Annotated in this window: 103 protein-coding genes, 2 tRNA genes, 2 other RNA genes and 2 pseudogenes (1 of these 109 only partly in view); 60 read left to right on the forward strand and 49 right to left on the reverse strand. The window is 71.9% G+C overall.

The window, feature by feature from the left end; all coding sequences use genetic code 11:
* Positions 1-420: 420 nt before the first annotated feature.
* The 4 genes from J2Z33_RS10180 to J2Z33_RS10195 form a co-directional block, all read right to left on the reverse strand.
* Positions 421-2,103: an alpha/beta hydrolase gene (locus J2Z33_RS10180; RefSeq protein ID WP_209840500.1), complete on the reverse strand. Its 1,683-nt coding sequence runs from the start codon at positions 2,101-2,103 to the stop codon at positions 421-423.
* A 262-nt stretch (positions 2,104-2,365) separates the two neighbouring features.
* Positions 2,366-3,424 (reverse strand): linear amide C-N hydrolase, encoded by a 1,059-nt coding sequence (locus tag J2Z33_RS10185; protein ID WP_209840502.1) that lies wholly within the window; start codon positions 3,422-3,424, stop codon positions 2,366-2,368.
* A gap of 13 nt (positions 3,425-3,437) precedes the next feature.
* Positions 3,438-4,187: a hypothetical protein gene (locus J2Z33_RS10190; protein ID WP_245218761.1), complete on the reverse strand. Its 750-nt coding sequence runs from the start codon at positions 4,185-4,187 to the stop codon at positions 3,438-3,440.
* On the reverse strand, positions 4,184-5,647 hold the full coding sequence (locus J2Z33_RS10195; RefSeq protein ID WP_245218762.1) for a metal-dependent hydrolase family protein: 1,464 nt from the start codon (positions 5,645-5,647) through the stop codon (positions 4,184-4,186). Before J2Z33_RS10195 ends, J2Z33_RS10190 begins: the two co-directional genes overlap by 4 nt.
* A gap of 1,248 nt (positions 5,648-6,895) precedes the next feature.
* On the opposite strand from J2Z33_RS10195, the gene J2Z33_RS10200 reads away from it, so the two are divergent.
* The 4 genes from J2Z33_RS10200 to J2Z33_RS10215 all read left to right on the forward strand — a co-directional run bounded on the left by J2Z33_RS10200 (position 6,896) and on the right by J2Z33_RS10215 (position 10,990).
* Positions 6,896-7,066, forward strand: coding sequence for a hypothetical protein (locus J2Z33_RS10200; RefSeq protein WP_209840504.1), 171 nt, complete (start codon positions 6,896-6,898; stop codon positions 7,064-7,066).
* Between the two features lie 321 nt (positions 7,067-7,387).
* Positions 7,388-8,953 (forward strand): sugar ABC transporter ATP-binding protein, encoded by a 1,566-nt coding sequence (locus J2Z33_RS10205; RefSeq protein ID WP_280922899.1) that lies wholly within the window; start codon positions 7,388-7,390, stop codon positions 8,951-8,953.
* 16 nt (positions 8,954-8,969) lie between these two features.
* Positions 8,970-9,974, forward strand: a complete 1,005-nt coding sequence (locus J2Z33_RS10210) for an ABC transporter permease (protein ID WP_209840506.1) — start codon at positions 8,970-8,972, stop codon at positions 9,972-9,974.
* 83 nt (positions 9,975-10,057) lie between these two features.
* On the forward strand, positions 10,058-10,990 hold the full coding sequence (locus J2Z33_RS10215; protein WP_209840508.1) for an ABC transporter substrate-binding protein: 933 nt from the start codon (positions 10,058-10,060) through the stop codon (positions 10,988-10,990).
* 661 nt (positions 10,991-11,651) lie between these two features.
* On the opposite strand, the gene J2Z33_RS10220 is transcribed toward J2Z33_RS10215, so the two are convergent.
* Positions 11,652-11,725, reverse strand: a tRNA-Cys gene (locus J2Z33_RS10220).
* A 149-nt stretch (positions 11,726-11,874) separates the two neighbouring features.
* Here J2Z33_RS10220 and J2Z33_RS10225 point away from each other — a divergent pair.
* From J2Z33_RS10225 to J2Z33_RS10235, 3 genes are all read left to right on the forward strand, one after another.
* Positions 11,875-12,528 carry a protein-L-isoaspartate O-methyltransferase family protein gene (locus tag J2Z33_RS10225; protein ID WP_209840510.1) on the forward strand — a complete coding sequence of 218 codons (654 nt, stop codon included), beginning with the start codon at positions 11,875-11,877 and terminating at the stop codon, positions 12,526-12,528.
* 38 nt (positions 12,529-12,566) lie between these two features.
* Positions 12,567-13,997, forward strand: coding sequence for a TolC family outer membrane protein (locus tag J2Z33_RS10230; RefSeq protein WP_209840512.1), 1,431 nt, complete (start codon positions 12,567-12,569; stop codon positions 13,995-13,997).
* A 64-nt stretch (positions 13,998-14,061) separates the two neighbouring features.
* Positions 14,062-14,643: a hypothetical protein gene (locus J2Z33_RS10235; RefSeq protein ID WP_209840514.1), complete on the forward strand. Its 582-nt coding sequence runs from the start codon at positions 14,062-14,064 to the stop codon at positions 14,641-14,643.
* Here the strand turns inward: J2Z33_RS10235 and J2Z33_RS10240 are convergent.
* On the reverse strand, positions 14,640-16,094 hold the full coding sequence (locus J2Z33_RS10240) for a cobyric acid synthase (protein ID WP_209840516.1): 1,455 nt from the start codon (positions 16,092-16,094) through the stop codon (positions 14,640-14,642). The two genes, J2Z33_RS10235 and J2Z33_RS10240, sit on opposite strands and share 4 nt — an antisense overlap.
* Before the next feature lie 73 nt (positions 16,095-16,167).
* Positions 16,168-16,491 (reverse strand): DUF6280 family protein, encoded by a 324-nt coding sequence (locus tag J2Z33_RS10245; protein WP_209840518.1) that lies wholly within the window; start codon positions 16,489-16,491, stop codon positions 16,168-16,170.
* Positions 16,492-16,734: 243 nt separating this feature from the next.
* Between J2Z33_RS10245 and efp the strand changes: the two genes are divergently transcribed.
* Both efp and J2Z33_RS10255 read left to right on the forward strand, forming a co-directional pair.
* Positions 16,735-17,298 (forward strand): elongation factor P, encoded by a 564-nt coding sequence (gene efp, locus J2Z33_RS10250; RefSeq protein WP_209840520.1) that lies wholly within the window; start codon positions 16,735-16,737, stop codon positions 17,296-17,298.
* The gene (locus tag J2Z33_RS10255) at positions 17,291-18,130 is read left to right on the forward strand and encodes an inositol monophosphatase family protein (protein ID WP_342454161.1); all 840 of its coding nucleotides are present in this window, start codon (positions 17,291-17,293) and stop codon (positions 18,128-18,130) included. Before efp ends, J2Z33_RS10255 begins: the two co-directional genes overlap by 8 nt.
* A gap of 125 nt (positions 18,131-18,255) precedes the next feature.
* Here the strand turns inward: J2Z33_RS10255 and ygfZ are convergent, their stop codons facing one another.
* The 3 genes from ygfZ to J2Z33_RS10270 form a co-directional block, all read right to left on the reverse strand.
* A complete protein-coding gene (gene ygfZ, locus J2Z33_RS10260; protein WP_209840522.1) occupies positions 18,256-18,996 on the reverse strand; it encodes a CAF17-like 4Fe-4S cluster assembly/insertion protein YgfZ in 741 nt (246 codons plus the stop codon).
* Positions 18,993-20,720: an ABC transporter ATP-binding protein gene (locus tag J2Z33_RS10265; RefSeq protein WP_245218773.1), complete on the reverse strand. Its 1,728-nt coding sequence runs from the start codon at positions 20,718-20,720 to the stop codon at positions 18,993-18,995. The genes ygfZ and J2Z33_RS10265 overlap by 4 nt, the downstream gene beginning before the upstream one ends.
* Before the next feature lie 77 nt (positions 20,721-20,797).
* A complete protein-coding gene (locus tag J2Z33_RS10270; protein ID WP_342454162.1) occupies positions 20,798-21,448 on the reverse strand; it encodes a fused DSP-PTPase phosphatase/NAD kinase-like protein in 651 nt (216 codons plus the stop codon).
* A gap of 125 nt (positions 21,449-21,573) precedes the next feature.
* On the opposite strand from J2Z33_RS10270, the pseudogene J2Z33_RS10275 reads away from it, so the two are divergent.
* Positions 21,574-22,752, forward strand: a pseudogene (locus J2Z33_RS10275) (pyridoxal-phosphate-dependent aminotransferase family protein).
* A gap of 4 nt (positions 22,753-22,756) precedes the next feature.
* Here the strand turns inward: J2Z33_RS10275 and J2Z33_RS10280 are convergent.
* From J2Z33_RS10280 to J2Z33_RS10290, 3 genes are read right to left on the reverse strand one after another with little or no spacing between them, the layout of a single operon-like run.
* Positions 22,757-23,218 carry a DUF305 domain-containing protein gene (locus J2Z33_RS10280; protein WP_245218763.1) on the reverse strand — a complete coding sequence of 154 codons (462 nt, stop codon included), beginning with the start codon at positions 23,216-23,218 and terminating at the stop codon, positions 22,757-22,759.
* A gap of 35 nt (positions 23,219-23,253) precedes the next feature.
* A complete protein-coding gene (locus J2Z33_RS10285) occupies positions 23,254-24,366 on the reverse strand; it encodes a pyridoxal phosphate-dependent aminotransferase (RefSeq protein WP_209840528.1) in 1,113 nt (370 codons plus the stop codon).
* 48 nt (positions 24,367-24,414) lie between these two features.
* Positions 24,415-25,335 carry an SGNH/GDSL hydrolase family protein gene (locus J2Z33_RS10290; RefSeq protein WP_209840529.1) on the reverse strand — a complete coding sequence of 307 codons (921 nt, stop codon included), beginning with the start codon at positions 25,333-25,335 and terminating at the stop codon, positions 24,415-24,417.
* 144 nt (positions 25,336-25,479) lie between these two features.
* Between J2Z33_RS10290 and J2Z33_RS10295 the strand changes: the two genes are divergently transcribed.
* Both J2Z33_RS10295 and J2Z33_RS10300 read left to right on the forward strand, forming a co-directional pair.
* Positions 25,480-28,566: a valine--tRNA ligase gene (locus J2Z33_RS10295; protein ID WP_245218764.1), complete on the forward strand. Its 3,087-nt coding sequence runs from the start codon at positions 25,480-25,482 to the stop codon at positions 28,564-28,566.
* 156 nt (positions 28,567-28,722) lie between these two features.
* Positions 28,723-29,469 (forward strand): hypothetical protein, encoded by a 747-nt coding sequence (locus J2Z33_RS10300; RefSeq protein WP_209840531.1) that lies wholly within the window; start codon positions 28,723-28,725, stop codon positions 29,467-29,469.
* 747 nt (positions 29,470-30,216) lie between these two features.
* Here J2Z33_RS10300 and metF read toward each other — a convergent pair.
* A complete protein-coding gene (metF, locus tag J2Z33_RS10305) occupies positions 30,217-31,077 on the reverse strand; it encodes a methylenetetrahydrofolate reductase [NAD(P)H] (RefSeq protein WP_209840534.1) in 861 nt (286 codons plus the stop codon).
* Between the two features lie 89 nt (positions 31,078-31,166).
* On the opposite strand from metF, the gene J2Z33_RS10310 reads away from it, so the two are divergent.
* Together J2Z33_RS10310 and J2Z33_RS10315 are read left to right on the forward strand one after the other, a co-directional pair.
* A complete protein-coding gene (locus tag J2Z33_RS10310) occupies positions 31,167-32,081 on the forward strand; it encodes a LysR family transcriptional regulator (RefSeq protein ID WP_209840536.1) in 915 nt (304 codons plus the stop codon).
* A gap of 72 nt (positions 32,082-32,153) precedes the next feature.
* Positions 32,154-32,951, forward strand: coding sequence for an inositol monophosphatase family protein (locus J2Z33_RS10315; RefSeq protein WP_209840538.1), 798 nt, complete (start codon positions 32,154-32,156; stop codon positions 32,949-32,951).
* Here the strand turns inward: J2Z33_RS10315 and J2Z33_RS10320 are convergent.
* Positions 32,948-33,697 (reverse strand): rhomboid family intramembrane serine protease, encoded by a 750-nt coding sequence (locus tag J2Z33_RS10320; RefSeq protein WP_209840540.1) that lies wholly within the window; start codon positions 33,695-33,697, stop codon positions 32,948-32,950. The genes J2Z33_RS10315 and J2Z33_RS10320 overlap by 4 nt on opposite strands.
* A 44-nt stretch (positions 33,698-33,741) precedes the next feature.
* Positions 33,742-34,182: a VOC family protein gene (locus J2Z33_RS10325; protein ID WP_245218765.1), complete on the reverse strand. Its 441-nt coding sequence runs from the start codon at positions 34,180-34,182 to the stop codon at positions 33,742-33,744.
* A gap of 67 nt (positions 34,183-34,249) precedes the next feature.
* Between J2Z33_RS10325 and J2Z33_RS10330 the strand changes: the two genes are divergently transcribed.
* The 8 genes from J2Z33_RS10330 (at position 34,250) to J2Z33_RS10365 (ending at position 39,622) form a co-directional block, all read left to right on the forward strand.
* Positions 34,250-34,903, forward strand: coding sequence for a ceramidase domain-containing protein (locus J2Z33_RS10330; protein ID WP_209840542.1), 654 nt, complete (start codon positions 34,250-34,252; stop codon positions 34,901-34,903).
* Positions 34,904-34,931: 28 nt separating this feature from the next.
* Positions 34,932-35,219 carry an Asp-tRNA(Asn)/Glu-tRNA(Gln) amidotransferase subunit GatC gene (gatC, locus tag J2Z33_RS10335; protein ID WP_209840544.1) on the forward strand — a complete coding sequence of 96 codons (288 nt, stop codon included), beginning with the start codon at positions 34,932-34,934 and terminating at the stop codon, positions 35,217-35,219.
* The gene (gene gatA / locus J2Z33_RS10340; RefSeq protein WP_209840546.1) at positions 35,216-36,703 is read left to right on the forward strand and encodes an Asp-tRNA(Asn)/Glu-tRNA(Gln) amidotransferase subunit GatA; all 1,488 of its coding nucleotides are present in this window, start codon (positions 35,216-35,218) and stop codon (positions 36,701-36,703) included. Before gatC ends, gatA begins: the two co-directional genes overlap by 4 nt.
* A gap of 26 nt (positions 36,704-36,729) precedes the next feature.
* Positions 36,730-37,512 (forward strand): hypothetical protein, encoded by a 783-nt coding sequence (locus J2Z33_RS10345; RefSeq protein ID WP_209840548.1) that lies wholly within the window; start codon positions 36,730-36,732, stop codon positions 37,510-37,512.
* Complete coding sequence (locus J2Z33_RS10350) at positions 37,509-38,177, forward strand: N-acetylmuramoyl-L-alanine amidase (RefSeq protein ID WP_209840769.1); 669 nt, start codon at positions 37,509-37,511, stop codon at positions 38,175-38,177. Before J2Z33_RS10345 ends, J2Z33_RS10350 begins: the two co-directional genes overlap by 4 nt.
* Before the next feature lie 11 nt (positions 38,178-38,188).
* An RNA gene (rnpB, locus tag J2Z33_RS10355) (RNase P RNA component class A) lies at positions 38,189-38,568 on the forward strand.
* 103 nt (positions 38,569-38,671) lie between these two features.
* Positions 38,672-38,839: a 50S ribosomal protein L33 gene (gene rpmG / locus J2Z33_RS10360; protein ID WP_021098674.1), complete on the forward strand. Its 168-nt coding sequence runs from the start codon at positions 38,672-38,674 to the stop codon at positions 38,837-38,839.
* A 291-nt stretch (positions 38,840-39,130) separates the two neighbouring features.
* On the forward strand, positions 39,131-39,622 hold the full coding sequence (locus tag J2Z33_RS10365) for a GNAT family N-acetyltransferase (protein WP_209840550.1): 492 nt from the start codon (positions 39,131-39,133) through the stop codon (positions 39,620-39,622).
* Positions 39,623-39,675: 53 nt separating this feature from the next.
* Here the strand turns inward: J2Z33_RS10365 and J2Z33_RS10370 are convergent, their stop codons facing one another.
* Positions 39,676-40,419 (reverse strand): Bax inhibitor-1/YccA family protein, encoded by a 744-nt coding sequence (locus J2Z33_RS10370; protein ID WP_209840552.1) that lies wholly within the window; start codon positions 40,417-40,419, stop codon positions 39,676-39,678.
* Positions 40,420-40,530: 111 nt separating this feature from the next.
* Positions 40,531-40,743, reverse strand: a complete 213-nt coding sequence (locus J2Z33_RS10375; RefSeq protein ID WP_209840554.1) for a DUF1127 domain-containing protein — start codon at positions 40,741-40,743, stop codon at positions 40,531-40,533.
* A gap of 135 nt (positions 40,744-40,878) precedes the next feature.
* On the opposite strand from J2Z33_RS10375, the gene J2Z33_RS10380 reads away from it, so the two are divergent.
* From J2Z33_RS10380 to J2Z33_RS10400, 5 genes are all read left to right on the forward strand, one after another.
* The gene (locus tag J2Z33_RS10380) at positions 40,879-41,787 is read left to right on the forward strand and encodes a LysR family transcriptional regulator (protein WP_209840556.1); all 909 of its coding nucleotides are present in this window, start codon (positions 40,879-40,881) and stop codon (positions 41,785-41,787) included.
* A gap of 183 nt (positions 41,788-41,970) precedes the next feature.
* Positions 41,971-42,345 (forward strand): helix-turn-helix domain-containing protein, encoded by a 375-nt coding sequence (locus J2Z33_RS10385; RefSeq protein WP_209840558.1) that lies wholly within the window; start codon positions 41,971-41,973, stop codon positions 42,343-42,345.
* 58 nt (positions 42,346-42,403) lie between these two features.
* Complete coding sequence (locus tag J2Z33_RS10390) at positions 42,404-43,207, forward strand: inositol monophosphatase family protein (RefSeq protein WP_209840560.1); 804 nt, start codon at positions 42,404-42,406, stop codon at positions 43,205-43,207.
* 3 nt (positions 43,208-43,210) lie between these two features.
* Complete coding sequence (locus tag J2Z33_RS10395) at positions 43,211-44,545, forward strand: 8-oxoguanine deaminase (protein ID WP_209840562.1); 1,335 nt, start codon at positions 43,211-43,213, stop codon at positions 44,543-44,545.
* 106 nt (positions 44,546-44,651) lie between these two features.
* A complete protein-coding gene (locus J2Z33_RS10400) occupies positions 44,652-45,155 on the forward strand; it encodes a CAP domain-containing protein (RefSeq protein ID WP_209840564.1) in 504 nt (167 codons plus the stop codon).
* 4 nt (positions 45,156-45,159) lie between these two features.
* Here J2Z33_RS10400 and guaD read toward each other — a convergent pair whose 3' ends face one another.
* Positions 45,160-46,476 carry a guanine deaminase gene (gene guaD, locus J2Z33_RS10405; protein WP_209840566.1) on the reverse strand — a complete coding sequence of 439 codons (1,317 nt, stop codon included), beginning with the start codon at positions 46,474-46,476 and terminating at the stop codon, positions 45,160-45,162.
* Between the two features lie 126 nt (positions 46,477-46,602).
* Between guaD and mgtE the strand changes: the two genes are divergently transcribed.
* The 7 genes from mgtE to J2Z33_RS10440 all read left to right on the forward strand — a co-directional run bounded on the left by mgtE (position 46,603) and on the right by J2Z33_RS10440 (position 55,532).
* Complete coding sequence (gene mgtE, locus J2Z33_RS10410) at positions 46,603-47,988, forward strand: magnesium transporter (RefSeq protein ID WP_209840568.1); 1,386 nt, start codon at positions 46,603-46,605, stop codon at positions 47,986-47,988.
* Positions 47,985-48,560, forward strand: coding sequence for a 5-formyltetrahydrofolate cyclo-ligase (locus tag J2Z33_RS10415; protein WP_209840570.1), 576 nt, complete (start codon positions 47,985-47,987; stop codon positions 48,558-48,560). Before mgtE ends, J2Z33_RS10415 begins: the two co-directional genes overlap by 4 nt.
* 75 nt (positions 48,561-48,635) lie before the next feature.
* Positions 48,636-49,448, forward strand: a complete 813-nt coding sequence (locus tag J2Z33_RS10420; protein ID WP_209840573.1) for a TIGR00282 family metallophosphoesterase — start codon at positions 48,636-48,638, stop codon at positions 49,446-49,448.
* Positions 49,449-49,490: 42 nt separating this feature from the next.
* Positions 49,491-51,269 carry an SLC13 family permease gene (locus J2Z33_RS10425; protein ID WP_209840575.1) on the forward strand — a complete coding sequence of 593 codons (1,779 nt, stop codon included), beginning with the start codon at positions 49,491-49,493 and terminating at the stop codon, positions 51,267-51,269.
* Positions 51,270-51,543: 274 nt separating this feature from the next.
* The gene (locus J2Z33_RS10430; RefSeq protein ID WP_209840577.1) at positions 51,544-52,293 is read left to right on the forward strand and encodes a YebC/PmpR family DNA-binding transcriptional regulator; all 750 of its coding nucleotides are present in this window, start codon (positions 51,544-51,546) and stop codon (positions 52,291-52,293) included.
* A 26-nt stretch (positions 52,294-52,319) separates the two neighbouring features.
* Entirely contained in the window at positions 52,320-53,189 is an 870-nt protein-coding gene (locus tag J2Z33_RS10435) for a DMT family transporter (protein ID WP_342454163.1), read from the forward strand.
* 69 nt (positions 53,190-53,258) lie between these two features.
* Entirely contained in the window at positions 53,259-55,532 is a 2,274-nt protein-coding gene (locus tag J2Z33_RS10440) for a CRISPR-associated endonuclease Cas3'' (protein ID WP_209840580.1), read from the forward strand.
* On the opposite strand, the gene choV is transcribed toward J2Z33_RS10440, so the two are convergent.
* Genes choV through choX form a run of 3 tightly spaced genes read right to left on the reverse strand, consistent with a single transcriptional unit; the run spans position 55,486 to position 58,307 of the window.
* Positions 55,486-56,505 carry a choline ABC transporter ATP-binding protein gene (gene choV, locus J2Z33_RS10445; RefSeq protein WP_209840582.1) on the reverse strand — a complete coding sequence of 340 codons (1,020 nt, stop codon included), beginning with the start codon at positions 56,503-56,505 and terminating at the stop codon, positions 55,486-55,488. The two genes, J2Z33_RS10440 and choV, sit on opposite strands and share 47 nt — an antisense overlap.
* Positions 56,502-57,335: a choline ABC transporter permease subunit gene (gene choW, locus J2Z33_RS10450; RefSeq protein ID WP_209840584.1), complete on the reverse strand. Its 834-nt coding sequence runs from the start codon at positions 57,333-57,335 to the stop codon at positions 56,502-56,504. Before choW ends, choV begins: the two co-directional genes overlap by 4 nt.
* 51 nt (positions 57,336-57,386) lie before the next feature.
* On the reverse strand, positions 57,387-58,307 hold the full coding sequence (gene choX / locus J2Z33_RS10455; protein WP_209840587.1) for a choline ABC transporter substrate-binding protein: 921 nt from the start codon (positions 58,305-58,307) through the stop codon (positions 57,387-57,389).
* 109 nt (positions 58,308-58,416) lie between these two features.
* Between choX and betI the strand changes: the two genes are divergently transcribed.
* From betI to betA, 4 genes are read left to right on the forward strand one after another with little or no spacing between them, the layout of a single operon-like run.
* Positions 58,417-58,992 (forward strand): choline-binding transcriptional repressor BetI, encoded by a 576-nt coding sequence (gene betI, locus J2Z33_RS10460; RefSeq protein WP_209840589.1) that lies wholly within the window; start codon positions 58,417-58,419, stop codon positions 58,990-58,992.
* Positions 58,989-60,491: a choline-sulfatase gene (betC, locus tag J2Z33_RS10465; protein WP_342454164.1), complete on the forward strand. Its 1,503-nt coding sequence runs from the start codon at positions 58,989-58,991 to the stop codon at positions 60,489-60,491. Before betI ends, betC begins: the two co-directional genes overlap by 4 nt.
* 28 nt (positions 60,492-60,519) lie before the next feature.
* Complete coding sequence (gene betB / locus J2Z33_RS10470; RefSeq protein ID WP_209840591.1) at positions 60,520-61,977, forward strand: betaine-aldehyde dehydrogenase; 1,458 nt, start codon at positions 60,520-60,522, stop codon at positions 61,975-61,977.
* A 16-nt stretch (positions 61,978-61,993) separates the two neighbouring features.
* Complete coding sequence (gene betA / locus J2Z33_RS10475) at positions 61,994-63,676, forward strand: choline dehydrogenase (protein WP_209840775.1); 1,683 nt, start codon at positions 61,994-61,996, stop codon at positions 63,674-63,676.
* Positions 63,677-63,813: 137 nt separating this feature from the next.
* Here the strand turns inward: betA and yghX are convergent, their stop codons facing one another.
* A complete protein-coding gene (yghX, locus tag J2Z33_RS10480) occupies positions 63,814-64,737 on the reverse strand; it encodes a YghX family hydrolase (protein ID WP_209840593.1) in 924 nt (307 codons plus the stop codon).
* A 166-nt stretch (positions 64,738-64,903) separates the two neighbouring features.
* Here yghX and J2Z33_RS10485 point away from each other — a divergent pair, with 166 nt between their 5' ends.
* The 4 genes from J2Z33_RS10485 to ssrS all read left to right on the forward strand — a co-directional run bounded on the left by J2Z33_RS10485 (position 64,904) and on the right by ssrS (position 68,871).
* Complete coding sequence (locus J2Z33_RS10485; RefSeq protein WP_209840595.1) at positions 64,904-66,562, forward strand: DNA recombination protein RmuC; 1,659 nt, start codon at positions 64,904-64,906, stop codon at positions 66,560-66,562.
* A gap of 121 nt (positions 66,563-66,683) precedes the next feature.
* On the forward strand, positions 66,684-67,157 hold the full coding sequence (nrdR, locus tag J2Z33_RS10490) for a transcriptional regulator NrdR (RefSeq protein WP_209840597.1): 474 nt from the start codon (positions 66,684-66,686) through the stop codon (positions 67,155-67,157).
* A complete protein-coding gene (ribD, locus tag J2Z33_RS10495; RefSeq protein ID WP_342454165.1) occupies positions 67,154-68,251 on the forward strand; it encodes a bifunctional diaminohydroxyphosphoribosylaminopyrimidine deaminase/5-amino-6-(5-phosphoribosylamino)uracil reductase RibD in 1,098 nt (365 codons plus the stop codon). The genes nrdR and ribD overlap by 4 nt, the downstream gene beginning before the upstream one ends.
* Before the next feature lie 464 nt (positions 68,252-68,715).
* A non-coding RNA gene (gene ssrS / locus J2Z33_RS10500) (6S RNA) lies at positions 68,716-68,871 on the forward strand.
* A gap of 524 nt (positions 68,872-69,395) precedes the next feature.
* On the opposite strand, the gene nusB is transcribed toward ssrS, so the two are convergent.
* The 5 genes from nusB to J2Z33_RS10525 all read right to left on the reverse strand — a co-directional run bounded on the left by nusB (position 69,396) and on the right by J2Z33_RS10525 (position 73,747).
* Positions 69,396-69,875, reverse strand: coding sequence for a transcription antitermination factor NusB (gene nusB, locus J2Z33_RS10505; RefSeq protein WP_209840599.1), 480 nt, complete (start codon positions 69,873-69,875; stop codon positions 69,396-69,398).
* Entirely contained in the window at positions 69,872-70,387 is a 516-nt protein-coding gene (locus tag J2Z33_RS10510) for a 6,7-dimethyl-8-ribityllumazine synthase (RefSeq protein ID WP_209840601.1), read from the reverse strand. The genes nusB and J2Z33_RS10510 overlap by 4 nt, the downstream gene beginning before the upstream one ends.
* A 1-nt stretch (position 70,388) precedes the next feature.
* A complete protein-coding gene (gene ribB, locus J2Z33_RS10515) occupies positions 70,389-71,516 on the reverse strand; it encodes a 3,4-dihydroxy-2-butanone-4-phosphate synthase (RefSeq protein WP_209840603.1) in 1,128 nt (375 codons plus the stop codon).
* 207 nt (positions 71,517-71,723) lie between these two features.
* A complete protein-coding gene (opgC, locus tag J2Z33_RS10520; protein WP_209840605.1) occupies positions 71,724-72,887 on the reverse strand; it encodes an OpgC domain-containing protein in 1,164 nt (387 codons plus the stop codon).
* Positions 72,888-73,150: 263 nt separating this feature from the next.
* Positions 73,151-73,747, reverse strand: coding sequence for a riboflavin synthase (locus J2Z33_RS10525; protein WP_209840608.1), 597 nt, complete (start codon positions 73,745-73,747; stop codon positions 73,151-73,153).
* A 114-nt stretch (positions 73,748-73,861) separates the two neighbouring features.
* Here J2Z33_RS10525 and J2Z33_RS10530 point away from each other — a divergent pair, with 114 nt between their 5' ends.
* A complete protein-coding gene (locus tag J2Z33_RS10530; RefSeq protein WP_209840609.1) occupies positions 73,862-74,332 on the forward strand; it encodes an MmcB family DNA repair protein in 471 nt (156 codons plus the stop codon).
* On the opposite strand, the gene J2Z33_RS10535 is transcribed toward J2Z33_RS10530, so the two are convergent.
* Positions 74,329-74,532 carry a DUF6324 family protein gene (locus J2Z33_RS10535; RefSeq protein WP_209840611.1) on the reverse strand — a complete coding sequence of 68 codons (204 nt, stop codon included), beginning with the start codon at positions 74,530-74,532 and terminating at the stop codon, positions 74,329-74,331. The two genes, J2Z33_RS10530 and J2Z33_RS10535, sit on opposite strands and share 4 nt — an antisense overlap.
* Positions 74,533-74,637: 105 nt before the next feature.
* On the opposite strand from J2Z33_RS10535, the gene J2Z33_RS10540 reads away from it, so the two are divergent.
* Positions 74,638-74,714: transfer RNA gene (locus J2Z33_RS10540), tRNA-His, on the forward strand.
* An 892-nt stretch (positions 74,715-75,606) separates the two neighbouring features.
* Here J2Z33_RS10540 and J2Z33_RS10545 read toward each other — a convergent pair.
* The 7 genes from J2Z33_RS10545 to J2Z33_RS10575 form a co-directional block, all read right to left on the reverse strand.
* A complete protein-coding gene (locus J2Z33_RS10545; RefSeq protein ID WP_209840613.1) occupies positions 75,607-76,203 on the reverse strand; it encodes a malonic semialdehyde reductase in 597 nt (198 codons plus the stop codon).
* An 8-nt stretch (positions 76,204-76,211) separates the two neighbouring features.
* The gene (locus J2Z33_RS10550; RefSeq protein WP_209840615.1) at positions 76,212-77,576 is read right to left on the reverse strand and encodes an amidase; all 1,365 of its coding nucleotides are present in this window, start codon (positions 77,574-77,576) and stop codon (positions 76,212-76,214) included.
* Entirely contained in the window at positions 77,573-77,773 is a 201-nt protein-coding gene (locus J2Z33_RS10555) for a hypothetical protein (RefSeq protein WP_209840617.1), read from the reverse strand. Before J2Z33_RS10555 ends, J2Z33_RS10550 begins: the two co-directional genes overlap by 4 nt.
* A 12-nt stretch (positions 77,774-77,785) precedes the next feature.
* Positions 77,786-78,778: an ABC transporter permease gene (locus J2Z33_RS10560; protein ID WP_209840619.1), complete on the reverse strand. Its 993-nt coding sequence runs from the start codon at positions 78,776-78,778 to the stop codon at positions 77,786-77,788.
* Positions 78,775-80,391 carry a sugar ABC transporter ATP-binding protein gene (locus tag J2Z33_RS10565; protein WP_209840621.1) on the reverse strand — a complete coding sequence of 539 codons (1,617 nt, stop codon included), beginning with the start codon at positions 80,389-80,391 and terminating at the stop codon, positions 78,775-78,777. The genes J2Z33_RS10560 and J2Z33_RS10565 overlap by 4 nt, the downstream gene beginning before the upstream one ends.
* 1 nt (position 80,392) lies before the next feature.
* A complete protein-coding gene (locus tag J2Z33_RS10570) occupies positions 80,393-81,484 on the reverse strand; it encodes a sugar ABC transporter substrate-binding protein (protein WP_209840623.1) in 1,092 nt (363 codons plus the stop codon).
* 172 nt (positions 81,485-81,656) lie between these two features.
* The gene (locus J2Z33_RS10575) at positions 81,657-82,880 is read right to left on the reverse strand and encodes an MFS transporter (RefSeq protein WP_209840625.1); all 1,224 of its coding nucleotides are present in this window, start codon (positions 82,878-82,880) and stop codon (positions 81,657-81,659) included.
* Between the two features lie 94 nt (positions 82,881-82,974).
* Here J2Z33_RS10575 and J2Z33_RS10580 point away from each other — a divergent pair, with 94 nt between their 5' ends.
* The 6 genes from J2Z33_RS10580 to J2Z33_RS10605 all read left to right on the forward strand — a co-directional run bounded on the left by J2Z33_RS10580 (position 82,975) and on the right by J2Z33_RS10605 (position 89,032).
* Positions 82,975-83,706, forward strand: coding sequence for a GntR family transcriptional regulator (locus J2Z33_RS10580; protein ID WP_209840627.1), 732 nt, complete (start codon positions 82,975-82,977; stop codon positions 83,704-83,706).
* 332 nt (positions 83,707-84,038) lie between these two features.
* Positions 84,039-85,121, forward strand: a complete 1,083-nt coding sequence (rutA, locus tag J2Z33_RS10585) for a pyrimidine utilization protein A (protein ID WP_209840629.1) — start codon at positions 84,039-84,041, stop codon at positions 85,119-85,121.
* Between the two features lie 50 nt (positions 85,122-85,171).
* Entirely contained in the window at positions 85,172-86,587 is a 1,416-nt protein-coding gene (locus J2Z33_RS10590; protein WP_209840631.1) for an amidase, read from the forward strand.
* A complete protein-coding gene (locus J2Z33_RS10595) occupies positions 86,584-87,867 on the forward strand; it encodes an amidase (protein ID WP_209840632.1) in 1,284 nt (427 codons plus the stop codon). The genes J2Z33_RS10590 and J2Z33_RS10595 overlap by 4 nt, the downstream gene beginning before the upstream one ends.
* Positions 87,860-88,360, forward strand: a complete 501-nt coding sequence (locus J2Z33_RS10600) for a flavin reductase family protein (RefSeq protein ID WP_209840634.1) — start codon at positions 87,860-87,862, stop codon at positions 88,358-88,360. Before J2Z33_RS10595 ends, J2Z33_RS10600 begins: the two co-directional genes overlap by 8 nt.
* 15 nt (positions 88,361-88,375) lie before the next feature.
* On the forward strand, positions 88,376-89,032 hold the full coding sequence (locus tag J2Z33_RS10605) for an isochorismatase family protein (RefSeq protein ID WP_209840636.1): 657 nt from the start codon (positions 88,376-88,378) through the stop codon (positions 89,030-89,032).
* 43 nt (positions 89,033-89,075) lie between these two features.
* Here the strand turns inward: J2Z33_RS10605 and J2Z33_RS10610 are convergent, their stop codons facing one another.
* The 9 genes from J2Z33_RS10610 to J2Z33_RS10650 all read right to left on the reverse strand — a co-directional run bounded on the left by J2Z33_RS10610 (position 89,076) and on the right by J2Z33_RS10650 (position 95,567).
* Positions 89,076-89,309, reverse strand: coding sequence for a CobW C-terminal domain-containing protein (locus tag J2Z33_RS10610; protein WP_209840779.1), 234 nt, complete (start codon positions 89,307-89,309; stop codon positions 89,076-89,078).
* Positions 89,275-89,568 (reverse strand): hypothetical protein, encoded by a 294-nt coding sequence (locus J2Z33_RS10615; RefSeq protein ID WP_209840637.1) that lies wholly within the window; start codon positions 89,566-89,568, stop codon positions 89,275-89,277. The genes J2Z33_RS10610 and J2Z33_RS10615 overlap by 35 nt, the downstream gene beginning before the upstream one ends.
* A gap of 39 nt (positions 89,569-89,607) precedes the next feature.
* Positions 89,608-89,868, reverse strand: a complete 261-nt coding sequence (locus J2Z33_RS10620) for a biotin/lipoyl attachment domain-containing protein (protein WP_245218766.1) — start codon at positions 89,866-89,868, stop codon at positions 89,608-89,610.
* Positions 89,869-89,881: 13 nt separating this feature from the next.
* Positions 89,882-90,610 carry a LamB/YcsF family protein gene (locus J2Z33_RS10625; RefSeq protein WP_342454166.1) on the reverse strand — a complete coding sequence of 243 codons (729 nt, stop codon included), beginning with the start codon at positions 90,608-90,610 and terminating at the stop codon, positions 89,882-89,884.
* Between the two features lie 250 nt (positions 90,611-90,860).
* The gene (locus J2Z33_RS10630) at positions 90,861-91,529 is read right to left on the reverse strand and encodes an aspartate/glutamate racemase family protein (RefSeq protein WP_209840639.1); all 669 of its coding nucleotides are present in this window, start codon (positions 91,527-91,529) and stop codon (positions 90,861-90,863) included.
* Positions 91,529-92,365, reverse strand: a complete 837-nt coding sequence (locus J2Z33_RS10635) for an ABC transporter permease (protein WP_209840642.1) — start codon at positions 92,363-92,365, stop codon at positions 91,529-91,531. Before J2Z33_RS10635 ends, J2Z33_RS10630 begins: the two co-directional genes overlap by 1 nt.
* On the reverse strand, positions 92,365-93,201 hold the full coding sequence (locus J2Z33_RS10640) for an ABC transporter permease (RefSeq protein WP_245218780.1): 837 nt from the start codon (positions 93,199-93,201) through the stop codon (positions 92,365-92,367). Before J2Z33_RS10640 ends, J2Z33_RS10635 begins: the two co-directional genes overlap by 1 nt.
* Positions 93,202-93,289: 88 nt before the next feature.
* The gene (locus J2Z33_RS10645) at positions 93,290-94,555 is read right to left on the reverse strand and encodes an ABC transporter substrate-binding protein (RefSeq protein WP_209840646.1); all 1,266 of its coding nucleotides are present in this window, start codon (positions 94,553-94,555) and stop codon (positions 93,290-93,292) included.
* Positions 94,556-94,592: 37 nt separating this feature from the next.
* Positions 94,593-95,567, reverse strand: a complete 975-nt coding sequence (locus J2Z33_RS10650; protein WP_209840647.1) for an ABC transporter ATP-binding protein — start codon at positions 95,565-95,567, stop codon at positions 94,593-94,595.
* Between the two features lie 233 nt (positions 95,568-95,800).
* Between J2Z33_RS10650 and J2Z33_RS10655 the strand changes: the two genes are divergently transcribed.
* A complete protein-coding gene (locus tag J2Z33_RS10655) occupies positions 95,801-96,490 on the forward strand; it encodes a GntR family transcriptional regulator (protein ID WP_209840649.1) in 690 nt (229 codons plus the stop codon).
* Positions 96,491-96,776: 286 nt separating this feature from the next.
* On the opposite strand, the gene J2Z33_RS10660 is transcribed toward J2Z33_RS10655, so the two are convergent.
* The 4 genes and pseudogenes from J2Z33_RS10660 to J2Z33_RS10675 all read right to left on the reverse strand — a co-directional run.
* The gene (locus tag J2Z33_RS10660) at positions 96,777-99,221 is read right to left on the reverse strand and encodes a beta-glucosidase (protein ID WP_209840651.1); all 2,445 of its coding nucleotides are present in this window, start codon (positions 99,219-99,221) and stop codon (positions 96,777-96,779) included.
* A gap of 1,273 nt (positions 99,222-100,494) precedes the next feature.
* Positions 100,495-101,631, reverse strand: coding sequence for a Mur ligase family protein (locus J2Z33_RS10665; protein ID WP_209840653.1), 1,137 nt, complete (start codon positions 101,629-101,631; stop codon positions 100,495-100,497).
* Positions 101,632-102,330 (reverse strand): cyanophycin synthetase family protein, encoded by a 699-nt coding sequence (locus J2Z33_RS10670; RefSeq protein WP_245218781.1) that lies wholly within the window; start codon positions 102,328-102,330, stop codon positions 101,632-101,634.
* Between the two features lie 54 nt (positions 102,331-102,384).
* Positions 102,385-102,699 (reverse strand): annotated as a pseudogene (locus J2Z33_RS10675) (transposase); the annotation flags it as partial.
* 311 nt (positions 102,700-103,010) lie between these two features.
* Here J2Z33_RS10675 and J2Z33_RS10680 point away from each other — a divergent pair.
* The 9 genes from J2Z33_RS10680 to J2Z33_RS10720 form a co-directional block, all read left to right on the forward strand.
* Positions 103,011-103,298, forward strand: a complete 288-nt coding sequence (locus J2Z33_RS10680; RefSeq protein ID WP_209840659.1) for a hypothetical protein — start codon at positions 103,011-103,013, stop codon at positions 103,296-103,298.
* A 425-nt stretch (positions 103,299-103,723) separates the two neighbouring features.
* The gene (locus J2Z33_RS10685; RefSeq protein WP_209840661.1) at positions 103,724-103,969 is read left to right on the forward strand and encodes an ABC transporter permease subunit; all 246 of its coding nucleotides are present in this window, start codon (positions 103,724-103,726) and stop codon (positions 103,967-103,969) included.
* Between the two features lie 175 nt (positions 103,970-104,144).
* Positions 104,145-105,077: a sugar kinase gene (locus J2Z33_RS10690; RefSeq protein ID WP_209840663.1), complete on the forward strand. Its 933-nt coding sequence runs from the start codon at positions 104,145-104,147 to the stop codon at positions 105,075-105,077.
* Positions 105,078-105,769: 692 nt separating this feature from the next.
* Positions 105,770-106,111, forward strand: a complete 342-nt coding sequence (locus J2Z33_RS10695) for a hypothetical protein (RefSeq protein WP_209840665.1) — start codon at positions 105,770-105,772, stop codon at positions 106,109-106,111.
* Entirely contained in the window at positions 106,111-108,015 is a 1,905-nt protein-coding gene (locus tag J2Z33_RS10700) for a pyrroloquinoline quinone-dependent dehydrogenase (RefSeq protein WP_209840667.1), read from the forward strand. The genes J2Z33_RS10695 and J2Z33_RS10700 overlap by 1 nt, the downstream gene beginning before the upstream one ends.
* A gap of 445 nt (positions 108,016-108,460) precedes the next feature.
* Entirely contained in the window at positions 108,461-109,495 is a 1,035-nt protein-coding gene (locus tag J2Z33_RS10705; RefSeq protein ID WP_209840669.1) for a transporter substrate-binding protein, read from the forward strand.
* Entirely contained in the window at positions 109,492-110,085 is a 594-nt protein-coding gene (locus J2Z33_RS10710) for an ANTAR domain-containing response regulator (protein WP_209840671.1), read from the forward strand. Before J2Z33_RS10705 ends, J2Z33_RS10710 begins: the two co-directional genes overlap by 4 nt.
* Positions 110,063-110,944, forward strand: coding sequence for an ABC transporter permease (locus tag J2Z33_RS10715; RefSeq protein ID WP_209840672.1), 882 nt, complete (start codon positions 110,063-110,065; stop codon positions 110,942-110,944). The genes J2Z33_RS10710 and J2Z33_RS10715 overlap by 23 nt, the downstream gene beginning before the upstream one ends.
* Positions 110,944-111,408, forward strand: the 5' portion of a protein-coding gene (locus J2Z33_RS10720; protein ID WP_209840674.1) for an ABC transporter permease. 456 nt of this gene lie beyond the right edge of the window; only the first 465 of its 921 coding nucleotides appear in the window; the start codon lies at positions 110,944-110,946; its stop codon lies off the right edge, out of view. Before J2Z33_RS10715 ends, J2Z33_RS10720 begins: the two co-directional genes overlap by 1 nt.

The raw sequence follows: 111,408 nt of genomic DNA on the forward strand, positions 1-111,408 counted from the left end.
CCGCCAGTGGCGCTTCCAGAACGACCCCGATCACGACTGGATCGCAAAGCGCGACGCAGGGTGAGGACCGCCGGGCTCTCCCTGCGGGCCACCCGCAGGGCAAGCAGCGGAGCGCTGCCCTGACGACGCTTGGTGACGAGGGCGGCGAGATCTTCTAGGAAACGCCCGAAGCGACGATGTTTGAGAACTCTTCGGCGCAGTGGAGAGCCGTCCTCAAGCCGTTTGGCGACATGCCTATAAGTCCGCCGGGTGAGGCTGCGCGTTGGCTTCCAAAGGGCCGAATGTGCCGCGCCGACTTCAATCCCGATGCCATCGGCTTGACAGCAGGGTCGCGTCTGGAAGGCTGGGCAAAGGATCGTCCCACCGCCTCCAGAACCTCGTTGCCCCAGAGATGTCCCCCGCGGTCATTGGCCCCTCACCCTAGCCGGAGGCTCCGTCGAGGTGTTCGGCGAGCCGTTCCGTGTCCTCCGACGACCAGTCCTCGACCCCCAGCGCCGCCGCCCAGGCCGGGGCGTAGTGCTGCGCCTGGTAGTCGTGTCCGTGGCCGGGCACTCCGAGAGCCAGCGCCATGTCTACGGCCACTTGGGCGAAGGTGACGAAGGGGAACCACCGCATCTGCGGCGACAGGTCGGGAGCTCGGTCGGGCCCGAGCCAGTCCGGCCGACGTAGCGCGAGCGACCAGTCGAAGAACACGATCGGATCGCTGCCGTACTGGAGCAGCACGAGCCGCATCGGTCCCCAATCGGCATCGAAGCGGTCGAGAGCACCCTCCTGGTTCGAGGCGCGGACCAGCGACCCGTTCCCGAACCGAGGCCGCCAGGCCGGGCTTCCGGGGGCGCGACGGTCCACGACCATGCGCCAGAAATCGCTGAGGAAGGGCGAGCCGGCCCACATGGCTCCGTCGAAGGGATCGCCCAAGACGTCCAGCAGCGGCACGGTCTCCTGCGACAGGAAGGCCCCGAGGCTCAGGCCGTGGAGGGTGAGCCGGGGCCGGTCCTCCCGCGGAAGGCCTGTCCAGTGGCGGTAGACGAGGTCGAACAGCGCCCGCGCCTCCTCCAGGCCATGCGTCGGATCGACGAGCACGGAGACGGGGCTCGGCAGGTAGGAATATTGCACGGCGACGCTGGCGACATCTCCCCGAGTCATGTAGTCGAGCGTGTCCATCGCGCCCGGGTCGAGCCAACCCGTCCCGGTCGGCATCGCGATGACGAGATGGCTCCGCTCGAACCCACCCACCCGCCGGAGCTCCTCGAAGGCAAGCCGCGCCCGTTCCTCGGCGGTCGGCGCCGCGATCAGGCCGACATAGACGCGGACCGGCGTCCGGGCAGGCCCGCCCCAGAAGGTCCCGATCGCCTCGGCCGACGGCGTGCGCGCCACCCAGTCGCGTCCCATGCGGCCGAGGTCCTCCCAGGCGACCAGCGAGGCGGCGCTGCCCGTGCGGTTCGGGTCGGATGGCGGGGCCGTGTCGGGCGGGACGAAGTCGTCGGCGAGGCGCGAGCTTTCGTCGATCATCCGCAGGACGCCGCGCAGCACCACGCCGTCGAGGAGGAGCGCGGCGAGAGCGGTCGCCCCAAGGAGGCCGACGGCCCGGGCCGCCCGTGTTGGCAGGGCGCGGCTGGCCGTCGAGGATAGACGGTCCGAAAGCCTCCCGAAGAGCCGCCCGAAGACCAGGAGCAACAGGAACGCCACGAGAGCGAGCGTCGCGATCCAGACGGACGCGAAGCCTTCGAGCGGGGGCAGGCCCCAGGCGGCGCGCACGGAGTCCTGCCAGCCCCGGCCGGCGGCCAGGGCCACCAGGGCCAGGACCCCTGCCACCAACAGGGCGATGCGCCGTAGCAGGACCGGCGCGCGGGTCCGCGCCGCGAGCCCGAGCCAAGCTGCCACCCCGACCGCCGCCTGCCAGAGGAGATAACCGAGGGCGAGGAGCGCCCCTCCCAGAAGCCCTTGAATGACGGGCGCGCGGGGCGTCATCGAGGGCGTGAGCGAAAGGGCGAACAGCAAGGTGCCGCAGAGAACGCCTCCGGCGCTGGGCCCCACGAGGACGCGGGCCGGCCACCGGCCGTTCGCGGAGACGCCCGCCCTCTCGGCCGCCTGTCGCGTCATGGTAGGGCCGGTTCCCCGGCCAGGAGGGCCCGGCGATCCGCTGGCGAGGCGCGGGGTTCGCCCTTTGCGCCCACGAGGTCCGTCCGGCACCGAACCGGCCGAAGGGTGCGAAGGAGCGCGCGCAAGCTTGGCGGCACGGGGGTCCCGGAAGCGCGCTGCACCGGCGGGCGCTTGGCGCCTGGCACGGCGGGGCTCCTCGGCACCATGCCTCCCGGGGCGTCGTGGCCGCTCGAATCCGGGGACTGGCGCATGTCCCGTCCGGTCAGTCGGCGGGCTCGAACGGGAATGGCTCGGCCAGGGCGAACTCTCCCGACGCCTCGCCGGACAGGATGCGGGCCATATCCACGCCGAGGTCGAGCTTCCGCGCCCCCGAGCCCTCCGAGAAGTCGAGCCGCTTGAGGTCGACCCAGAACACGTTCGGCGACAGCGCCGATTCCGCGTAGAAGAGCCGGTCGGTCTGGTCGGCCACGACGCGCCAACGCGTGGTGGCGAGGTTCGGTTGTCCCGGCACGCTGATGCCCCAGGGCGTCGAGGCGTTGCGGATCACGCTCATGGTCGCGGCGGCGGCCACGCGCGGGTCGGACGACTGCTCCACGGCGTCGATGTAGAACGACGCCCGCACGAAGCGGTCGGTGGCGCGGCTGGTGCCCGGAAGGAAATCGCGGGGGTTCACCCGGTCCCAGTAGGCGCGCACGGCGAGCTGCTCCTCGTAGCGCGGCTCGTTGGTCATCACCCGGAACTCGCGTGAATGATGGATCGCCAGCTCGCCGTCGATCCATTCCAGGATGGCGCTGTCACCAGTCGCGTCCGACAGCGACAGATGCACGGTCGTCATCCGTCCGGGCATGGCCGGAACCTCGCCCGTCACGGCGTCGAAGGGGGTGGCGCGCAGGTCCTCGACCGCCTCGGCCACCGTGGCGTAGTTGTCGAGGAAGTATTGTGCCCAGATCGACAGCGACATCCTCGGGGTCGTGCCGTCGTCCTCCGGGTAATCGGCATCCACCTGCCACAGCAGGTTCGCCACCAGCCCGGCCTCGTTCATCCCGTCCACCGTGGAGATGTCGTAGCCCGACACGATCAGACTGCCGTAGCGCGAGGTCCATTCGACCGAGCGCGGCCCGGCCTTGCCGTCCCGTTCCATCCCACGCGGGAAGACCCACAGGTTGCTGGCGATGGGCGCGCTCCAGTCGAAGCTGCGCCCCGTCAGGACGCGCCCCTCGGGGCCGAGATAGACGGCCCGCGTGCAGGCCTCGGCGACCGTGGCGGCCCCGAGCGCCGCCGCGAGGAGGAGGGCCGCCGCCGATCGCATCCGCCTGTTCATCGCCGTCTCCCGCTCAGAAGCGCCAGGTCACGCCGAGGAGGGGGCCGGAGAGCGCCGCCTCGAAGTCCGTCCCCCCACTGTCGTAGTCCACATACAGCCGTCGCCAGCCCGAGGAGACATAGAACCTGTCCGTGACGGCGTAGTTCAGGGTCGCGACCACCTGGTTCGTGGCCTCCGACCCGGTGCCGAAGCCACCCACGTCGGCATAAAGGATTGCCGACAGGCGCGGCGCGAGCGTCAGGTTCACCCGCGCGCCAAGGATCGGGTCCGAGAAGCTCACGTCCGCGCCGGCCGACAGGCCCACCGCCGGCGCGGCGGCCGAGACCTCCACGTCCCAGAACCGCGCCCCGGCCAGAAGGTCCACCGTCGCGCGCGGCCCGGAGACGGCGCGGTAGCCCACCGCCAGCGTGACCGACCTCTGACTCACCTCGCCCTCGGCCGGGAGCCCCGGCGGCACGGTCCCTTCGCGCGAGGAGGTGGCGCTGCTGATGTCGCCCAGGACGACCCAGCGCTCGCTCCGCGCATAGGCCGACAGGAAGAACGCCCCGTCGAGGTCCTCCAGCACGTCCGACAGCGACTCGTCGAAGTCGAGCGTCGGCCCCCCCGCGAGGGGCGTCAGCTCGCCCGATACGCCGCTGCCCCAGACGTAGGGCGTCACCTGCACGTTCCAGCCGCGCCCGTCCTGCGCGGCCGCCGGCACTGCGGCGAGGGCGGCCGCGAGGGCCGGCCCAAGCCGAACGACAAGGGACGGAAGCATCCTCATGCCGGCATCTCCTTCACGATCCGTCCCCCCTTCAGGATGAGCCGCAGGTTGGCCTCCGGGTCGCCCAGCCAGTCGAGCCCGGCCTCCGGGTCGCCCTCGACCACCAAAAGGTCGGCATGGGCACCCGGCGCGATGACGCCGAGTGGCGCGGGGTAGGGCGCCCGCCCCCCCGACAACGCCAGCAGCTCGCCCGCGTTGCCGGTGGCCATCCGCAGCGCCTCCAGCGGCGGCATGAAGCGCGCCAGCTTGGCGAGCTGCCGGCCCTGGCTCGCGCCGCCCTCGCCCGCGTTGAACAGGATGTCGGTGCCAAAGGCCATGCGGACCCCGAGGCTCCGGCCCAGGTCGAAGGCGCGCACCGTGCCCTCGGCGATGCGGGCCTGGTCGGCGCGCTGCGCCGGGTCCGGCTTGGCGTTGGCGTCCTCGTCGAGAAGGAAGGGCTGGATCGACCACCACACCCCCTCGCCGGCCATGATGCGCGCCGTCTCCTCGTCGGCGAGCTGGCCATGCTCGATGGAGCGCACGCCCGCCCTCACGGCCCGCTGGATGCCTTCGGGCAGGTAGACGTGGGCGCAGACATAGGTGCCCCAGTCCGCCGCCGCCTGCACCGCCGCGCGCATCTCCGGCTCGGTGAACTGGACGGAGTCGAGCGGGTCGTAGACCGAGGACACGCCGCCGCCCGCGTGGATCTTGATCTGGCTCGCCCCCTGCATGAGCTGCTCGCGCACGCGGCGCAGCACCTCGTCCGGCCCGTCGGCGATGACGGCGACGCCCGTCCGCTCGCTGTAGTCGGCCGGGTCGCCGGGCATCCGGGGCAGGGCGTGGAGCATCCGATAATCCCCGTGCCCCGAGGTCTGCGAGATCGCCGCGCCCGACGGGAAGATGCGCGGCCCTTCCACCACGCCCCGGTCGATCGCCGCCTTGAGCCCGAAGGCCGGCCCGCCCACGTCGCGCACGGTCGTGAAGCCGCGCCGGAGCGTCGCCCCTGCCTCGCGCCCTGCGATCAGGTGGACGAGGGCGATGTCCTGCGTCAGCGCCGCGATCTGGCTCACCGCCGTCAGCGTGGCGTGCCAATGCGCGTCGATGAGCCCCGGGATCACGGCCCGCCCGCCGCAGTCGATGACCTCGGCCCCCTCCGGGACCTCGCCGGCCGGCGGAAGCCCCGCGATCCGGTCGCCCTCGACCAGGATCGCGACGCCCTCGCGCATCGCGAGGTCGCGCCCGTCGAAGAGACGCAGATTCGTGAGCAGCAGCGGCCGCCCCGGCGCCTGCGCCCGGACCTCCACGGGTGCGATCCCGAACCCCGCGAACATCCCCAGCACCGCCGCCGCCCCGCCCAGCATCCGCCGCCGCGTGATGTCGGCCTCGATCCGCCGCATGGCCGCGAAGGTTTCCGGCGAGCCGCAGAGGCAGGAATGGTCGTGCTGGGGAAAGGGATGGGCGCGTTCGCAGGCCGAGCACATGGATGGGCTACTTTCGTCGCGGGAGGGATAGGCCGGCGGCGCGGCCTTCGCGTGAATCGTGATCTGGTTTACGCTGCGGGAGCATGGCACAGGCCGGCACGGCCAGCAACAAGCGTCGGTCGGTGCAAGGATGGTGCCAGCTCGGCGCTAGCAACTCGACGAGGCATGACGACGGTGCGTCGTTGCCCTGCTCGATCTTCCATTAGCTTCGATGGACGGCCCGTGATCACCGGAACCAGCCTTGGGATGGTCCACGCAGTCCAGAAAGGGTGCGCGTCGCCTCTCGTGCGGGAGGTTGCAAATCACGGTGCCATTCGGCTCGTCGGCACGAGCGGACCTGCAGGCGGACGCCCGCCCCAGCTTCGGCCATCGGTGCCCTTGAAATCGTGCAGGGCGGCGGCGGCGGCAGGGCGCCCGTCCGGCTGGATTGCCGGTCTTGCCCACGCATGCGTTGGTCCGCTCCATCTTCTTCTGCCAACGCGCATCCCTGGCGGCATCGCCCGCCCTGGTCCCGTCGTGCCAAGTGCCAAACCATCGGTCGAGCGGGATGGGCCCGTCCGCGTAGTTCGCCCCGAAGTTCTTGTGGTGGAAATAGTGGGCGAAGGCGTGGGTATCGACGGCCTTGTCATCGCCCGTCTTGATCTTGTCGAATCCCAGATGGCCCACGACAGCCCCGAAGCCCGCCATGTGGAGGGCGAGGAGCCCATTGCATCAGGGATGGTGAGATCACCGCAAACGTCGTGTCGGGGTGTTTCAAGGTCGTCGTGGAACTATGGCCTCATCGGAGAAGCATCCAAGCAGGGACGCGTTCTGAGGTGTCGCGTTCCGCCGAAGGGAGAGCCGCCATGCGTCGGGTCAGCATCGCCGAAATCAGGCGCGAATCAGGGCTGTCCCGCGCGACGATGAATCGTGTCCTGAACCGCCCGGGGGGACCTGCATCCCCTGACCAGGACCGTGGTCGAGGAGACGATCCTCCAACTGTCGATGCCCGTGCCCTTTTCCAGGGTGGTCCGTTCCGGCGAGGCCCTGGGCGAGGACAGCCCGGGCCTGACGCGGAATCGGTCGCTCGCCTCATGAAGGCGCAGCCGGCGCTGGGCGCCATCTACAACGTCGGCGGCGGGAACCTGGGCCTCGCCTGAGCCCTGAGAGAAGCCGGCCGCGCCGACGACCTCCTGCTCGTCGGTCACGTGACCAACGGGATCACCGTCCCTCTCCTGCGCGACCCGTCTCCTGCGCGACGGAGCAGCCATGGACTTCGCCCTCGCCCAGGACCCGGCAGCCCTGCTGGCCGAAGCCATGCGACAGGCCGCCACGAAGCCGGAGGAGCGGTCCCGCGACGGCGTCCTGCTGGATCTCGTCGTGTTCACCCGCATCGAGCTGCCAAGCTTCGGGCAGACCGAAGCGGGCGCTCCGTCCTGAAAGCCGCGCCGGGGCGTGCGCGACCCTCGGGCTGCGTAGAACGAGACGGCCCGGCTCGAACCGATGGCTTGTTGCGGGCCCGGATGAAGGCGCCTTCCAACCCAAGAGATCGAGATTCCACTCCATCCCGATTCGAGCAGTGATGATGTTTCAGGATGCATCAAGGGCATGGGCGCCTTGACCTATGCGCGAGGTTCAGCGCGCAGCCTGACAGGATCGGGACTGAATGGCGGAGCTTTGGCCTGTTTCTTCCAGCATGACGCATCGAGACATTGCGTCACTCGAACCAGCCGTGGCAGGCTGAAGGAGACCCGGGATGGCATGGCCAAAGAAGCCGACGACCGGGCAGGGGAGGAGAACGTGACGGGAGCACAGCCCGAGGCGCTGCCGACATTGGTGGATATGCGGGGAATAGAAAAGTCGTTCCCTGGCGTGCGTGCCTTGCAGAATGTCCGCTTCGATCTCCGCCCCGGCGAGGTCCACGCCCTCATGGGCGAGAACGGAGCGGGCAAGTCGACGCTGATGAAGATCCTGACCGGGGTCTATCAGCCGGACGGCGGCGAGATCCGGGTCGATGGCCGGCCGGTCACGCTGCGCGATCCGCAGGCCGCGCAGGCTCTCGGCATCAGCATCATCCATCAGGAGCTCTACCTGATGAACCATCTCACAGCGGCGCAGAACATCTTCATCGGCCGCGAACCCCGCAAAGGCTTCGGCATTTTCGTCGATGAAGCCAAGCTCAGGCGCGACGCGGCCGCGATCTTCCGGCGGATGAGGGTGGGCATCGACCCGGCGGCCGAGGTCGGCCACATGACCGTGGCGCGCCAGCAGCTCGTCGAGATCGCCAAGGCCCTGTCGTATGACGCCCGGGTCCTCGTCATGGACGAGCCGACCTCCGCCCTGAACGAGACCGAGGTCGAGCATCTCTTCACGGTGATCGACGACCTCAAGGCCAACGGCGCCGGGATCGTCTACATCACCCACAAGATGGACGAGGTGAAGCGCATCGCCGACCGGGTGACCGTCATGCGCGACGGCCAGTACATCGACACGCTGCCCGCCGCGACGACGCCGATGGCGACCATCATCCAGATGATGGTGGGGCGCGAACTGGCCGATCAGCACCGCGCCACGGGGCGACGGGCCGAGGAGGAGGTGCTGCGCGTCACCCGCCTGAACCGGGGCGATGCGATCCGCGACGTGAGCTTCGCCCTGCACAAGGGCGAGATCCTCGGGTTCGCCGGGCTCATGGGGGCGGGAAGGACCGAGGTCGCGCGCGCGATCTTCGGCGCGGACCCGATCGACAGCGGCGAGATTCGGGTCCACGGGCGGCCACGCCGGATCGCCAGCCCGGCCGACGCCGTGGCGAACGGCATCGCCTATCTGAGCGAGGACCGCAAGCACTTCGGCCTCGTGACCGGCATGTCGGTGCGCGACAACGTCACCATGGCGAGCTGGGGGCGCTTCATGTCCGGCGGCCTGTTCATGCGGGACGGCGCGCTGGGCGATGTGGCCAAGGACTACGTGCGCAGGCTCAAGGTGAAGACGCCGCACGTCCACCAGGAGACGCGGCTCCTCTCCGGCGGCAACCAGCAGAAGGTCGTCATCGCCAAGTGGCTCCTGCGGGACTGCGACATCCTGATCTTCGACGAGCCGACCCGAGGCATCGACGTGGGCGCCAAGGCCGAGATCTACCGCCTGCTCGAGGACCTCGCCGCGCAGGGCAAGGCGATCATCGTGATCTCCTCCGAGCTGCCCGAGGTCCTGCGGCTGTCGCACCGCATCGCGGTGATGTGCGAAGGGCGGATCACGGGCGAGCTCGATGGCCGCACGGCCACGCAGGAGGACATCATGACGCTGGCGACGCAGCGCGCCGAGGCGGCGTGAACCGGAGGCACGAGCAATGACCGACACCACACTCAAGACCTCCGGCTGGGGCGGGTCCCGGCTCTTCACGACCGCGACCGTGCAGAAGGCCGTGGCATTCGTCGTGCTGATCGCGCTCCTGGCCTTCTTCGGCCTGTTCGCCCCGAACTTCGCGACCTGGAGCAACATGGTCGGCATCATGCAGGCCACCGCCGTCAACGGCGTCCTGGGCGTGGCGGTGACCTTCGTCATCATCTCGGGGGGCATCGACCTCTCGATCGGCACGATGATGACCCTGACGGCGGTCGTCGCCGGGCTCCTCCTGACGAACCTCGGGATGCCGCTGCCGCTGGGCATCATCGGCGCGATCCTGTTCGGGGCCTTCATGGGCTCGATCTCGGGCGCCGTGATCGCCTACATGAAGATTCCGCCCTTCATCGCCACTCTGGGCATGATGCAGATCGCGCGCGGCCTCGCGCTGGTCTTCTCGGGGGCTACGCCGATCTACTTCAACGACACGCCGAACTACGGGCTCCTGTCGCCCGTGAGCTCGATCTCCGCCCTGATCCCGGGGCTGGAGATCCCGAACGGCGTGCTCATCATGTTCGCCGTCGCCGCAGTATCCTCGATCGTGCTGACGCGGACGATCGTCGGTCGGATGATCTTCGCGCTGGGCAGCAACGAGGAGGCCGCGCGCCTGTCCGGCATCAAGGTGAACCGCTGGAAGATCCTCACCTATGCCATCAGCGGCGGCATCTGCGGCGTCGCCGGCCTGATCGTCTCGGCACGCCTCAACTCGGCGCAGCCCGCGCTGGGCCTGGGCTACGAGCTCGACGCCATCGCGGCGGCGGTCATCGGGGGCACCTCGCTCTCGGGCGGGCGGGGCACGGTGACGGGGACGATCATCGGCGCCTTCATCATGAGCGTGCTGACCAATGGGCTGCGCGTCATGGGCGTCCAGGAGGAATGGAAGATCGTCGTGACCGGCGCGATCATCATCGTCGCCGTCTTCATCGACATCGTCCTTCGTAGAAAGGCCTGATCCGGGAGAGAGACCAACAAGAGACGAGATCGACCACCTCGGATGCGCCAACCGCACCGGGTCCAACAATCAGGGAGTGAGACATGAAGAAGACCATCCTGACCTCGGCACTGGCCCTCGGGCTCGCCATGGGGGCGGCCCCCGTCGTCGCCCAGGAGACCTATTTCCCCATCATCGCCAAGGGCTTCAGTCACCAGTTCTGGCAAGCCGTGAAGGCCGGCGCCGAGGAGGCCGCCACCCGCAACGGCGTGACGATCACCTTCGAGGGGCCGAACACCGAGGCCGAGATCGACAGGCAGACCGACATCCTGAACGCGGCCATCGCCAAGGCGCCGCAGGGCTTGGGCTTCGCCGCGCTCGACAGCCAAGCCCAGGTCCCGGCGCTGCAGCAGGCGGCCGACGCCGGCATCCCGATCGTCGCCTTCGACTCGGGCGTCGAAAGCGACCTGCCCCTGACGACCTGCTCGACCGACAACATCGCGGCCGCCGCCGCCGCCGCCGACGCCCTGGCGAAGGCCATCGGCGAGGAGGGCCAGATCGCCGCGGTGATCCACGACCAGACCAGCGCCACCGGCATCGGCCGTCGCGACGGGTTCCTCAACCGCATCGCCGAGGCCTATCCGAACATCGAGGTCGTCGATGTCCAGTACGCCAACGACGCGCTGAAGGCGGCCGACAACGTCAAGGCGATGCTGCAGGCCAACCCCGACATCAAGGGCATCTTCGCCTCGAACGAGGGCTCGGCCATCGGCCTGTCCGTCGCGCTCAGGGAGACCGGCTCCGACATCGTCGGCGTCGGCTTCGACTCGGGGCGGACGCAGAAGGACGCGATCATGGACGGGACCCTGCTGGGAGCCATCACGCAGAACCCGGTCGGCATCGGCCAGTGCGTCGTCGATTCGCTCGTCAAGGCCACGAAGGGCGAGGAACTGCCCGAGGTCATCGACACCGGCTTCTACTGGTACGACCAGAGCAACATGGCCGACCCGACGATCGCCGCCGTGCTCTACGACTGATCGCAGCACGGGTCCCCCTTGGCCCTCCTCCGGTTCGCGGGGGAGGGTTCAGCTCCGATGGGCTTGCCGGAGCCTGGGGAACGCCAGGGGAGGTCGCTTCCGACAGCGCCATGCCCGCGCGCGTTCGTGGCCTGCTGCCGGTTTCCTGGACAGCAGGCCACCGCGTCGTTGAGCGCCGCTCGAAGAACTTCTTGGGATGAGGTGGCTCAGGGCCGAGTGACGTCCGGCCGGGTTACAGGACCGCTCAACGCAATCGAAGACGTCGGTTCGGGCCGTATCCTGGCTGCGGTTCGCTTGGCCGACATGAACGCAAGAAGGCTTTCCGTCAGCGACCTCGCCGTCGTGCTCGGAGCGGCGTCGTCCGATGGCACGATCCGACGCTCCCGGCCTCAGGTCGTCCAACGCACCGCGTGGGCTCTGAACCGCAGTTGCAAGCCGTCCGGAGCCGGTCGCAACGGCGCTCCTGGACGGCAGGCCTTGGCCCGTCACGACTGGCGTCCCTCATCGGCCGAAGCCCACGCCTCGCCAAATCAACCATCCCGATACCAGCCTGCTCACCACGGCAAGGCAAAGGAGGTGCGTCGTGAACGAAAGTGCAAACACCTCTGTAAACGGCGCAGGGCCGATGAAAGGAGAAGTTTTGCAAGTGCCTAAACATAAATGGAGGCGAGTACCGGAATCGAACCGGTCTACACGGATTTGCAATCCGCTGCGTAACCTCTCCGCCAACTCGCCGCCGTCCCTGTCGGAACGGGGCCGGGATACATGACCCGGAGGCCACGCGCAAGCGGCCGCGACGCGAGGGGAGGCGCGGGGCCGATTGTGCCGGCGCCGGGGCTGTGCCAAGACTCCGGGAAAGGCCGAGACTCCGGAGCGTCCACCCCTTGTCCGATTTCCAGACCCGCCGCACCATGATGGTCGACACGCAGGTCCGTCCCGCCGACGTGACCCGCTTCCCCATCATCGAGGCCATGCTTCACGTCCCGCGCGAGGCCTTCGTGCCCGAATCGCGCCGCGAGGCCGCCTACCTGGGCGAGAACCTCTACCTTGCCCCCGGCCGCGTCGTGCTCGAGCCGCGCACCCTGGCCAAGTTCCTCGAAGGGCTCGACATCCGCCCGGGCGAGCGGGTGCTCGACCTCGGCACGGGCCTGGGCTACGGCGCCGCCGTGATGGAACGGATGGGCGCCGTCGTGACCGCCGTGGAGGACGACCCCGCCCGCGCCGCCGCCGCGACCGCCGCCCTCGCGGCCCAGGGCGCGGCCAACGCCCGCGTCGTCGCCGCCCCGCTGGCCGAGGGCGCACCCGCCCAGGCCCCCTTCGACGTCATCCTGGTCGAGGGCGCGGTCGAGACGATCCACGACGCCCTCCTGGCGCAGCTCGCCGAGGACGGGCGCATCGCCGCCCTCTTCGCCGAGGAGCAGCTCGGCATCGCCCGGATCGGCCGCAAGGAAGCGGGTCTGGTGAACTGGCGCTACGCCTTCAACGCCGGGGCGCCCGTGCTTCCCGGCTTCGGACGCGCCACGGCCTTCGTGCTCTGACGGCGCGCGATCAACAGGAACGAGGCGGAGCGAGCATCATGCGACACATCTTCCGCGGAACCGTGGCCGCTCTGGCCCTCTGGGCCGGGACCGCCCAAGCCGAGACGCTGGCCGACGCGCTGGTGGACGGCTACAACTCCTCCGGCCTCATCGAGCAGAACCGGGCCACCCTGCGCGCCGCCGACGAGAACGTGGCCCAGGCCGTGGCCACCCTGCGCCCGGTGCTGAGCTGGTCCGCCTCCCTGGAGCGGAGCTTCACCTCGGCCGAGGTCGCGACCGCCGGGCTCCTCGGCACCACCGTGGAGCGGCTCGAGGCCAACTCCGACGAGCTCGCGGTCGGGCTGTCACTGACCCAGACGCTCTGGGACTCGGGCGCCCGCCGGCTGGCGATCGAGGCGCAGAAGGAGACGGTGCTCGCCACCCGCGAGTCGCTGCGCGACATCGAGCGGCAGGTCCTCCTCCGCATCGTCAGCGCCTATCAGGAGGTGCGGCGCGCCCGCGCCTTCGTCGGCCTGCGCGAGAACAACGTCCGCGTCATCGGCGAGGAGCTGCGCGCCGCCCAGGACCGCTTCGAGGTCGGCGAGGTGACGCGCACCGACGTGGCGCTGGCCGAGGCCGAGTTGGCGGCGGCGCGCTCCAACCTCGTGGCTGCGCAGGGCGACCTCGCCACCGCCATCGAGGACTTCCGCGCCTTCGTGGGCCGTGCGCCCGGCGACCTGGAGCCGCCGCCCTTCGCCACGATCCCGTCCGCCCCGGCCGAGGCCGAGGCCATCGCCCTGCGCTCCTACCCGGAATTGTTGCAGGTGCAGCACCAGGTCGCCGCCGCCGAGATCGCCATCTCGGCCACCCGGGCCCAGCAGCGACCCACCGTTGCGCTGAGCGGCGGGATCTCCCTCTCGCGCGAGAGCGACGCCCTGGGCGAGCTGGCCGAGGCCCCGAACACCGGGGTGGCGCAGGTCGGCGTCTCGGTGGAAGGCCCGATCTATCGGGGCGGGGCCGGGGCCTCGGAGGTCCGGCAGTCCCGCGCCCAGCGCGACGAGGCGCGGGCGAGCCTGATCGAGGTCTCGCGCGGCGTCGTCCAGGCGGTCGGCACGGCCTACGCCAACCTCGAGGTCGCCCGCGCCAGCCGCTCCGCCTTTTCCGAGCAGGTGCGCGCCGCCCAGATCGCCTTCGAGGGCGTGCGCGAGGAGGCGACGCTCGGCGCGCGGACCACGCTCGACGTGCTCGACGCCGAGCAGGAGCTCCTCGACGCCCGCGCGAGCCTCGTGGACGCCGAGATCAACGAGGCGCTGGCCACCTACCAGATCCTGTCGGCGGCGGGGCTGCTGTCCGCGCAGACGCTCGGGCTGAACGTCCAGGTCTACGACCCTTCGGCTTATTACGACCTGGTGGACGACGCCCCCTCGGCCGCCTCGCGGCAGGGCCGGGCGCTGGACCGGGTGTTGCAGTCGATCGGGCAGGGGAACTGAGCCCGCCGTCCCGGCCCCGCGCGGCGGGGCAGGGGACCCGATCCCGGCCCGAACGGAAGGCACGATGGCGAATCCTCCCAAGACCCCCGGCGAGCCCTTCCCCTTGGCGCTGCGCCGCCCGCGCGAGGAAGGCCGCGCCGCTCCCATGGGCCGCCTCGTCCTGACCCCGTCCCTGCGGGTGCGCGAGCCTGCCGACCCCGACCCCACGGCGTCATTGCCCGAGGCGTCTCCGCCGCCCCGCCCGACGACCCCCGCCATCGAGCCCGTCCTCGTCCCGACCGGGTCCATTCCCGCCCCGGCGACCCCGGACGAAGCCGTCGCCGGCCCGATCCCCGATCCATCGGCGATCCCGCCATCCGCCGCCTCCGCACCCGACCCCGCTCCGCCCGAGCTCCCGCCCGCCGCCGCGCCGCCGATCCCGGCACCAGCGGAGGCTCCGGCCCCCCGGCCGCCCGAGCCCGTCCCCTTGCCCCTGGCCGGCCTCGACGAGGCCGCGCTCCGCGCCCTGGTGGCCGAGGTCGTGAGCGAGGAACTGCGGGGCGAGACCGGCGCGCGCGTCACCCGCAACCTCCGCAAGCTCGTCCGGCAGGAGGTGCTCCAGGCCCTCGCCATGCGCGCCGCCGCCCGGCCTCCTGGTCAGACCTAGACCTCCGCCGCCGTCGCCAGCAGCGCGTCGAGGTCCAGATGCCGCTCCAGATGCGCGGCCAGCCGGTCCAGCGTGGCCTCCACCTCGCCCTCCCAGTCGAAGGGGACGCCCGCGCCGCCCAGTTCCGACAGCCAGGCCGCGCGGAAGGCGTCCGCCGCGAAGAGCCCGTGGAGATAGGTTCCCCGCACCCGCCCGTCCGCGCTTTCCGCCCCCTCGGGCCGCCCGTCCACGACCAGCCAGGGCCGGTCCCGGTGCGGCCCCTCGGTGCGGCCCATGTGGATCTCGTAGCCCCGCACCGCCGCGCCGCTCGCGGGGTGGGTCCCCTCCACGCGGGCCAACCGCTTCTCGCGACCCATCACCGTCACCACGTCGAGGAGGCCGAGCCCGTCCACGCCTCCGGGCGGCCCCTCGATCCCGTCCGGGTCCTCGATCCGCCGCCCGAGCATCTGGTAGCCGCCGCAGAGCCCCAGCACCCGCCCGCCCCGCCGCCGATGCGCGAGGAGGTCCACGTCCCAGCCCTGCGCGCGGAAATGCGAAAGGTCCGAGATGGTCGCCTTCGACCCCGGGATCAGCACCACGTCCGCGTCGCCCGGCAGCGCCCGCCCGGGCGGCACGATCTCCACGCCGACGCCGGGCGTCGCCGCCAGCGGGTCGAGGTCGTCGAAGTTCGCGATCCGGCGCAACTGCGGCACCGCCACCTTGACCGTTCCCGTCGTCCCCCGCCCGGCGATGTCGAGGATGTCCTCGGCCGGCAGCCGCCACGCCTCCTCGAACCACGGCACCACGCCCAGCCCCGCCCAGCCCGTCCGCTCGGCGATCATCCGGAACCCGTCGTCGAAGAGCCGCGGGTCGCCCCGGAACTTGTTGATCGCGAAGGCGCGAATCATGGCGCGATCGCCCGCCTCCAGCACCGCGTGGGTGCCGACGATCTGCGCGATCACGCCGCCCCGGTCGATGTCGCCCACCAGCGCCACCGGCACCCCGGCCGCCCGCGCGAATCCCATGTTGGCGATGTCCCCCGCCCGCAGGTTGACCTCGGCCGGGCTCCCCGCGCCCTCCACGATCACGAGGTCGCGCCCCGCCGCCAGCCGCCCGAAGCTTTCCAGCACCGGCGCCATGAGCTGCGGCTTCAGGCCTGCGTAGTCCCGCGCCCGCACGCTCGCCACGCGGCGGCCCTGCACGACGACCTGCGCGCCCGTCTCCGTCTCGGGCTTGAGCAGCACCGGGTTCATGTCCACCAGCGGCTCCAGCCCCGCCGCCCGCGCCTGCAGCGCCTGAGCCCGTCCGATTTCGCCCCCATCGGCGGTCACGGCGGCGTTGTTGCTCATGTTCTGCGGCTTGAAGGGCGCGACCCGCAGGCCCCGCATCCGGCAGGCCCGCGCGATCCCCGCGACCAGCAGGCTCTTGCCCACGTTCGAGCCCGCGCCCTGGATCATCACGGCCTTCGCCATCGCCCCTCCCCATGACGAAAGCGCGGACCCGAGGGCCCGCGCTGTTCCGTGAAACTCCCGAAGGAAGGCTCCGTCAGGCGGCCTTCGCCTCTTCCTCGGCGGCGTGGCGACGCTCGCTCTCCTCGCGAGACAGCGCGACCGAGGTCCGCACGCCCTTGCCGACGAAGTCCATGAGGCCCTGGACCACCCGCTCGTTCGGGTCGATGCCGGCGCAGGTCAGCACTTCGCGCCCGTCCTTGGACCGCGCCCAGCGGGCGATCTGCTCGGGACCGTTGCCGAACTTCTTGTCATCCGCAATGGCGTCGTCCAGCGCCGCCAGCACGACCGCCGCGAAAAGCTTGCGCGCGCGGTTGCCCTGCTCGTTGTTGTAGGCGGTGCCGTCGATGAAATCCTTCATTTTTCTTCCTTTTTCTTCGCTTCCGCGTCCGAGGGCCCGTGATAACTACCGTTTTGAGCCGCCGGGAGCGGTGCTCTTTCAGCATGGCTGCCATGCGTTTCGATCATGGCAATTCTATGGAAGGGACGGATCGGGTCCTCGCGAAACCGGGAGTTCGCCTTGTGCTGGCGGCGCACGGGCGATATGGCTCCCCCGCCGCGAAGGTCAACGCCGCTCGCGCAGTCGTCATCGGGGGAGGGGGCCATGCCCAAGATCAACGGCAACGAGATCAAGCCGGGCCTGATCCTCGACCATGACGGCGGCCTCTGGGCGGCGGTGAAGGTGGATCACGTCAAGCCCGGCAAGGGCGGCGCCTTCGCGCAGGTGGAGCTCAAGAACCTCCGCGACGGCCGCAAGCTCAACGAACGCTTCCGTTCCGCCGACAAGGTGGAGACGGTGGAGCTGGAGAAGAAGGACCAGCAGTTCCTCTACGAGACCGACGGGATGCTGACCTTCATGGACAGCGAGAGCTTCGAGCAGATCGCGCTGCCCGCCGACCTCCTGGGCGACCGCCGCCCCTTCCTCCAGGATGGCATGACGGTCCGCGTGGAATACGTGGGCGAGGAGGCGCTCAACGTGGCGCTCCCGCCCAAGGTCACCTGCACCATCGCCTCGACCGACCCCGTGCAGCGCGGCCAGACCGCCGCCAACAGCTTCAAGCCGGCGATCCTCGACAACGGCCTGCGCGTGCTGGTCCCGCCCTTCATCGGCGAGGGAGAGCGCGTCATCGTCAACACCGAATCCATGGAATACTCCGAGCGTGCCTGATCCGATCTCGCCCGCGCAACGCGACCTCCTCCTGCGGGCGGCGAGGGACGCCGCGCGCGAGCGGATCATGCCGCGCTTCCGGGCCCTCGCGCCGTCCGACATCTCCACGAAATCCGGCCCTGCCGACCTCGTGACGCTGGCCGACACCGAGGCCGAGGCGCAGATCGCCGCCGCCGTCCGTGCCGCCTGGCCCGAGGCCACCGTGCTGGGTGAGGAATCGGTCGCCGCCGACCCGTCCCTCCGCACCGCCATGGGCACCGCCGACCCTTGCGTGGTCATCGACCCCGTGGACGGCACCTGGAACTTCGCCAAGGGCCTCGCCGTCTTCGGCGTCCTCCTCGCGGTGCTGCGCCGGGGCGTCCCCGTCTGGGGCCTCCTCTACGACCCCGTGATGGACGACTGGATCGAGGCAGTCCCCGGCGCCCCCGCCCGGTTCGAGACCGCCTCGGGCCGCGTCACCGACCTCCGGGCCTCCGCCGAATCGCGGATCGACCGCCTGACCGGCTACATGCCGCTCGGCCTCTTTCCCCACGCCGACCGGGAACGGATCGCCAAGGAGTTCCCCGACTTCCTACGGATCACCGGCCTGCGCTGCGCGCTCCACGAATACCGCATGGTCGCGCAAGGCCACGCCGAGTTCTGCCTTTCCGGCCCGGTCCCGCACCCCTGGGATCACGCGGCGGGCGTCCTCGCGGTCCAACAGGCCGGCGGCGTCGCGCGATTCCTCGACGGCGAGGACTATACCGCCGAGCGCCCGCGCGGCGTCCTCCTCAGTGCCGGCTCCGAGGCCGCCTGGGACTCGCTGGCCCAGCGTTTCGCCTTCCTAGCCTGATGGCGGTCTCGCATGGCGGGCCGAACCCCGCTCTACACGGTGCATCGCGTTCGACAGCGTAGGACGGGCTTCCCCCCACCATTCCACCTCGACCACGATGCGGAACGCTGGCGACGGACCCCGCCCTACGCCGGCCCCGCGACCACCCGCGCGTCCCCCGCCGCCAGCGGCCCGCCCATCCGGTCGAACCGCAGATGCGCGATCCCGCGCCCGCCCGACTGCGTATAGAGCGCCCCCGCCTCGCGCCCGTCCCCTGTCAGGATCGGCGTCCCCACCGGCGCCGCCCCCTCCACTGCGACGCCCACGAGCCCCTTCCGCAGCTCCGTCTTGTGCTTCATCCGCGCCGTGACCTCCTGGCCCACGTAGCAGCCCTTCCGGAAGTCCACCCCGTGCAGCCGCTCGAACCCCGCCTCCAGGATGTAGGTCTCGGGCGTCAGCTCCACCCCTGTCTCGGGGATCACGTGCGCGACCCGGATGGCGTCCCAGTCCGTCCCGTCGCCCCCGCCCTCGGCTCCATAGAGCCGCCAGCCCAGCGCCGGATGGCGCGGATCGGCCCAGGCCCCCTCCGGTGGTGCCCCCGTCCCCCGCCGCACCCCCAGCTCCGTCGGCACCAGCCGCACGTCCGCCCGCAGCCGATACATCCCCAGCCGCTGCACCAGCGCCGGCGCGACCCCCTCGGCCACGTCGATCAGGATGCGCTCCCCGTCCGGCACCAGCAGAAAGTCCGCCAGATACTTCCCCTGCGGCGTCAGCAGCGCCGCATAGACCAGCCCCTCCCGCAGCCGCCCCACGTCGTTCGTCACGAGCCCTTGGAGGAACCCCTCCCGATCCGCCCCTTCCACCGCGACGATTGCCCGCCCGCTCATCCCTGCTGCCTTTCTTTGGCTCCAAATATCCCGGGGGAGTCGCCGGAGGCGACGGGGGCAGAGCCCCCTTCGTCCCTGAACTGGAGCCGGTGCAGCTCCGCGTAAAGCCCGCCCCGCGCCAGCAGCTCCTCGTGCGTCCCCTGGTCCACGACCCGCCCCCGGTCCATCACCACGATCCGGTGCGCCGCCCGCACGGTGCTCAGCCGGTGCGCGATGACCAGCGTCGTGCGCCCCTCCGACAGCCGGTCCAGCGCCGCCTGCACCACCGCCTCCGACCGGGTGTCGAGCGCCGATGTCGCCTCGTCCAGCAGCAGCACCGGCGTGTCGCGCAGCAGCGCCCGCGCGATGGCCACCCGCTGCCGCTGCCCGCCCGACAGCGCCGACCCCCTCGGCCCGGCCGGACTGTCGAGCCCGTGGGGCAAAACGGGCAGGAAGTCCGCCACGTGCGCCGCCTCCACGACCTCGGCCAGCCGCGCCTCGCTTACGTCCGTCCGGCCGAGCAGGATGTTCTCCCGCACCGTCTCGTCGAAGAGCAGCGCGTCCTGCGCCACGACCGAGAACAGCCCCCGCAGCGCCCCCAGGTCCATGTCCCGCACCGGCACGCCGCCGACCCGCACCTCGCCCCGGTCCGCGTCCACCATCCGCGTCAGCAGGTTGAACACCGTGCTCTTGCCCGCGCCCGAGGCACCCACCAGCGCCGTCGTCCGCCCCGCCTCCGCGACGAAGGACAGCCCCCGCAGCACCGGCTGCCCCCCATAGGCCAGATGCACGTCCCGCAGTTCCACCGCCGGCGCGCCCACCGGCGGGGCCACCGGCCGCGCCGGGGCCAGGATCACCGGCCGCGCGTCCAGCACCGCCCGCATCCGCTCCACGCTCGCCGCCGCCTGCGTCCAGGTGCCCGACAGCGCCGCCAGCCGCCGCAGGGGCTCGAAGGCCAGCGCCATGGCGGTGAAGAAGGCCATGAACTCGCCCACCGTCTTCTCGCCCGCGACGATCTCGCGCCCGCCCAGCGCCAGCACGGCCAGGAACCCCAACCCCGACATCACGTCCACCAGCGCCGGGATCGCTGCCCGCCCCGCCGCGCCGCGCACCTCGGCCGTCACCCGGCGCCGCAGCAGCGCGTCGTAGCGCCGGGCCTGATATCCCTCCAGCCCGTTCAACTTGATGGCCTGAAGCCCGTGGAACACCTCGTCGAGCCGCGTGGACATCTCGCCCGCGACCTCGCGCGCCGCCCGCGCCCGCCGCCGCACGAAGCCTTGCAGCCCCAGCGCCGGCAGCACCAGAACCGGCACGCCCACCAGCGCGACCAGCGTCCAGCGCCAGTCCACCGCCAGAGCCACGCCCAACAGCGACACAAGCCCCACCGCGTCCCGCCCGATCCCCGTGGCCAGCGACGTCCAGATCGAGCCCAACGCCTGCACGTCGCCCCCCACCCGCTCGATCAGCACCCCCGGCGGGTGGTCGCGGTGGAACGCCCCGTCCAGCCGCATCAGGTGCCCGAGCAGGTCGCGCCGCAGCCCCGCCGCCGCCCTTTCGTTCACCCGCGTCAGGATCACCTTCTGCCCGGCCCCGGCGACCGCCCGCAGCGCGAAGATCCCGGCGATGGTCAGCCCCACGACCCAGATCGCGCCGGGCTCGCGCGCCACGAACACCCGGTCGAACATCGGCTGCACGCCCCGCGCGAAGAGCCCCAGCGACGCCCCCTCCAGCGCCATCAGCCCCATCGCCGCGACCAGCCAGGGCCAATGCGGCCGCAGGTAGCCCCCCCAGAGCCAGCCGAGGTCGCCCCTGCGCCGCCCGCTCACCGCCGTTCCCGCAGGGCCACGAGGTCGTAGTCCGTCGCGAACCATTCCTCGATGCCGATCGGCCCCCGCGCCAGCCGCGCCTCGTAGAGGTCCAGCACCCGCCCCAGCACCCCCGCCTTCGACGCGCGGACATGGAGGTAGCGGAACGACAGGTGCCGCCGCGCCTGCGCCACCGTCCAGCCCTCGTGCGCCATCAGATAAAGCGCGCTCGCGAACCCCGCCCGGTCGGCGCCCGACTTGCAATGCATCAGGAACGGCCGCTCCAGTGTGCGGAACGCCTCGAACAGCTTCAGCACCTGGTCCCGCGCCGGAGGCTTCCGGGCGTGGAGCATCACGCTCGTCAGCCGCAGCCCCAGCGCCTCGCAGCTTTCCTTCTCGAAGAGGAACCGCGGCTGCTCGGCGGTGCCGCGCAGGTTCAGGATCGACTTGATCCCCGCCGCCCTGATCTCCACGAAGCGCGCGTGCGTCGGCTGGTTCGACCGCCAGACGCCCGGCGCGATCTCGTCCATGTTGGTCCAGTGGTGCCGCAGGATCGCATGATCGATGAGATTGTAGTGCAGCAGCGCCCGCCGCCGCGCCGCCGGGTCGCTCAGGTCGGTGCTCCGCGTCCGGGGCGACCCCCGCAGCAATCGGGAAAGCAGGCTCACGTCATCCTCTGGTCCAGGGTCCCCCCATGTAGGCCCCCCCGGCCCCCGCAGCAAGCACGGCCGCCCCGCTGGCATCCCCGCCCGCGCGGCGCTACCACGTCGCCGTCCCGACCACCGGAGTCCCCATGCTCGCCCAAGGCCGTCCCTACCTCGCCATCCCCGGCCCCTCGGTCGTCCCCGACCGCGTGCTGCGCGCCAGCCACCGCGCCTCGCCCGACATCTACGAGGGCGAGATCGTCACGATCACCGAATCCCTGATCCCCTCGCTCCGCGCGCTGGCCCGCACCCGCCATCATGTCGCCATCTACATGGGCAACGGCCACGCCGCCTGGGAGGCCTCCCTGGTCAACGTCCTGTCGCGCGGCGACCGCGTGCTCGTGCCCCAGACCGGCCATTTCGGGCGCGGCTGGGCCTCGGTCGCCGAGGGTCTCGGGCTGGAGGTCGAAGCCATCGACTTCGGCCCCGCGACCCCCTGGGACGCGAACCGGGTCGAGCAGGCCCTCCGCGCCGACCGCGACCGCCGCATCAAGGCCGTCCTCGCCGTCCACGTGGACACCTCCACCTCCGTTCGCAGCGACATCGCGGCCCTGCGGCAGGCGCTCGACGCCACGAACCACCCCGCGCTCCTCATGGCCGACGCCGTGGCCTCCCTCGGCTGCGACCGCTTCGAGATGGACGCTTGGGGCGCCGACGTCCTCATCTCGGCCTCGCAGAAGGGCCTGATGTGCCCGCCCGGCCTCGCCTTCGCCTGGTTCAACGACCGCGCCGCGCGGGCCCGCACGACCGCCGCCCTCGTCACCCCCTACTGGGACTGGACCGGACGCGCGAACCCCGACGCCTTCTGGCGCTACTGGTTCGGCACCGCCCCCGCCCAGGCGCTCTAAGGCCTGCGCGAGGCGCTCGACATGATCGACGAGGAAGGGTTGGAGCAGGTCTGGACCCGCCACGCGACCCTCGCCCGCGCCATCTGGGCGGCGGCCGAGGCCTGGGGGCAGGGCGGCCCCCTCCGCCTCAACGTCCCCGACCCCTCGGCCCGCTCCCACGCCATCACAGCACTGTCGCTGGACGAAGGCCAAGCCGACGCCCTCCGCGCCTGGGTCAAGGCGACCACCGGCGTCACCCTCGGCATCGGCCTGGGGCGCGAGCCCGCCTCGGCGCATCTCCGCATCGGCCACATGGGCCACGTCAACGCCCACATGGTCCTGGGCGTGCTCGGCGCCATCGAGTCCGGCCTCAAGGCCCTCCGCATCCCCCACGGACGCGGCGGGCTCGAAGCCGCCGCGTCCGTGGTCGCGGGGGCCTGACGCCTCACTCGGCCGGGGCCGCGTGCCCCATCGTCTCCAGCATCGCCCGCATCTCGGCGATCTCGGCCTCCTGCGCGTCGATGACCCTCTGGGCCATGGCGCGCGTGGCCTCGTCGTCGCCCTGCTCCAGCGCGATCCGGGCCATCTCGACGGCGCTCTGGTGATGCGGGATCATCATCATCAGGAAGTCCGCGTCCACGTCGCCGGTCGATTCCATCGGCATCCCGTGCATCATCGCGACCATCGGCGCCATCAGCCCGCTCATCGCCGTCTCGTCCATCATCATGCCGTGGTCCATGCCGGCCATGTCGTCGCCCATGGCCCCCATGTCGTGGCCGTGGCCGTCCATCATCTCGGTCGCGCCGGCCTCGGCGGCGTCCTCGCTGGCCTGCCCGGCGGCATCGTCCTGCGCCAGCGCCGCCCCTCCGGCCAGGATCAGGGCGAGCGTCAAGGTGAATCGGGTCATGGCAAAGCCTCCTCCGGTTGGTCGATGCCCCGAACCTAGCCCGCCGCCCCCGCCTCCTCCAGCGCGCCGGGCAGCGCCTCGGCGAACACCGCCAGCGAATCCTCCGGCCCCACCGTCACCCGGATGCAGCGGTCCAAGGGCGCAACCCCCGGCATCCGCACGAAGACCCCGCGCGAGAGCAGCCCGTCCAGCACCGCCCGCGCGAAAACCCCGTCCCGCCCGCAGTCGATGGCGACGAAGTTCGCGCAGGAGGGCAGGGCGGCCAGCCCGTTCGCCGCCGCGATCCGCCCCAGCGCCGCCCGCCCCTCGGCCACCCGCCGCGCCACCTCGCGCGCCCATCCCTCGTCGTGGATCGCCGCCAGAGCCCCCGCCTGCGCCACCCGCCCGAGTCCAAAGTGGTTCCGCACCCGGTCGAACGCCGCGACCAGCCCGCGCGGCCCCACCGCATACCCCACCCGCAGCCCCGCGAGCCCCTGCGCCTTGGAGAAGGTTCGGAGCCGGATCACCCTCGGATCGGCGGGGTCGATGACCGGCAGCGACCCCTCGGGCGCCAGCTCCGCATAGGCCTCGTCCAGCACCAGCAGCCCGCCCTCCGGCACCCCCTCCACCATCCGCCGTATCACGTCGGCCCCGTGCATCCCGCCCATCGGGTTGTCCGGGTTGGCGATGTAGACGAGCCGCGCCCCCGCCTCGCGCGCCAGCCCCATCAGGCCCTCCGGGTCCGGCGAGTCCCCCAGATAGGGCACCGTCAGCAGACGCCCCCCGAACCCGGCGACATGAAAGGCGAAGGTCGGGTAGCCCCCCATCGACGACACGACCGGCGTCCCCGCCCCGACCGTCAGCCGCACCAGGAGCCCCAGGAGCCCGTCGATCCCCTCGCCGACCACGATGTGCGCCGGGTCGCACCCGTGCCGCTCGGCGATGGCGTCCCGAAGCTCCTGCACCTCCGGGTCGCCATACATCCAGGCGTCCCGCGCGGCCCGCTTCATCGCCTCGACGGCGTGGGGCGACGGCCCGAACCCGCTCTCGTTCGCCCCCAGCCGCGCCCGGAACGCCACCCCCCGCCGCCGTTCCAGCGCCTCCGGCCCGGTGAAGGGAACGGTCGCGGGCAGGGCGGCGGCAAGCGGGGTGAGGCGCGGATCGGTCATGGCCGCCACCGTGGCAGGACCAGCAAGGGGCCGCAACCGCGCCTCGGCCTACCCGGCACCGGCCACGCCCAGCCGCTCCAGGCAGCCCCGCAGCAAGTCCGCCAGGATCGCCTGCCCTTCTACCGAGGGGTGGAGCCCGTCCGCCCGGTAGGGCGAGCCTCCGACCGCCAGCGCCGCCTCGAAGCCCGGGCCGCCGTCCACGACCGGCACGCCGGTCTCGGCCAGCGCGGCGGCGAGAAGCCGCCCGTCCTCGGTGAGGCCTGCGCCCAGCTCCTCCTCCGTCCAATGGTGCGCCGCGCAGAGCGGAAGCCCCTTCGCCCGGACCTCGCCCACCAGCGCCGCAAGGTCGCCCAGCGCCGCGCCGGGCGCCGGCGTCTTCGTCTCGGCCGCCGTTCCACCGCCCAAGTCCGGCAGGTAGCGCGGCAGGTAGCGGGTCACCGCCTCCCAGAGCGCGAGGGGCGGGGTCCGCGTCGGATGGGTAGCCGGGTCGAGGGGCGCGAAGGCGGGCACGTCGCTGGCGTCGTGCGACGACAGCACGAGGATCACCGCCTCGGCGTCGGAAGTCCCGAACTCCCGCAGATAGGCCAGCTGGTTCGCCGGCCCCCAGGACCCGGCCGATACGTTGCCCACGAAGGCCGGGCGCCCGTTCCCCGACAGGTCGCGCCGCAGGATCTCCGTCGCCAGCTCCGCCTGATCCGTCTCGCTGCCGCCGTTCACGATGCTGTCCCCGACCACGAGGATCACCGGCGTGCCGTCCCGGGGCAGGGGGCCGCTCCGCATCCCGACCTCGTTGTAGGTCTGCCGGTTGCCGAAGCGCATCACGTCCTGGCCCGGCCGGAACAGGTATTCGATGGTCGGATGCGCCATGCTGAGCGGCGGCGTCCCGAGCCCCAGCACGAGGCGCGCGACCGCCTCGCCCCCGACCAGCAGCCCCAAGGCCCCGGCCAGCCCCCAGGCAACGATCCTCATTCCGTTCCTCCGCCGCTCATGCCTGCGGCGCGGCTTCTTCCCCAAGGCGAAGCGGGACGCCAGCCCCGATCCGCCGCCCTCCGCCCTTCCCCCCGGCCCGCGCTTTCGCTAATCCCCGACCCCGAACGGATGATGGGGGATGCGATGGACAAGAACTTCGGAGCGGCCGAGGCCGAGGCCCGCATCGCGAGGCTCTGGGAGGAGGCGGGGGCCTTCCGCGCCGGCGCCAACGCGAAACCCGGCGGCCAGCCCTTCTCCATCGTGATCCCGCCCCCGAACGTGACCGGCTCGCTCCACATGGGGCACGCCTTCAACAACACGCTCCAGGACATCCTGACGCGCTGGCACCGCATGAAGGGCGACGACGTGCTCTGGCAGCCCGGCACCGACCACGCCGGCATCGCGACCCAGATGGTCGTGGAGCGGGAGCTCGCGAAGTCGAACCGCCGCCGCACCGACTTCACGCGCGAGGAGTTCGTGAGCCTCGTCTGGCAGCAGAAGCAGCGCTCGCGCGGCAACATCAAGGCCCAGCTCGACCGCCTCGGCGCCTCCTGCGACTGGTCGCGCGAGGCCTTCACCATGGGCGGCGCCCCCGGCGACCCGGAGGCCGGGCAGGGGCCCGACTTCCACGACGCCGTGCTCAAGGTCTTCGTGGACCTTTACGACCGCGGCCTGATCTACCGCGGCAAGCGCCTGGTGAACTGGGACCCGCACTTCGAGACCGCGATCTCCGACCTTGAGGTGGAGAACCGCGAGGTCCAGGGCCACATGTGGCACTTCAAGTACCCGCTCGCGAACGGCGCGACCTACGACTACGTGGAGCGCGACGCCGACGGCAACGTGACCCTGCGCGAGACCCGCGACTACATCGCCATCGCCACCACCCGCCCCGAGACGATGCTCGGCGACGGCGCCGTGGCGGTCCACCCGTCCGACGCCCGCTACGCCCCGATCATAGGCCAACTCTGCGAGATCCCCGTCGGTCCCAAGGCGCACCGCCGCCTCATCCCCATCATCGCCGACGAGTATCCCGACCCCGCCTTCGGCTCGGGCGCGGTCAAGATCACCGGCGCGCACGACTTCAACGACTACGCCGTCGCCAACCGCCACGACATCCCGCTCTACGCGCTGATGGACACCAAGGCCCGGATGCGCGCCGACGGCCTCCCCTACGAGGAGTCCGCCCTCATCGCCGGCCAGATCGCGCGCGGCGAGCGCGAGGCGAGCGACGTGTCCCAGATCAACCTCGTCCCCGACGAGATGCGCGGCCTCGACCGGCTGGAGGCCCGCCGCCTCGTCGTCTCCCAGATCGAATCCGAGGGCCTCGCGGTCCTGACCGACAGCGCCGACGGCCCCGTGCCTCACGTCGAGTCCAAGAAGATCATGCAGCCCTTCGGCGACCGCTCGGGCGTGGTCATCGAGCCGATGCTGACCGACCAGTGGTTCGTGGACACCGCCCGCATCGTCGGCCCCGCCATCGACGCCGTCCGCGACGGCCGCACCCGGATCCTCCCCGAGCGCGACGCCAAGACCTACTTCCACTGGCTCGAAAACATCGAGCCCTGGTGCATCTCCCGCCAGCTCTGGTGGGGCCACCGGATCCCCGTCTGGTATGGCTTCGACCTCAACCCCGGCACCTTCCGCGACGAGACCGGCGACGACGCGCTCGACGAGATCGAGCTGGGCGACCTCCTCCTGCAGGAGGGCTTCGTCGGCCCCGAGCCGCGCCACCACTGCGCCGCCGACTTCGCCGCCGTCGCCGACCGCTTCGCCGGCGACCTCGCCGGCCTGCCCACGCCCCTCAACCACGCCCGCGTGGTCGAGGTCGCCGGCGCCGAGGCCGCCGAGGACGCCTTCGCCCAAGGCCTCGCCGACTACAACCTGACCCAGGACCCCACGCGCCTCGTCTACCCCGTCTGGCGCGACGCGGACGTGCTCGACACCTGGTTCTCCTCCGGCCTCTGGCCGCTCGGCACGCTGGGCTGGCCCAACGACACGCCCGAGCTGGCCAGGTACTTCCCGACCTCCGTCCTCGTCACCGGCTTCGACATCATCTTCTTCTGGGTCGCCCGGATGATGATGATGCAGCTCGCCCTCGTGAACGAAGTTCCGTTCAAGACGGTCTACGTCCACGCCCTCGTCCGCGACGAGAAGGGCAAGAAGATGTCCAAGTCGCTGGGCAACGTCCTCGACCCGCTGGACCTCATCGACGAGTTCGGCGCCGACGCCGTGCGCTTCACGCTGGCGGCGATGGCGGCGATGGGCCGCGACCTGCGCCTTTCGACCGCCCGCATCCAGGGCTACCGCAACTTCGGCACCAAGCTCTGGAACGCCCACCGCTTCGCCGAGATGAACGGCGTCTTCGCCGCCCCGCGCGCGCCGGGCATCCCGCAGGCCACCGCCCCCGTGAACCGCTGGATCCTCGGGGAAACGGCCCGCATCCGCGAGGAGGTGGACGCCGCGCTCGACTCCTTCCGCTTCGACGGCGCCGCGCAATCGCTCCATGCCTTCGTCTGGGGCGTGGTCTGCGACTGGTATGTCGAATTCTCCAAGCCCCTCCTCTCCGGCACGGACGAGGCGCTGAAGCGGGAGACGCAGCAGGTCATGGCCTGGGTGCTTGACCAGTGCCTGATCCTGATGCACCCCTTCATGCCGTTCATCACCGAAGACCTGTGGGGCAGCACGGCGAGCCGCGCAAAGCTCCTCGTCCACGCCGACTGGCCGACCTACGCGGTGGCCGACCTCGTGGACCCCGCCGCCGAGGCCGAGATGCGCTGGACCATCGCCCTCATCGAGGGCGTCCGCTCCGCCCGCGCGCAGCTCAACGTCCCCGCCGGCCTCACCGTCCCCGTGGTGATGGTCGAGGCCGACGCCCCCGCCCGCGCCGCGCTGGCCCGCAACGGCGCGCTGATCCAGCGCCTTGCCCGGATCGAGGTGCCCACCGAAGGGGCCGCCCCGCGCGGCTCCCTCACCGTGGCGACCCCCGGCGCGACCTTCGCGCTCCCGCTCGAAGGCCTCATCGACATCGCCGCCGAGATCGCCCGCATGACCAAGGGCGCCGACAAGGCCGCCAAGGAGGCCGCGTCCCTGCGCGCCCGCCTCGCGAACCCCCGCTTCGTCGCCTCCGCCGCCGAGGAGGTGGTCGAGGAAACGCGCGAGGCCCTCGCCGCCCGCGAGGCCGAGGAGGCCCAGCTCCGCGCCGCCCTCGCGCGGCTCTCCGAGCTGTCCTGACCTCCGGCCCCCCGCCGGGGCCGTGCCGGGGCCGTGCCGGGGCCGTGCCGGCCGGCGACAATCCGCCGGCCGCTCGTCCGCGCGAGCCGAACGAAACCCTCTCCCGGGGGTTGGATCCGCGTGGCCCCGACGCGCGGCCCATTGGGGAGGAAACGGATGAAGCTCTTGATCGGCACGATCGCGACCGCCTTGGCGGCGGCAGCCCCGGCGCTGGCGCAGGACGCCGGGACCGGCGCCATGACCTGCGCCGACTTCACGACGCTCGACGCGGCGGGCCGGCAGGGCGCCGTCCGGTCCCTGCAGGAGGCCACCGGCGGCGGCACCGAAGCGCCGGCCGACGACATGGCCGCCGCGATCCTGGAGAACTGCGCCAGCGAACCGACCCTGCTCGTCTCCGACGCGATGAGGACGTCGATCGGCGTCGGCGTGACCGACGGAACGGGGATCGGCGCGACGACCGGCGTGACGGGCACGGGCACGGGCACGGCAGGAGACGCTGGCGCGACCGCCGGAAGCGCGACCGCCGGAGCCACGACGGGCGCCGGCACGTCGCCCACGGACCCGACGGACGGCACGCTCGGCACCACCACGGGCCGCACGACGGACGCCGTCACGGGTTCCACGGCGGGGACCACGGCGGGCGCCATCACGGGCGGAGCGGCGAACGGCGGCCTCGGCGGCGGGGCGACAGGGGGCGGCCCTGGCGCGACGGCCGAGGACACGGCGAACCGCGCGCTCGGCACCACCACGGGCGGCACGGCGGATCGTGCCTTGGGCACGACCACCGGCGGCACAGCGGACAGCGCCCTGGGCACCACCGGCGGCACGTCGGGCGGCGGCGCGGCAGGCGGCGCCACCGGCTCGGGCGGCATCGGCTCGGGCGGCATCGGCTCGGGTGGCTGACGCGACCGCTTCCGCCCGTGGGGCGCGCTTTGGCGCCCCGGACCCCGGGAGGTGCGTGCGTCCCCCGCCCCGGCCCACGCGCCATCCGTCCCGTCGTCGGCTGGGGTTCCACCCAACCCCACGCCCGCTCGGCCGGGCAGGGCCTTGGCAGGGTGAGGTGAAGCCCCACCTCACGCCGTCCCTCCCTGTTCCGCCTGCTCCCCCCGCCGTCGGGTGCGCGTCTCGCGCACCATCCCCGCCCAGCCCCTCGTCCCCCGACTCGCCTTCGCGCGCGTGGCACGGCGGGCGGGGGTGTTGCGCGAGCGGGGCGTTGCGCGCCCGTTGCCGTCAGGCGGCGTTAACGCTTGGCTGGCATTCTCTCCCGCACACACCAGCGGCTCCCCCGCCGCACGGCCCGGCGCTCCCCAGGGGCGGACACGCCGGCCCCGACGGCAGGGGGCGGAAAGGAGAGACAAGGACGAAGGGACGCCCATCCGCAAGGAGGGGCACGGACACACGCGATGGGCCAGGAGCGGCCAGATACCCGGCCAGGGAGACCGAGGCGCCCCACGGGCGTTCTCCCTCGATGCCACTGAGACCCAGCCCGCCCAATGGCGGCCGGTGCTCCCGCTCGCGCGCGCCCCTGGTCCCCGCGAGCCTGGGAGTGAACCCGGAGGCCTCGCGGGGATTTAGTCTGTCCGAGACCCCCCCTTCTTCGGCTCCAAGTATCCCGGGGTGAAGCCCCGAAGGGGCGAGGGGCAGAGCCCCTCAGGCCACCGCCTGCAGCTTCGCCTTCGGCCCGATCCCCAAGGCCAGGCACACGTCCCGCGTCAGGTTCGGCTTGTTGAGCGTATAGAAGTGCAGGTGCTCCACGCCCCCCGCGATCAGCCGGTCGCAGAGCGAGGTCGCCGTCGCCACCGCGAGGAGCTCCGTCGTCCCGTCCCGCGCCGCGTTCTCGAAGGCATGGGCGGTGGTCTCGGGGATGTGCGTCCCGCAGCGCGCCGCCAGCCGCTGCACGCCCTTCCAGCTCTCGACCGGCAGGATGCCGGGGAGGATCGGCGCGTCGATCCCGGCCTTCACGCAGGCGTCGCGAAAGCGGAAGAAGGTCTCGGGCTGGAAGAAGAACTGCGTGATGGCCGACGACGCCCCCGCGTCGATCTTGCGCTTGAGGAACTCCACGTCCGCCGTGATCGACCCCGCCTCGGGGTGCTTCTCCGGGTAGGCGCCCACGCGGATGTTGAACTTGCCGGTCCGCGCCAGCGCCTCGACCAGCTCCACCGAGGAGGCGAAGCCCTGCGCGTGCGGCCGGAACGCGCCGTGCTCCTTGGGCGGGTCGCCCCGCAGCGCGACGATCTCGGTGACGCCGACGGCGGCGTAGCTGTCGGCGATGGCCAGCGTCTCCTCGCGCGTGGCCTCCACGCAGGTCAGGTGCGCCGCGACGGTCAGGCCGTAATGCTTGTGGATCGTCGCCACCGCGTCGTGGGTCAGCTCCCGCGTGGTGCCGCCCGCGCCATAGGTCACCGACACGAACTCGGGCGCGAAGGGGCCCAGCACGTTGCAGCAATCCCAGAGCCGGAACGACCCTTCGAGGGACTTGGGCGGGAAGAACTCGAAGCTGACGGCGGTCATGGGCGGGCTCCTGCGGCTGACAGGGTGGTTGTAGGGGTCCTGGTCATGTGAGACAAATTCATAATCCTCACCATCGACATGAGTTCCGTTTGCACATCGAGTTCCGCCACCTCCGCACGATCCAGGCGATCCACGAGGCCGGGAGCCTCGCCGGCGCGGCCGACCTCCTCGGCCTCACGCAGTCGGCGCTGAGCCACCAGATCCGCGGCATCGAGGAGCAGGCGGGCGTGGAGCTCTTCGTCCGCGCCACCCGTCCCCTGCGCCTGTCCCCCGCCGGCCTCCGCCTCCTCGCGGCGGCGCAGGCGATCCTGCCGCAGGTCGCCGCCCTGGAGGCCGAGTTCGCCAACCTGGAGGCGGGCCGCGCCGGCCGGATGCACGTCGCCATCGAATGCCACGCCTGCTTCGAGTGGCTGCTCCCGGTGATGAACGGGTTCCGCAAGGCCTGGCCCGAGGTGGACATCGACATCCGGCCCGGCCTCGCCTTCGACGCGCTGCCCGCGCTGCGCCGCGAGGAGGTGGACCTCGTCGTCTCCTCCGACCCGGAGGACCTGCCCGGCGTCACCTTCCACCCGCTCTTCGATTACCAGCCGGTGCTCGTCACCGCCGCCGACCACCCGCTCGCCGCCAAGCCGGTGGTGGAGGCGGCGGACTTCGCCGGCCAGACGCTCATCGCCTATCCCGTGGACCGCGCCCGGCTCGACGCCTTCACGGAGTTGCTGGCCCCCGAGGGCGTGGAGCCCGCCGCCCTGCGCCCCGTGGAGCTGACGGCGATGATCCTCCTCCTCGTGGCCTCGGGGCGGGGGATCGCGGTGCTGCCCGACTGGGTGGTCCGCTCCACCGCCCGCGCCGACATGGACATCGCCACCCGTCCGCTGGAGCGGCGGGGCCGGCCCATCGTGAAGCGCCTCTTCGCCGCCACGCGCAGCGCCGACGGGACGCGCCCCTACGTCGCCCACCTGATCCGCCTCGCGCGGCAGGAAGCGGTGAAGCTCCAGCGCGGCTGACCTCGTGGCTGGCCTTGTGACGGGCGCGATCCCCGGTCTATATGCGCGCCTTGACCCCGGAAGGAGCACGGAATGGCCACCAGCGCGAACATGAACGTCATGATCAAGGCCGCGCGCAAGGCGGGCCGGGGGCTCCTCAAGGACTTCGCCGAGGTCGAGCAGCTCCAGGTCTCGGTGAAGGGTCCGGGCGACTTCGTGTCCCGCGCCGACCGCAATGCCGAGCAGACGGTCCGCGAGATGCTGATGGAGGCCCGCCCGACCTATGGCTTCCTGGGCGAGGAGGGCGGCGAGCAGAAGGGCGAGGACCCGACCCGCCGCTGGATCGTGGACCCCCTCGACGGGACCACGAACTATCTCCATGGCCTGCCGCACTGGGCCGTCTCCATCGCGCTCGAGCACAAGGGCCAGATCGTCGCCGGCGTCGTCCACGATCCCGTCAAGGACGAGACCTTCTGGGCCGAGAAGGGCGAGGGCGCCTGGCTCAACGAGAGCCGCCTGCGCGTCTCGGGCCGCTCGCGGCTCATCGACTGCATCTTCGCGACCGGCGTGCCCTTCGGCGCCAAGCGGACGCTCCCCGCCACGCTCGCCGACCTCGCGCGGCTGATGCCGGAATGCGCGGGCGTGCGGCGCTTCGGCTCGGCGGCGCTTGACCTCGCCTATGTCGCGGCGGGGCGCTACGACGGCTACTGGGAGCGGGAGATCCAGCCCTGGGACCTGGCGGCCGGGTTGCTGATCGTGACCGAGGCGGGCGGCTTCGTCGGCCCGATCCGCGAGGGCCACACGCCCATGGAGCACGGCGATATCGTCGCCGCCAACGCCAGCGTGTTCGAAAGGTTCGCCGCCCTCGTCCGCGAGCGGCCCCCGGCCTAGCGGCGGCGCCTGACGGTGGGCACGCGCGAGGGCGCAAGAGGCCCGACCACGGTCTCTGGATGGGGCGGATGCCCATCCGTCCGCCGCCACCAGCCCGCGCCGCCGCGCCGCGCCCAAGCCGGCACCATCATCACGAAGCCGATCAGGAACCCGCCGGCGTGCGCCCAGTAGGCCACGCCCCCGGTCAGCGGGTCCGCGCCCACGCCTCCCACGACCTGCAATCCGAGCCAGAGGATCAGCAGGATCCAGGCCGGGACCGGGATGATGCGGATGATGATTATGATGAAGATCAGCACGTCCACCCGCGCCTTGGGAAACAGCAGCAGGTAGCCGCCCATCACCGCCGCGATCGCCCCCGAGGCGCCGACCGTCGGGATCGGCGACAGCGGCCCCGAGGCCCATTGGCAGAGTCCCGCCCCAATGCCGCCCAGCAGGTAGAAGGCCAGGAAGCCCAGCCGCCCCAGGGCGTCCTCCAGGTTGTCGCCGAAGATATGGAGGAACAGCATGTTTCCGATCAGGTGCATCCAGCCTCCGTGCAGGAACGTCGAGGTCACCAGCGTCGGCAGGTCCTGCCCGGCGCTGATCTCGGCCGGGATCATCGCGTAGGCGTTGTAAAGGTAGTAGAGCTGCGCCTCGCTCTGGATCGCAGCCACCTGCCAGAGATGCACGGCGACGTTGACCAGGATCAGGAGCCAGGTCACGACCGGCGTCGTGGCGGAGGGGTTGTGATCGCGGAAGGGGAACATGCCCGGAGGATGGGCCGACCCGCCGCGCGGTCAAGCCGGGCGGCTCAGGTCGGATGCGCCTCGGCCTCCTCGGCGGCGCCCGTATCCTCCTCCGTCGCGTCGTCCATGACGTGCGCCTCGATCTTGTGCCCGTCCGGGTCGCGCAGGAAACAGGCGTAGTAGCCGGGACCGTAGTCCGGCCGCAGCCCCGGCGCCCCCTCCTCCGTCGCGCCCTGCTCCAGGCCGACGCGCCAGAAGGCGTCCACCTCGCCGCGGCTCCGCGCCAGGAAGGCGAAGTGCATCCCGTTCCCCACGCCCGGCGGGCCACCGTCGAGCGGGCGACCGATGCCGAACTCGGGGAAGATCCGGCCATAGACCACGGCCCCGTCCTCATCGATCAGCCGCCGCGCGCCGAGCACGGCCAGCACGGCGTCATAGAAGGCCGACGACCTCCCGAGGTCGGCGACGCCGATCGAGACATGGGACAGGATGCTGGGACTTTCCATGCGGACCCTCCTCGGCCATGAGGAGCCTAGGCGCGCGGAAAGGTCCGGCAAGCGCCAGGAAAGGCGAATGGAGCAGATCGACGCCTATTGCGAGCGGCTGGGACCGGGCTTCTGGGCCGAGCCCGTCAACGCCCTGAGCAACGCGGCCTTCCTTCTCGCCGCCGTCCTCGCGCTACGGCGTCGGCCGGACGATCCGCTCTGTCGGGCGCTCGCGGCGGTCCTGGGCGTCATCGGGGTGGGCAGCTTCCTGTTCCACACCGTCGCGACCCCCTGGGCGGCGGCGGCCGATACGGGTCCGATCCTCGGCTTCATCCTCCTTTACGTCTTCGCGGCGCATCGCCGGATCTGGGGGCAGGGGGTACGGGCCTCCCTCCTGTTCACCGCCCTCGCGGTCCCCTGGATCGCGCTGCTCACCCCGGCCTTCCGGGCGCTGCCGGGCTTCGCCGTCTCGGCCTTCTACTGGCCGGTCCCGGCGCTGATCCTCCTGCACGCCGTCCTCCTGCGCCGCCGCGCCCCGGCGACGGCGCGGGGCTTCCTTGCCGGCGCTGCGATCCTGACCGCCTCGCTCATCGTCCGGTCGCTGGACGGGGCGACCTGCGACACGATCCCGGTGGGGACGCATTTCCTGTGGCACATCCTCAACGCCATCATGCTCGGCTGGATGATCGAGGTGCTGGGCCGGCACCGCCCCGCCCTTGCGGGTGGGACGGTCCGGCGCTAACACCCCGCAAACCCCGAGGGACCCCCTTATGGCCATCGACACCGACACCGCCCGGAAAGTGGCCCGCCTCGCCCGCATCCGCGTCGAGGAGGAGCGCCTGCCCGCCCTCGCGCGCGAGTTCGACGCGATCCTGGGCTTCATCGAGCAACTGAACGAAGTGGACGTGGAGGGCGTGGAGCCCATGACCTCCGTGACGCCCATGCGCCTCAAGCGCCGCGCCGACGTCGTGACCGATGGCGACCGGCAGGCCGAGGTGCTGCTCAACGCCCCCGAGGCGCGCGAGGGGTTCTTCGCCGTTCCCAAGGTGGTCGAATGACGGACCTGACCAAGCTGACCCTCGCCCAGGCCCGCGACGGCCTGCGGGCCAAGGACTTCACCGCGCCCGAGCTGACCGAGGCCTACCTCGCCGCCATCGACGCGGCGGACGCGCTCAACGCCTTCGTCCACAAGACGCCCGAGATCGCGCGGCGGCAGGCCGGATTTGCCCAGACCCGTCTCGACATGGGCATGTCGCCCGACCTGTGCGGCATCCCGATGGGCATCAAGGACCTGTTCTGCACGACCGGCGTGCCGTCGCAGGCCGCCTCGCGCATCCTCGACGGCTTCCGCCCGCCCTACGACTCCACCGTGACCGAGCTCCTGCACAAGCAGGGTGCCGTCATGCTCGGCAAGCTCAACATGGACGAGTTCGCCATGGGGAGCAGCAACGAGACCAGCACCTACGGCAATGCCGTGAACCCCTGGCGTCGGCAGGACGACGCCACGCCCCTGACGCCCGGCGGCTCCTCGGGCGGCTCGGCGGCGGCCGTGGCGGCGAATCTCTGCGCGGCGGCGACCGGGACGGACACCGGCGGCTCGATCCGCCAGCCGGCGGCCTTCACCGGCATCGTCGGCATCAAGCCGACCTATGGCCGCGTGAGCCGCTGGGGCATCATCGCCTTCGCCTCCTCGCTCGATCAGGCGGGGCCGATGACCAAGGACGTGCGCGATGCGGCGATCCTGCTCCGCGCCATGTCCGGACATGACTCGAAGGATTCAACCTCCGCCGACCTGCCCGTGCCGGACTTCGAGGCGATGCTGACCGGCGACATCCGGGGCAAGGTCATCGGCATCCCGCGCGAATACCGCATGGACGGGATGCCCGAGGAGATCGAGGCGCTCTGGCACCGCGGGGCCGAGATGCTGCGCGCCGCGGGGGCCGAGATCCGCGACATCTCGCTGCCGCACACGAAATACGCCCTCCCGGCCTACTACGTCATCGCGCCGGCCGAGGCGTCCTCCAACCTCGCCCGCTACGACGGCGTGCGCTTCGGCCGCCGCGCCAGGCTCGCGCAGGGTGACGGCATCACCGAGATGTACGAGAAGACCCGGGCCGAGGGCTTCGGTCCCGAGGTGCAGCGCCGGATCATGGTCGGGACCTACGTCCTGTCGGCCGGCTTCTACGACGCCTACTACAACCGCGCCCGCCGGGTCCGCGCCCTCATCAAGCGCGACTTCGACCAGGTGTTCGCGGATGGCATCGACGCGATCCTGACCCCCGCCACCCCCTCGGCCGCCTTCGGCCTGGGCGAGATGGCGAATGCCGATCCGGTGCAGATGTATCTCAACGACGTGTTCACCGTGACGGTGAACCTCGCGGGGCTGCCCGGCATCTCGGTCCCGGCAGGGCTCGACGCGCGGGGGCTGCCGCTCGGGCTGCAACTGATCGGGCGCCCGTGGGAGGAGGGGGACCTCCTCAACGTGGCGCATTCACTGGAACGTGCGGCCGGCTTCGTGGCGAAGCCGGATCGCTGGTGGTAAGGCCGCTCGCGGCCTTGGAGGGACTCATGCGCGCATTCCTGGCACTCGGACCGGCGGCCCTGCTCCTGGCAGCCTGCGCATCGCCCGACCGCTACGCCGATCCGCAGCGCGAGGCGGCGCTGGCCTCGCCCTCCTCGCTCGGCGGCTTCTCGGCGCCGGCGGCGGCGCAGACCTCGCCCTATGGGCTGGCGACCCCGCCCGGCGGCATCCCTTCGGCGAGCCTTGCCGCCGCCGGCATCGGCGCGGCCCCGGTGACCTCCGCGCCCCTGGGGGGGGTGGCGACTGGCAGCCTCGTCTCGGTGGCGTCCAGCGGCGTGGCAGGCGACGTCAACGTCCTGCGCTCCTCGGGCGTCGAGGCCTCGCCGAGCAATGCCGCGCCGACCCTGATGGGGGCCGTTCCGACGAGTTCGACCGGCATCTCGGACGAGCAGGATTTCGAGGCCGTCGCCTCGCGCGAGACCATCCAATCCGATGCCGCGCGACGCGCCCAGCAGGCCGCGCAGTATCAGGTGATCCAGCCGATGGCGCTTCCCGAGCATCCGGCCGACACAGGCCCGAACATCGTGGAATACGCGCTGAACGCGCCGAACGCCAAGGGGCAGCCCTGGTATTCGCGGTTCGTGCTGACGGCGCGCGAGGGGCGGATGCTGCGGAACTGCGGCGACTACCGGACGCCGGACGAGGCGCAGCGCGACTTCCTGCGGCGCGGCGGGCCGGAGCGGGACGCGCGCGGGCTCGATCCCGACGGGGACGGCTTCGCCTGCGCCTGGGACCCCGCGCCCTTCCGCGCGGCGGTCGGCCGGACCTGACGCCCTCCCCGAACCATGGCGAGCGTCGGGGCGGCGTCCGTCCCGACCTCGTGGTGATCCACTACACCGCCATGCGCTCCACCCGCGAGGCGCTGGAGCGGCTCTGCGACCCGCTGGCCGAGGTCTCGGCCCATTACCTCATCGCCGAGGACGGAGAGGTCCTGTCCCTGGTGCCCGAGGAACGGCGGGCCTGGCACGCCGGGGCGGGGCGCTGGGGCGAGGTGAGGGACATCAACTCGCGCTCCATCGGGATCGAGCTCGCGAACCGGGGCGACCATCCCTTCGCGCATCGGCAGATGGCGGCGCTGGAGCGGCTGCTGGAGGGCGTCCTGTCGCGCTGGTCGATCCCGCCCGAGCGGGTGATCGGACATTCCGACATGGCGCCCGCCCGCAAGGCCGATCCCGGCCCGCGCTTCGACTGGCGGAGGCTCGCCCGCGCCGGGCTGTCGGTCTGGCCGGAAGGGGGGGAGGCGGAGGTCGAGGCCTTCTCGCCGTCGCTCCGCGCCTTCGGCTACGACCCGGCGTTGCCGCTGGATCGGCTGCGGGACGCCTTCCGGCTGCGGTTCCGCCCCTGGGCCACCGGCCCGCTTTCGACCCACGACGCCGGGGCGGCGCTCGACCTTGGGCGGCGCTTTCCCGTTGACCGCCGGGCCTGCGGGGCCTAAGCGCGGGGGGCGCGGATGGCTGGATGATCGCGGGGGCCGCAGGGTCCACGAGGAAAGTCCGGACTCCGGAAAGCACGGTGCCGGGTAACGCCCGGCCGGGGAAACCCGAGGGAAAGCGCCACAGAGAACGAGACCGCCGGCGATCCGTCGCAGGCAAGGGTGAAACGGTGGAGTAAGAGCCCACCGCGGGACGGGCAACCGGACCGGCACGGCAAGCCCCACCGGGAGCAATGCCAAATAGGGGCCCCGCGTCCGCGAGGACAGGGACGCTTCAACCCGAGGGGCCCGGGTTGGCAGCTCGAGGCCCGCCGGCAACGGCGGGTCCAGAGGAATGGTCATCCAGGGGCGGCGACGCCCCGGACAGAATCCGGCTTACAGGCCATCCGCGCATCCCTTGGCCCGCCGCTTTCGGGTTGACTACGCCCGAGGCGTGGCTAAAAGGCGGGCTTCATCCGAGATTCACGCGGGCCTCCTCCCGCGACGGGAGAGACGACATGGCCAAGCCGACCACCATCAAGATCCGCCTCAACTCCTCGGCGGGGACCGGGCACTTCTACGTCACCAAGAAGAACGCCCGCACCATGACCGAGAAGATGACCGTGCGGAAATACGACCCCGTCGTGCGCAAGCACGTCGAGTACAAGGAAGGCAAGATCAAGTGATCTGAGCCGCCTCCGGCCCCGCCGGGGCCGGGACGGATCGGGGGTCGCGCCGGCGAGGCGCGGCCCCTTTTTCCGTGACCATGTCCGGACCTGATCTTTGCGTAATGTCCGGACATATGATGTCCGGACTTGATCCGGGAATGTCCGGACAATCGCGCATCATGTCCGGACATCTGCGGGCCATGTTCGGACATCGCCGCATCGGGCCCCGCCGGGATCGGGGGCCGGGCGTCGCGCCTCCGCTTGGCGGGACGGGGCGGGCGTGCGACGCTCGGGCCGGATGCCCGCGCCATGATCCTCGTCCGACCCGCCACCCTGTCCGACATCGGCGCCGTGGACGCGCTGCTGGGGCGGTCCTACGGGCCGCTGCTGCGGGGGGACTATCCGCCCTCGACCCTGGTGCTGGCGCTGCCGCGCATGGCGCGGGCGCAGCCGGGGCTGCTGGCCTCGGGGCGCTACTTCGTGGCGGAGGAGGGGGGCGTCCTCCTGGGGGCCGGCGGCTGGTCGGCGGAGCCGCCGGGGGGCGGGGCGGCGATGCCGGGCCGGGGCCACGTGCGCCACGTCGCCACCGACGCGCGGGCGGCGCGGCGGGGGATCGGGCGGAGGGTGATGGCTCGGGTGATGGCGGAGGCGGGCGGGGCGGGGATGGCGCGGCTGTCCAGCCTGTCCACGCTGACGGCGGTGCCGTTCTACGCGGCGCTGGGCTTTCGGGAGGTGCGGCCCGTGACGCTGGCCTTCGGCGGCGCGGCCTTCCCGGTCGTGGAGATGGAGCGGGAGCTATGAGAAAGGGCCGGCGAGGCCGGCCCTTTCGATGCGTCCAGGGACGTGGCGCGGGGTCACTCGCGCTGGCTGCCCATGAACTGGAGCAGGAACATGAAGATGTTGATGAAGTTCATGTAAAGGTTCAGCGCCCCGAGGATCGCCGACTTGCCGAGCCATTCGCTGTCGCCATGCGAGGCGTGCTGGACGTATTCGACCTTGATGCGCTGGGTGTCGTAGGCGGTCAGGCCCGCGAAGATCAGCACGCCGATGGCCGAGATGGCGAAGGCCATCGCGCTCGACTGCACGAACAGGTTGACGATCATCACCACCAGCAGGCCGATGACGCCGATCATCAGGAAGGCGCCGAGCGGGCCGAGGTCGCGCTTGGTCGTGTAGCCGTAGAGCGACATCGCCCCGAAGGCGACCGAGGTCGCGAGGAAGGTCTGCGCGATGGAGACGCCGGTGAAGGCGGCGAAGATCCAGGCCATCGACAGGCCCATCAGCGCCGAGAAGACGTAGAACATCGCCTGGAGCGCGGCGGCCGAGACGCGGTTCACCGCCCCGCCGATCACGAAGACGAAGATGAGCGGCGCGAACATCGCGATCCAGCCCAGGATGTTGGGCTGGAGCGTCGCCGGGTCGCGGAACACCGACAGCAGCGCCGGCGAGGAGCCCACCGCCCAGGCGACCGCGAAGGTCACCAGCATCCCTACGGACATCGTGCCGTAGACCTTGTTCATGTGGGCGCGAAGCCCTTCGTCGATCCGCGCGGCCCGGGCCCCGGCCGTCGTCGCGCGGATCGTGGAATAGTCAGCCATCATACCCCCCGTATGTTTCGGATTCGGCGCCGCCTGGGGGGCGGCACCCTCGTCGCAGCATATTGGAAGCGGGCCGGGGCAATTCAAGAAGCGATCGCCGCCGATGGCGGATCACCGCAGCCAATGGCCGGGGGCGTTCCAGGGCGGCAGGCCGGTGTCGCGCCGGGCGTCGGCGCGGGTCAGGCCCACGTCCCGGAGCAGGCGGTCGTCGAGCCGCCCGAGCTGGCGGTGGGACCGGGCGGCGGCCAGCATCGCCAGCAGGCGGGCGAGCGGGGCGGGGCGGGGCCGGGCGAGCGGTCCCCGGATCAGGGCGGCGAGCGGCATGGCGGTCTCCTTGGGCCTGCGGCCCCGTGGGTCCGTGATGCCACGGCCCGGAGCCATTCCGATGCTTGATACATGGCCGCGCCGGCCGTATAAGGAAAATGAATGTTTGAGAGGTCTGGGATCAGGGGAGATGATATGCCGCGCAACCTCGACCTGACGGCCCTGCGCTCGCTCGTCACCGTCGCCGACGCGGGCGGGGTGACGCGGGCGGCGGGCCTTCTGAACCTCACGCAGTCGGCGGTGTCGATGCAGCTCAAGCGGCTGGAGGAATCGACGGGGCTTTCGCTCATCGACCGATCCGGGCGGGGGGTGGGGCTGACCGCCACGGGCGAGCAGCTCCTCAGCTACGCGCGGCGGATGCTGGCGCTGAACGACGAGGCCTGGGGGCGGCTGACGCGGCAGGACGTGGAGGGGGAGATCGTGCTGGGGGTGCCGCACGACATCGTCTATCCGGCGATCCCCGGCGTCCTCCAGCGATTCGCGGTGGAGTATCCCCGGCTGCGGGTGAACCTGCTGTCGTCCTTCACGATGAAGCTGCGCGAGGAGTTCCAGCGCGGCGAGGTGGACGTGATCCTGACCACCGAGGACCACGTGGGGCCCGGCGGCGAGACGCTGGCGACGCGGCCGCTGGTCTGGGTCGGCGCCCCCGGCGGGCAGGCCTGGCGGTCGCGCCCGCTGCGGCTGGCCTTCGAATCGAGCTGCATCTTCCGCGCGGGCGCCCAGCGGGCGCTGGACCGGGCCGGCCTGCCCTGGGAGATGGCGGTCGAAAGCAACTCCAGCCGGACGGTCGAGGCGACGGTGAGCGCGGATCTGGCCGTCCATGTCGTGATCGAGGGCAACGAGCCCCCGCACCTGGAGCGGATCGACCATGGGGGCGCCCTGCCGGGGCTGTGGTCGGTGCACGTCAACCTTTATGCCCGCGACCCCGCCCGGTCGCCGGCGCAGGCGGACCTCGTGGATCTCATCCGCAAGGAGTATCGGTCCATCGGCCTTCCGAGGCCCCGTCCCGCCCTGGGCGAGATGGCGCGGAGCCATCCGGCCTGACGGCGGGATTCCGCGCCCGCTCCACCTGTCCAAAAGGCCAAGGTGACTTGTTCAACCTATCCGTGTTTAGGTGTATCCTATGTGGAGTCGTCACGTGGAACTTCCGTCGCCGGGGCCATCGGTTGCCGGTTGTGAGCCCGTCCTGGGTCTGTCGCGTAGGGTTTTGGCACAATGAGGCACGAGATGAAGCATCCCGTCGATATTCATGTGGGCAAGCGGATCCGGCACCGCAGATGGACCCTGGGCACCACCCAGCAGCAGCTGGCCGACAAGGTGGGCATCAAGTTCCAGCAGATCCAGAAGTACGAGACCGGGGCGAACCGGGTCAGCGCCTCGCGGCTCTGGGACATCGCCGGGGCGCTGAACGTGCCGGTGTCGTTCTTCTTCGAGGGGATGGACGGGCAGGCGCAGCCGGGCCTGGTCAGCTCGGGCGACATGCCCAACGACATCCTGTCGGACCGGGAGGCGCTGGAGCTGCTGCGGTCCTACTACGCGATCCCCGAGGCGCAGCGGCGGCGGCTGTTCGACCTCGCCCGCGTGCTGAGCGACGCGGCCTGAGCTTGACCCCGCCGCGCGGGCCGCGCACCCTGTCCCGATCGAGGGAAGGGGGCGGCCCATGCGCGACACCATCGGTCCCGACCTTCGGGACGCGCTGATCCGGACGGCCCACGCGCTGGCCGACGCGGCGCGGCCCGAGACGCTGCGGCATTTCCGGACGGGGCTTTCGGCCGAGAACAAGCGGCTGGGCGGCGGGTTCGATCCGGTGACGGAGGCGGACCGCGCCGCCGAGCGGGCGATGCGGGCGGTGCTGGCGCGGGAGCGGCCGGAGGACGGCATCCTGGGCGAGGAATACGGGAGCACGGCGGGCGCGAGCGGGCTGACCTGGGTGCTCGACCCCATCGACGGGACGCGGGGCTACATCAGCGGGACGCCGACCTGGGGGGTGCTGGTGGCGGTGGCGGACGCAGGCGGGCCGCTGTTCGGGATCATCGACCAGCCCTACATCGGCGAGCGGTTCGAGGGCGGCTTCGGGCGGGCGAGGCTCGACGGCCCGCAGGGGCGGGCGGCGCTGCGGACGGGGGGGCCGCGTCCGCTGGCCGAGGCGACGGTGCTGACGACCTTTCCCGAGATCGGCACGGAGGCCGAGCGGGCGGCGTTCCGGCGGGTGGCCGAGGGCGCGCGGCTCGTGCGGTATGGGATGGACTGCTACGCCTATGCGCTGCTGGCGGCGGGGCAGGTGGATCTGGTCATCGAGGCGGGGTTGCAGCCCTATGACGTGGGGGCGCCCATCGCCGTGGTGACGGCGGCGGGGGGCCTCGCGACGGGGTGGGATGGGGCACCGGCGCACGGGGGCGGGCGGATGCTCGCGGCGGCCAACGCGGCGGTCCACGCCGAGGCGATGGCGTTGCTGGCGGGGTAGGGCGTGCGGGACCTGCTCATTCGCGGCGCGGACCTGTGCCTGACCATGGACGACGCCGGGCGCGAGATCGCCGGGTGCGACGTGCTGGTGCGGGGCGGCGTGGTGGCCGAGGTCGGGCCGGGGCTGGTCGCGCCGGGGGCGGAGGTGGTGAGCGCGGCGGGGTGCCTGCTGACGCCGGGCCTCGTGAACACGCATCACCATCTGTACCAGACGCTGACGCGGGCGGTGCCGGCGGCGCAGGACGCGCTGCTGTTCGGCTGGCTGGAGACGCTGTATCCGATCTGGGCGCGGTTCGGGCCGGAGGAGATGTTCGTCTCGGCGCAGGTCGGGCTGGCGGAGCTGGCGCTGTCGGGCTGCTCGCTGACATCGGACCATCTTTACCTGTTCCCGAACGGGGCGCGGCTGGATGATACGGTCGCGGCGGCGCGGGAGGTGGGCCTGCGGTTCCATCCGACGCGGGGGGCCATGAGCATCGGGCGGAGCCAGGGGGGGCTGCCGCCCGATTCGCTGGTCGAGGCCGAGGGCGCGATCCTGGAGGACTGCATCCGCGTCATCGACGCCTTCCACGATCCGGCCGAGGGGGCGATGCTGCGGGTGGGGGTCGCGCCGTGCTCGCCCTTCTCGGTCAGCCGGGACCTGATGCGCGAGGCGGCGGTGCTCGCGCGCCACAAGGGGGTGATGCTGCACACCCACCTCGCCGAGAACGACGAGGACGTGGCCTATTCGCTGGAGCGGTTCGGCTGCCGGCCAGGGCAGTATGCCGAGGACCTCGGCTGGACCGGGCCGGACGTGTGGCACGCGCATTGCGTGAAGCTGGACGCGGGCGAGGTGGCGCTGTTCGCGCGGACGGGGACGGGGGTGGCGCATTGCCCCTGCTCGAACTGCCGGCTGGGGTCGGGGATCGCGCCGGTGCGGGGGATGCGCGACGCGGGCGTGAAGGTGGGGCTGGGGGTGGACGGGTCGGCCAGCAACGACGCGGGCAACCTCGTGGCCGAGGCCCGGATGGCGATGCTGCTGCAACGGGTCGCGCGGGGGGCCGATGCCATGAGCGCGCGGGAGGCGCTGTGGATCGCCACGCGGGGCGGGGCGGAGGTGCTGGGGCGGCCCGACTGCGGACGGATCGCGGTGGGCGCGCGGGCGGACCTGGCGCTGTGGGACATGGGCGGGATCGAGGCGGCGGGGAGCTGGGACCGGGCGGCGCTGCTGCTGGCCGGGCCGGTCCGGGTGCGCGACCTGTGGGTGGAGGGCCGCCGAGTGGTGGCGGACGGCCGCCTATGCACCATCGACCTTCCCGCCGTATTGCGGCGTCACGCGGAATTGGCGCGAAATCTCGCCTAATGCCTGCGCCAATTCCCGCCGGGGAACTTATAAGGCCCTGATTCCGCCTATGGAATGACAGAATGCCAGTCTCTACTCGCCCCGATCGATAGACGAGGGCGAGACGATGCGACTGGTTCCCTGGCTGCTGGCGCCATGGCTGCTTTCGGGCTGCCTGATGGCCGATCCGACCCCGCGGAACCCCGCGCCCGCCGGGGGGAGCGTGTCGTCGAGCTCGGAGACGATCCCGGCCTCCGCGTCCTCGGTCGCGGGCTTCGGCGCGGCGCTGAACCGGATGCGGGCGCAGGCCGGGCTGGAGGGGCTGCGCGAGGACGGGCACCTGAAGCGGGCGGCGCAGGCCTTTGCCGAGGACATGGCCGCCAACGGCTACCATTCGCATCACGGGCGCGACGGATCGACGGTGGTGGAGCGGGCGCGGCGCGCGGGCTGCGGGGGACGCGGCTACGTCGCCGAGAACATCGCCTGGGGGCAGGACAGCGTGCAGGACACCTTCGCGGGCTGGTCGGCCTCGGCCGGGCACCGGGCGAACATGCTGGGGCGGAACTACGGCGTCTATGGGCTGGGGCAGGCCGGGGGGATGTGGGTGCTGGTCGTCGCGGACGGCTGCTGAGGCGTCAGGCCGCGCCGGATCGGGTCGGGCGCGGGACGGGGCGGCCCGCGACCCAGGTGGCGCGGATGGCGCGGTCGTCGCCCATCATGATGGTGGGGAACAGCGCCTCCCAGATGTCGGTCGCCCGCGCGTGGCGCTGGGCGATGGCGGGCGTCGAGGCGAGGTCGAGCACGGCGAGGTCGGCCTCGGCCCCCGGCGAGAGCGTGCCGATGGTGCCCTGAAGGTGCAGCGCGCGGGCCGAGCCCTCGGAGGCCAGCCAGAGGAGCTGCGAGGGGTGGAGGGCCTGGCCCCGGAGCTGCGCGACCTCGTAGGCGGCGGCCATGGTGCGGAGCATGGAGAAGGACGACCCGCCGCCGGTGTCGGTGGCCAGCGCCACGGTCGCGCCCCTGGCCTTGAGGCCCGCGAGGTCGAACAGGCCCGAGCCGATGAAGGTGTTGGAGGTCGGGCAGTGGACCGCCGCCGCGCCGACCTCGGCCAGCCGGTCGGATTCGCGCGGCTCCAGGTGGATGACGTGGCCGAAGACGGCGCGGGGGCCGAGGAGGCCGTGCGATTCGTAGGTGTCGAGGTAGTCGCGGGCGTTGGGGTAGAGGCCCCGGACCCATTCGATCTCGTCGGTCTGCTCGCTCAGGTGGGTCTGCATGAGGCAGGTGGGGTTCGCGGCCCAGAGGGCGCCCAGGGCGTCGAGCTGCGCCTCGGTGGAGGTGGGCGAGAAGCGGGGGGTGATGGCGTAGGTGGCGCGGCCCCGGCCGTGCCAGCGGGCGATGAGGCGGGCGCTTTCGTCGTGGGCCGACTGGGCGGTGTCGCGGAGGCCCGGGGGCGCGGTGTCGCGGTCCATGCAGGTGCGCCCCGCCACGATCCGCATGCCCCGCGTGGCGGCGGCGTCGAACAGGGCGTCCACGGAGGCTTCGTGGATCGTGCAGAAGGAGCAGAGCGTCGTGGTGCCGTGGGCGAGGGCGAGGTCGAGCGTCTCCCCGGCGATGGTCGCAGCGTAGGCGGGGTCGGCGAAGCGCATCTCCTCGGGGAAGGTGTAGGCGTTCAGCCAGTCGATGAGGCGCTTGCCCCAGGAGGCGATGATGCGCGTCTGCGGGTAGTGCATATGCGCGTCCACGAAGCCGGGCAGGATCAGGTCGCCGCCGTGGTCGGTGACGCGCGCCTGCGGGTGGGCGGCGCGGAGCATCGCGCCGTCGCCGACCGCCGCGATGCGGCCGTGCTCGATCAGGACGCCGCCGTGGGCGTGATGGCTGGCGCAGTCCTCCCACGGCTGGAGAAAGGGGTCGCCGGTGAAGGCGAGGGTCTGGCCGAGGAGGAGATGCGGGGTCATGCCGCCACCGTAGGGGCGGGGCGGCCCGAGCGCAAACCGGCGGGCGCGAAGGTTCGGGGCGCGGTTGCCCCCGGCGCGCAAATCGGTAGGGTCCGGCGCGACGCCAGCGGGACCGGGAGGGCAGGCATGGACGAGCGTTCCGGCAGCGCGACTCCCGACGAGGACGACGACGAGTTCGGCCTGCCGCCGCGCCTGGTCGAGGAGGCGCTGGAGGCCGTCGAGGCCGACGACGTGGCGCGGCTCGACGCGCTGCTCGACCCCTTGCACCCGGCCGACATCGCGGACCTGCTGGAGCAGATCGGGCCGGGGCAGCGGCGCGACCTCCTCGCGCTGTGGAAAGGGGGCGTGGACGGGGACATCCTGTCCGAGCTGGACGAGTCGCTGCGCGAGGAGGTCATTGAGGGGCTGGGCCCCGGCGAGCTGGCCGAGGCGGTGCGCGAGCTCGAGACCGACGACGTGGTGGACCTCGTGGAGGACCTCGCGCCCGAGGCGCAGGAGGCGGTGCTGGGGGCGCTGGCGGCCGCCGACCGCGTGGCCGTCGAGAAGGCGCTGACCTATCCGGAATACTCGGCGGGGCGGCTGATGCAGTCCGAGGTGGTGCGCGCGCCGTCGCACTGGACGGTGGGCGAGGCCATCGACTTCCTGCGGAGCGGCGTCCCGCTGCCGGACCAGTTCTACCATGTCGTGCTGATCGACCCCCGGCTGAAGCCGGTCGGCTATGCCACGCTGGGCCGGCTGCTGAGCTCGCGCCGCGAGACGCCCCTGCGGGACATCACCGAGGACAGCTTCCGCACCTTCCACGTCGAGGACGAGCAGGGCGACGTGGCGCGGACCTTCGAGAAGTATCATCTGATCTCGGTCCCCGTGGTGGACGACGACGACCGGCTGGTGGGGGTCGTCACCATCGACGACGCCATGACCGTGCTGGACGAGGAGCACGAGGAGGACATCCTCCGCCTCGCCGGCGTGGGCGAGGGGGCGCTGTCGGACAGCGTGATCGACACGGTGCGGGGGCGGTTGCCGTGGCTGGTCGTGAACCTCGGGACGGCGGGGCTGGCGGCGCTGGTCATCTCGCGCTTCACGGGGACGATCCAGGCGCTGGTGGCGCTGGCGACGCTGATGCCGATCGTGGCGTCGATGGGCGGCAACGCGGGGACGCAATCGCTGACCGTCGCGGTGCGGGCGCTGGCGACGCGCGACCTCACCCGGTCGAACGCCTGGCGGGTGATCCGGCGCGAGGCGGCGGTGGGGCTGGTGAACGGGCTGGTGCTGGCGCTGGCGCTGGGGGGGATGACGATGCTGCTGTTCGGCTCGGTGCCGCTGGGCCTCGTGATCGCATCGGCGCTGGTGGTGAACCTGTTCGCGGCGGCGCTGGCGGGGGTGTTCGTGCCCTTGCTGATGGAGCGGATCGGGGTGGACCCGGCGCTGGCGTCCGGGACCTTCGTGACCACGGTGACGGACGTGGTGGGGTTCTTCGCCTTCCTGGGGCTCGCGACGGTGGTGCTGCTGTGACCGGGTTGGACGCGATCAAGGCCGAGGCGCGGGCGCGCGCCTTTGCCCGTCGGCAGGCGGCGTTCGAGGGGGGGCATCCCGCGCCGGCCGCGCTGCTGGTCGAGGTGCTGCACGCCTACCGGGGCCGCCCGCTTGCCGGCTACCTGCCGATGCGAAGCGAGATCGACCCCCTCCCGGCCATGGTCGAGGCGGCGCGGCACGGTCCCGTGGGGGTGCCGGTGACGCCGAAGATGGGCCGGCCGCTGACGTTCCGGGAGTGGACGCCCGGTTGCGTCCTGATTGACGGCGGGTTCGGCACGGTGGTCCCGGCCACGGGCGCGGAGGTCGTGCCCGAGGTGCTGGTGGTGCCGCTGGTGGCCTTCGACCGGCGGGGCGGGCGGCTGGGCTATGGCGGCGGGTTCTACGACCGGACGCTCGCCAGGCTGCGGGCGCGGGGGCCGGTGGTCGCCATCGGCTACGCCTGGGGCGCGCAGGAGGACGACGGCCTGCCGCTGGAGGCGACGGACGAGGCGCTGGACCTGATCGTGACGGAACGGGAGGTCATCGCCCCCCGGGTCGACGTCGGGGCCTGAGAGGGGGCCCATGTCGGGGCCCATGTCGGGGCCTGGGCGGTTGCCTCGGGGGACGCGCGATCCTATGAGGCGGGCATGAGATTGCTGTTCCTGGGCGACGTGATGGGGCGGGCGGGGCGCGCGGCGGTGGCCGAGCGGCTGCCCAAGGTGCGGGCCGAGTGGAGGCTCGACTTCGTGGTGGTCAACGGCGAGAACGCCTCGGGCGGGATGGGGCTGACGCCCGAGCACGCGCGGGTGCTGCTCCAGGCCGGGGCGGACGTGGTGACGCTGGGGGATCATGCCTTCGACCAGAAGGAGATGATCCCATTCATCGAGCAGGAGCCGCGCATCGTCCGGCCCCTGAACTTCGCCAAGGGCGCGCCGGGGCGCGGGCATCGGGTCTATGACGCGCCGGGCGGGCGCAAGGTGCTGGTGGCGCAGGTGCTGGGGCAGGTCTTCATGAAGCGGCCCTTCGACGATCCCTTCTCGGCGGTGGACACGGTGCTGAAGGCGCATCCGCGCGGCGGGCTGGTGCAGGCGTCGCTGATCGACGTTCATGCCGAGGCCACGTCCGAGAAGATGGCGCTGGGGCATTACTGCGACGGACGGGCGAGCGTGGTCGTGGGCACGCATACCCATGTGCCGACCGCCGACGTGGTGATCCACGGGGGCGGCACGGCCTACCAGTCCGACGCCGGGATGTGCGGCGACTACGATTCCATCATCGGGATGCAGAAGGAGGAGCCCATGCGCCGGTTCATCACCGGCATGGGCCGCGACCGATTCACCCCCGCGCTGGGCGAGGCCACGCTGTCGGGCCTTTACGTCGAGACCGAGGACCGCACCGGCCGCGCCACGCGCGCCCTCCCCGTCCGGCTGGGCGGCCGGCTGTCCGAGGCCACGCCCTGAGCCGTCCCGTCGCGGCTTGGCCCCGTTCCTGAGAGGTTCCCGATGTTCGGACTCGCCCTCCCGGCCGAGATGCAGCCCGTGGCCGCCCTCGTGGTCATGGTGCTCATGCTCGCGGCCTTCCTGTGGGAACGCCTGCCCGTCGAGGTCGTGGCCATCGTCGGCGCGGCGGTGCTGCTGGTCACCGGCATCCTGCCGCAGGAGGAGGCGCTGGAGGTCTTCTCCAACAGCGCGCCCTGGACCATCGCCGCCATGCTCATCCTCGTGGGGGGGCTGGTGCGGACGGGGGGGCTGCACTTCATCGGCACGCTGGCCGAGAAGCACGTCAAGCTGCGGCCCCGGCTGACGCTGGGCCTGATCTGCCTGGGGGTCGTCGCCACCTCGGCCTTCGTCAACAACACGCCCATCGTGGTGGTCATGCTGCCGGTGTTCATCCAGCTTGCCCGCCAGATGAACCTCGCGCCGTCCAAGCTGCTGATCCCTCTCAGCTACCTGTCGATCCTGGGGGGCACCTGCACGCTGATCGGCACGTCCACGAACCTCGTCGTGGACGGGGTGGCGCGGCAGGCGGGGCTGGAGCCCTTCCACATCTTCGAGATCACGCCGGTCGGCCTGCCGGTCGCCATCGCGGGGATGATCTACCTCGCGCTGCTGGGGCCGCGGCTGCTGCCCGACCGGATGAGCACGGCGGGGTTCCTGACCGACCGGTCGAGGATGCGCTACTTCACCGAGGTGGTGATCCCCGAGGGGTCCAACCTCATCGGGCGTGAGGTGCTGGGGGTCCAGCTCTTCCGGCGCGAGGGGGTGCGGCTCGTGGACGTGATCCGGGGCGACGCCTCGCTGCGGCGCGAGTTCGAGCGCGTGACGCTCCAGGCCGGGGACCGGGTGGTGCTGCGGACCGCGATGACGGAGCTCCTGTCGCTCCAGCGCGACAAGTCGCTGCGGCGCGTGGACCAGCTCTCCTCGGTGCCGACGACGACCGTGGAGGCGCTGATCGCGGCGGACTGCAAGATGGTCGGGCGACGGCTGGGCGACCTGCGGCTGCGGCGGCGCTATGGGGTCTATCCGCTGGCCGTGCACCGGCGGGACAAGAACTTCGCGTCGCACCTCGACGACGTGGTGGTGCGGCCGGGGGACACGCTGCTGCTGGAAGGGACGGCCGAGGACATCCAGCGGCTGGCGCAGGACCAGAACCTCGTGGACATCGCGCATCCCGCGAGCCGCGCCTACCGCCGGAGCCACGCGCCCATCGTGATCGCGACGCTGGCCGCCGTGGTGGGGCTGTCGGCCATCGAGGTCGCGCCCATCGAGATCCTGGCGCTGCTGGGCGTCGCGGTCGTGCTGGCGACGGGCTGCATCGACGCCGACGAGGCCTTCGGCTTCGTGGACGGGCGGCTGATGGCGATGCTGTTCGCGATGCTGGCGGTGGGGGCGGCGCTGGACCATTCGGGCGCGGTGGAGCTGATCGTGGACGCCGTGGCCCCGCACATGACGGGCTGGAGCCCGGTGCTGCTGATCTTCGCCATCTACGCGCTGACCTCGCTCCTGACCGAGCTGCTGAGCAACAACGCCGTCGCGGTGGTGGTGACGCCGGTGGCCATCGGGCTGGCGCAGACCCTGGGCCTCGACCCCCGGCCGGTGCTGGTGGCGATCATGCTGGGGGCGTCCTTCGGCTTCGCGACGCCCATCGGCTACCAGTGCAACCTGCTGGTCTATGGGCCGGGGGGCTACCGCTTCGGGGACTTCCTGAAGATCGGCATCCCGCTCAACATCCTGATGGGGGTGGTGGCGAGCCTGGTGATCCCGCTGGTCTGGAGCCTGTGACGCCAGGGCGCGCGGAATCGCGGCCCAAGGGCCGTGAAGCATGGCGAGGATGGACAGGCGATCAGGCACGGCGGACTCCCTTGTTGCGTGCGAGGAGAGTGCGCCCGAAGGATTAACGCCGTCCGACGGCAACGAACGGTCAGGGCCCGATCCGCGCAACGCCCCCGGAGGTTGTGCGAATCGGGCGGGGGCGGGGGTCCGGCTTGCGGCTTCGCGGCGGGGCCGCTAGAGGAGCGCGGTCAATTTCGTCGCATCGTCTCGGGAGATCACGCCCATGGCCGGCCATTCCAAATGGGCCAACATCCAGCATCGCAAGGGCAAGCAGGACAAGCTGCGGTCCAAGCTGTTCTCCAAGCTGTCCAAGGAGATCACCGTCGCGGCCAAGATGGGCGACCCGGACCCCGACAAGAACCCCCGCCTGCGGCTGGCGGTGAAGGAGGCGCGGTCGAGTTCGATGCCGCGCGACGTGATCGACCGCGCCATCAAGAAGTCGCAGGGCGGCGACGCCGAATCCTATGAATCGATCCGCTACGAGGGCTATGGCCCCGGCGGCGTGGCGGTGATCGTCGAGGCGCTGACCGACAACCGCAACCGCACGGCGTCGAACGTGCGGTCCACCTTCACCAAGAACGGTGGGAACCTGGGCGAGACCAACTCGGTCGCCTTCCAGTTCGAGCGGAAGGGCGAGATCTTCTACAAGGCCGAGGCCGGGGACGCCGATTCCGTGATGATGGCGGCGCTGGAGGCGGGCGCGGAGGACGTGGAGTCCGACGCGGAGGGCCACTGGATCACCACCGGCGAGGACGACCTGGGCACCGTCTCGGCGGCGCTGGAGGCGTCCCTGGGCGAGTCGGAGACGGCCAAGTTCGTCTGGCGGCCCAAGCTGACGACGCCCGTGGAGGGCGAGGTCTTCGAGAAGCTGATGCGGCTGATCGAGGTGCTGGAGGACGACGACGACGTGCAGAACGTCACGACGAACATGGAGACCTCGGACGAGGCCATGGCCGCCTACGCGGAGTCGTGACGGCGGCCCCGCGGGGAGGGGCCGCCGTGACGCGGCCTCTTGCCGGGATCGTCTGGATGGTGCTGTCGGGGCTGTTCTTCGTCGGCATGACGGCCATCGTGAAGCACGTCGGATCGGACGTGCCGGCGGCGCAGTCGGCGTTCCTGCGCTTCGCGCTGGGGCTCCCGTTCGCGGTGCCGATGCTCTGGCCGCTGTGGCGGACGGGGGTGACGGCGGGGCAGGCGCGGCTCTGCGCCCTGCGGGGGGCGGTGCACACGCTGGGGGTGCTGCTCTGGTTCTTCGCCATGACGCGCATCCCCTTGGCCGAGGTGACGGCCATGAACTACCTGAACCCGATCTACGTGACGCTGGGCGCGGCGCTGTTCCTGGGGGAGCGGTGGGAGGCGCGGCGGCTGCTGGCGGTCGGGGCGGCGCTGGTCGGCGCGCTGGTGATCCTGCGGCCGGGGCTGCGGGCGGTGGAGCCGGGGCACGTCGCCATGCTGGGGGCGTCGCTGCTGCTGGCCTCGGGCTACCTGGTGGCCAAGCGGCTGTCGGGGCAGGTGCCGGCGACGGTGGTCGTGGGGATGCTGTCGGCGACGGTGACGCTGGGGCTGCTGCCCTTCGCGGTGGCCGTCTGGGTGCCGGTGGGCTGGGCGGAGATCGGCTGGTTCTTCGGGACGGCCTGCTTTGCCACGCTGGCGCATTACTGCATGACGCGGGCCTTCGCGGCCGCGCCCGCCGGGGCGACGCAGCCCGCGACGTTCCTGCAACTGGTGTGGTCGGTCCTGCTGGGGGCCGTGGCCTTCGGGGAGCCGGTGGACGGCTGGGTGATCCTGGGCGGCGGGATCATCATGGCGGCGGTGAGCGCGGTCGCCTGGCGGGAGGCGGTGGCGCGGCGGGTGGCGGCGGAGGGGTAGGGGGATAAGGGTTGCGGGCCGGCGGGGAATCGGCTGGAACGAAGCGAGCCGCACGAGAGGACCGCCCCGATGACCATCCACGCCCACAGCCTGACGGGCCGCCCCGAGGCGGAATGGGAGACGCTGGAGGCGCATTCGCTCCGCGTCGCGGGGGCGGCGCGGGCGCGGGCGGAGGTGGCGGGGCTTGGGGATCTCGCGCATCTGCTGGGGCTGGTGCACGATCTGGGCAAGGCCAAGCCCGCGTTCCAGGCCCGGCTGCGGGGGAGCGCCGCCGAGGTGTCCCATTCGGGCGAGGGGGCGCGGCTGCTGCGCGAGGCGGGCGGCGGCATGGGCGCGATGCTCGCCGGGGCGGTGGCGGGGCACCACGGGCGGCTGCCCAACCCCGACCGGCTGGCGAAGCGGATCGCCGAGGCCGAGGCCGTGGCGGCGCCGGGGTGGGCGGGGTTCGCGAGGCCGGAGGCGCCGGAGCGGCTGATCCGGTGCCCGGCGGCGGAGCGGGCGTTTCGCGCGCAGTTCCTGGTGCGGTTCCTGTACGGGTGCCTGACCGACGCGGACGACCGCGAGACGGGGGCCTGGGAGCGGGAGGCGACGGGGAGGAGCGAGGCCGCCCGCCCCGCCGTGCTGACGCCGGGGATGCGCGCGGCCTTCGACCGCCATGTCGCGGGGTTCCGGGCCGACACGCCGGTGAACGCGATCCGGGCGCGGGTGCTGGCCCATGTGCGGGGGATGGCGGCCGAGCCGCCGGGGCTGTTCACGCTGACGGTGCCGACAGGCGGGGGCAAGACGCTGGCCTCCCTGGGGTTCGCGCTGGACCATGCCGCGCGGCATGGGATGCGGCGGCTGATCCATGTCGCGCCCTTCACGTCCATCGTGGAGCAGACGGCGGACGTGTTCCGGGGCATCCTCGGCGATGACGCGGTGCTGGAGCACCATTCGGCCTTCGACTGGGACGGGGTGGACGAGGGCGAAGCCGAGCAGCGCCGCGTCGCCGGGATGAGCTGGGACGTGCCGGTGGTGGTGACGACGGCGGTGCAGTTCTTCGAGAGCCTGTTCGCGGCGCGCAAGAAGCGGTGCCGCAAGCTGCCGGCGCTGGCGGGCGCGGTGATCGTCGTGGACGAGGCGCAGACCATGCCGAGGGGCTTCCTGCGGCCCTGCCTCGCGGCGCTGCGCGAGCTGGCGGCGGGCTATGGGGCGAGCGTGGTGCTGTGCACGGCGACGCAGCCGGCGCTGACGGCTCAAGCGGGGTTCAGGGCGCCCGAGGCGCTGCGGGGCGCGCGGGAGCTGGCGCCGGACCCGGCGGGGCTGCACGAGGCGCTGCGGCGGGTGCGGGTGCGCGACCTGGGGGCGCAGGCGGACGCGGACCTCGCGGCGCGGCTGCGGGAGGCGCGACAGGCGCTGCTGATCGTGGACAACCGGGTGCAGGCGCGGCGGCTGTTCGACGCGGTGGAAGGGACGGAGGGCGCGGCGCACCTGAGCACGCTGATGACGGCGGCGCACCGGCGGGCGGTGCTGGTCGGGGTTCGGGCGCGGCTGACGGCCGGGAAGCCGGTGCGGCTGGTGTCCACGTCGCTGGTCGAGGCGGGGGTGGACGTGGACTTCCCGCTGGTGATGCGCGCGGCGGCGGGGATCGATTCGCTGGCGCACGGGGGCGTGGATCGAAACCACCCCCTTGGCCGGGCCAAAGTAGATGTCATCGGTCGCCCCCCATGCGGGAGCGTGGATAGAGACAACAAGCGGGTGCAGGTGGACGGCAGCCCGCCGGTCGCTCCCATGCGGGGCGTGGAGGGAAGCGCTGTTCAGGCTCTTGGTCGGAAGCCGACCTCGCGTGGGTGCCGGGGCGCAGCCTTGGTGGCGCGACCGGTTGCGGTGCATCCGTATGGCCACGCGGGGACGCGAAGGGCTCGGGCCGGCCGGGCCGGTGCGGGGCTGGTCGGGCCGAAGGGATGGGGCGGCGCTTCCTTTTCTGGATCGGTCGGGTCGGGACGGTTCACGATATGGCTGGCCGGGCGTGGGCGTCGGGGCGGATGGGTGGGGTGCCAAGGCTCGGCGAAGGGCTGTCGGAGGGGGGGCGAACGGCCCGTTCGGACGGAAGACGAGAGGGGCTTCGATGAGACCGCCGGCGCTTTGCCCGGCTTCCGGGCGGGAGGCTCGCCGGAGGTGGTGATGTCGTTGACGATGGTGCGGCTTGGGCCGGAGCCGGGCGGTCCGGAGGTCCGGCTCGACGGGCTGGGGCCTCGGCGTCCGATCTGGCGGGGATGGCGGCCGGCCCGGCAGGGAGCCGGGTCGGGACAGGGGGTCAGGCCCTCGGGTCGAGGAGGCGGGCGAGCACGCCGTCGGGGGTGATGTGGCCGAGGGTCGCGCCGTCCTCGCGCACCGCGAGGGGGCCGCCGCGCAGGCGGGTCATCACGTCGCGGATGTCGGCGTCGGGGGCGATCTCTCCGTGCGGGGGAACGCCGTTCGGGGCGGTCATCACGTCGCGGGCGCGCAGGACGCCGAGCGGGTTCATGTGCTGCACGAACTCGGCCACATAGGGGGTCGCGGGGTCGCGGAAGATCTCGCGCGGGGTGCCGCACTGGACGATGCGCCCGCCCTCCATGATGGCGATGCGGTTGCCGATCTTGAACGCCTCGTCGAGGTCGTGGCTGACGAAGATGATCGTGCGGTTGCGAACGCGCTGGAGGTCCAGCAGCTCGTCCTGGAGGCGGGTGCGGATGAGGGGGTCGAGGGCCGAGAACGGCTCGTCCATCAGCAGCACAGGGGCGTCGGTGGCGAAGGCGCGGGCCAGGCCGACGCGCTGCTGCATCCCGCCCGAGAGCTGGCCCACGAGCGCCTCGGCCCGGTCGGCGAGGTTGACGAGGCGCAGCTCCTCCTCGACGCGGGCGGCGCGCTCGGCCTTGGACTGGCCGCGCAGCTCGAGGCCGAGGCCCACGTTGTCGCGGACGGTGCGCCAGGGGAGGAGGCCGAACTGCTGGAACACCATCGCGACGGTGCGCTGGCGGATGCCGCGCAGCGTGGCGGGGTCGGCCTTTGTCACCGAGGCCATGTGGCCGTCGGCCTGGATGCGGACCTCGCCCCGCACGACCGGGTTGAGGCCGTTCACCGCGCGCAAAAGGGTGGACTTGCCCGAGCCCGAAAGGCCCATGAGGACGAGGATCTCGCCCTCGGCGACCGTGAGCGAGCAGTCGTGGACGCCGAGGATCTGGTTGGTCTTGAGCTGGATCTCGGCGCGGCTGAGGCCCTGGTCCATGAGGGGGAGGGCGGTCTCGGGCCGTTCGCCGAAGACGATGTTCACCTTGTCGAAGATCACGGCGCTCATGACGGGCGTCCCACGCGAAGCATCCGGTCGAGGATGATGGCGACCACGACGATGACGAAGCCGGACTCGAAGCCGAGCGCGGTGTTGACGGAGTTGAGCGCGCGGACGACCGGGACGCCGAGGCCGTTGGCGCCGACCAGGGCGGCGATCACCACCATCGAGAGCGAGAGCATGATCGACTGGTTGAGGCCGGCCATGATCTGCGGCAGCGCGTAGGGCAGCTCGACCTTCCAGAGGGTCTGGCGGGGGGTGGCGCCGAAGGACTGGGCCGCTTCCAGCAGGGAGGGAGGCGTCGAGGCGATGCCCAGGTGCGCGAGGCGGATGGGGGCGGGCAGAACGAAGATCACGGTGGCGATCAGGCCCGGCACCATGCCCAGGCCGAAGAAGACGATGGCCGGGATCAGATAGACGAAGGTCGGCAGCGTCTGCATCAGGTCGAGCACCGGGGCCATGGCCTGATGGAGGCGCGGGCGGTGGGCGCTCGCGATGCCGATGGGGACGCCGATGCCCATGCAGACCGCGCAGGCGGTGAGGACCAGGGTGAGGCTTTCGGTCGTCTCCTCCCAGTAGCCCTGGTTCAGGATGAACAGGAAGCCGAGGAGCACCAGGAGGCAGGTGCGGAACGAGCGCTGGAGCGCCCAGGTCAGCGCCACGAAGATCGCGATGATGACGAGGGGATGCGGCGTCTGGAGGAGCCAGAGGAGCGCGTCGATGATCGCGCCGATGGCGGTGGCGATGCCGTCGAACACGGCCTGCCCATGGCTCTGGAGCCAGTCGAAGAGGTCGGCGGCGACCCGGCCCACCGGGATTTTCTGATACATCCACTCCATGCGCGCGACCTGCGCGGCTCGCCCCCGGAGCGGGTCCGGGGGCGATCCGGCTTAGGAGCCCATGGCCGACTGGACGGCCGCGAGGCCGTCGCCGCCGTCCACCGTGGTCACGCCCTGGAGCCAGGCGTCGAAGGTCTCGGGGTGCGCGGCGAGCCACTGCTTCACGGCCTCGTCGGGCTCCATCCCCTCGTCGAGGATGAGGCCCATCATCTCGTTCTCCATGGGGAGGGTGAACGTCATGTTCTGGAGCAGGGTCGCCACGTTCGGGCAGTCGGCGGCGAAGCCCTTGCGGGTGACGGTGTAGACGTTGCCGGCGCTGCCGAAGAAGTCCTCGCCGCCCTCGACATACTGGATGTCGAAGTTGGCGTTCATCGGATGCGGCGCCCAGCCGAGGAAGACCACGGGCTTGTTGGAATCGACGGCGCGGCGGACCTGGGCAAGCATCCCCTGTTCGGAGGACTCGACGATCTCGAAGCCTTCGAGGGGGCCGCCGGGCTCGGTCAGGCCGATGAGGTAGGTGTTGGCCTCGTTGCCGGGCTCGATGCCGTAGATCTCGCCGTCGAGCTGGTCGCGGAAGGCGGCAAGGTCCTCGTAGGTCTTGAGGCCCTGCTCGTAGAGCGTCGTCGGGACGGCGAGGTTGTATTTCGTGCCTTCGAGGTTGACGCCCACCGTCTCGATGGAGCCGTCGTCGAGGTAGGGCTGGATCGCGCTTTGCTGCGAGGGCATCCAGTTGCCGAGGAACACGTCGAGGTCGCCGGTCGAGAGGGCCTGGAAGGTCACGGGGACCGACAGGACCTGCACGTTCACGTCGTAGCCCAAGGCCTCGAGCACCTGCTTGGCGGCGGAGGTGGTGGCGGTGATGTCGGTCCAGCCCACGTCGGACAGGCTGACGGAGGTGCAGGCCTCCTGCGCGAGGGCCGGGGCCGCCCCGGCGAGGAGCGCCAGCGCCCCCAGGGTCGAACGCAGAGTCATCGGGTCGTCTCCACTGTTGTCGGGCGGTTTGGCCCCGCCGTTTCTTGATTGACGAGTCAATCAATCATTCGATAGTTCGGCCTGGCAAGACTTTTTTCGCGAGCGAGCCATGCCACGTCCATCCGCCGAGCCTATCCGACGCGCCGCGATCGTCAAGGCGACGATCCAGGAGGTCGCGCGGGCGGGAACGCTGGAGGTGACGGTCGCGCAGATCGCCGGCCGGGCGGGCGTGTCCTCGGCCCTGGCGCACCATTACTTCGGGTCCAAGGAGGCGATCTTCGTCGCGGCCATGCGGCACGTGCTGACGGTCTTCGGGGCCGAGGTGCGGGGGGCGCTGGCCACCGCCGATTCGCCGAGGGCGCGGGTCGAGGCCATCGTGCGGGCGAGCTTTTCCGCCGGGTCGTTCCGGCGGGAGGTCATCGCGGCCTGGCTGAACTTCTACGTGCTGGCCCAGACGATGCCGGAGGCGCGGCGGCTCCTGTCGCTGTATCGGCGGCGGTTGCGGTCGAACCTCGTGCACGACCTGCGGCCGCTGGTGGGCGAGCGGGCGGGGCGGGTGGCCGAGGGGCTGGGGGCGCTGATCGACGGGGTGTATCTGCGGCAGGCCCTGGCGGGAACCTCGCCCGACCGGGCGGCGGCGGCGGAGATGGTGCTGGGGTATCTGGCGCGCGAGGTGGCGGCGTGAGGCCGAACCTGCTGGTGCTGATGGTGGACCAGTTGACGGGGACGCTGTGGCGGGACGGGCCTACGGGGTGGCTGCACGCGCCGAACCTGCGGAAGCTGGCGGAACGGTCGGCGCGGTTCTCGCAGGCCTACACGGGCTCGCCGCTCTGCGCGCCGGCGCGGGCGTCGGTGATGTCGGGGCAGTTGCCGAGCCGGACGCGGGTCTACGACAACGCCGCCGAGTTCACGTCGTCGGTGCCGACCTTCGCCCACCACCTGCGGCGGGCGGGCTACCAGACGGCGCTGTCGGGGAAGATGCATTTCGTCGGGCCGGACCAGTTGCACGGGCTGGAGCAGCGGCTGACCACGGACATCTATCCGGCGGATTTCGGCTGGACGCCGGACTACCGCAAGCCCGGCGAGCGGATCGACTGGTGGTATCACAACCTCGGGTCGGTGTCGGGCGCGGGCGTGGCCGAGATCACCAACCAATACGAATACGACGACGAGGTGGCGCATTTCGCCTGCCAGAAGCTTTACGACCTGTCGCGGGGGCATGACGCGCGGCCCTGGTGCCTGACGGTGAGCTTCACGCATCCGCACGATCCCTATGTGGCGCGGCGGCGGTATTGGGACCTCTACGAGGATTGCGCGCATCTGGAGCCGGAGGTCGCGCCGATCCCCTACGAGGACATGGACCCGCATTCGCGGCGGATCCTGGATTCGTGCGACTGGCGCGGGTCGGAGATCACGCCTGAGATGGTGCGGCGGGCGCGGCGGGGCTACTTCGCGAACATCTCCTACGTGGATGACAAGATCGGGGAGATCCTGGCGGTGCTGGAGGCGACGCGGCAGGAGGCGGCCGTGGTGTTCCTGTCGGACCACGGCGACATGCTGGGCGAGCGGGGCCTGTGGTTCAAGATGAACTTCTTCGAGGGCTCGGCGGCGGTGCCGTTGATGATCTGCGCGCCGGGCCTCGCGCCGGGGCGGGTGGAGACGCCGGTGAGCACCATCGACCTGTGCCCGACGCTTTGCGACCTCGCGGGGGTGTCGATGGCGGAGGTCGCGCCGTGGACGGACGGGGTGTCGCTGGTCCCCGTGGCGGGCGGCGCGGAGCGGGGGCCGGTGCCGATGGAATACGCGGCCGAGGCGTCCGAAGCGCCGATGGTCTGCTTGCGCGACGGGCGGTGGAAGTATGTCCGCTGCGAGATCGACCCCGAGATGCTGTTCGACCTCCAATCCGATCCCAAGGAGTTGCGGAACCTCGCGGACGATCCGGCCCATGCGGACACGCTGGCGCGGCTGCGGGCGCTGGCCGGGGCGCGGTGGGACCTCCCGCGCTTCGACGCCGAGGTGCGCGAGAGCCAGGCGCGGCGCTGGGTCGTTTACGAGAGCTTGCGGAACGGATCGTATTTCCCGTGGGACTTCCAGCCGCTCCGCTCCGCCTCCGAGCGATACATGAGAAACCACATGGACCTGAACGTGCTGGAAGAGAACCAGCGGTTCCCGCGTGGGGAATGATGCCTTTCAACTTGGCCCAAATACGCACATGACCTTTTCAGCCCAACCAACCGCCAGCCATTTCGTGAACGGGGCCTACCGCGAGGACGCGGCGGGGGAGGCCATTCCCGTGGTCTACCCGGCGACCGGCGAGGTGATCGCCACCGTCCACGCCGCGACCCCGGCGGTGATCGAGGAGGCGCTGGCGGGGGCCGCGCGGGCGCAGAAGGACTGGGCCGCGCTGCGGGGCGTCGAGCGGGGGCGGGTGCTGCGGCGGGCCGCCGACCTGATCCGCGAAAGGAACCGCGAGCTGTCGGTGCTGGAGACCCACGACACCGGCAAGCCGCTGTCGGAGACGCTGGTGGCGGACGCCACGTCGGCGGCGGATGCGCTGGAGTATTTCGGCGGGCTGGCGGCGACGCTGGCGGGCGAGCACATCCAGCTTGGGCAGGACTTCGTCTACACGCGGCGGGAGCCCTTGGGCGTCTGCGTGGGCATCGGGGCCTGGAACTACCCGACCCAGATCGCCGCCTGGAAGGGGGCGCCCGCGCTTTGCTGCGGGAACGCGATGGTGTTCAAGCCGAGCGAGACGACGCCCTTGGGCGCGCTGAAGCTGGCGGAGATCCTGATGGAGGCGGGGGCGCCTCCGGGGCTCTACAACGTCGTGCAGGGGATGGGGGCGGTGGGGTCCGCGCTGATCGCCGATCCCCGCGTGGCGAAGGTGTCGATCACCGGGTCGGTGCCGACGGGGACTAGGGTCTACGAGGCGGCGGCGAAGGGGCTCAAGCACGTCACGCTGGAGCTGGGGGGCAAGTCGCCGCTGATCGTCTTCGAGGACGCGGACCTCGATAGCGCGGTGTCGGGGGCGATCCTGGGGAACTTCTATTCGGCGGGGCAGGTCTGCTCGAACGGGACGCGGGTCTTCGTGCAGAAGGCCGTCAAGGAGGCGTTCCTGGCGCGCCTGACCGAGCGGCTGGGGGGCGTCGTCATGGGCGACCCGCTGGACGAGGCGACGAACTTCGGGCCGATGGTCAGCGAGCGGCAGCGCGGGATCGTCGAGGGGTTCATCGCCAAGGGCCTTGAGGAGAGCGCGCGGCTGGTCGCGGGGGGGCAAAGGCCTGACCGGCCGGGCTTCTGGGTCGAGCCCACGGTCTTCGCGGACGTGACCGACGGCATGACCCTCGCGCGGGACGAGATCTTCGGGCCGGTCATGTCGGTGCTGGACTTCGACACCGAAGGTGAGGTGCTGGCCCGCGCCAACGCCACCGAGTTCGGGCTGGCGGCGGGGGTGTTCACCCGCGACATGAGCCGGGGTCATCGGGTCGCGGCGGGGTTCGAGGCCGGGACCTGCTTCATCAACGCCTACAACCTGACGCCCGTCGAGGCGCCGTTCGGCGGCATGAAGCGGTCCGGCATCGGCCGCGAGAACGGGCGCGCGGCCATCGAGCACTATTCGCAACTGAAGTCCGTCTATGTCGGCATGGGCCCGGCATGGGCGCCCTTCTGACGGGGGCCGGGCCATGATGGAAGCGGATTACGTCGTCGTCGGCGCGGGGAGCGCCGGCTGCGCGGTCGCCTACCGGCTGAGCGAGGCCGGGCGGTCGGTGCTGATCGTGGAAACGGGCGGCTCGGACTGGGGGCCGTTCATCCGGATGCCGGCGGCGCTGTCCTATCCGATGAACATGGCCCGCTACGACTGGGGGTTCCGCACCGAGCCCGAGCCGCACCTGGGCGGGCGGGTGCTGGCGACGCCGCGCGGCAAGGTGATCGGCGGGTCGTCGTCGATCAACGGCATGGTCTATGTGCGCGGGCACGCCAAGGACTACGACCACTGGGCGGAGTCGGGCGCGAAGGGGTGGGCCTACGCCGACGTGCTGCCCTACTTCCGGCGGATGGAGAGCTGGCACGGCACCACGGGCGATCCGTCGTGGCGCGGTCAGGACGGGCCGCTCCATGTGACGCGCGGCCCCGCCGACAATCCGCTCGCGCAGGCGTTCCTGAAGGCGGGGGCCGAGGCGGGCTATCCGGTGACGGAGGACCCGAACGGCTGGCAGCAGGAGGGGTTCGGCCCGATGGAGGCCACCATCTGGCGCGGGCGGCGCTGGTCCGCCGCCTGGGCCTACCTGCGCCCCGCCCTGCGGCGGGTGAACTGCGACCTCGTGAACGGCATCGCCCGGCGGGTGGTCATGGAGAACGGCCGAGCGACCGGCGTGGAGATCGACAGCTTCAACGGCATCCAGGTGATCCGGGCGCGGCGGGAGGTGATCCTCACGGCGTCGTCCATCAACTCGCCGAAGCTGCTGCTCCTGTCAGGGATCGGGCCGGGGGACCACCTGCGCGGGATGGGCATCCCCGTCGTCGCCGACCGGCCGGGCGTCGGGCAGAACCTTCAGGACCACCTGGAGATCTACGTCCAGCAGCAGGCGGTGAAGCCGGTGTCGCTGTTCCGCTACTGGAACCTGCACGGCAAGGCGCTGGTGGGCGCGCGCTGGCTCTTCACCGGAACGGGGCTCGGCGCGTCGAACCAGTTCGAGGCGGGGGCCTTCATCCGGTCGCGGTCCGGCGTGGACTATCCCGACATCCAGTTCCACTTCCTGCCCATCGCCGTGCGCTACGACGGCAAGGCGGCGGCGGGCGGGCACGGGTTCCAGGCCCATGTGGGGCCGATGCGCTCGCCCTCGCGCGGGGCGGTCACGCTGCGGTCGGGCGACCCGACCACGAGCCCGCGCATCCTGTTCAACTACATGAGCCACGAGGACGACTGGCGGGACTTCCGTGCCTGCATCCGGCTGACGCGCGAGATCTTCGGGCAGGAGGCCTTCGCTCCGTTCCGGGGGCGGGAGATCCAGCCGGGAGCGGAGGTCGTGACGGACGCGCAGCTCGACGAGGCGATCCGCGAGCACGTGGAGAGCGCCTATCATCCCTGCGGGACCTGCAAGATGGGGGATCGGGGCGACCCGATGGCGGTCGTGGACCCGGAGTGCCGGGTGATCGGCGTCGAGGGGCTGCGGGTGGCGGATTCGTCCATCTTCCCGCGCGTGACGAACGGCAACCTCAACGCGCCGTCGATCATGACGGGCGAGAAGGCGGCGGACCACATCCTCGGGCGGGCGGCGTTGCCGCGCGAGGAACGGGAGCCGTGGACCGACCCCGATTGGCGGGTGGCGCAGCGGCCGGCCGCGCGGGTGCGGGCGGCGGCGGAGTAGGGGCAGAAAGGACAGAGCCCGCTCCAAGGAGACGATCTCAAGCGCATCTGGCTTTCTTTGGCTTCAAATATCCCGGGGGAATCCCCGCAGGGGATGGGGGCGGAGCCCCCTGCGACTGCTGGACCGGACGCGCCGCACTACGCGAGGTGACGCCGGAACCAGTCCAGCGTCCGGCTCCAGGCCAACTCGGCGGCCTCGGCGTCGTAGCGAGGGGTCGAGTCGTTGTGGAAGCCGTGGTTCACGCCCGGATAGATGTGCGCCTCGTAGGTCTTGCCGTTGGCCTTGAGCGCCTCCTCGTAGGCGGGCCAGCCCTCGTTGATGCGGGTGTCGAGCTCGGCGTAGTGCAGCAGGATCGGCGCGTTGATGCGAGGCACGTCGGCGGCCGAAGGCTGGCGGCCGTAGAAGGGGACGGCGGCCTTCAGCTCGGGGATCGCCACGGCCGCCGCGTTCGACACGCCGCCGCCGTAGCAGAAGCCGGTGATGCCGACGTTGCCGTTCGACAGCTCGTGCGTCCGCAGCCAGTCCACGGCGCGAAGGAAGTCGTTCATCAGCTTGGCGGGGTCCACCTGTTGCTGGAGCGCGCGGCCCTCCTCGTCGTTGCCGGGGTAGCCGCCGACCGAGGACAGGCCGTCGGGGGCGAGCGCGAGGAAGCCGGCCTTGGCGAGGCGGCGCGTCACGTCCTCGATGTAGGGGTTGAGGCCCCGGTTCTCGTGCACCACCACGACGGCGGGGTAGGGGCCGCCGATGGCGGTCTCGGGGCCGGGCTGCTCGCCTTCGACCGGGGTCGCGGGACGGACCAAGTAGGCGCGCACGGTGCCGGTGCCGTCGGGCGAATCGTAGGTGACGTATTCGGGCAGGATCTCGGGATCGGTGAACTCGACCTGCTGGGCCAGCGCGTAGTTGGGGCTGAGCGCGGCGAGGATCGCGGGGGCCGTCAGGCCCGCGACGGCGAATCGGCCGGCGCGGTCGAGGAAGTCGCGCTTGGTGATCCGGCCGTGCGCGTAGCCGTCGTAGAGCTGCAGGAGCTCGGGCGCGAAGTCCTTGGCGGTCAAGCGGGTCATGGGCGGCCTCCCTGGCGCTGGTTTTGGCCGGGGACGTAGCGGGGGAACGGCCCGCTTCCAGCGGCGGAGGCGTGGTCGGTGCACCACGAAAGGTCGAGTCCCGCGCAACCTGCGCTTGACCCCCGGCGCAGGGGGGCGAACATAACGGCAACTTGAGGAGACGCCCGTGCCCGATCCGATCCTGATCCTTTGCGGGGTGCTGCTGCTGGTGGCCGGAGGGCTGCTGGCGGCGCTGCGGGGCGCGAAGGGGGAGGCGGGGCGGCTGCGCGCCGAGATGGACGCCGCGCGGGCGGCGCTGGACGACGCGCGCGTGGCGCAGGAGGTGGCGCGGGCGCAGGACGGTGCCCGGGCCGAGCGGATGGCGGAGCGGGACGGGCGGCTCGCCCAGGCGCTCCGCGAGGTGGAGGCGCTGCGGGGCCACCACCGGGAGGCCGAGGCGCGCTGCGCCGACGCCGAGGCGCGCTGCGCCCAGGCCCGCGAGGCGGCGGAGCGGCTGGAGTCGGCGGCGACGCGGCTGCGCGAGGACGGGGCCGAGGCGCTGCGGCAGTTGCGCGAGGACGCGGCGCGGGTGGCGCAGCAGCTCCGCGACGATGGCATGCAGCTCGCCGAGCGGCTGCGCGCCACGGAGGCCGAGCTGGCGCGGCTGCGCGCGGACCACGCGGCGCTGGCCGTGGAGCGGGACGAGAGGCTCGCCTCGGCCGAGCGGGAGGTGGCGGCGCTCAAGGCGATCCGCGAGGAGATGACGCGGGAGTTCCAGGCGCTGGCGGCACGGACTCTGAAGGAGACGGGCGCGCAGGTGCAGGAGGTCAACCAGCAGAAGCTGGCGGAGCTGCTGGCCCCGTTCCGCGAACAGGTGGGGCGCTTCGAGACCGAGCTGCGCGAGGTCCACAAGCACGCCGACCGCGACCGCGCCGTCCTGGCCGAGCAGGTGCGCGCCCTGTCCGCGCAGGCGCAGGCGGTGAGTCAGGATGCGGCGAACCTCGCCCGCGCGCTCAAGGGCGACAAGCAGCGGCAGGGGGCCTGGGGGGAGGCGCAGCTGGAGCGCTACCTGGAGCTGATGGGCTACCGGCGGGACGTGGACTACGAGGTGCAGGGGACCCGGACCGGCGACGAAGGCGACCGGCGGCGGCCCGACGTGATCCTGAAGATGCCGGGCGGCAAGGCGCTGGTGATCGACAGCAAGGTGTCGCTGTCCGCCTACGCCGACGCCATCGCCGCCGAGACGGAGGAGGAGCGGGACCGTTGCCTGCGGCTTCATGCGAAGAACGTCCGCGACCGCGTGGACGAGCTGGCGGCGCGGGACTACGCCGGCATGGTCGATGGGTCGGTGGACTGGGTGCTGCTGTTCATGCCCATCGAGGGGGCGGTCTCCGCCGCCTGGGCGCAGGACGGCGAGATCGCGGCCTATGCGATGGAGCGGGGCGTGGCGCTGGCCTATCCGACCTCGCTCCTGATGGCGCTCAAGACCGTCAAGCACCTGTGGAACGTCGAGAGGCGGAACAGGAACGCCGAGGCGATCGCCGATCGGGCGGGCAAGCTGTATGACAAGCTGGGGACGTTCATCGAGAGCTTCACGCGGGTCGGCACGGCCCTCGACGACGCGCGGAAGGCGCATGACAAGGCGCTGGGCCAGCTTACGCGCGGGGCGGGCAACCTCGTCGGGCAAGTCGAGAAGCTGAAGGGGCTGGGCGCGCGGACGGGCAGGACGCTGGGCTTGTCGCACGATGGAGAGGCGGAGGACGGGCCGGAGGCGCTGCCCGCGCCGGAGGAGGCGCGCGGGTCGCCGCCGCCCAAAGAGGCGCGCGTGCTCCCGGCGGCGGAGTAGGCGAGGCCCTGGCGGTTGAAGACCGAGGCCCGGTGGCGCGCGGGCCCATCATCTAGGGGTCGGATTGCCCCGGGGCGCGATCCCTGCCATGGTTGGGCCGCCCCCCGAGCAAGGTTCCCCCATGCGCTGCCCCTTCTGCGGAAACGTCGACACCCAGGTGAAGGACTCGCGGCCCGCCGAGGATCACGCGGCGATCCGGCGGCGGCGGTTCTGCGCGGCCTGCGGGGGGCGCTTCACCACCTACGAGCGGGTGCAGCTCCGCGACCTCGTGGTGCTGAAGGCGAATGGACGGCGCGAGGACTTCGACCGCGAGAAGCTGGAGCGGTCCATCCGCATCGCGCTCCAGAAGCGGCCGGTGGAGGCGGAGCGGATCGACCAGATGGTGTCGGGGATCGTGCGGCGGCTGGAGAGCCTGGGAGAGACGGACATCCTCTCGCGTCAGATCGGCGAGATCGTCATGGAAAGCCTCGCCCGGATCGACACGGTGGCCTATGTGCGCTTTGCCTCGGTCTACATGAACTTCCAGGCGGTGGGCGACTTCGACCGCTTCATGGCCGAGCTGCGCCCCGTCGAGAGCGAGCCCGGAGCGCCGTGAGCGACGACGGGCGGTGGATGGACCTTGCCCTCGCGCTTGGGCGGCGGGGGTTGGGGCGGGTCTGGCCGAACCCGGCCGTGGGCTGCGTGATCGTGCGGGACGGCCGCCTGGTTGGGCGGGGGCGGACGGCGGATGGCGGACGGCCGCACGCGGAGGCCGAGGCGCTGGCGCAGGCGGGGGCGGCCGCGCGGGGGGCCACGGCCTACGTGACCCTGGAGCCTTGCGCGCATCACGGCCGCACCCCGCCTTGCGCCGAGGCGCTGGTCGCGGCGGGCGTGACGCGGGTGGTCGTGGCGGCGGGCGACCCGGACCCGCGCGTGTCGGGGCGGGGCCTCGCGATCCTGCGCGCGGCGGGGATCGAGGTCGTCGCGGGCCTGCGGGAGGCCGAGGCGCGGCGCGACCTTCAAGGCTTCCTGCGGCGGGTGGGTGGCGGTCTGCCATTCGTGACGCTGAAGCTGGCGGCCAGCCTCGACGGGCGGATCGCCATGGCGAGCGGGGAAAGCCGCTGGATCACGGGGCCCGTGGCGCGGGCGAGGGTGCAGGCGCTGCGGGCGAGCCATGACGCGGTGATGGTGGGGGGCGGCACGGCGCGGGCGGACGATCCGCTGCTGACGGTGCGGGGGATGGGCGCGCGGCCGCAGCCGGTGCGGGTCGTGCTGGCGCGCGGGCTGGACCTGCCGCGCGACGGCCAGCTTGCGCGGACCGCGCGGGAGGCGCCGCTGTGGCTGCTGCACGGGGCGGGGGCGGAGACCGGGCCTTGGGACGCTCTGGGGGCGCGCTGCCTGCCCTGCGCGGAGACGGTGGGGGCGCTCGACCTGCGAGCGGCGTTGGACGTGCTGGGGCGCGAGGGGATCACGCGGGTCTTCTGCGAAGGGGGCGGGCAAGTCGCCGGGGCGCTGCTGCGCGCAAATCTCGTGGACGAGCTGGTGACGTTCCACGCCGGCGTGGCGCTGGGGGCCGAGGGACGGGCGATGCTGGGGCCGCTGGGGCTCGGGCGGCTGGCCGAGGCACCCCGGCTGCAGCTCGACGGGTTGTGGGACGTCGGCGGGGACGTGATGGCCCGCTGGGTGCGGAGGCAGCCCGGGGCGGGCTGACCGGCGCGGAGGCTTGGCGCCAGCCGGGGCGGGGCGGCCGGGAAGGGTTCCAGGCGGCAAGGCCGTGACGGCGGGGACCCCCGGCGCGGGTTCGTCCGCGGCGCCAATGTCGCGTGTGCCGGACCGGGCGCGGGTTGGCGCGCGGATCCACGCCGAGGGTGCGACACCATGGACCCTGCCGGAGTGGTCCGCCTTGGAGCGGGCGGCGCCGGACGTGGTGAGGGATCTCGCCCCGTGGGAAGGGCCCGGTGAGCGGGGCGTGACGGTGCGCGGATCCGTGCATCCTGCGGGAGGACGCAACGGGGCCGGCTTGGGGAGCAATGGGCCGCGCGTGGTGGGATGGAGCCCCGCTCCACGAAGGAGGGGGCCGGCGCGCCCCCGATGGACAGGGCGGGGCGAACCCGGCGTCAGGCGGCGGTCGGGGCTTGCGGGCGGCTTGGGGGCGACCTACCTTGAGCGTCGGCGGGCTTCTGCCCCTCTCGTGAACGGGTTCGATTCCAGTGGCCTATAATGACTCCGAGGGAGTTGGCTCTGGTCAGGTCCAGGCCTGATCACCTGACGCCCACCTGTATGCACAGGTCCTCGGGAAACGTCACCCACACGGTTGCCGCGGTTCCCGCCACCCTCTTCTCACCCAAGGACGTGATCTCCCCTCGCCGGGGGGACGTCTAGCCCGTGACCTGGGCCGGGAGGCGCGGCTGCAGCGCTGATGGTCCCGAGAGGGTGTCCCGTGCCGAACGCTGGCCGGGACTTCGGGCGACGGATCGCGGCGGGGTCGGACGGAACGGGGGGGGGGGGGCTCAAGGCGAGCGGAACCCCGCCGGGCGTGGCCTTCACATTTGTCGGCGAGCCAGCGCGAGGGAAGGACCCGCGATCGCTGGCCCGAGCCTCTGGCGAACGGGCCGGACGAGTTGGCGAGCGCTGGACCGCGATCCAGGGCGCGTGTCGGGCGCGTCGCGCCGGACGGCCCGCTCAACGTCGGAGCGGGGGACGATCCTCCGACCGCAGCAGGGGGATCGTCCGGGTCCGGGGCTTGGTCAGGGCCAGCGACGCGGCCGCGACGGCCAGGCACAGGAGCAGCAGCATCGGTCATCCCCCAAAGGCATCCGACGGGCAGTCTGGACCGGCGGGCGTTAACGAACGGTTAACGCGCGCCGGGCTGGCCGAAGGCCTCGGGCCGCGCCTCGCGCGCCATTTGGTCGAGGACGCCGTTGACGAAGGCGGTTTCGCGCCCTTCGGGGAAGAAGGCCTCGGCGATGCCCACGTATTCGGTGATGACGACCTTGGGCGGGGTGTCGGTCGCCACCAACTCGGCCCCGGCGGCGCGGAAGACGGCGCGGAGCGTCGGGTCGATGCGGTCGATCTTCCACTTGGCCACGAGCGCGCGGTCGGTCATCTGGTCGATGCGGGCCTGATGGTTGACGGCCTCGGAGGTGATCTTGCGGAACAGGTCCACGTGGCCCTCGGCCATCTCGATGCCGTCCTGCACCTCGCCGAAGCGGTGCGTCTCGAACTCGCGGGTCACGCGGTCGAGGCCGGCGCCCGAGGCCTCCATCTGGAACAGGGCCTGCACGGCGTAGAACCGCGCGGCCGAGCGCATCCGGCGCTTTTCCTCGGGGGTCATTGCGAGGCCCCCAGGCGGCCCTGGAGGAAGCCCAGGCCCTTCTCGGCGCGGGTCCAGCGGCGCGACAGTTGCAGGAGGTGGAGCGCCGCCGCCGCCGCGCCGCCGCCCTTGTCCTGGTCCTCGGCGCGGACGCGGGCCTGCTCCTCGGTCTCGACGGTCAGGATGCCGTTGCCGATGCAGTGGCCCTGGAGGCCAAGGAGGGTGACGCCATGGGCGGACTCCTCCACCACGGTGTCGTAATGCGTGGTCTCGCCCCGGATGACGCAGCCGAGCGCGACGAAGGCGTGGAACTCCCCCAGGCGGGCGGCCATGGCGATGGCGGGGGCGATCTCCAGCGCGCCGGGCACCTCGGCCACCTCCCAGGTCGCGCCCCAGGCCTCGACCTCGGCCTGCGCGCCGCGCAGGAGCGCGTCGGCGACGGCGCGGTAGTAGGGGGCGACGACGATCAGCACGCGGGCGGGCTTGTCGTCGAAGCGGCCCCGTTCGAGGCCCTGGCTTTGCGGTCCGGCCATGTCAGCCCTCCGTGATCTTGCGCGTGCCGACGATCTCGAGGCCGTAGGCCTCGAGGCCGATGACGCGCGGCTTGGGGTGGTTGGAGAGGAGCACGATGCGGGACAGCCCGAGCGAGGACAGGATCTGCGCGCCCAGGCCATACTGGCGGAGCGTCTGCGGCGAGGCCTCGGAGGTGGGGGCGAGCTTCATGTGCAGGTCGCGCAGCAGCACCACGGCGCCGCGCCCCTCGGCGGCGATCAGGCGCATGGCGTCGCGCACCTCGTCGGCGCGGCCCTCGGGGCCGAGGCCGGCCGTGTCGAGGAGGGGATCGACGGCGTGCATCCGCACCAGCACCGGCCCCCCGCCGCCGATGTCGCCCTTGACGAGGACGATGTGCTCGGCCCCCTGGGTCTGGTCGGCGTAGATCCGCAGCGTCCAGTCGCCTCCGAACTCGGAGCGGACAGTCGATTCGCTCTGGAGGCGGACGAGGTTGTCGTGCCGGCGGCGGTAGGCGATCAGGTCCGAGATGGTGCCGACCTTGAGCCCGTGGCGCTGGGCGAAGGCCACCAGCTCGGGCAGCCGCGCCATGGTGCCGTCGTCGTTCATCACCTCGCAGATCACGCCCGAGGGGTTGAGCCCGGCGAGGCGGGAGATGTCCACCGCCGCCTCGGTGTGGCCGGCGCGCACCAGCACGCCGCCGTCGCGGGCCCGCAGCGGAAAGACGTGGCCGGGCGTGGCGAGGTCCTGCGGCCCCTTGGCCGCGTCGATGGCCACCGCCACCGTGCGGGCGCGGTCCTGCGCCGAGATGCCCGTCGAGATGCCCTCGCGCGCCTCGATCGACACCGTGAAGGCGGTCTCGTGGCGCGAGGAGTTCTGCGCCGCCATCAGCGGCAGGCCGAGCTGGTCCACCCGCGCCTCGGTCAGGCACAGGCAGATCAGGCCGCGCCCGTGGGTCGCCATGAAGTTGATCGCCGCGGGCGTGCAGAGCTGGGCGGGGATGAAGAGGTCGCCCTCGTTCTCGCGGTCCTCGTGGTCCACCAGCACGACCATGCGCCCGTTGCGCGCGTCCTCGAGGATGTCCTCGACGGGCGAGATCGCATCGGACCAGTCGCGCTCCACGGGACCGGGCTGTTCATGGGCAAGTGTCATGGGCGGCGCTCCTGTCGGGGGCGGAGATAGCCGACGGGGCGGGGGATGGGAAGGGCGCAGGAACTGCGCGGCGATGGCGGTCATGGCGGGTCTCCTCGGGGTGGCGGATGCGAGGAGGATGCCGCAGAAACGTTAACCGTGTCCGACGGCAACGAACGGTCAGGAGGCGATTCGCGCAACGCCCCCTGGCCGCGCCCGACCCCGTTCTCAGCGCGTCGTCGCAGCCGTCCCGACACGACCCGCCGAGCCGGCATCGAGCCACGCGGCAAGGAGGAGCGGCGCGGGACTCGCGAGGAGCAGCAGAAGGGCCGCGATCTCGTCGGGACGGTTGCCGCCGAGCCCGAAGGCGAGCAGATACACGGCGAGGACATGCGCGGCGAAGGCTTGCAGCGAGTGCGCTCCGAGGAAGGTCAGCGGGCGCCAGGTCACCAGGGCGGCCAAGCCACGGGAGATCCGTCGCAGTAGCGGACTCTCGGATGTGGGCCCCGCGACCAGCAGCCATGCGACCACGAAGGCCTCCGTCGCGAAGGACAGCACGTAGATGAAGCTGTTGCGCGACTTGGAGTCCAGGACGGGAGAAAGCGGGCCGAGGAGGTCGGCCTTGCTGAGGAGGCGCAGGACTGCCAGGGCGGTGAGGATGCCGAGGGCCGCCCACGCCAGTCGTTCCTGCCCCGGCTTCAGCACCCGCGTCGGGGCCTGGCCCATGGCGGTCAGGTACCCCGCCGCGAGGCCGCCCACGAAGAGGAGTTGCCAGCCCAGGAGGTTGAAGTAGCTGCCCAGGGCCAAGTCCTGGCCATGGCGGGACAGCCAGGCTTGGGGCCCATCGATCAGCGGCGCGGTGAGGCCGGTCTGGGCCACGAGCCAGAGGCCGCCGCTGCCCATGAGGACACGGGCCAGATGCCCCCGACGCATGAGCCGCAGGAGCCAGGGCGCGGCGGCCATGAGGACGACATACATCGGCAGGACGTCGATGAAGTTGAGGTCGGCGGTCATCGCGAGGCCGAGCGCGGCAGTGGCAAGCGGGCTTCCGATCAGGGTGCCGAGCATCGGGACCGAGCGGCCGATGACCATGGCGCCCCACGCCAGGACCAGCAAGGCCAGCACGAGGGCCGCGTGGTGCAGGTAGATGGTCCGCACCCGGGCCAGGATCGAGCGGGTCATCGCGGCATCGCCGTCGCGGAGCATCCGGCGGGTGTAGACGATGCCCGCGACAAGGCCCGAAAGAGCGACGAAGCCGTGGGCCGCGTCGGTCCAGCTCAGGAGATGATGGTTGAATCGGCCCAGCGAGGATCCCAGAACCTCATTGGTGTGCGTGTACATCATCAGGATCAGGAACAGGCCACGAAGGCCGTCGAGGGACTGGTAGCGCATCGGGCTGCGGCTCGCTGAGTTGCGGTCGAGGCATAGGGGACTTCTCGACCGCCCGAGTGCCCTTGGGCCGGGCGTGCGTCAACGATTTGTCAACCTTCATTAAGGTCTGGTTAAGAAATCACCGTTCCGCCCGGGGAAACTGAACCGCTCCCCGGCAGGGGTAGGGACCGAGTTCCCGCTGTTGGCTGTCATGCCAAGACAGGCGCCGCGCCGCAGCCGACCCGACTTGGAGGCCGGGTTGAGTCCCGCCCGGCCAAGAGCGGTCAGCCCCACTCCCGCAGCCGCGCGACGTAGCGGGCCATGGTGTCCACCTCCAGGTTCACCGGCTGGCCCTCGCGCAGGGTGGCCCAGGTGGTGACCTCCTTGGTGTGGGGGATCAGGTTCACGCCGAACTCGGCGCCCTCCACCTCGTTGACGGTGAGCGAGATGCCGTCGAGCGCGACCGAGCCCTTGGGGGCGATGAAGCGCGCGAGCGAGTCGGGCGCGCGGAGGCGGACGCGGGTGCTGTCGCCGTCGGGGCGGATCGCCACCACGGTCGCCACGCCGTCCACGTGGCCCGAGACGATGTGGCCGCCCAGTTCGTCGCCGACCTTGAGCGCGCGTTCGAGGTTGACGCGGTGGCCGGGCGTCCAGGCGGCGAGGTTGGTCTTGCCGACCGATTCCGCCGAGACCTGCACCTCGAACCAGGGGCGCGGCTCGCGGCCCTTGGCGACGACCGTCAGGCAGACGCCGTCGCAGGCGATGGAGGCGCCGATGTCGATGCGGTCCACGTCGTAGGCGGTCGCGATGCGGGCGCGCAGGTCGCCCTCCTGCGCGGTGGCGAGGATCTCGCCCTGGTCGGTGACGATGCCTGTGAACATGGGTCTGGCCCTCCGCGCGGCGTTGCTAGACCGGGGCTAGACCGGGGCGCAAGGGGACGCAACCGTGACCGCGCGCGGCTTGACCGGCACGGGGGGAGGGGCGAGATTCGCGGGATGCCCTTGCCGCAGCCCGCGCTCGACCTGCCCCTGCCCGCCCCCCGTCCGGGGCAGTTGCTGGCGCGCGGGGTGTGCCGGCACCTGCTGAGCCATGATTTCGTGACGGTGGAGGAGATGACGCCCGCGCCGGGGCTGCGGGTGGACGTGATGGCGCTGGGCCCCCGGGGGGAGCTGTGGGTCGTGGAGTGCAAGTCGGGGCGCGCGGACTTCATGTCCGACGGGAAGTGGCAGGGCTACCTGGAGTTCTGCGACCGCTTCTTCTGGGCGGTGGACGGGGATTTCCCGGTGGAGCTGCTGCCCGACGACACCGGGCTGATCGTTGCGGATTCCTACGATGCGGAGATCGTGCGGATGGGGCCGGAGCTGAAGCTGAACGCGGCGCGGCGCAAGGGGCTGGTGCAGCGGTTCGCGCGGCACGCGGCGCTGCGCTGGCACGGGGCGCGCGATCCGGGGCTGGGGCTGCGCTAGCGGCCCTTCTTGCCGCCCATGTTGCGCGCGAGTTCGGCGGCGGCGCGGATCTCCTCGGCAATCTCGATGGCCTCCTCGGGCTCGAAGTCGAGGGGAAGCTCGATGCCGCCCTCGGCCTCGACGTAGATGCGGACCATGCCGAGGGAGGTGGGGCCGATCTGGAGGTTGGCGGAGACGTCGCTCTGCTTGTCGATGCCCATGGGTGGTCCTCCTGTCCGGCGCTGCCGTCCCGGGGGTAACGCGGGGGCGGGGGTGCCGCAAGGGTCTTGCATTCGCCAGGGGCCGGGGCTAGATCGCCGCCTAGTGCCGACATAGCTCAGTTGGTTAGAGCACCAGATTGTGGATCTGGGGGTCCCCCGTTCGAGCCGGGGTGTCGGTACCATTCGAGGCCCTTGTTCCTATGGGTCCGAGCCTGCCGACGGCAGCACCAAGCTTGGTGGTTTGCAGAACGGTTTGCAGCGCCCTTCCGCGCCTGCGATCGGCTGCCGCTGCGTCGATCCGGAAACTTGGCGTCCGGCGCTCCCGGACTCCCAGACATGGTCCGACGTCCGCTCCGCGACAGGACGAGCGGACAGGGAACGATGGGGCGGTCGGTCAGAGCGCCGAAGAGTTTGCCGGGCTGGCCGATCAGGCTCTCGGACGGGCAGGCGGCGGCCTATGTGGGCCTGCCTCTCGGCAGGGCCCGCCACGGCGTCGCGACCGGCGACCTTCCTCCGGGGCGGGCCCTCGTGGGGGAGATCCTCTGGCCCCGCCCCGAGCTGGGCCGCTGACTGGAGGCGTTTCCGGCCGCGATGGCCGGGAGCCCCGGGGCCGATCCGCTCTTCGACCCCGTCACCCGGGCGGTCGAGACCATGGGGGCTCACAAGGGCTGATCCGGATTCCCGGGGTGAACACGACCACCAAGACGAACAAGCGGACCAGGAAGGCCACCCGCACCTACCATCACCGCAAGGCGGGCCGACGGCATCCGGACGATCCCGAAGCCGTGGAGTTCCGCCTCGCGGTCGCCAGGTTCGATGCGACGCCCATCGGAACGTCTCCCGACGACACGACGTTCAAGGTGCTCGTCCAGAAGTATCTGGCCTCGACCGACTTCGCGGAATTGGCCGACACGACCAAGGCGGAGTACCGGCGGCACATCACGTACATCGAGCCGGTGCCGAGCCCCTTCCTCGTGCGTGCGATCCGGCCTGCGCATGTCGAAGGGATCAAGCGGACGTTCGCGAAGGCGCCGAGCCCAGGTCGCCGAGTTCGATGTGCTCGCCGGCAGGCCGTCAGGCCAGCGCGCAGGCGTCGTGGAAGGGCAGGCGGGGCAGGCGTGGCTTCAGATTCTCGGTCGATCCATAGCCCAGGTTGATCAGGAGGTTCGCCCGCACCCGCGTCCCCGCGAAGAATGCCGCTTCAAGCGCGGCGGCATCGAATCCGGTCATCGGCCCGCAGTCGAGTCCGAGCGCGCGGGCCGCCATGACCAGATAGCCGGCCTGGAGGCTGCTGTTGCGGAAGGCGTTCTCCTCCAGGACCTTGGGATCGGCGAACCAGGGCCGCGCGTCCACGTGGGGGAACAGCACCGGCAGCGTGTCGGGGAAGGCCATGTCCATGCCGACGATCACCGTCACCGGCGCGGCCATGGTCTTGGCGAGGTTGCCCTTGGAGAGGGCCGGGGCCAGCCGCGCCTTGGCCTCCGGGGAGCGGACGAAGACGAAGCGCGCGGGGGCGGAGTTGCAAGCCGTCGGCCCCAGCTTCACGAGGTCGTAGAGCCGGCGGAGCAGGTCGTCCGGCACGGGATCGGGGCGGAAGTCGCTGAAGGTCCGCGCCTCGGTGAAGAGCCGCGCGAGGGCGAGGTCGGGGAGCGTGTCGGTCTGGTCGAGCATGGGGCCTCTCAGGCGTATTCGGGTTCGGGTTGGATCGCCGGGAGGGCGAGGGCGGTCTCGATGGTCAGGGCCAGCGCCGCCACGCGGTCGTCCGCCCAGGCGGGGCCGATGACCTGCACCGAGAGCGGGCCGTCCGCAAGGCGGGCGATGGGCAGCGACAGCGCGGGCAGCCCCAGGAACGAGGCCGGCCGGGTCAGCCGGGTCAGCCCGGCGACCACCGAGTCCACCCCCGGCCCGTCGCCGACATCCAGCAGGGCGGCCTGCGGCGGCGTGTCGGCGAGGGTGGGCAGGAGGAGGAGGTCCACCCGGCCGAAGGCCTCGGCCGTCAGGCGATCGTGGGCGACGCGGCGGATCTGCTGGGCGCGCAGGTAGGCGTGCGCCGGGATGGCCGCCGCCTGCACCAGCCGCGCCCGCACCTGCGGCCCGTAGCTGTCGGGCGCCAGCGCCAGCGCGTCGGCGTGGACCGCCGCCGCCTCGGCCATGGCGGTGACGTTGGCGGGCTCGCCCAGATGGGACAGGAAGGCGAGGTCGAGCCCCACGGGGCGCGCGCCCATCGCCGCGAGGCGGGCCACGAGATCGGACAGGGCGTGGCGCATCCGGGCGCTGATCCCATCGGTGAAGGCACCCGTGTCGAAGCCGACCCGAAGCTCGGCCACCGGGACCGGCTTGGGCGCGGCCGGCGGCAGCGGCGCGATCAGCGACAGCACCGCCTGCGCGTCGGCCACGGTCGCGGCCAGCGGCCCCACGCAGTCCTGGCTGTAGCCGAGCGGCATGGTCCGGTCCATCGGCGCGCGGCCCTGCGTCGGCTTGAAGCCGACGACGCCGTTGCAGGCCGCCGGCAGCCGGATCGACCCGCCGGTGTCCGAGCCCAGCGCCGCGGCGACGTGCCCCGCCGCCACCGCCGCGCCCGATCCCGAGGAGGAGCCCCCGGTGATCGCGCCCGGAACGGCGGGATTCGCCGGCATTCCGTGGTGGTGGTTGTGCCCGGTCGGCCCCATCGCGAACTCGGACATCTTCAGCCGGCCGAGGTCCACCTGTCCGGCCGCGTCGAGGCGCGACAGCACGGTGGCGGTCCCGGCGGCCGGCTGGCGGCGGCTGAAATGCGCGCCGAAGCCGGTCGAGAAACCCTCGCGGTCGAACATGTCCTTGTGCGCGAGGAGCGCCCCGGCAAGTGGCCCCAGCGCATCGCCCCGCGCGCGGGCGCGGTCCAGGGCGGCGGCCTGCGCGAGGCTGCGCGCCGGCTCCAGCGCCGCGAAGGGCGTCTCGGCCATGGGCAGGGCGCGCAGGCGGCCCAGCGCGCGGTCGGCCTCCTCCTCCAGGGAGAAGGCCCCGGCGAGATAGGCCCGGCGGCGGATTTCGATGCGACCCGTCATTGGGGCAGCTCCGGCTCGATCAGCGGGCGGGTCGTCATCAGGCGCGCGGCGCGCGGCACGAAGGCGATGCCTTCCACGATCTCGGACCGCAGCAGCGGGTTCTCGAAGATGCCGGGGCCGAGCCGCGCCTGCTGGTCGCGGAAGATCGCGGTCTCGCTGGGCGTGGGCGGGCGCCCGAGGTAGTCGGTCAGGTCCATGGGTGGCCTCCCTTAGCCGAAGTTCTGGGGCTGGCGCTTGCGGACGAGCTGGCTCAGCGCGACCGCGACCACGAGGGCCCCGCCGTAGAACAGGCTCTGGACGTGGGCGGCGGCGCCCAGCATCGACAGCCCGGTGATGCCGGTGATGAGGAAATAGACCGACAGCAGCGTGCCCAGGGGGTTGAAGCGGCCCGGATAGATCGCCGTCGCCCCCAGGAAGGCCGCCGCGAAGGCCGGCAGCAGCAGCCCCTGGCCCGACACCGGATCAGCCGAGCCGGTCATCCCGGCGTAAAGCACCCCGGCGAGCGCCGACAGCGCGCCCGACAGGATCAGGGCGGCGGCGCGGGTGCGGTCCACCGAGATGCCGTTGAGCCGCGCGACCTCGCGCCCGCGCCCGACGAACAGCAGCCGCCGCCCGGCCATGGACCATTCCAGCGCGTACCAAAGCACGAGGCACAGCGCGAGGCCGTACCAGAAGGCCGCCGGGATGCCGAGGATGCGGGTGATGACCACGGCATCCACCAGCGTCATGGAGATGCCCGAGATGGTCTGCGAGCCCGAGAGCCACAGCGTCATGCCGTTGAGGAAGGTCCCGAGCCCCAGCGTCACGATCAGCGAATGGATGCGGAAGAACAGGATGAACCAGGCGTTGAGCGCGCCCACGATCGCGCCGGTCGCCAGCGCGCCCAGCAGCGACAGCCCGATCGGCCAGCCCCAGGTGACGTTCGACACCGCCACGAACATCGCCGAGAAGACCAGCACCGAGGCCGCCGACAGGTCGAAGTCGCCCGCCGTCAGCGGCAGCAGAAGGCCCAGCGCCAGCACCACCAGCACCGCCTGCGAGCCCAGGATCGACGAGAAGGTGCGCCAGGTCAGGAAGGTGCCGGGGATCAGCACCGCGAACAGGCCGATCAGCGCGGCCCAGGCGGCGAGGAGGGCGAACCGCTCGGCCTGGAGCTTCCAGTCGATGGGCGCGCGGACGGCGGGAAGGGGGGTGGCGGTCATGCGAGGCCCTCTTGCAGGGACGGGGATGGGGCGGGGGCGGGCGGGACGCCCAGGAAGCAGGTCCGGGCGATGACGGATTTCTCCACCTGCGCGCCGGTCAGCTCGGCCACGGGGCGGCCCTTGGCGAAGACGATCACGCGGTCGCAGATCTGCGAAAGCTGCTCGGCGTCGGTGCTGGCGCAAAGCACGGCCGTCCCCCGCGCGGCGGCGGCGTCGATGGCCGCGAAGATCTGCTGGCGCGCGCCGAAGTCCACGCCCTGCGTCGGCTCGTCGAGCAGGAGGAGCCGGGGCTCCTCGGCCAGCCACTTGCCCAGCACGACCTTCTGCTGGTTGCCGCCGGACAGCGCGCCCAGCAGGTGCCCCGGCCGGGGCGGGCGCACGTCATGGGCAGCGACCAGCGCCTCGGTCGCCCGCGTCATCGCCGCGCGGTCGAGCGCGGGGCCGCGCCGCAGGCGGGGCAGGGCCAGCATCGTCGCGTTGTCGGTCACGGACAGCGCGACGATGCAGCTCTGGTGCAGGCGGTCGCCGGGGATCAGCCCCATCCCCGCCGCCACCGCCCGCGCGGGGGTCAGTCGCGCGACATCGAGGGCTTGGCCGCCGATCTCGACCCGACCCGTGCCCGGCGCGGCCCCGAAGGCAAGATAGGGCACATCGGCGAAGCCCGAGCCGATAAGCCCGGTGACGCCCACCACCTCGCCCGGCGCGAGCGTCAGGTCGAAGGGGTCGAGTTGACCCCCCGCGATGCCGGCAAGCCGCGCCGCGACGCCCGTGGGCGCGGGACGCGACGGCCGCCGGAACGTCTCCACCGCCCGCCCGACGATGGCGTCGAGGATCTCCTGCCGCGTCGTCTCGGCCGTGGTCATCATCGCGGCGAGCCGCCCGTCGCGCATGACGGCCACCCGGTCGGTGATCGCCAGCACCTCGTCGATGTCGTGGGTGACGATGATGACGCTGGCCCCGGTCGCCCGGATGCCGCGCAGCAGCGCGAACAGCTTCTCCACGTCCTCGCCCGACAGGAAGGGCGTGGGCTCGTCGAGCACGAGGACGCCCTCGCCGGCGCGGCCCGCCTCGGAGCGGCGCAGGTCGTCGAAGGCGCGCACGATGGCGACGAAGGCGCGCTGGACCGGAGCCAGCGACTCGACTGGGGCGAGCGGGTCGATGGCCAGCCCGAACTCGGCGAAGAGCCCGCGCAGCCGCCGCGCCTCGCGTCCCCAGGCGATGCCCAGGGGATGCAGGCGGTCGTTCGACAGGATCATGTTGTCGATGACCCGCAGGCTGGGGATCAACCCGAGATGCTGGTGGACGAAGGCTACGCCCTTGCGGCGGATCAGCGCCGCGTCCAGCGGCAGGGGCAGGTCGTCGCCCCAGAGCCGGACCCGGCTTTCCGGCTCGGGCGAGTTGAAGCCGGCCAGCACCTTGATGAGGGTGGACTTGCCCGATCCGTTCGCGCCCAGAAGCCCCAGGATCTCCTTGCGGCGCAGGCCGAGGGAGACGCCCTTCAGCACCTCCACGGGTCCGAACCTCATCCGAACGTTCTCCATCCGCAGCACCTCGGCCGGGTGCTTGCCGCTGCCCGGCAGGCGGTCGGGGGCGGCCAGGTCCACCAGCGTCATGTCAGTTCTCCAGCATCCAGAGGGCGCGGAACCCTGCGAGGTGCTCGTCGCCGTAGCCGCTGTCGAAGTCGGCCGGGACGCCCGCCGTCTCGACGTTGTCCGCGTCGAAGATGAGGAGCGGGATGCCCAGGCTTTCCGGGACCGGCAGGCCGCACAGGAGCCGCATCTGCGCGTCGATGGCGGCGTAGCCGGCCCAGCCCAGGCTCTCGCCGATGTTCATCTGCACCGTGCCCTCGCGGATCATGTCGAGGACGAAGGGCGTGCCGTTGAAGCTGGCGATGCCCAGGTCGGTCGCCCCGGCGATCCGCAGGGCGGGGACGACGAACTGGGACATGCTGTCGTAGATCGGCAGGATATAGTTGATCGTGGGGTCGGCCAGCAGCGCCGACTGCACGCCCGACTGGATCTTGGTCGCCCATTCGGTGACGGGGACGTTGATGTAGGTCTGCTTGCAGTCCGGGCAGTAGGCCGCGAGCGTGTCCTGGATCGACTGCACGAAGGGCCCGGTGGGCAGCACCTCGTCCGAGCCGATGATGAGGACGTTGGGCGCGCCCCCCGTCTCCAGATAGGCCCAGGAGGCGAGGATCTCCCCGGCCGTGGAGAACGGCACCTTGGCCGAGGCGTCCACGAAGGCCTCCTGCGTCTGGGTGTCGTCGTAAAGGTGGGTCGTCGTCACCTTCATCCCGGCCGCCTTGGCCTCCTGCAACTGCGGGCCCAGCACCGCCGGGTTGAGGCCGCCGGTCACGTCCACGAGGTCGTAGCCCTGGCTGATCGCCTGGTTCACGCCTTGGATCCAGGCGTCCGAGGTGCCCTGGTTCTCCCAGACGGTGTATTCGAAGCCCACCTCCTCGGCGGCGCGCGTCATGGCGCGCTCCAGCTCGACCACGAACGGCACGATCATGGTGATCGGGATGGAGAACACCTTCTTGTCGGCCATGCAGGCCTGGGCGTCGAAGGGCTCGCCCTGCGGCGCGAAGTCGGGGACGACGCGATGCGCGTCGAGCACGGCCTGGGCGTCGACCTTCGCGTCGGAGAGGGCGGCTTGGGCGGGGAGGATCAGCAGCGCGGTGGCGGCGCAAAGACGCGTGTTCATGGAGATGTCCCTGGTTCGGCTGGTTCGGAGGCGATTGCAAGATCATGTCCGGACATGATCCCGGTCACGATCCACATTTGTCCGGACATCTGCGGCGCACAACCGTTTCGTGCTCATGTCCGGTCATTTCGTCGGAACAAGTCCGGACCTGTCCATGAAACGGGCGCTTTGGTCAGGATCGCGGCGGGTCCTGCGCGAGGCAGGCCCAGGACAGGGCCGCGCCGAGGAAGCCCAGGGTCGAGAACAGCGCGAAGCAGGCGGCGTAGGAGCCCGTGACCTGATAGGCCAGGGCGAAGATCGACGGGCCCAGGATCACGCCGAGGAAGGTGTAGACGAGGATCGCGCCGGTGTTGGCGCCGACCCGGCCGCCCGGCGCGTTGCGCGCGGTCAGCGCCAGGAACACGCCGTTCCAGCCCACCGCGACGCCACCCAGCCCGATCATCACCGCCACCTCCACGGCGTCGGGCAGGCGCGGCCCCCAGCCCAGCGCCAGCGAGAACGCCCCCGCCAGCGCGCCGATCAGCCCCAGCGTCCGAAAGCCGCCGATGCGGTCGCCCACGATCCCCCAGCCGATCCGCCCCGCCGCGCCCGCCAGTTGCAGCGCCGCGCCGACGCCGCCGGCGGCGATCAGGCTCCAGCCCTGGTCCACCAGCGAGACCACGGCGAACGCCGTGACGATGAGCTGGAGCGCCGAATAGAGCCCGCCCAGCGCCGCCAGCGTGGCGAGGGGGCGGCTCCGGCCGATGGCCCGCTGCTCGGCCAGGACGGCGGCCCACAGCGCGCGCGCGCCGGGGCGGGGGCGCGGCGGCGTCCAGGGCAGCATCCGCAGCGACAGCAGCATGAGGCCCAGCGGCAGGACCGCGAAGCCCGCGACGGCGAGCTGCCACGACGCGCCCAGGTGGAGGGCGAGGGCGGGAAGCGCCATGTTGGCGACGACCGCGCCGAGCGGCACCCCGCTCTGCTTGATGGAGAAGACCAGGGACACGTTGGCGCGGCGGCCCTCGCGGCTCAGGAGCTCGGAGGAGGCGGGGTTGTTGAGGCCGTAGGCCACCCCCAGCGCGCCCGAGGCGAGGATCAGCGCCGGGAACGAGCCCAGCGCCACGCCCCAGAGGCCCAGCCCGAACAGCCCGAGCTCGAGCGCGATCACCCGTTCGGCCTGGAGCCAGCCGACGACGCTGCCGGCGATCGCCGAGGCGAACATCCCGGCGAAGTAGATGAGGCTGATCTGGTAACCGATCCAGTGCGAGCCCACGCCCAGCGTCGCCGCCGCCTCGGGCGCGAGCGCGGTGAGCGCCAGGATGGAGGCGGTCCCGGCGATCTGCACCGCGGTCATCAGCGCCAGCATGGCCAGGGGGCGCGCCGGGGCGGGGCCGTCGCTCGACAGGGTATGGGTCATCGGGTAGAATGTCCGAACATGATCCGGGAATGCCGGCAACAAGACAGCATAAGTCCGGACATGACAAGTGCGGGCCGACCGCTTGGGAGAAGAAATGGCCAAGGACGACCGGGCAACCCCGCTTTACTTGCAGGTGGCGCACCGCATCGAGCAGAGGATCGCGGACAACACCTGGCCGGTGGGCAGCCTGCTGCCGCCCGAGGACGACCTGGCGACGCAGATGGAGGTGAGCCGGCACACCGTCCGGCAGGCCATCGCCCAGCTTCGGCAGCGGGGGCGGCTGACGGCGCGCAAGGGGGTGGGCACGCGGGTCGAGCCGGTCGAGAGCGACTGGCGCACCCGGTTCCGCAGCGAATCGCGGCATGACCTGTTCGACTTCGCGCGCGAGACGGAGCTGCCGTTCCACGTCTCGGGCGTCACCACCGCGCGCGGGCCTCTCGCCATCGAACTGGGCTGCCGGAGCGGGCGGAAGTGGCATTACCGGGCCGGGCCCCGCTACATCGCGGGGGAGGACCGGCCGTTCTGCTGGAACGAGATCTTCCTCGACCACGGGCTCGGGGCGATCCTGGAGGGGGTCATCGTGCTTCGGACGGCGCTGTTCCAGCTCGTGGAGGCCCATACGGGCGAGCGCATCGCCGAGATCCAGCAGGAGATCCGGCCCTGGGCCGTCGAGGCCGAGATCGCGGTGGCGCTGGGCGTGAGGACCGGAAGCCCCGGCCTCCAGCTCCGCCGGCGCTACATCGGCGCGGGCGGGCGGCTGCTGGAATACGCGATCCAGAGCTATCCCGAGACCTTCGTCTACCGGACGACCCTGTCCTCCGCCTGACCGCTCGCGGCCTGCCCGCGTTTTCAGCGCCCGCCCGTCGCCCTGCCCGTCGATCCCGCAGAACCCCGTCCTTCGGCGGGGTTCTGCTCATGTCCGAACAGAAACGTCTGGACACCGACCCTGTTCGATTCGGAATGTATGGACATGAGCAGGCCAAAGGTCTGGTCATGGCCAGATACCTGGTCCGGACATGACCACGAGGCTGTCCGGACATGATCTTGAATGGGTCCGGACTTGAGCATTTCGTGAATGTCCGGACTTGCGCTAGGTATGTCCGGACCTGATCCAGTCATGTCCGCACATGAACAACAATCGACAGAGAGGGTCCCACCATGGACATGGGCGTCTTCATCCCGATCGGGAACAACGGCTGGCTGATCTCCCGGACCGCGCCGCAGTACATGCCGAGCTTCGAGCTGAACAAGGCGATCGTCCAGAAGGCCGAGGGCTACGGGCTCGACTTCGCCTTGTCGATGATCAAGCTGCGCGGCTTTGGCGGCGAGACGGAGTTCTGGGACCACAACCTGGAAAGCTTCACGCTGATGGCGGGGCTGGCGGCGGCGACGAGCCGGATCACGCTGGTCGCCTCCACGGCGATCCTGACGCTGCCGCCCGCCATCGTGGCGCGGATGGCGACGACGCTCGACAGCATCGCGCCGGGGCGGATCGGCGTGAACATCGTCACCGGCTGGGCCAAGGCCGAATACACCCAGATGGGCCTGTGGCCGGGGGACGACTACTTCGGCTACCGCTACGACTATGCCGGCGAATACGTGAAGATCATGAAGGACCTGTGGTCCGAGGGGTCGTGCACGCATCACGGCACGCACTTCCGGATGGACGACTGCCGGATGTCGCCGCCGCCGTCGTCGCCCATCAAGATCGTCGCCGCCGGGCAGAGCCCGTCGGGGATGAGGTTCGCGGCCGAGTACGCGGACTACAACTTCGTCATGGGGACCGGGGTGAACACGCCCACCGCCTTCGCGCCCGGCGTCGCGCCGCTGGTGGAGGCGAGCCGGGAGACGGGCCGCGACGTGGGGGCCTACGTGCTGTTCATGGTGATCGCCGACGAGACCGACGAGGCCGCCCAGGCCAAGTGGGAGCTGTACCGGTCGGGCGTGGACGCGGACGCGCTGGCCTGGATGGCGGACCAGGGGTCGAAGGACACCAAGGCGGACGCGTCCTCGACCGCCAAGCACATCAACCTTCCCGAGGGGGCGGTGAACTTCAACATGGGGACGCTGGTCGGGTCCTACGCCACCATCGCGCGGATGCTGGACGAGATCGCCGCCGTGGAGGGGGTGAAGGGCATCATGATGACCTTCGACGACTTCCTGGTGGGGCTGGACGCCTTCGGGACGCGCATCCAGCCGCTGATGGACTGCCGGGCGAGCCGGCTGGCCGTCGCCGCCTGATGCGGATGGAGCGCGTCGGCGCGGTCCCGCCCCTCGATCGGGGGGCGGGGATGGCGCCCGGCTGGCCCCTGGGGCTGGAGCCCGGGGGGCTGGCGCTGCCCGCCGTGGCGGCGGCGGGCGGGTGCGGCGATCCGGGGCTGGCCGGGGTCGCGGAGCTGCTGGCGGGGTTCGCCGGGGGGCTGCCGGTGTCGGAGGCCGTCGCGGCGCTGGCGGCGCGGCGGGCGGGCGATGAACGCGCGGGCGAGGCGGTGCTGTCGGTGCTGCCCGTCGCGGCGGCGGTGGCCGAGTCCGAGCGGCGATGGCGCGACGGGACCGCGCGGGCGCTGGAGGGGGTGCCCTTCGGCGTCAAGGCGATCATCGACGTGGCGGGGGCGGTCGTCACCTGCGGGTCGGTGGTGACGGGCGACCGGCGGGCCGTGGCGGATTCGGCGGTGGTCGCGCGGCTGCGGGCGGCGGGGGCGATCCCGCTGGCGATGCTGGCGACCACGGAGTTCGCGGCGGGGTCGCCGTTCAACCCCCGGCATGGGGTGGTGACGAACCCCTGGGACGCCGGGCGCTGGACGGGGGGGAGCTCGACGGGCTCGGGCGCGGCGCTGGCGCGGCGGCTGGTGCCGCTGGCGCTGGGGACGGACACCGGCGGGTCGATCCGGGTGCCGTCCTGCTGGTGCGGGACCACGGGGCTGAAGCCGACGCGGGGGCTGCTGCCGCGCGACGGGATCGCGACGCTGAGCTGGACGCTGGATCATCCGGGGCCGATGGCGCGGTCGGCGCGCGACCTGACGCTGGCGCTGGGGGTTCTGGCCGGAAAGACGACGGTGGGGCCGGCGCGGGGGGTGCGGGGGCTGCGCGTGGGCCTGCCGTCGGGGTGGTTCGACGAGGGCGTGGACGGGGCCGTGCTGGGCGCGTGGCGCGCGGCGGCGCAGGTGATGGAGGCGGCGGGGGCGGCGCTGGTGCCGCTGGATGCGCGGGGGCTGGACCTGGGGGCGCACCATGACGCCGCCTGGGACATCCTGACGGCCGAGGCGGCGGCCGTGCAGGGCTGGACGCGGGCGCGGCGGGGGGAGCAGGACGCGGGCCTCGTCGCGCGGCTGGAGCGGGGCGAGGCCGTGTCGGGCGCGCGCTACGCCGAGGCGATGCTGATGCGGGCGGAGCTGATGGGGGCCTTGGCGCGGGTCATGGAGGGGGTGGACGTGCTGCTGACGCCGGGCCTGGGCGGGGAGGCGGGGCGGCTCGCGGACCTCACCATCGAGGTGGACGGGCGGGCGGAGGGCTTCGCGATCATCTCGCGCAACACCATGGTCTTCGACTACACCGGCTTCCCGGCGCTGATGATGCCGGCGGGGCTGGGGCCGAACGGGCTGCCCTTGGGCGTGCAGGTGGTGGGGCGGCCGGGCGACGATGGCCTCTGCCTGGATGTCGCCATGGCGTTCCAGCAGGTCACCGACTTCCACGAGGCGCGGCCATGAGCGGGGCGCACCGGCTGACCGCCAGCGCCGCGCGGGCCGAGATGCGGGCGGGGCGGCTGACCGCGCTGGAGCTGGTGCGCGACTGCCTCGGGCGCATCGCGGAACGGGATGGCACCGTGCGCGCCTGGGTCGCAATCAACCCGCGCGCCGAGGCGGAGGCGGCGCTGATCCGCGCCGACGACCCCCGGCCGCTGGCCGGGCTGCCGGTCGGCGTCAAGGACGTGATCGACACCGCCGACCTGCCGACCACGCACAACTCGCCGCTCTATGGCGGGCACCGGCCGGCCGAGGACGCGCCGGTGGTGCAGATGCTGCGGGCCGCCGGGGCGATCGTGCTGGGCAAGACCGACACGACCGAGTTCGCGGCGGCCGGGCGCGATGCCGTGACGGCGAACCCGCGCGATCCGGCGCGGAGCCCCGGCGGCTCCTCGGCCGGGTCGGCGGCGGCGGTGGCCGACTTCCACGTGCCGCTGGCGCTGGGGACGCAGACGGGCGGCTCGACCATCCGGCCCGCGTCCTTCTGCGGGATCGTGGGGATGAAGCCCTCGTTCGGGATGATCCCGACCGAGGGCGTCAAGAGATATGCGGGGAGCTTCGACACCGTGGGCCTCCACGCCCGCGCGGCGGAGGACCTGGACCTGCTGGCCGGGGTGTTCATGCTGCCCGGCGACAGGGCGGTGCCCCAGCGGCCCCGGCTCGCGCTCTGGCCCACGCCTTACGCCGACCGGCTGTCGCCGGAGATGCGGCGGGCGCTGGCGGCGCTCCCCGACCGGCTCGGGCCCGTGGCCGAGGTGGTCGCCGCCCCGATGCCCGACGAGTTCGCCGAGCTGGACGCGCTGCACCGGCGCATCCTCTGGGCCGAGGGCGGCGTGGCGTTCCGCAACCTGGCGATGGGGCGGCGGCATCGGCTTCATGCCGATTTCCATGCGCGGGTGGCCGAGAGCGGACGGACCGCGCGTCAGGCGTTCGAGGCGCAGGACCGGCTGGCCGCGCTGCGGGGGGAGTTCGAGCGGCGCATCGCCCCCTTCGACGCGCTGGTGGCGCCCGCCGCGCCCGGCTTTGCGCCGTTGGGGCGGGGCCCGGGCGATCCGGTGTTCAACGCGCTGTTCACGGCGATGCAGGTGCCCTGCCTCGCCCTGCCATTGGGGGGCTTCGACCTGCCCCTCGGCGTGCAACTGGTCGGCCGCCGGGCCGCCGACGCCGACCTGATCGCGCTGGCGCGACATCTGGGGCCCGCGCTCGCGGCCCGGACCGAACCAAGGGAGACGACCCATGTCTGACTGCTCGCCGGATGCCTTCAAGACCGCCCTGCGGCGGCTGGCCTCGGGGGTGTCGCTGATCGCCACGGCGCACGAGGGGGCGCGGCACGGGCTGGTCGCCACCGCCGTCACCTCGGTCACGGCGGACCCGCCGACGCTGCTGGTCTGCGTGAACCGCACGGCGTCCATCCTGCCGCATCTGGAGGCGGCGGGCGTCTTCTGCGTCAACCTGCTGACCGAGTCGCAGGCGGACCTCGCGCGGCGCTTCGCGCTGCCCCGCGACCGCGAGACGCGGTTCGATCTGGGCGACTGGGCGACGCTGGCCACCGGCGCCCCGGCGCTGGGCGGCGCGGCGGCGAGCCTCGATTGCCGGGTGGCCCGCGTCATGGACTACGGCTCGCACCGGCTGGTCTTTGGCGAGGTGGTGGCGACGGCCTTCTGCGAGGGGCGGCCGGGCGAGGGGGCGGGGCCGCTCCTGTATCACGAGGGCGATTTCCGGGCCCTGGCGGCCTGACGGGGAGGGGGACGGATGCCCGAGGACCTGACGCTCAACTACGCGCGCGCCTATGGGCGGCGGGCCGGGTTCGGCCGGCGGCCGGCGCTGGTGCTGATCGACTTCGCGATGGCCTATTACGACCCCGGCTGCCCGCTGTATGCGGGGGAGGGGGCCGAGACGGCGCTCGCCTCGGCCCTGCGGCTGCGCGAGGCGGCGCACCGGACGGGGGTGCCGGTGGTGCTGACGCGCGTCACCTATTCGCCGGGCGGCGTGGAGGGGGGCCGCTTCTGGGACAAGGCCGCGCCGCTGTCCTGCTTCGTGGCGGGGGAGGCGACGGCGGGCTGGGCGCCGGGGCTGGAGCCGCGCGAGGGGGAGATCGTGGTGTCGAAGCACTACCCGAGCGCGTTCTTCGGCACCGCGCTCGCGCCGATGCTGACGCGGCTGGGGATCGACAACGCGATCCTGACGGGGCTGACGACCTCGGGCTGCGTGCGGGCGTCCTGCGTCGATGCGATGTCGCACGGGTTCCTCGCGACCGTGGTGGGGGACGCCTGCGGCGACCGGCACCCCGACCCGCACCGGGCGAACCTGTTCGACATGGACGCCAAGTATGCGGACGTGGTGGGCGAGGCCGAGATGCTGGAGCACCTCGCGACGCTGGCCCCGCGCCGGGCCGGGGCGATGGGCTGAGGGGCGGGAGCCGGGCGGGGCGGCGGCCCCGGCCCTCCCGTCGTCAGGTCGCGCCGGTGAAGCGCCGGAGCGAGCGTCGCAGGTCGTCGGGTGAGTAGCCCCGACCGATGAAGACCACGGTCCCGTCGTCGCGGGCCTCGGGCTGCTCGGGCAGGATCTCCGGGGTCTGGACGGTCCGCCGCACCGTCTGGAGCAGCAGCCGCCGAGGATGGTCAGGCGCATCCGCCCCTCGCCCATGGCGGTCATCCGTCCCCCAGGACGCGGGGGTCGAGCGGATCGACGGGACGGCCCGCCATCCGCTCCGCCTCGGCCCAGAGGGCCTGGAGGTCGGGCAGGATCGTCGTGACGCCCGACAGGTTGGACAGTTGCAGGCCCGGCACCTGGCCGTCGTCATGCACGGTCAGGCCGTAGGGCCGCAGCAGGTCGCGCAGCATCCCCGCCCGCCGCAGCCGTGCGCGCAGGCGGTCGTGCGGGGTGACGGCCCCCGCCTCGGTCCAGTGGCCGGGCGCGGCCGGAAAGCCGCAGGCGTTGCACATGGGACTCCTCCCCGAGAGGGGGGCGGCGCCCGGAACGGCTCAGATCACCTCGGGCCGCTGGCCGCCGTCGAAGGGGAAGCGGGCGCGGAAGTCCTCGGCGATCCGCTCGAAGGTCATCCACTCGACGCCCTCGTGGCCGTTGATGTGCTCGATCAGCCGTTCGAGCATCAGCAGCACTTGGATGAGGCCGATCACGTCGCCTGGCGCGACGGAGTCGCCCGGGGCCTTGTAGGGCGGCCGGTCGGGGGCGGGCCGCTGGTAGAAGGTGCCCGGCAGGGGCGACAGGATCTGGTGGGCCATCGGGGCAAGTCCTTCAGAACGGAGTGATGTGGGACTGGACGGCGGCGCGCACCGCGCGCGCCACGGCGACGGCGTTCGGCGTGTCCGAATGGACGCAGATGGACTCGGCCCGGACCGGCAGATCCCGGCCGCCGACGGTCGTGACCAAGCCGTCCGTCACCGCGCGCAGGCAGGCCGAGGCGGCGGCCTCCGGGTCCTTCTCGCCATGGGCGCGGGTGATGATGAGGCTGCCGTCGTCGGCATAGTCGAGGTCGGCGTAGAACTCGGACACGAAGCGGTGGCCGCGCGCGGGATAGACCCGCTCGTGCAGGGTGCCGGCCATGCCCAGGACCGGAACCCTGAACACGTCCGCCGCGTCGCAGACCGCCTGCGCGATGTCCTCGATCCGCGCCGCCATCCCGTAAAGCGAGCCGTGCGGCTTGACGTGGTTGAGCGGAAGCCCCTCGGCCTCCAGGAAGCCCTTCAGCGCGCCGATCTGGTAGATCAGGCAGTTCGCCATCTCCTCGCGGCCGATCCTCATCTCGCGGCGCCCGAAGCCCTGGAGGTCGGGAAGCGAGGGATGCGCGCCCACCTTGACCCCGTGCCGCCTGGCCAGCCGCACGGTGGCCCGCATGTGGTTGAAGTCCGAGGCATGGAATCCGCAGGCCACGTTCGCGATGTCGATGAGCGGCATCAGCCCCTCGTCGTCGCCCATGCGGTAGAGGCCGAAGGCCTCGCCCATGTCGCAGTTGATGGTTGTCACGCCTGTTTCCCGTCCCCATGGCGTTCCCGGCACGTGGCCGGCACTTGGCAACGCCATGCTCATGACATGGGCCCAGGTCCGTCAAGCCCCTGCCGCTGGCCCACGGCGCCGGCCGCTGGTCCCCGCGAGGTCTCGCTCAGGCGATGGTCGATGGAACCTGCGGGCCCGGAGACCTGGGATGACGACCGATGCGTTGCCGGAGCCATGGGCCCTGGACCGGGCTTTCGGATCGGCCTCGCGCCATGCGGGGTCAACCGGGCCGTTCGAGGTCGCGCCAGCCCGCGAGCGCCCTGCCGAGGAGGGCGGCGGCCTCCACGCCGTCCACCAGGGGCACCGGGCTGCGCGCCTGGAGCGCGGCGCGCAGCGGGGCCATGCCGGCGCAGCCCAGCACGACCGCCTGCGCCCCGTCCTCGCGCGCGGCCGCTTCGATCTCCTCGGCCAGACGGGCCATCACGGCGGGCCCGCCCGCCTCCACCTCCAGCACCGGCAGGCCGGAGGGGCGCACGCGGGCGCATTGGGTGCCGAAGCCGTAGCCGGCGATGTTGCCCTCCAGCACCGGCACCGAGACCGGCAGCGTCGTCACCACCGAGAAGCGCCCGACCAGCAGCGCCGCGAGGTGGACGGCCGCCTGCCCGATGCCGATGACCGGGCAATGGGCGGCGGCGCGGATCTCCTGGAGCCCCGTGTCGTCGAAGCAGGCGATGACCAGCGCATCCACCGCTTCGGCCCGCGCGCGGGGCAGCATCGCCCGCAGGCCCGCCACCGCCGCCGCGCCGTCCGCCGGTCCCTGGATCGCCGGGGGGCCGTCGTGGTTGGTCCAGCCCAGCACCTCGGCCTCCGGCAGGACGCGGCGGGCGACGGCGACGGCCGAATCCGTCATCGCGGCGGTGGAGTTCGGGTTGACGAGGAGGAGCCGCATCAGACGGCCCGCCCCGCGTCCGATCCCGCCCGCGCGCGGCGGCGGGCCGCAATCCGCAACGTCAGCAGGAAGGCCCCGATCACCAGGAGCGAGAACACGGTCGTCAGCGTCCCCAGTGCGAAGATCACCGGCGTGGTGACGTTGGTGGTCATGCCGTAGATCTCCAGCGGCAGGGTGTTGCGGCTGCCGGAGGTGAGGAGCGTGCGCGCGAACTCGTCGTAGGAGAGCGTGAAGCCGAACAGCCCGACGCCCAGGAGCGAGGGCGCGATGATCGGCAGGACGACGTGGCGCACGGTCTGCCAGGGGGTCGCGCCGCCGTCGCGGGCCGCCTCCTCGTAGGCCGGGTCGAAGCGGTTGAAGACCGCGAACATGATGAGGAGCCCGAAGGGCAGCGTCCAGGTGAGCTGCGCCCCGAAGCCCGAGGTCGCCCAGTGGATCGGCAGGCCGGCCTGCGTGAAGATGAGGCCGACGCCCAGCGACACGAGGATCGAGGGGATCACGAGGCTGGCGATGACGAGCTGGAACAGCAGCCCCGAGCCCCGGAACCGCTTGCGGAAGGCGAGGCCCCCCATGACCGAGACGACGACGGTCGTGGCCATGACCAGAAGGCCGAGGACGAGCGAGCGGCCGAAGCTGCCCCAGATGTCGCCCACCGCCTGCTGCTCGAACAGGTCGCGGAACCAGTGGAGCGACGCGCCCCGCATCGGGAAGGTGAGGCCGCCCTCGGGGCCCTGGAAGCTGAGGATCGCGATGGTGATGGTCGGGCCGTAGAGGAACAGCAGGAACAGCCCGAAGACCGTGGCGAGGACGTAGAAGGAGCGGGGGCGGGGGTCCATCACAGCTCCTTGCGGATGTCGACGAGGCGCAGGAGCACGCCGATCACCATCAGCGTGACGATCAGCAGCAGCACCGAGGTCGCCGAGGCCGAGGGGTATTGCAGCAGGCCGATGTCGTTCTGGATCAGCCGGCCGACGTTGGCCGACTGCGACCCCGACATGAAGCGCACGGTGATGAAGTCGCCCATCACCAGCGTCAGCACGAAGATGGTGCCGATCATGATCCCCGGCCGGGTCAGCGGCAGCACGACATGGCGGAGCGTCTGGAGCCCGCTCGCGCCGGCGTCGCTGGCGGCCTCCAGCAGCCGGCGGTCGATCCGCATCATGGTGTTGAAGATCGGCACCACCATGAACAGCGTGTAAAGGTGGACGAAGGCCAGGATCACCGAGAAGTCGGAGAACAGCAGCCAGTCGAGAGGCTGGTCGATCACCCCCCAGGACAGGAGCGCCGAGTTGGCGATCCCCTCGCGCCCGAGGAAGGGGATCCACGAGATCATGCGGATGATGTTCGAGGTCCAGAACGGGATGGTGCAGAGGAGGAACAGCGCCGTCTGCCAGGCCTGCGAGCGCACGTGGAAGGCGAGGAAGTAGGCCACCGTGAACCCGAGGGTCAGCGTGATGGCCCAGGTGATCGCCGCATACTTGACGGTGTTCAGCAGCACCCGCCAGGTCACGCCCGAGCCGAGCAGGAACTGGTAGTTCTCCAGCGAGAAGGCGGGGACGATGGAGAACTCGGTCGCCGTCCAGAAGCTGACGACGGCGATCATGGCGATCGGGGCCACGAGGAACAGCGCCAGCACCAGCGCCAGCGGCGCGGCGAGGAGCCAGCCCGTCAGGTGGCGCGACCCGCGCCACGACGCCCGGCGCGGCGCGGCCGGCCGGGCGAGGGGCGGGGTCCCGGCGGACCCCGCGAGGCTCAGGGTCTCAGGCGGCAATGAACTCGTTCCACTTGCGGACCATGTACTGGTTCTCGTCCATGACCGAGTTCCAGCAGGCGACATGGCCCATCCGTTCGTGGAACGATCCGCCGTCGCGCACCTCGCCCGGCTGGGCCAGGACGTCGCCGAAGGGGCTGGAGATGGGCTCGGCGGCGGGCTTGCCCTCGAACCAGTAGCCCCATTCGTTCGGGCTCATGAAGGCCTTGGAGGTCTCGGGCACCGCCGAGTAGTAGCCCTGCCGCATCAGGAAGCCGCCGACCCAGCCCGAGAGATACCAGTTGATGTATTCGTAGGCCGCATCGAGCGGCAGGCCCGACAGGCTGGAGGACAGCCCGATGCCGCCGCCCCAGCTCCGGTAGCCTTCCTTGAGCGGCTGGTAGACGCAGGGAATGCCGCGCGACTTCACGGCGGTGATGGCGGGCGACCACATCGACTGGATGACGACCTCTCCGCTCGCCATCAGGTTCACCGATTCGTCGAAGGTCTTCCAGAAGGACCGGAACTGCCCGGCCCGCTTGGCCTCGGTCATGATCGCCATGGTTCGGTCGATCTCGTCGCGGGTCATGTTGCCCTTGTCGCCATACTGGATCTCGCCCATCGCCTCGCAGACCATGGCCGCGTCCATGATGCCGATGGAGGAGATGTCGAGGAGGGACGCCTTGCCCGCGAACTCGGGGTTCAGGAGCTCGGTCCAGCTCTCGATGGGGCGGCCGATCAGGTCGGGGCGGATGCCCAGCGTGTCGGCGTTGTAGATGGTGGGGATCAGGGTCATCCAGCCCGTCTCCTCGGCGGCGAAGTCGGTGCCGCCCGGTCCCGACGTGAAGCCCACCGTGTGCGGCGCGGTCCCCTGGGCGATGGTGCTTTCCGGGGTCAGCTTGCCGTCGCGGAAGATGCCGACGATCTTGCCGTAGTTGGCGATCTTGGAGGTGTCCATCGCCTGGAGGTTGCCGGTCGGCCAGACCTTCTTGGCGATCCAGTACTCGATGTCGGCAATGTCGAAGCTGTCGGGCTGCGTGGCCGCGCGCTGGGTCACAGCGTCGGAATCCAGCGCCGTCATCTCCAGCGTGAAGCCCAGGTCCTCCTTCACCTTCTGCGCCACCTCGTTGAGGTTCGACACGCCGGTGCCGAACTGGCGCAGGGTCACGTCCTTGATCTCCTGCGCCCAGATCATCGGCGCGGGCAGCGCGCTCGCGGCGAAGGCGGCGGCTCCGCCCTTCAGGAGGCTGCGCCGGCTGTATCGCATCTTGCTCATGCTCATGTCGTTTTCCCGTCCCTGTTATCGTTGATGGTCAGGCGTGGAGGCGGTGCAGCCGCCCCTCGTCCCAGGCGAGCCGCACGGCGTCGCCGGGGTGTTTCGGATCGGCGAAGAACGCCGCCTCGGGGATGAGCGCCAGAAGCTCCTGCTCTCCCGCCATCCGCGCGGTCAGCGCGACGTGCCCGCCCTGGTATTCGACGGCCCGCACCACCGCCTCGGCCCCCTCGGGCGCCAGCCGCACGTCGTCGGCGCGCAGCGCAAAGCGGCCCTGGGGCAGGGCGATGACGTTGTGCCCGCCCATGAAGCGGGCCACGAACTCGGTGCGCGGCGCGTTGAAGATCTCGCGCGCCGGGCCCGCCTGCTCGATGCGGGCGTCGTTCATCAGCACGATCTCGTCGGCCAGAGCGAGGGCCTCGTCCTGCCCGTGGGTGACGTGGATGAAGCCGATCCCCAGCTCGCGCTGGAGCCGCTTCAGCTCGGCCCGCATCCGCACCCGCAGGAACGGGTCCAGCGCCGACAGGGGCTCATCGAGCAGGAGCACCTGCGGGTCCGTCACCAGCGCGCGGGCCAGCGCCACCCGCTGCTGCTGCCCGCCCGAAAGCTGCGACGGCAGGCGGTCGGCGTGCCGCGCCATGTCCACCAGCTCCAGCAACTCCCCCGCCCGGCGGTGGCGCGCGGGCTTGTCCACGCCCTTCATCCGCAGGCTGAAGGCCACGTTGTCCCGCACGCTCAGGTGCGGGAACAGCGCGTAGCTCTGGAACATCATCGCCGTGCCGCGCCGCGCGGGGGGCAGGTGCGTGACCTCCGCCCCGTGCAGCACGATGGACCCCGCCGACACCCCCTCGTGCCCGGCGATCATCCGCAGCGTCGAGGACTTGCCGCAGCCCGAGGGCCCCAGCAGGCAGACGTAGCTGCCGCCCCGGAACAGGTGGCTCACGTCGTTCACCGCCACGGCGTCGCCGTAACGCTTGGTCACATGGACCAGCTCAAGATCGTGACCCGTCCGCATGGTCCCTCCGTTCGCCTTGGAAGGAGCATGGCGGCCCCCGCGCCCGGCGGACCACGAAAAACCGGCCCCGGGGCGGGCCGGGACACGACCTGCCCAAATGCGCGCCGCCCCGCACGGGCCCGCGTCGCTTTCTTGGACAAGGTTGTATACAATCCTGTCGCCCCGACGGCCGCGCGATTGCCCCGGCAGCCCGGCCCGGACAGGATCATCCCGACGAGCAAGGCAGGACAGGCATGGAGAACGGGCACGCCACCACCCACGGCCCCGCCGAGGAGATCGCCGGGCGGCTGGCGCTGGCCATCCACGAGCATCGCCTCGCCCCCGGCACCAAGCTGTCGGAGGACGAGCTGGGCGCGATCTACGGCGTCAGCCGCACGGTGGTCCGCGCCGCCCTGCAACGGCTGTCGCACGAACGGCTCATCACGCTGCGCCGCAACCGGGGCGCCTTCGTCGCCCAGCCCACGATTCGCGAGGCGCGCGAGGTCTTCGAGGCCCGCGCGCTGCTGGAGCCCCGCACCGCCCGATCCGCCGCCGAACGGGCGACCCCCGCCGACATCGCCCGCCTCCAGGCCCATATCGACGAGGAGCACCGGGCCATGTCGGCCGGCCACGCGGGCCTCGCGCTCCGCCAGTCCGGGCTGTTCCATCAGGAGATCGCCCGCATCGCCGACCAGGCCACGGTGGCCGAGTTCATCGGCCAGCTCGTCGCCCGCTCCTCACTCATCATCGCGCTCTACTGGCAGCGCCGTGCCGCCCTCTGCGAGAGCCACGCCCACCACGCGCTCCTGACCGCGCTGGCCGACCATGACGGCGACCGGGCCGAGGAGCTGATGAAGGGCCACCTCCTCGACCTCGTGTCCTCGCTCGACCTGCGGAGCCTGCCCTCGGCGCCTCGGTCGCTGCGCGAGGCCCTGGGCGCATGACGAAGGCCGGCCTCCGGCGGATGGGCGTGGCCGACCTTGTCCGGGTTCTCGACTGGGCCGCCCGCGCCGGATCTCTGCGCGCCGTTCCTGGACCGGCCGACGCCACCCATGAAGCTGCGGGTCTTCATCGACGCCCTCGCGCGAGCCTCCGGTGACGCCCCGCCTTGGGATCAGGCGCCCTGAACCGGGCCGATGGGCGTGACCTTCATGCGTCGAGAGGGCTTGAACGGGTGATGTCGTGGGCTGGAGCGTTCCGGCGATCGGACTGCCCCGCCAAGGCCAGCCTTCAGGGCGCCCAGCGCCGCGCCGTCCTGGCCATCCACTCTCCGCTCAGGGGCAGGTCCGCAGCGGACCTGCCGACCTCGATGCCGTAAGTCCCGGCCTCCATGACCCACTCCCGCCGCTCGGCGTCGAACCGGGCGAAGGCGCGGGCGGGCAGGGCGATCTCCACGCGCCGGCTCTCGCCGGGGGACAGGCGGACCTTGGCGAAGCCCTTCAGCTCCCGCGCGGGCCGCGGCACGGGGGCCGGCGCCGGCGTCACGTAGATCTGCACCACCTCCGAGCCCGCCCGCGCGCCGGTGTTCGTCGCCGTGACGGCGACCCGGACCTCCCCGCCGTCCTCCGCCACGGCGAGGTCGGCCATCGCGAACGTCGTGTAGGACAGCCCGTGCCCGAAGGGGAACAGGGGCGGCGTGCCCACGCGGTCGTGGTGACGGTAGCCGATGAACACGCCCTCCTCGTAGCGCACCCGCCCGTCGAGCCCCGGATAGACCTCCCGGTCCTGGGAGAAGGTCGCTCCGTCCTCCATCCGCGCGGGAAAGGTCTGCGGCAGCCGCCCGCCGGGCTCGGCACGCCCCAGCAGCACGTCCGCGATGGCGTTCCCGGCCTCCTGCCCTGGATACCAGGCCTGGAGCACGGCCGCGACGCGGGGCAGCCAGGGCATCTCCACAGGCCCGCCGGTCTGGAGCACGACGACCGTGCGCGGGTTGGCGGCCGCGACGGCCTCGATCAGCTCCGCCTGCCGTCCCGGCAGCGCGATCCCCGGCAGGTCCGCGCCCTCGGTGTCCCAGGAGGCGTCGCGGCCGACGCAGACCACGGCCACCTCGGCCCGGCGCGCGGCCTCCACGGCTTCGTCGATCTCCGCGTCGCCCGAGGGCAGGCCAAGCCCGACCGCCAGGGCCGAGAAGCCCAGGCTTTCGGATGGCCTGGTCGCGAACAGGATCTCGATTTCGTAGGTCCGGTCCGCCTCCAGCACGGCCTCGCCCAGCACCTCGTCGTTGCCCTCCTCGAAGAAGGTCGTGCCGCGCGTCCAGCTCTCCCAGGCCTCGGCGACCTCACGGCCATCGATTCGCACGCGCGCGAGCCCCGCCGCGCGCAGGCCCACCGTCCAGGTGCCCGACCGGGGCGCGGTGAAGCGACCGGTGATCCGCGCCGAGAAGTCGCTCGCGCTCGCGCCGCCGTTGAGGGTGCCGAACCAGAAGCCCTGTGCCTCGGGCATCTCCTCCACGGCCACAGGCTCGCCGGAGAGAGCCCGGTTGGCGAAGATCTCCATCCGCAGCGGCCCCGGCAGGACCGGCTGGAACTTGGCGTTGTCGCAGCCGTGCGCGTGGGTGAGCCGCTCCTTGCCCAGGGCCGCCGCGAGGCCGTCCCAGGGGGACACGCGGTAATGCGCGTTGAGCTGCGCCGAGCCCCCGCCCATGATCTGCGCCACCTTGGCGTTGGGGCCGATCACGGCGACCGAGGCCGGCTCGCGCAGCGGCAGCGTCCCGTCGCTGGCCAGCAGCACCATCCCCTCCGCCCCCGCGCGGCGGATGAGCGCGCGATGCTCGGGCCGGTCCTCCGCCCGCTCCTCGCGCGGGCGGTGGTCGTCCAGCGCCCCCGTCCGCGCCATGAGCCGCAGGACGTTCAGCGCCCGCTCGCGCACGACCTTTGCCGCGACCTCGCCCGCCTCCACGGCGGCGACGAGCCTGTGGCCCCGGTCGCGCGCTGGCCCCGGCATCTCGAGGTCGAGCCCCGCCAGCATCGTGGGCGCGGTCGAGTGGCTGCCGAACCAGTCGGACATCACCACGCCGTCGAAGCCCCAGTCGCCGCGCAGCACCTCGGTCAGCAGCCAGGGATGCTCGGAGGTGTAGGTGCCGCCCAGCCGGTTGTAGCTTGTCATCACCGCCCAGGCGCCCGCCCGCTTCACCGCCGCCTCGAAGGGGACCAGGTACAGCTCCCGCAGGGTGCGTTCGTGGATCTCGGAGGAGATGGTGGTGCGCTGGATCTCGGATTCGTTGCCGACGAAGTGCTTGACCGTCGCCGCGATCCCCTGCCCTTGCAGGCCCTCGATGTAGCCAACGGCCAGCTCGGCCGAGAGCACCGGGTCCTCGGAATAGCATTCGAAGTTGCGCCCGTTGGTCTGCGTCCGATGCAGGTTCACCGTGGGCGCGAGGAGGACATGCGCGCCCTTGGCCTTCGCTTCGTCGGCCAGCGCCGCGCCGATCTCGCTCACCAGGTCCGGGTCCCAGGTTGCGCCCAGCGCGATGCCGACCGGGAAGGCCGCCGACCGGACGCCGCCGATGAGCGAGCCGCCGCCGCGCGCGCCGTTGGGGCCGTCCGTCACGCGGAGCGAGCCGATCCCGAGCCGCTCGATGGCAGGCAAGGACCAGAAGTCCCGGCCGGAGAGCAGGCTGACCTGCTCCTCCAGCGTCATTGCGTCCACGAGGCCTTCGATGCGCGTCCCAATCATGGGGGTATCCCGAGATGTCGGACCTGTCGTCCTATCGGATAGAACGATGGCGCATCTGGGAGAGCAACCAGAAACAGGCTCCTGTCCTCGCGTATCAGTTCTGGCTCCAACACCTCGGAGCCGGGACCGTCTGCCCGCAACGCACCCGCAGCCCATTGCAGGCCCCGTTCAAAGAAAAAGGCGGCCACCCGGGAGGAGGGCGCCGCCTTGCTACGGTAGGGGCCGGCCCAGGGAGGAGAAGAGGGCGGCCGTTCCGATCCAGTGAGCGACAAGGCCGGGAGGAGGATGGCCCGTCGCGTCTTCTCCTCAGAGTTAGCGCTAATGCTGCATCTGCACAATGAACGGGAACGCGGAGCAGGCATGCGTCTGGCGCATGGACCCTGTGCGAGGCGTGGCGCTCGGCCTCGTCGCGATCCACGCCCTTGTCCAGACCCCCGCCTCGTGATGGACGTGGCCCACCTGATGGGCTTGGTCATGCGCCGGGCCTTCCCCTGAATGGCGAGAGAAGGCAGAGGCCGCTGCCCGATGCCGGACCGACCTGCCGTCCGTCCAGACGAGGTGCCGCCTTCGCGGGCCTGGGGGCTGACGAGTCCGGACGGACCGGAGAAAGATGCCGGAGGTGCGGCGGGGTCGGTCCCGCACCCCGACGCGCCGAGCATCAGCGCCCGGAAACCCGACGCCCTTCGCGCGAGGGTTGCGCGTCGAGGCAAGCCTCGAGCCCGAGATGGCCGGCGTCCGTCCAAGGCCGTTGCCGTCGAGAGCCGGCTTCGGCGGTCGCTCGAAACAGCCTTGGCATCAAAGGAACGAATCGAGGCAAACATAGGTCAGGGCGCCGTCCGACGTTCGGGCCCAAGGGGGTCGGGGGGTCATCGTAACTCTTGATCTGGCCGACCGTTCTTGCCCTTTCGCCTCCCTGGTTCCTGCCTCGTCCTTTCGGCAGATGTCGCTGTCCAGGAGCTTGAGGGGCAGGATGTAGAGGTCCGGCATGTCGCCCGCGACGTGCAGCGCCCTGATCTGGCGCCTGCCGCCGGCGGCGACCTTGGAGGAAGCAGACGACCCCCTCGCCGACGAGGCAGCCCCGGGACGGAAGATCGCCCTCGCGGGAGATCGCCTGGTCCGCCCGGATGGCGACCGACTGGACCGGGACGGCGCGGACTGCGGCGGCCTCGGCCCCGGACAGGTCGAGGGCGCGGGCGAGCTGGGACAGAAGGGGATGTTCGGAGGACATGGGGTCCACGCAGGATGAGGGCGGGAGCACAGTCGTGTCTCACAGTCACCGAAGGGCCACGGACGTCCCGGCAATGACATCAACATGGGAGCGCGCGCCGCCCGGGCAAGCGGACCAGACGGGGCCGGAGCCCGGTCCCAAGTGCGGGAAGCGTGCCTTGATGACGCCGGCCTGGCGAGCACGCCAGGTCCAGGCGGCGGACCGGGACGGCGGCCGGGTGCTCAGGTCAGGGGCCAGCCCTGCCAGCCGGGCTGGCTCGGCTCGCCGTTCTTCCAGTCCCAGCCCGGTCCTCCCATGTGGGGCAGGTACTTGCCCACGCGCCGGTCCACGATGACCGGCTCCTCGAGCCGGTAGGCCGTCCGGGTTGTGGGCGTAGTCCAGGATGACCCGGAAGCCGTGACCGTCGAAGATGTTGAGACGGCCGGGCGAGTGCTCGAAGGCGGAGGTGAAGCCAGCCATCGCCGCGCGTATCTGCCCGACCTCGTGGCCCTGTGCGAAGGCCATGGCCATGGCCGCGAGTGCGTTCGCGATGTTGAACTCGGCCAAGCCCTCGATGGTGGCCGGTACCTCGGCGGCCCTCATGACGAAGAGCGCGTCGCCGTCCTCGTGGACGACGATGTCGCCCCCGAACGCGCCCGGCTCCCGCACCACGGCGAGACCGTCCCGGGCGATGTGGTCGCGCAGGAACGCCGGGCGATCGTCGGGCGCCCTCATCGAGAAGAAGCAGATCCGCCCGCCGGCCCGCCGGGCCATGGCGGCCGTGAGCGGGTCGTCGGCGTTGAGCACGCTCGTGCCGTGCCGGGCGACCGACTCCACCACGATCGACTTCACGTTGGCCAGGTCCTCGATGGTGTCCACGCCCTTGAGGCCGAGGTGATCGGCGCTCACGTTCAGGACGCAGCCCACGTCGGCCTGGTCGAAGCCCAAGCCCTCGCGCAGCAGGCCTCCGCGCGCGGTCTCGAGAACGGCAACCTCGACCGTGGGGTCGCGCAGGATGGTCCGGGCGCTGCGCGGACCCGAGGCGTCGGCCGTCGCGATCTGCTCCCCGCCGATGTGGATGCCGGTGGTGGTCGTGAACCCGACGGTCAGACCCGATTGGCCCAGGATATGCGCCAGCATCCGCACGGTGGTGGACTTCCCGCTGGTGCCGGTGACCGCGAAGACCGGAACGCGCGCGGGCATTCACTTGGGAAAGAGGTGATCGACGATGGGCCTCGCCACGTTCCGCGCCCGCCCTTCGGAGGGTTGCAGGTGCATGCGCAGGCCCGGCGCGGCGTTCACCTCGATGATGCCGCCGCCCGTCTCGCGCACGGACCGGGCGATGTCGGGCGCCACGAAGTCGCTGACTGCCACGTCGAGGCCCACGCAGAGCGCCGCCCGCCGCGCGATGGCCGCGTTGTCAGGGTGGATCTCGTCGGTGCGGTCTGGGCCGTGACGCCGGTCAGGCTCGCGCGGATGCGCTTCTGGTGGGCGCCGGTGCCGAGCTGGATCAGGCTCGACCTGTCCAGCCGCAGGGCCGAGATGCCGCGCCTCGGCGACGATGGCCTTGGTGCTGGGCCCCAGGCCCACGCGCCGGGCGAGCCGCGTGAGGTGCTGGAGCGCCGCCTCCAGATCGAAGGGCGCGCCGTCACCCTCGGCCAGCCGGTCCAGCCCCTCGATGCCTCGGAGATCGTCGGGCAGGAGGCTCTGGACGAACCCGAGCGCCAGCCGCCCGGCCAGCAGGCCTACGGGTTCCTCCTCGTAGGCGAACATCACATTGTAGACGCCGGGCCGGCCCTTGACGCTCCGCGTCTTGCCGCGAGTGACGGGGTGACCCGCCCGCGTCTGGAGCTCGAGAGCCACGTGCTCGGCCACGTGGCCGAGCCAGGTGCCTTCCCGCAGGCGCCGCTCTAGGCACTAGGCGCAGCGCCCCTATGCTCGGGCGGCAAGGGGGGCGACAGTCAGATCCCGCTGGCGCCGGCACAAGGTGCTGAAGTCGGGCACCGGCCCGTCGAGCTTCGCAAGCCCCGGAAGGCTTGCCACCAATCCAGTTGTCTGCCGAAGGGGCAGCCCGAACAGCGCCTTCAGCATCGGGCAGGTCTGGATCGCCGCGTCCGGGAAGGTGGCCGAGCGACCGCGCCGGCCACTCGGGGCTGCCAGCCACTCCATCTCGGGATCAAGCCAGACCTGCAACGAGCCACGCTGCCCCAGGGCCGCGGTGTCGGTTCGCCGGTCCGTCGTGCGGCAGGTCGGAGGGACAGGCTTGGTCATGCCAGCCCTTAACCCGCCGCCCCCACATGAGGACCCCAACGGGCCTTGCGCAACAAAGCCCCAGGAGGTGGCCCTTGGGCCGCTAGAAAACCCCGCTGCACCTCCTTCGTCATGACGCAGATCGGCCGAAATACCGCTCGTGTCCGAGTTCGCAAGGAGGTTCGCGGAGCCCCGTTCATCGGGCAACGTGCCCGGTTCGGATGTGGGCGTCGCTGGACCGGGCCTGGGTCGTCTTCCGCTACGTCAGCTTTCCAGGCTTTGAGCGTCCATCCGAGATCCCGTTCAGAACGAGAGAAGGTGGACGACCGGTGATGGGACCAACGATCGAGCACCTGAAGGACCTGCCTGGCTGGCCCTTGCTGCTGTCGGACGAGCAGGCCGCGGCCTACACCGGTCGGTCGGGCGGCGACTTCCGGAAAGCCGTGGATCTTTGGCCGCTTCCCGGGCCCCGGATGCTCGCCGGCAATGTCCGGTGGTCCCGCCCGGAGGTCGATCGCTTCCTCGACCGCACGCCGGCGGCCGTTGCCAGCCAGCCCGATCACGGGTCGCTGGTCGATCCCGTCCTGGACGCCATCAGGGCGATGGGGGCTCACCGGTGAAACTCGACATCCCCGGCGTTCAGTCCAAGAAGAGGACGCTCAAGTCTGGCCAGGTTGAGACCTGCTGCCACTGCGCCACTGGAAGGCGCCTCCCGGCCGATCCGGACCTCGCCGGAATTCCCGTTGCAGGCGCAAGGAATTCGATGGGAAGCCGATCGGGGTGGTTCCCGCAGCGCGCAGCTTCGCGGACCTCAAGCGAGAGTATCTCGTCTCGACGAGGTTCACCGGCCGCCGGGAGCCCACGCGCTCGGAGTGCCTCAGGCACATCGCCTCTATGGAACCCATTCTGGGGTCGCTCCCTGTCTCGATGATCCAGCCATTTTACGCGGAGAAGCTGGTGCGGAACTTCGCCAAGTCGCCGACGCTGGCTTTGACGGCATGGCTTCGGAGGCAGCCGTATCCCTGGCATCCCGGGGGCAGTCGGTATGTTCGCGTGGATCATCCTTGCGACGGCATGGCTGCTGAACGGCGCGGCCCTCGGCAAGCGGGTCGATGCAGTGAGCGGCAACGAGCGGGCGGCCCGCTATTCGGGGCTGCCGGTCCACTGTGTTAGGGTGATCTGCTTCGTGCTGACGGCGCTCGCGGGGTTCCTGTTCCTGAGCCGGACGGGCTACGTGTCCGACGCCTCGGCGCCTGACCTGCTGCCCTGGCGAGTCCTGGCGATGCCATGAACGTGCTATTCATCCCGCCCCACATCCAGTTCGCGGTGAGCGGCGCGATCGTGTTCCTTGCCGTGGCGGTCAACGAGCGCCGGCGGCCGGCCCGGGGACGGCGCGCCGTCGCTCGACGCGCCACGCGCGTGGCGTTAGTCCAGCCCAAGATCGGGTCAGAACGCGAGAGGATCCCATGCCCCCTATCCGCATCGCCTGCGTGGGCGAGGCCATGATCGAGCTGTCGGGCTTCGACCCTGTCCGGGGTGAGGCGCGCATCGGGGTGGCGGGCGACGTGCTCAACACCGCCATCTACCTCAAGCGCGCACTGGGCGGGGCGGCGGAGGTGGCCTTCGTCACGGCGCTGGGGGATGAGAGCTTCTCGGACCTCATGCTGGGCGTCATGGCGGCCGAGGGGCTCGGGACCGACCTGGTGGCGCGATTGCCGGGGCGGGCGCCGGGGCTCTACGCCATCAGCCTGGACGCGACGGGCGAGCGCTCCTTCACCTATTGGCGGGGCGAGTCGGCGGCGCGGGGGATGTTCGGCCCGGGCGGGGTGGACATGGAGCGGCTGGCCGGCTTCGACGCCCTCTACCTGTCGGGCATCACGCTGGCCATCCTGCCGCCCGGGCATCGCGCGGCGCTCATCGCGCTCTGCGCGCGCCTGAAGCGGGAGGGCCGGCTCGTGGCCTTCGACAGCAACCACCGCCCGCGTCTTTGGGCCGGCGAGGACGAGGCGCGGGCGGCCTACGACGCGATGTGGCGCGCCACGACAGTGGCGCTGCCCTCGCGCGACGACGAGGCGCGGCTCTGGCCCGGCGAGACGGTGGAGGCGGCGCTCGCCCGGCTGGCGGGCCACGGCGTGGCGGAGGTGGCGCTGAAGGACGGGGCAGAGGGGCCGCACCTCTGGACCGGGGGGCGGCCGCTGCCGCACGGCGCCTACCCGCCCGCGCCTCGCGTGGTGGACACCACGGCCGCCGGGGATGGCTTCAACGCGGGCTACCTCGCCGCGCGGCTCGGGGGCGAGGGGCCGCAGGCCGCAGGGCAGGCCGGGCACGAGCTCGCGGCCCGGATCGTGGGGCACCCAGGGGCGATCATGGCGCGGGACCGGACGGAGCGGCGACCCTGACCGCGCTCGGGCAAGCGCCTTGCCGATTCGCCAGCCTCGGATCGGTCCAGGCCAGACCGCGCCGACGCCCGTGGGTCGGCGGGAACGTGGGAAGGGCCGACGATCCGGCCTGTATCGACCTTGTTCCCGCCCCGCGACTCCGGACCGGCGCGGCCACCGTCGTCGAGGAGCATCAACCACGCCGGAAGCCGGGGATCTTCTCGCCGGCTGGCTGCTCCAGACCGGGCGCGACCTCTTCGGCGCGCTGCTCCTCACCGTGATCGCCTCGAACCTCGCCGGCGGATTGGTGACGGCGCTGCTCGCCTGGGTGGTCCTGCGCGGGCCCGGGCGATCGTCCCCGTCGTGCGGGAGCTGACTTGAGAGCTTTGTCCCTGCGACCTCCGTGCGGGACGGCTCGCCCGGAGTCCCTCCAGGGCTCCACGCAGGCCAAGGCGAGACGATCATTCCGTCGTTCACCGCGACACGGCTCGCCACCCCGCTCCGGCTCTGGCGCGACAAGATCCCGGACGGCCCGCGCGCCGTCGGGCCGGTGCCCAAGCCCGCCCGGCATCCGACCGGGGCCGATAGCGTCGCGCTGGCGGCCCGCGACGCAAGTTTCCCACCCGATCCCCGGCGCCGATGAGCGGAGTGGCAGAACCTTTTGCCCGCTCCGCTCGTTGGGGGCCTGAACGGAAGCGGGAAGGAGACGGACGTTGCGGATCGCCTACATCTTGGCCGCGCTGCTGGCGCTGGCCGGCGCGGTGCTCGGGGGCCGCGCCTACATCGCGCCGGATTCCGGGGTGGACGGGACGCTCGGCGCGGGCCTCGCGCTCGCCGGGGCCGTGGCGGTGACGCTGGGCGCCCTGGTCGCGGCGATCCCGGAGATCCGGGGCGGCTGGCGCGGGCTCCTCGGCACCCTGCTCGTCCTGGGCGCAGCCCTCACGGCGCTGGCCGCCTGGTTCCTCATGAAACCTGCCTTCGCCATCCTCATGGCCCTGGCCCTTCTCGGGGTCGTGGTCGCCCTCCTCGTCCGCCCCCGCCGGAGGCTCGCCTGATGCCCGCTGCCGCACGCTGCGCCGCCCTCCTCGCCTGCCTCGGGGCGCCCGCCGCCGCCGACCAGCCGGTCTGGGACAACTTCAACGGCAGCCTTGCCGCCACCAAGTTCGCCGATGTCGCGACCTTCACGCCCGAGACGGTGGCCCGGCTCGAACGCGCCTGGGAGTTCCACACCGGCGACGTGTCGGACGGCTCGGGCGAGCGGCCCGCCACCGTCTGGTCGGCCACCCCCATCTACGCCAACGGCACGCTCTACCTCGGCACGCCCTTCTACCGGATCATCGCGCTCGACCCCGCCACCGGCCGGGAGCGCTGGAGCTACGACAGCCAGTCCACGCTCGAGGCGCTGACCCAGCCCGCGCTCAAGAACCGGGGCGTCGCCTACTGGGAGAGCGGGCGGGATGGCCCCTGCGAGAAGCGCGTCCTCCTCGGGACCATGGACGCCGAACTGCACGCCGTGGACGCCGACACCGGCCAGCCCTGCGAGGAGTTCGGCGAGGGCGGCGTGCTCAACGTCAACCAGTGGAACGACGTCAACGACGTGTTCCCCTTCTCCCTGCTCCAGCCGCCAACGGTGGTCGGCGACACCATCTTCATCGGCTGGTCGGGCATGGACTGGGAATACGCCGTCGCCCCGCCGGGCAACCTCATGGCGGTGGACGCCCGCACGGGCGAGCTGCTCTGGGACACGGGCTTCATCCCGCCCGAGCTGATCCCCGTGACCGGCACCGCCAATATCTGGAGCTCCATGTCCGCCGACCCGGAGCTCGGCCTCATTTATGTCCCCATCTCCTCGCCCGAGCCCAATTATTGGGGCGGCAACCGCCTGGAGGGCGTGCCGCTCGCCACCTCGGTGACGGCGGTGGACATGGAGACGGGCGAGGTCGCCTGGAGCCGGCAGCTCATCGACCACGACATCTGGGACTACGACACGCCCGCGGCCCCGGTCCTCATCGACATCGAGAGGGACGGCCAGACGGTCCCCGCGCTCGTGCAGACGACCAAGCAGGGGTTCCTCTTCGTCCTCGACCGCCGCACGGGCGAGCCCGTCTTCCCCATCGAGCAGCGCCCCGTGCCGGCCTCGGACGCCGAGGGCGAGGTCGCGGCCGAGACGCAGCCCTTCGTGCTGCATCCCCCGCCCACCAACGACCCCTTCGAGATGCCCGACACGTGGTGGCTCGCCGACCTCCTGAGCGGCGGCCAATGCTCGCGCGAGCGCGAGGCCTACCGCTACGAGGGCATCTTCACGCCCCCCTCCGAACAGGGCACCCTCCTTTATCCCGGCACCGCCGGCGCCAACAACTGGGGCGGCGCGGCGGTCGATCCCCGGACCGGCATCCTTTACATCAACTCGATGCACGTCGTGCAGGTGATCCGCCTCATCCCGCGCGACGAGTATCAAGGGCTGATGAGCGGCGGCGGCGAGATCGAGGGCGGCAACGAGGAGGGCTACCACCCGCAGGAGGGCTCGCCCTACGGCATCCACCTGACCGAATGGCGCACCGGCCTGGGCCTGCCCTGCTGGGAGCCGCCCTACGGCACCTTCTCGGCCTACGACCTGCGGACGGGGGAGCGGCTCTACGAGGTGCCCTTCGGCCTGGCCCAGATGTGGGGCTTCCACGGCCTGCGCGACTGGGGGTCGCCCACGCTGGGCGGCCCGGTGGCGACGGCGGGAGGCGTGATCTTCATCGGCGCCAGCATGGACGCGCGCGTGCGCGCGCTCGACGCGGCCACGGGCGAGGAGCTGTGGTCGGACCTCGTGGAGGCGCCCGCCGTCGCGATCCCGGCGGTCTATACCCACGAGGGCGTGGACTACGTGGCCTTCGTGGCGGGCGGCAATTCGATCCTGAAGCCCGAGGTGGCCGACCAGGTCGTGGCCTATCGCCTCGGCCTGGCCGACTGATGAGACAGGTCAGGCTGTCGGGGGGCGCGGCCCGGAGGCGTCCAAGCCGCCCACGTGGTCCAGCGCGATCCCCCTTCGGTGATCGATCCCGACGCCCGCGTCTGCGCCATCTGGGCGCGGACCGGTGGCAGGGCCTCGGAGATCGCTCCGGCGAAGGCCCGATGGCAGCCGAGCGGATCGGCCCCAGCCCAGCCCGCCTCGCGCCAGCGGCGGCGATGACGAAGCACTTTCACCACGCCTTGCCGTTTTACTAGGCAGGGTGCCTCGGACGGGGCAGGCGGGGGCGAGCCTCGGCGCGGGAGGGTGGAACGGGCCTTGACGCCGGTTCCGTCGATCCGGTCAATGGGCGCACACATACCGGGCCTCGCCCGAACGGCATCCGAGCCTCGCGCCGCGCCCTCCTCCGGGAGGACGTGACGCGGGGCTTTCCTGTTCTGGAACCCCCATGCGCCACGTCGAGATCGGCCTCCTGTTCTCCCGCTCCGGCAGCTACCGCCTCCTTTCCGAGGCTTGCCGCCTAGGGGCTCTCCGGGCCGCGGAGGAGGTCAACGCCGACCCGGCGCTCGGCCTCGCGCTGGTTCCCGTGGAGCGCGATCCGGCAGGGGAGGCCGACGCCTACGCCCCGCTCTGCGCCGAGGTCCTGTCCGGGGGCGCCCGGCACGTCGTGGGCTGCGTCACCTCCTGGAGCCGGAAGGAGGTCATCCCGACCCTGGAGAGGATGGGCGGCATCCTCTGGTATCCCTGCCCCTACGAAGGGTTCGAGGCGTCGAGCCAGGTCGTCTATGCCCACGCCTGCCCCAACCAGCATCTCGTGCCGCTCCTGCGCTGGGCCTTCCCGCACTTCGGGCGACGGGGGTTCCTGACGGGCTCCAACTACATCTGGGGCTGGGAGGTGAACCGCGTCGCCCGCGACCTCATCGGCGAGGCCGGGGGCGAGGTGCTGGCCGAACGCTACCTCGCCATGGGCGACGCCGACGTGGGCCGGATGGTGGCCGAGATCCGGGCGACCCGGCCGGACTTCGTGCTCAACAACCTCGTGGGGGCGTCGTCGCACGCCTTCCTGACCGCGATGGCCGACGGAGGCGGGGGCGTGCCGATCCTGAGCTGCAACCTGACGGAATGCGAACTGCCGGCCCTGGGCGCGGCGGCCGAGGGGCTGATCGCGGCGGGACCGTATTTCCGCGAGGGCGCGGAAGGGCCGGGGTCGTCCTTCGAGGCGGCGGCCCACGCGGCGGTGCATTTCCTGGCGGAGCGGCTGGCGCGCGATCCCGACGCGCCGCTCGACGCGCTGCTGGCGGGGCCGGGCGGGGCGCTCTCCATCGACCCGGCGACCCACCACGCCACGCTCCCCGTGCTGATCGCGCGGGTCGAGGGCGGCGCCTTCCGCGTGCAGGAGCGGCAGGCGGCGGTGGCCCCGGACCCCTACCTCGCACGGCGCGAGCGGCTGAGTCCCCGCGACCGGCTGGCGGTGGCGCGATGAGGCGGCTGCGCGTTCCCGACCTGGGCGGCGCCCGGGCGCTGATCCTGCACCGCCCTCACGCGACCGTGCCGGCGCTGGCCCGCCAGCTTGCGGCCATCGGCCTTTCGGCCGAGGCGCATTGGCCCGACCTGCCGGCGGCGGCTCTGGCCGCCGACTTCGTGTTCTTCGACGTGGACCCTGGCCATGACGGGCAGTTCCCCTGGAAGCCCGGGCAGGCGCCCATGCCCATGATCGCGCTGATCGGGTCCGAGACGCCGGGGCGGATCGAATGGGCGCTGGGGATGGGCGCGGACGCGCAGATCCTCAAGCCGGTGGGCGACGGGGGCGCGTACAGCGCGCTCCTCATCGCGCGGGCGGGGTTCGAGGCGCGGCGCGCGCTGGGATCGGAGATCGAGGGGCTGCGCGGGCGGCTGGCCGAACGGCAGACGGTGGTGCGGGCGGTCACGATCCTCTCCGCCGGGCAGGACGACGAGGCCGCCTACGCCGAGCTGCGCCGGCTGGCGATGGGCTGGCGCGTCACCATCGAGGAGGCCGCCGCCCGCCTGGTGGCCAAGGGGGAGGGGCTCCGTGTCCGACGCCGTCCTTCCTGAGCCGCGCCGGCGCACGGCCCTGGGCCGCCTCGCGCGGAGGCCGCTGGCGCTCCTGGGCCTCCTCGTCATCGTCGTCACCGTGGCGGCGGCGGTGGCCGCGCCCTGGATCGCGCCCTTCGGCCGGGACGAGCAGCTCTTCGAGGGGCTGACGCTGGAGGGCGCTCCGATGCCGCCCGGAGGGATGTTCCCGCTGGGCACGGACCTCCTCGGGCGGGACCTGCTGACGCGCATTCTTTGGGGCGCGCGGACCTCCCTCGTGATCGGGGTGGCGGCGAACGGCATGGCGTTGCTCATCGGAACGCTGGTCGGCGTCACGGCGGGCTACTTCCGCGGCTGGATCGGCAGCCTTCTCATGCGCTTCACCGACCTGATGATGGCCTTCCCGGCGCTGCTGCTGGCAATCTGCCTCGCGGCGATCTTCACGCCCTCGCTCTGGATCGTGGCGCTGGTGATCGCGCTGGTGAACTGGGTGCAGGTCGCCCGCGTCCTCTACACCGAGACGACCTCGCTGGCGGAACGCGACTTCATCGCCGCCGAGAGGGCGATCGGCGCGGGGCACGGGCGCATCCTGTTCCGCCACGTCCTGCCGCACCTCGTCCCCACCATCATCGTCTGGGGCACGCTCGGCATCTCGACCACGGTGCTGCTGGAGGCGACGCTGTCCTTCCTCGGCATCGGCGTGCAGCCGCCCGAGCCCTCCTGGGGGAACATCATCTTCGAGAACCAGACCTACTTCCAGGCCGCGCCCTGGCTCGTGGCCTTCCCCGGCGCGGCGATCCTGCTCCTGGCGCTGGCCTTCAACCTGGTGGGGGACGCGTTGCGCGACGTGCTCGACCCGACGCAGAAGGGGCGCGGCTGATGGCGGCCTACCTGATCCGGCGGCTGGGCGGGGCGGCTCTGATCCTGCTGGGCGTCAGCCTCGTTACCTTCTTCCTGCTCTATGTCCTGCCCGCCGACCCGGTGCGGCAGATCGCGGGGCGGTCCGCCACGCCCGAGACGGTGGAGTCGATCCGTCGCCAGCTCGGGCTCGACCAGCCCTTCTGGGTGCAATACGGGCGCTACCTCTGGAACCTCCTGCATCTCGACCTCGGCCGCAGCTACCTCCAGCGGAGCGAGGTGTCCGAGCTGATCTGGGCGCGGCTGCCCCCGACCCTGCTCCTCATGGCGGGGGCCATCGCCTGCGAGCTGGCGCTGGGCCTGACCATGGGCGTCGTCGCGGCGCTGCGCCGGGGGACGGCGGCCGACAATGGCCTGATGATCGCGAGCTTCGTCGGAGTCTCGGCCCCGCAGTTCGTGGTGGGGCTGCTGATGCTCTACGTCTTC

The sequence above is a fragment of the Rubellimicrobium aerolatum genome (assembly GCF_017872975.1).
Taxonomy (GTDB): Bacteria; Pseudomonadota; Alphaproteobacteria; order Rhodobacterales; family Rhodobacteraceae; genus Rubellimicrobium; species Rubellimicrobium aerolatum.

Excerpts from the sequence above, each read along its gene's own strand:
- J2Z33_RS10245 (WP_209840518.1), bottom strand. The coding sequence starts at position 16,491 with ATGAAGGATTTCATCGACGGCACCGCCTACAACAACGAGCAGGGCAAC.
- betA (WP_209840775.1), top strand. The coding sequence starts at position 61,994 with ATGGAAGCGGATTACGTCGTCGTCGGCGCGGGGAGCGCCGGCTGCGCG.
- J2Z33_RS10700 (WP_209840667.1), top strand. The coding sequence starts at position 106,111 with ATGCCCGCTGCCGCACGCTGCGCCGCCCTCCTCGCCTGCCTCGGGGCG.
- J2Z33_RS10550 (WP_209840615.1), bottom strand. The coding sequence starts at position 77,576 with ATGACGGGTCGCATCGAAATCCGCCGCCGGGCCTATCTCGCCGGGGCC.
- J2Z33_RS10710 (WP_209840671.1), top strand. The coding sequence starts at position 109,492 with ATGAGGCGGCTGCGCGTTCCCGACCTGGGCGGCGCCCGGGCGCTGATC.
- J2Z33_RS10365 (WP_209840550.1), top strand. The coding sequence starts at position 39,131 with ATGATCCTCGTCCGACCCGCCACCCTGTCCGACATCGGCGCCGTGGAC.
- J2Z33_RS10530 (WP_209840609.1), top strand. The coding sequence starts at position 73,862 with ATGCCCTTGCCGCAGCCCGCGCTCGACCTGCCCCTGCCCGCCCCCCGT.
- J2Z33_RS10665 (WP_209840653.1), bottom strand. The coding sequence starts at position 101,631 with ATGCCCGCGCGCGTTCCGGTCTTCGCGGTCACCGGCACCAGCGGGAAG.
- opgC (WP_209840605.1), bottom strand. The coding sequence starts at position 72,887 with ATGCGCTACCAGTCCCTCGACGGCCTTCGTGGCCTGTTCCTGATCCTG.
- J2Z33_RS10635 (WP_209840642.1), bottom strand. The coding sequence starts at position 92,365 with ATGGACCCCCGCCCCCGCTCCTTCTACGTCCTCGCCACGGTCTTCGGG.
- J2Z33_RS10600 (WP_209840634.1), top strand. The coding sequence starts at position 87,860 with ATGTCTGACTGCTCGCCGGATGCCTTCAAGACCGCCCTGCGGCGGCTG.
- nusB (WP_209840599.1), bottom strand. The coding sequence starts at position 69,875 with ATGACCCCCGAGGAAAAGCGCCGGATGCGCTCGGCCGCGCGGTTCTAC.
- J2Z33_RS10390 (WP_209840560.1), top strand. The coding sequence starts at position 42,404 with ATGCGCGACACCATCGGTCCCGACCTTCGGGACGCGCTGATCCGGACG.
- J2Z33_RS10645 (WP_209840646.1), bottom strand. The coding sequence starts at position 94,555 with ATGAGCAAGATGCGATACAGCCGGCGCAGCCTCCTGAAGGGCGGAGCC.
- J2Z33_RS10375 (WP_209840554.1), bottom strand. The coding sequence starts at position 40,743 with ATGCCGCTCGCCGCCCTGATCCGGGGACCGCTCGCCCGGCCCCGCCCC.
- J2Z33_RS10605 (WP_209840636.1), top strand. The coding sequence starts at position 88,376 with ATGCCCGAGGACCTGACGCTCAACTACGCGCGCGCCTATGGGCGGCGG.
- J2Z33_RS10580 (WP_209840627.1), top strand. The coding sequence starts at position 82,975 with ATGGCCAAGGACGACCGGGCAACCCCGCTTTACTTGCAGGTGGCGCAC.
- J2Z33_RS10215 (WP_209840508.1), top strand. The coding sequence starts at position 10,058 with ATGAAGAAGACCATCCTGACCTCGGCACTGGCCCTCGGGCTCGCCATG.
- J2Z33_RS10195 (WP_245218762.1), bottom strand. The coding sequence starts at position 5,647 with ATGTGCTCGGCCTGCGAACGCGCCCATCCCTTTCCCCAGCACGACCAT.
- J2Z33_RS10265 (WP_245218773.1), bottom strand. The coding sequence starts at position 20,720 with ATGGGGCTGATGGCGCTGGAGGGGGCGTCGCTGGGGCTCTTCGCGCGG.
- J2Z33_RS10680 (WP_209840659.1), top strand. The coding sequence starts at position 103,011 with ATGGGACCAACGATCGAGCACCTGAAGGACCTGCCTGGCTGGCCCTTG.
- J2Z33_RS10705 (WP_209840669.1), top strand. The coding sequence starts at position 108,461 with ATGCGCCACGTCGAGATCGGCCTCCTGTTCTCCCGCTCCGGCAGCTAC.
- J2Z33_RS10180 (WP_209840500.1), bottom strand. The coding sequence starts at position 2,103 with ATGACGCGACAGGCGGCCGAGAGGGCGGGCGTCTCCGCGAACGGCCGG.
- J2Z33_RS10235 (WP_209840514.1), top strand. The coding sequence starts at position 14,062 with ATGGCGAATCCTCCCAAGACCCCCGGCGAGCCCTTCCCCTTGGCGCTG.
- J2Z33_RS10295 (WP_245218764.1), top strand. The coding sequence starts at position 25,480 with ATGGACAAGAACTTCGGAGCGGCCGAGGCCGAGGCCCGCATCGCGAGG.
- J2Z33_RS10690 (WP_209840663.1), top strand. The coding sequence starts at position 104,145 with ATGCCCCCTATCCGCATCGCCTGCGTGGGCGAGGCCATGATCGAGCTG.
- J2Z33_RS10565 (WP_209840621.1), bottom strand. The coding sequence starts at position 80,391 with ATGACGCTGGTGGACCTGGCCGCCCCCGACCGCCTGCCGGGCAGCGGC.
- J2Z33_RS10320 (WP_209840540.1), bottom strand. The coding sequence starts at position 33,697 with ATGTTCCCCTTCCGCGATCACAACCCCTCCGCCACGACGCCGGTCGTG.
- J2Z33_RS10430 (WP_209840577.1), top strand. The coding sequence starts at position 51,544 with ATGGCCGGCCATTCCAAATGGGCCAACATCCAGCATCGCAAGGGCAAG.
- J2Z33_RS10315 (WP_209840538.1), top strand. The coding sequence starts at position 32,154 with ATGGCCACCAGCGCGAACATGAACGTCATGATCAAGGCCGCGCGCAAG.
- J2Z33_RS10555 (WP_209840617.1), bottom strand. The coding sequence starts at position 77,773 with ATGGACCTGACCGACTACCTCGGGCGCCCGCCCACGCCCAGCGAGACC.
- J2Z33_RS10370 (WP_209840552.1), bottom strand. The coding sequence starts at position 40,419 with ATGGCTGACTATTCCACGATCCGCGCGACGACGGCCGGGGCCCGGGCC.
- yghX (WP_209840593.1), bottom strand. The coding sequence starts at position 64,737 with ATGACCCGCTTGACCGCCAAGGACTTCGCGCCCGAGCTCCTGCAGCTC.
- J2Z33_RS10440 (WP_209840580.1), top strand. The coding sequence starts at position 53,259 with ATGACCATCCACGCCCACAGCCTGACGGGCCGCCCCGAGGCGGAATGG.
- J2Z33_RS10380 (WP_209840556.1), top strand. The coding sequence starts at position 40,879 with ATGCCGCGCAACCTCGACCTGACGGCCCTGCGCTCGCTCGTCACCGTC.
- efp (WP_209840520.1), top strand. The coding sequence starts at position 16,735 with ATGCCCAAGATCAACGGCAACGAGATCAAGCCGGGCCTGATCCTCGAC.
- J2Z33_RS10420 (WP_209840573.1), top strand. The coding sequence starts at position 48,636 with ATGAGATTGCTGTTCCTGGGCGACGTGATGGGGCGGGCGGGGCGCGCG.
- J2Z33_RS10190 (WP_245218761.1), bottom strand. The coding sequence starts at position 4,187 with ATGAGGATGCTTCCGTCCCTTGTCGTTCGGCTTGGGCCGGCCCTCGCG.
- gatA (WP_209840546.1), top strand. The coding sequence starts at position 35,216 with ATGACGGACCTGACCAAGCTGACCCTCGCCCAGGCCCGCGACGGCCTG.
- choW (WP_209840584.1), bottom strand. The coding sequence starts at position 57,335 with ATGGAGTGGATGTATCAGAAAATCCCGGTGGGCCGGGTCGCCGCCGAC.
- mgtE (WP_209840568.1), top strand. The coding sequence starts at position 46,603 with ATGGACGAGCGTTCCGGCAGCGCGACTCCCGACGAGGACGACGACGAG.
- J2Z33_RS10685 (WP_209840661.1), top strand. The coding sequence starts at position 103,724 with ATGTTCGCGTGGATCATCCTTGCGACGGCATGGCTGCTGAACGGCGCG.
- J2Z33_RS10615 (WP_209840637.1), bottom strand. The coding sequence starts at position 89,568 with ATGTGCAACGCCTGCGGCTTTCCGGCCGCGCCCGGCCACTGGACCGAG.
- J2Z33_RS10330 (WP_209840542.1), top strand. The coding sequence starts at position 34,250 with ATGGAGCAGATCGACGCCTATTGCGAGCGGCTGGGACCGGGCTTCTGG.
- J2Z33_RS10620 (WP_245218766.1), bottom strand. The coding sequence starts at position 89,868 with ATGGCCCACCAGATCCTGTCGCCCCTGCCGGGCACCTTCTACCAGCGG.
- J2Z33_RS10185 (WP_209840502.1), bottom strand. The coding sequence starts at position 3,424 with ATGAACAGGCGGATGCGATCGGCGGCGGCCCTCCTCCTCGCGGCGGCG.
- J2Z33_RS10425 (WP_209840575.1), top strand. The coding sequence starts at position 49,491 with ATGTTCGGACTCGCCCTCCCGGCCGAGATGCAGCCCGTGGCCGCCCTC.
- rpmG (WP_021098674.1), top strand. The coding sequence starts at position 38,672 with ATGGCCAAGCCGACCACCATCAAGATCCGCCTCAACTCCTCGGCGGGG.
- J2Z33_RS10200 (WP_209840504.1), top strand. The coding sequence starts at position 6,896 with ATGGACTTCGCCCTCGCCCAGGACCCGGCAGCCCTGCTGGCCGAAGCC.
- J2Z33_RS10570 (WP_209840623.1), bottom strand. The coding sequence starts at position 81,484 with ATGAACACGCGTCTTTGCGCCGCCACCGCGCTGCTGATCCTCCCCGCC.
- J2Z33_RS10210 (WP_209840506.1), top strand. The coding sequence starts at position 8,970 with ATGACCGACACCACACTCAAGACCTCCGGCTGGGGCGGGTCCCGGCTC.
- J2Z33_RS10510 (WP_209840601.1), bottom strand. The coding sequence starts at position 70,387 with ATGGCCGGACCGCAAAGCCAGGGCCTCGAACGGGGCCGCTTCGACGAC.
- gatC (WP_209840544.1), top strand. The coding sequence starts at position 34,932 with ATGGCCATCGACACCGACACCGCCCGGAAAGTGGCCCGCCTCGCCCGC.
- rutA (WP_209840629.1), top strand. The coding sequence starts at position 84,039 with ATGGACATGGGCGTCTTCATCCCGATCGGGAACAACGGCTGGCTGATC.
- J2Z33_RS10630 (WP_209840639.1), bottom strand. The coding sequence starts at position 91,529 with ATGCGGCTCCTCCTCGTCAACCCGAACTCCACCGCCGCGATGACGGAT.
- J2Z33_RS10590 (WP_209840631.1), top strand. The coding sequence starts at position 85,172 with ATGGCGCCCGGCTGGCCCCTGGGGCTGGAGCCCGGGGGGCTGGCGCTG.
- J2Z33_RS10400 (WP_209840564.1), top strand. The coding sequence starts at position 44,652 with ATGCGACTGGTTCCCTGGCTGCTGGCGCCATGGCTGCTTTCGGGCTGC.
- J2Z33_RS10575 (WP_209840625.1), bottom strand. The coding sequence starts at position 82,880 with ATGACCCATACCCTGTCGAGCGACGGCCCCGCCCCGGCGCGCCCCCTG.
- choX (WP_209840587.1), bottom strand. The coding sequence starts at position 58,307 with ATGACTCTGCGTTCGACCCTGGGGGCGCTGGCGCTCCTCGCCGGGGCG.
- J2Z33_RS10525 (WP_209840608.1), bottom strand. The coding sequence starts at position 73,747 with ATGTTCACAGGCATCGTCACCGACCAGGGCGAGATCCTCGCCACCGCG.
- J2Z33_RS10560 (WP_209840619.1), bottom strand. The coding sequence starts at position 78,778 with ATGACCGCCACCCCCCTTCCCGCCGTCCGCGCGCCCATCGACTGGAAG.
- betI (WP_209840589.1), top strand. The coding sequence starts at position 58,417 with ATGCCACGTCCATCCGCCGAGCCTATCCGACGCGCCGCGATCGTCAAG.
- J2Z33_RS10230 (WP_209840512.1), top strand. The coding sequence starts at position 12,567 with ATGCGACACATCTTCCGCGGAACCGTGGCCGCTCTGGCCCTCTGGGCC.
- ribB (WP_209840603.1), bottom strand. The coding sequence starts at position 71,516 with ATGACACTTGCCCATGAACAGCCCGGTCCCGTGGAGCGCGACTGGTCC.
- J2Z33_RS10385 (WP_209840558.1), top strand. The coding sequence starts at position 41,971 with ATGAAGCATCCCGTCGATATTCATGTGGGCAAGCGGATCCGGCACCGC.
- J2Z33_RS10660 (WP_209840651.1), bottom strand. The coding sequence starts at position 99,221 with ATGATTGGGACGCGCATCGAAGGCCTCGTGGACGCAATGACGCTGGAG.
- J2Z33_RS10650 (WP_209840647.1), bottom strand. The coding sequence starts at position 95,567 with ATGCGGACGGGTCACGATCTTGAGCTGGTCCATGTGACCAAGCGTTAC.
- J2Z33_RS10545 (WP_209840613.1), bottom strand. The coding sequence starts at position 76,203 with ATGCTCGACCAGACCGACACGCTCCCCGACCTCGCCCTCGCGCGGCTC.
- J2Z33_RS10285 (WP_209840528.1), bottom strand. The coding sequence starts at position 24,366 with ATGACCGATCCGCGCCTCACCCCGCTTGCCGCCGCCCTGCCCGCGACC.
- J2Z33_RS10290 (WP_209840529.1), bottom strand. The coding sequence starts at position 25,335 with ATGAGGATCGTTGCCTGGGGGCTGGCCGGGGCCTTGGGGCTGCTGGTC.
- ygfZ (WP_209840522.1), bottom strand. The coding sequence starts at position 18,996 with ATGAGCGGGCGGGCAATCGTCGCGGTGGAAGGGGCGGATCGGGAGGGG.
- J2Z33_RS10240 (WP_209840516.1), bottom strand. The coding sequence starts at position 16,094 with ATGGCGAAGGCCGTGATGATCCAGGGCGCGGGCTCGAACGTGGGCAAG.
- metF (WP_209840534.1), bottom strand. The coding sequence starts at position 31,077 with ATGACCGCCGTCAGCTTCGAGTTCTTCCCGCCCAAGTCCCTCGAAGGG.
- J2Z33_RS10655 (WP_209840649.1), top strand. The coding sequence starts at position 95,801 with ATGGAGAACGGGCACGCCACCACCCACGGCCCCGCCGAGGAGATCGCC.
- J2Z33_RS10345 (WP_209840548.1), top strand. The coding sequence starts at position 36,730 with ATGCGCGCATTCCTGGCACTCGGACCGGCGGCCCTGCTCCTGGCAGCC.
- J2Z33_RS10535 (WP_209840611.1), bottom strand. The coding sequence starts at position 74,532 with ATGGGCATCGACAAGCAGAGCGACGTCTCCGCCAACCTCCAGATCGGC.
- guaD (WP_209840566.1), bottom strand. The coding sequence starts at position 46,476 with ATGACCCCGCATCTCCTCCTCGGCCAGACCCTCGCCTTCACCGGCGAC.
- J2Z33_RS10325 (WP_245218765.1), bottom strand. The coding sequence starts at position 34,182 with ATGGAAAGTCCCAGCATCCTGTCCCATGTCTCGATCGGCGTCGCCGAC.
- betB (WP_209840591.1), top strand. The coding sequence starts at position 60,520 with ATGACCTTTTCAGCCCAACCAACCGCCAGCCATTTCGTGAACGGGGCC.
- choV (WP_209840582.1), bottom strand. The coding sequence starts at position 56,505 with ATGAGCGCCGTGATCTTCGACAAGGTGAACATCGTCTTCGGCGAACGG.
- J2Z33_RS10280 (WP_245218763.1), bottom strand. The coding sequence starts at position 23,218 with ATGACCCGATTCACCTTGACGCTCGCCCTGATCCTGGCCGGAGGGGCG.
- J2Z33_RS10205 (WP_280922899.1), top strand. The coding sequence starts at position 7,388 with ATGGCCAAAGAAGCCGACGACCGGGCAGGGGAGGAGAACGTGACGGGA.
- J2Z33_RS10300 (WP_209840531.1), top strand. The coding sequence starts at position 28,723 with ATGAAGCTCTTGATCGGCACGATCGCGACCGCCTTGGCGGCGGCAGCC.
- nrdR (WP_209840597.1), top strand. The coding sequence starts at position 66,684 with ATGCGCTGCCCCTTCTGCGGAAACGTCGACACCCAGGTGAAGGACTCG.
- J2Z33_RS10595 (WP_209840632.1), top strand. The coding sequence starts at position 86,584 with ATGAGCGGGGCGCACCGGCTGACCGCCAGCGCCGCGCGGGCCGAGATG.